106 protein-coding genes (1 of these 106 only partly in view) are annotated in these 111,267 nt (G+C 72.5%); 54 read left to right on the plus strand and 52 right to left on the minus strand.

The genetic code is table 11. The features are described 5' to 3' along the window. Positions 1 to 463: 463 nt before the first annotated feature. Both ACIA8R_RS31890 and ACIA8R_RS31895 read right to left on the minus strand, forming a co-directional pair. Entirely contained in the window at positions 464 to 778 is a 315-nt protein-coding gene (locus ACIA8R_RS31890) for a tyrosine-type recombinase/integrase (protein WP_397042022.1), read from the minus strand. A 328-nt stretch (positions 779 to 1,106) separates the two neighbouring features. After that, positions 1,107 to 1,604: a MarR family winged helix-turn-helix transcriptional regulator gene (locus ACIA8R_RS31895; RefSeq protein WP_364088757.1), complete on the minus strand. Its 498-nt coding sequence runs from the start codon at positions 1,602 to 1,604 to the stop codon at positions 1,107 to 1,109. A 49-nt stretch (positions 1,605 to 1,653) separates the two neighbouring features. On the opposite strand from ACIA8R_RS31895, the gene ACIA8R_RS31900 reads away from it, so the two are divergent. Continuing rightward, on the plus strand, positions 1,654 to 3,057 hold the full coding sequence (locus tag ACIA8R_RS31900) for an MFS transporter (RefSeq protein ID WP_364088760.1): 1,404 nt from the start codon (positions 1,654 to 1,656) through the stop codon (positions 3,055 to 3,057). A gap of 200 nt (positions 3,058 to 3,257) precedes the next feature. On the opposite strand, the gene ACIA8R_RS31905 is transcribed toward ACIA8R_RS31900, so the two are convergent. Further along, positions 3,258 to 3,398: a hypothetical protein gene (locus ACIA8R_RS31905; RefSeq protein ID WP_364088762.1), complete on the minus strand. Its 141-nt coding sequence runs from the start codon at positions 3,396 to 3,398 to the stop codon at positions 3,258 to 3,260. Between the two features lie 149 nt (positions 3,399 to 3,547). Further along, positions 3,548 to 3,676, minus strand: a complete 129-nt coding sequence (locus ACIA8R_RS31910; protein ID WP_397041735.1) for a hypothetical protein — start codon at positions 3,674 to 3,676, stop codon at positions 3,548 to 3,550. 233 nt (positions 3,677 to 3,909) lie between these two features. On the opposite strand from ACIA8R_RS31910, the gene ACIA8R_RS31915 reads away from it, so the two are divergent. Next, positions 3,910 to 4,131 (plus strand): hypothetical protein, encoded by a 222-nt coding sequence (locus tag ACIA8R_RS31915; protein WP_397041736.1) that lies wholly within the window; start codon positions 3,910 to 3,912, stop codon positions 4,129 to 4,131. 27 nt (positions 4,132 to 4,158) lie between these two features. Here the strand turns inward: ACIA8R_RS31915 and ACIA8R_RS31920 are convergent, their stop codons facing one another. Further along, a complete protein-coding gene (locus tag ACIA8R_RS31920; RefSeq protein ID WP_397041737.1) occupies positions 4,159 to 5,535 on the minus strand; it encodes an erythromycin esterase family protein in 1,377 nt (458 codons plus the stop codon). A gap of 123 nt (positions 5,536 to 5,658) precedes the next feature. Further along, on the minus strand, positions 5,659 to 6,417 hold the full coding sequence (locus ACIA8R_RS31925) for an SDR family oxidoreductase (protein WP_397041738.1): 759 nt from the start codon (positions 6,415 to 6,417) through the stop codon (positions 5,659 to 5,661). Between the two features lie 129 nt (positions 6,418 to 6,546). Here ACIA8R_RS31925 and ACIA8R_RS31930 point away from each other — a divergent pair, with 129 nt between their 5' ends. From ACIA8R_RS31930 to ACIA8R_RS31940, 3 genes are all read left to right on the plus strand, one after another. Then, positions 6,547 to 7,458 carry a LysR family transcriptional regulator gene (locus ACIA8R_RS31930; RefSeq protein WP_397041739.1) on the plus strand — a complete coding sequence of 304 codons (912 nt, stop codon included), beginning with the start codon at positions 6,547 to 6,549 and terminating at the stop codon, positions 7,456 to 7,458. Between the two features lie 369 nt (positions 7,459 to 7,827). After that, positions 7,828 to 9,405, plus strand: a complete 1,578-nt coding sequence (locus ACIA8R_RS31935) for a tyrosine-type recombinase/integrase (RefSeq protein WP_397041740.1) — start codon at positions 7,828 to 7,830, stop codon at positions 9,403 to 9,405. A gap of 13 nt (positions 9,406 to 9,418) precedes the next feature. Next, on the plus strand, positions 9,419 to 9,847 hold the full coding sequence (locus tag ACIA8R_RS31940; RefSeq protein ID WP_397041741.1) for a hypothetical protein: 429 nt from the start codon (positions 9,419 to 9,421) through the stop codon (positions 9,845 to 9,847). A 501-nt stretch (positions 9,848 to 10,348) separates the two neighbouring features. On the opposite strand, the gene ACIA8R_RS31945 is transcribed toward ACIA8R_RS31940, so the two are convergent. Continuing rightward, positions 10,349 to 11,332: a tyrosine-type recombinase/integrase gene (locus ACIA8R_RS31945; protein ID WP_397041742.1), complete on the minus strand. Its 984-nt coding sequence runs from the start codon at positions 11,330 to 11,332 to the stop codon at positions 10,349 to 10,351. A gap of 343 nt (positions 11,333 to 11,675) precedes the next feature. Here ACIA8R_RS31945 and ACIA8R_RS31950 point away from each other — a divergent pair, with 343 nt between their 5' ends. Together ACIA8R_RS31950 and ACIA8R_RS31955 are read left to right on the plus strand one after the other, a co-directional pair. Further along, positions 11,676 to 12,680 carry an SGNH/GDSL hydrolase family protein gene (locus ACIA8R_RS31950; RefSeq protein ID WP_397041743.1) on the plus strand — a complete coding sequence of 335 codons (1,005 nt, stop codon included), beginning with the start codon at positions 11,676 to 11,678 and terminating at the stop codon, positions 12,678 to 12,680. A gap of 640 nt (positions 12,681 to 13,320) precedes the next feature. After that, positions 13,321 to 13,638 (plus strand): hypothetical protein, encoded by a 318-nt coding sequence (locus tag ACIA8R_RS31955; protein WP_397041744.1) that lies wholly within the window; start codon positions 13,321 to 13,323, stop codon positions 13,636 to 13,638. Between the two features lie 225 nt (positions 13,639 to 13,863). Here ACIA8R_RS31955 and ACIA8R_RS31960 read toward each other — a convergent pair whose 3' ends face one another. Next, positions 13,864 to 14,073, minus strand: coding sequence for a hypothetical protein (locus ACIA8R_RS31960; protein WP_397041745.1), 210 nt, complete (start codon positions 14,071 to 14,073; stop codon positions 13,864 to 13,866). A gap of 563 nt (positions 14,074 to 14,636) precedes the next feature. Here ACIA8R_RS31960 and ACIA8R_RS31965 point away from each other — a divergent pair. Next, the gene (locus ACIA8R_RS31965) at positions 14,637 to 15,074 is read left to right on the plus strand and encodes a PPOX class F420-dependent oxidoreductase (protein ID WP_397041746.1); all 438 of its coding nucleotides are present in this window, start codon (positions 14,637 to 14,639) and stop codon (positions 15,072 to 15,074) included. A 457-nt stretch (positions 15,075 to 15,531) separates the two neighbouring features. On the opposite strand, the gene ACIA8R_RS31970 is transcribed toward ACIA8R_RS31965, so the two are convergent. From ACIA8R_RS31970 to ACIA8R_RS31980, 3 genes are read right to left on the minus strand one after another with little or no spacing between them, the layout of a single operon-like run. After that, positions 15,532 to 16,203 carry a hypothetical protein gene (locus ACIA8R_RS31970; RefSeq protein ID WP_397041747.1) on the minus strand — a complete coding sequence of 224 codons (672 nt, stop codon included), beginning with the start codon at positions 16,201 to 16,203 and terminating at the stop codon, positions 15,532 to 15,534. 6 nt (positions 16,204 to 16,209) lie between these two features. Then, a complete protein-coding gene (locus tag ACIA8R_RS31975; RefSeq protein WP_357699624.1) occupies positions 16,210 to 17,097 on the minus strand; it encodes a hypothetical protein in 888 nt (295 codons plus the stop codon). Then, positions 17,088 to 17,402: a hypothetical protein gene (locus ACIA8R_RS31980; RefSeq protein WP_357699622.1), complete on the minus strand. Its 315-nt coding sequence runs from the start codon at positions 17,400 to 17,402 to the stop codon at positions 17,088 to 17,090. Before ACIA8R_RS31980 ends, ACIA8R_RS31975 begins: the two co-directional genes overlap by 10 nt. Before the next feature lie 84 nt (positions 17,403 to 17,486). Between ACIA8R_RS31980 and ACIA8R_RS31985 the strand changes: the two genes are divergently transcribed. Continuing rightward, entirely contained in the window at positions 17,487 to 17,876 is a 390-nt protein-coding gene (locus ACIA8R_RS31985; RefSeq protein ID WP_364088775.1) for a YbaB/EbfC family nucleoid-associated protein, read from the plus strand. 10 nt (positions 17,877 to 17,886) lie between these two features. Next, complete coding sequence (locus ACIA8R_RS31990; protein ID WP_364088778.1) at positions 17,887 to 18,261, plus strand: YbaB/EbfC family nucleoid-associated protein; 375 nt, start codon at positions 17,887 to 17,889, stop codon at positions 18,259 to 18,261. A gap of 304 nt (positions 18,262 to 18,565) precedes the next feature. Here ACIA8R_RS31990 and ACIA8R_RS31995 read toward each other — a convergent pair whose 3' ends face one another. Continuing rightward, positions 18,566 to 21,709 carry a BTAD domain-containing putative transcriptional regulator gene (locus ACIA8R_RS31995; RefSeq protein ID WP_397041748.1) on the minus strand — a complete coding sequence of 1,048 codons (3,144 nt, stop codon included), beginning with the start codon at positions 21,707 to 21,709 and terminating at the stop codon, positions 18,566 to 18,568. 116 nt (positions 21,710 to 21,825) lie between these two features. Continuing rightward, positions 21,826 to 22,638, minus strand: a complete 813-nt coding sequence (locus tag ACIA8R_RS32000; protein WP_364091948.1) for an SDR family NAD(P)-dependent oxidoreductase — start codon at positions 22,636 to 22,638, stop codon at positions 21,826 to 21,828. A gap of 121 nt (positions 22,639 to 22,759) precedes the next feature. Between ACIA8R_RS32000 and ACIA8R_RS32005 the strand changes: the two genes are divergently transcribed. Continuing rightward, positions 22,760 to 23,353: a TetR/AcrR family transcriptional regulator gene (locus tag ACIA8R_RS32005; protein WP_364091972.1), complete on the plus strand. Its 594-nt coding sequence runs from the start codon at positions 22,760 to 22,762 to the stop codon at positions 23,351 to 23,353. Here ACIA8R_RS32005 and ACIA8R_RS32010 read toward each other — a convergent pair. Continuing rightward, on the minus strand, positions 23,263 to 24,249 hold the full coding sequence (locus ACIA8R_RS32010) for an alpha/beta fold hydrolase (RefSeq protein WP_397041749.1): 987 nt from the start codon (positions 24,247 to 24,249) through the stop codon (positions 23,263 to 23,265). The two genes, ACIA8R_RS32005 and ACIA8R_RS32010, sit on opposite strands and share 91 nt — an antisense overlap. Positions 24,250 to 24,303: 54 nt before the next feature. On the opposite strand from ACIA8R_RS32010, the gene ACIA8R_RS32015 reads away from it, so the two are divergent. Then, entirely contained in the window at positions 24,304 to 24,840 is a 537-nt protein-coding gene (locus ACIA8R_RS32015; protein WP_397041750.1) for a helix-turn-helix domain-containing protein, read from the plus strand. Between the two features lie 155 nt (positions 24,841 to 24,995). Then, a complete protein-coding gene (locus tag ACIA8R_RS32020; RefSeq protein WP_397041751.1) occupies positions 24,996 to 25,283 on the plus strand; it encodes a DUF1905 domain-containing protein in 288 nt (95 codons plus the stop codon). Positions 25,284 to 25,298: 15 nt separating this feature from the next. Here the strand turns inward: ACIA8R_RS32020 and ACIA8R_RS32025 are convergent, their stop codons facing one another. Genes ACIA8R_RS32025 through ACIA8R_RS32055 form a run of 7 tightly spaced genes read right to left on the minus strand, consistent with a single transcriptional unit; the run spans position 25,299 to position 31,931 of the window. After that, a complete protein-coding gene (locus ACIA8R_RS32025) occupies positions 25,299 to 26,330 on the minus strand; it encodes an N-acetylglucosamine kinase (RefSeq protein WP_397041752.1) in 1,032 nt (343 codons plus the stop codon). Beyond that, positions 26,330 to 27,355, minus strand: coding sequence for a hypothetical protein (locus tag ACIA8R_RS32030; protein WP_397041753.1), 1,026 nt, complete (start codon positions 27,353 to 27,355; stop codon positions 26,330 to 26,332). The genes ACIA8R_RS32025 and ACIA8R_RS32030 overlap by 1 nt, the downstream gene beginning before the upstream one ends. Continuing rightward, positions 27,352 to 28,098, minus strand: a complete 747-nt coding sequence (locus ACIA8R_RS32035) for a sugar isomerase domain-containing protein (RefSeq protein ID WP_397041754.1) — start codon at positions 28,096 to 28,098, stop codon at positions 27,352 to 27,354. The genes ACIA8R_RS32030 and ACIA8R_RS32035 overlap by 4 nt, the downstream gene beginning before the upstream one ends. A gap of 11 nt (positions 28,099 to 28,109) precedes the next feature. Then, on the minus strand, positions 28,110 to 28,913 hold the full coding sequence (locus tag ACIA8R_RS32040) for a carbohydrate ABC transporter permease (RefSeq protein WP_364091938.1): 804 nt from the start codon (positions 28,911 to 28,913) through the stop codon (positions 28,110 to 28,112). Positions 28,914 to 28,947: 34 nt separating this feature from the next. Beyond that, positions 28,948 to 29,832, minus strand: a complete 885-nt coding sequence (locus tag ACIA8R_RS32045) for a sugar ABC transporter permease (protein ID WP_357699599.1) — start codon at positions 29,830 to 29,832, stop codon at positions 28,948 to 28,950. Continuing rightward, positions 29,823 to 31,058: an extracellular solute-binding protein gene (locus ACIA8R_RS32050; RefSeq protein WP_357699597.1), complete on the minus strand. Its 1,236-nt coding sequence runs from the start codon at positions 31,056 to 31,058 to the stop codon at positions 29,823 to 29,825. Before ACIA8R_RS32050 ends, ACIA8R_RS32045 begins: the two co-directional genes overlap by 10 nt. 9 nt (positions 31,059 to 31,067) lie before the next feature. Beyond that, a complete protein-coding gene (locus tag ACIA8R_RS32055; protein ID WP_364091935.1) occupies positions 31,068 to 31,931 on the minus strand; it encodes a MurR/RpiR family transcriptional regulator in 864 nt (287 codons plus the stop codon). Between the two features lie 112 nt (positions 31,932 to 32,043). Between ACIA8R_RS32055 and ACIA8R_RS32060 the strand changes: the two genes are divergently transcribed. The 5 genes from ACIA8R_RS32060 (at position 32,044) to ACIA8R_RS32080 (ending at position 37,233) form a co-directional block, all read left to right on the plus strand. Further along, positions 32,044 to 33,684, plus strand: a complete 1,641-nt coding sequence (locus ACIA8R_RS32060; RefSeq protein WP_397041755.1) for a bifunctional metallophosphatase/5'-nucleotidase — start codon at positions 32,044 to 32,046, stop codon at positions 33,682 to 33,684. Positions 33,685 to 33,889: 205 nt separating this feature from the next. Continuing rightward, a complete protein-coding gene (locus ACIA8R_RS32065) occupies positions 33,890 to 34,042 on the plus strand; it encodes a hypothetical protein (protein ID WP_397041756.1) in 153 nt (50 codons plus the stop codon). A 268-nt stretch (positions 34,043 to 34,310) separates the two neighbouring features. Next, positions 34,311 to 35,495 (plus strand): hypothetical protein, encoded by a 1,185-nt coding sequence (locus ACIA8R_RS32070; protein WP_397041757.1) that lies wholly within the window; start codon positions 34,311 to 34,313, stop codon positions 35,493 to 35,495. Beyond that, the gene (locus tag ACIA8R_RS32075; RefSeq protein WP_397041758.1) at positions 35,492 to 36,631 is read left to right on the plus strand and encodes a sensor histidine kinase; all 1,140 of its coding nucleotides are present in this window, start codon (positions 35,492 to 35,494) and stop codon (positions 36,629 to 36,631) included. Before ACIA8R_RS32070 ends, ACIA8R_RS32075 begins: the two co-directional genes overlap by 4 nt. Beyond that, positions 36,628 to 37,233, plus strand: coding sequence for a response regulator transcription factor (locus ACIA8R_RS32080; RefSeq protein WP_364091925.1), 606 nt, complete (start codon positions 36,628 to 36,630; stop codon positions 37,231 to 37,233). Before ACIA8R_RS32075 ends, ACIA8R_RS32080 begins: the two co-directional genes overlap by 4 nt. A gap of 23 nt (positions 37,234 to 37,256) precedes the next feature. Here ACIA8R_RS32080 and ACIA8R_RS32085 read toward each other — a convergent pair whose 3' ends face one another. Continuing rightward, on the minus strand, positions 37,257 to 38,360 hold the full coding sequence (locus ACIA8R_RS32085) for an FAD-dependent monooxygenase (protein WP_397041759.1): 1,104 nt from the start codon (positions 38,358 to 38,360) through the stop codon (positions 37,257 to 37,259). Between the two features lie 99 nt (positions 38,361 to 38,459). On the opposite strand from ACIA8R_RS32085, the gene ACIA8R_RS32090 reads away from it, so the two are divergent. The 12 genes from ACIA8R_RS32090 (at position 38,460) to ACIA8R_RS32145 (ending at position 50,017) form a co-directional block, all read left to right on the plus strand. After that, complete coding sequence (locus ACIA8R_RS32090) at positions 38,460 to 39,056, plus strand: TetR/AcrR family transcriptional regulator (protein WP_397041760.1); 597 nt, start codon at positions 38,460 to 38,462, stop codon at positions 39,054 to 39,056. Between the two features lie 66 nt (positions 39,057 to 39,122). Next, positions 39,123 to 39,713, plus strand: coding sequence for a TetR/AcrR family transcriptional regulator (locus ACIA8R_RS32095; RefSeq protein WP_357699579.1), 591 nt, complete (start codon positions 39,123 to 39,125; stop codon positions 39,711 to 39,713). Beyond that, positions 39,710 to 40,465 carry an ABC transporter ATP-binding protein gene (locus tag ACIA8R_RS32100; RefSeq protein WP_397041761.1) on the plus strand — a complete coding sequence of 252 codons (756 nt, stop codon included), beginning with the start codon at positions 39,710 to 39,712 and terminating at the stop codon, positions 40,463 to 40,465. Before ACIA8R_RS32095 ends, ACIA8R_RS32100 begins: the two co-directional genes overlap by 4 nt. Further along, the gene (locus ACIA8R_RS32105) at positions 40,450 to 42,186 is read left to right on the plus strand and encodes a hypothetical protein (RefSeq protein ID WP_397041762.1); all 1,737 of its coding nucleotides are present in this window, start codon (positions 40,450 to 40,452) and stop codon (positions 42,184 to 42,186) included. Before ACIA8R_RS32100 ends, ACIA8R_RS32105 begins: the two co-directional genes overlap by 16 nt. Positions 42,187 to 42,245: 59 nt before the next feature. After that, on the plus strand, positions 42,246 to 42,779 hold the full coding sequence (locus ACIA8R_RS32110; protein WP_357699573.1) for a PadR family transcriptional regulator: 534 nt from the start codon (positions 42,246 to 42,248) through the stop codon (positions 42,777 to 42,779). Next, the gene (locus tag ACIA8R_RS32115; RefSeq protein WP_357699571.1) at positions 42,776 to 43,513 is read left to right on the plus strand and encodes an ABC transporter ATP-binding protein; all 738 of its coding nucleotides are present in this window, start codon (positions 42,776 to 42,778) and stop codon (positions 43,511 to 43,513) included. Before ACIA8R_RS32110 ends, ACIA8R_RS32115 begins: the two co-directional genes overlap by 4 nt. 5 nt (positions 43,514 to 43,518) lie before the next feature. After that, positions 43,519 to 45,309 (plus strand): FtsX-like permease family protein, encoded by a 1,791-nt coding sequence (locus tag ACIA8R_RS32120; RefSeq protein WP_397041763.1) that lies wholly within the window; start codon positions 43,519 to 43,521, stop codon positions 45,307 to 45,309. Between the two features lie 306 nt (positions 45,310 to 45,615). After that, the gene (locus tag ACIA8R_RS32125; protein ID WP_364091910.1) at positions 45,616 to 46,773 is read left to right on the plus strand and encodes a Cmx/CmrA family chloramphenicol efflux MFS transporter; all 1,158 of its coding nucleotides are present in this window, start codon (positions 45,616 to 45,618) and stop codon (positions 46,771 to 46,773) included. A gap of 149 nt (positions 46,774 to 46,922) precedes the next feature. Beyond that, positions 46,923 to 47,336 (plus strand): helix-turn-helix transcriptional regulator, encoded by a 414-nt coding sequence (locus ACIA8R_RS32130; protein ID WP_357699565.1) that lies wholly within the window; start codon positions 46,923 to 46,925, stop codon positions 47,334 to 47,336. Between the two features lie 10 nt (positions 47,337 to 47,346). After that, positions 47,347 to 48,147, plus strand: coding sequence for a molybdate ABC transporter substrate-binding protein (gene modA / locus ACIA8R_RS32135; protein ID WP_397041764.1), 801 nt, complete (start codon positions 47,347 to 47,349; stop codon positions 48,145 to 48,147). 80 nt (positions 48,148 to 48,227) lie between these two features. Then, a complete protein-coding gene (locus tag ACIA8R_RS32140; RefSeq protein WP_397042023.1) occupies positions 48,228 to 48,989 on the plus strand; it encodes an ABC transporter permease in 762 nt (253 codons plus the stop codon). Further along, positions 48,986 to 50,017 carry an ABC transporter ATP-binding protein gene (locus tag ACIA8R_RS32145; RefSeq protein ID WP_364091906.1) on the plus strand — a complete coding sequence of 344 codons (1,032 nt, stop codon included), beginning with the start codon at positions 48,986 to 48,988 and terminating at the stop codon, positions 50,015 to 50,017. The genes ACIA8R_RS32140 and ACIA8R_RS32145 overlap by 4 nt, the downstream gene beginning before the upstream one ends. A gap of 23 nt (positions 50,018 to 50,040) precedes the next feature. Here the strand turns inward: ACIA8R_RS32145 and ACIA8R_RS32150 are convergent, their stop codons facing one another. From ACIA8R_RS32150 to ACIA8R_RS32160, 3 genes are all read right to left on the minus strand, one after another. Then, positions 50,041 to 50,514, minus strand: a complete 474-nt coding sequence (locus ACIA8R_RS32150; RefSeq protein WP_364091904.1) for a hypothetical protein — start codon at positions 50,512 to 50,514, stop codon at positions 50,041 to 50,043. Between the two features lie 133 nt (positions 50,515 to 50,647). Then, positions 50,648 to 50,974, minus strand: coding sequence for an STAS domain-containing protein (locus tag ACIA8R_RS32155; RefSeq protein WP_397041765.1), 327 nt, complete (start codon positions 50,972 to 50,974; stop codon positions 50,648 to 50,650). Further along, positions 50,971 to 55,146 carry a SpoIIE family protein phosphatase gene (locus ACIA8R_RS32160; protein WP_397041766.1) on the minus strand — a complete coding sequence of 1,392 codons (4,176 nt, stop codon included), beginning with the start codon at positions 55,144 to 55,146 and terminating at the stop codon, positions 50,971 to 50,973. The genes ACIA8R_RS32155 and ACIA8R_RS32160 overlap by 4 nt, the downstream gene beginning before the upstream one ends. A 154-nt stretch (positions 55,147 to 55,300) precedes the next feature. Between ACIA8R_RS32160 and ACIA8R_RS32165 the strand changes: the two genes are divergently transcribed. Beyond that, entirely contained in the window at positions 55,301 to 55,423 is a 123-nt protein-coding gene (locus ACIA8R_RS32165; protein WP_357699553.1) for a hypothetical protein, read from the plus strand. Beyond that, positions 55,402 to 55,758 (plus strand): STAS domain-containing protein, encoded by a 357-nt coding sequence (locus ACIA8R_RS32170; RefSeq protein WP_397041767.1) that lies wholly within the window; start codon positions 55,402 to 55,404, stop codon positions 55,756 to 55,758. Before ACIA8R_RS32165 ends, ACIA8R_RS32170 begins: the two co-directional genes overlap by 22 nt. Before the next feature lie 10 nt (positions 55,759 to 55,768). Here the strand turns inward: ACIA8R_RS32170 and ACIA8R_RS32175 are convergent, their stop codons facing one another. From ACIA8R_RS32175 to ACIA8R_RS32190, 4 genes are all read right to left on the minus strand, one after another. Next, positions 55,769 to 56,524, minus strand: a complete 756-nt coding sequence (locus tag ACIA8R_RS32175; RefSeq protein WP_357699549.1) for a GntR family transcriptional regulator — start codon at positions 56,522 to 56,524, stop codon at positions 55,769 to 55,771. A 9-nt stretch (positions 56,525 to 56,533) separates the two neighbouring features. Beyond that, positions 56,534 to 57,331 carry a tryptophan synthase subunit alpha gene (gene trpA, locus ACIA8R_RS32180; protein ID WP_397041768.1) on the minus strand — a complete coding sequence of 266 codons (798 nt, stop codon included), beginning with the start codon at positions 57,329 to 57,331 and terminating at the stop codon, positions 56,534 to 56,536. After that, entirely contained in the window at positions 57,328 to 58,530 is a 1,203-nt protein-coding gene (gene trpB, locus ACIA8R_RS32185) for a tryptophan synthase subunit beta (RefSeq protein WP_397041769.1), read from the minus strand. Before trpB ends, trpA begins: the two co-directional genes overlap by 4 nt. A gap of 104 nt (positions 58,531 to 58,634) precedes the next feature. Beyond that, positions 58,635 to 59,591 carry a helix-turn-helix transcriptional regulator gene (locus ACIA8R_RS32190; protein WP_397041770.1) on the minus strand — a complete coding sequence of 319 codons (957 nt, stop codon included), beginning with the start codon at positions 59,589 to 59,591 and terminating at the stop codon, positions 58,635 to 58,637. A 52-nt stretch (positions 59,592 to 59,643) separates the two neighbouring features. Between ACIA8R_RS32190 and ACIA8R_RS32195 the strand changes: the two genes are divergently transcribed. Further along, positions 59,644 to 60,789, plus strand: a complete 1,146-nt coding sequence (locus tag ACIA8R_RS32195) for an epoxide hydrolase family protein (RefSeq protein WP_364091889.1) — start codon at positions 59,644 to 59,646, stop codon at positions 60,787 to 60,789. A 33-nt stretch (positions 60,790 to 60,822) separates the two neighbouring features. Here the strand turns inward: ACIA8R_RS32195 and ACIA8R_RS32200 are convergent, their stop codons facing one another. The 4 genes from ACIA8R_RS32200 to ACIA8R_RS32215 form a co-directional block, all read right to left on the minus strand. Further along, entirely contained in the window at positions 60,823 to 61,113 is a 291-nt protein-coding gene (locus ACIA8R_RS32200; protein WP_357699539.1) for a hypothetical protein, read from the minus strand. Continuing rightward, complete coding sequence (locus ACIA8R_RS32205) at positions 61,110 to 61,601, minus strand: hypothetical protein (protein ID WP_357699537.1); 492 nt, start codon at positions 61,599 to 61,601, stop codon at positions 61,110 to 61,112. The genes ACIA8R_RS32200 and ACIA8R_RS32205 overlap by 4 nt, the downstream gene beginning before the upstream one ends. Positions 61,602 to 61,604: 3 nt before the next feature. Continuing rightward, positions 61,605 to 63,002 (minus strand): hypothetical protein, encoded by a 1,398-nt coding sequence (locus tag ACIA8R_RS32210; RefSeq protein WP_397041771.1) that lies wholly within the window; start codon positions 63,000 to 63,002, stop codon positions 61,605 to 61,607. Between the two features lie 192 nt (positions 63,003 to 63,194). Then, positions 63,195 to 63,965, minus strand: a complete 771-nt coding sequence (locus tag ACIA8R_RS32215) for an alpha/beta fold hydrolase (RefSeq protein WP_397041772.1) — start codon at positions 63,963 to 63,965, stop codon at positions 63,195 to 63,197. Between the two features lie 57 nt (positions 63,966 to 64,022). On the opposite strand from ACIA8R_RS32215, the gene ACIA8R_RS32220 reads away from it, so the two are divergent. The 4 genes from ACIA8R_RS32220 (at position 64,023) to ACIA8R_RS32235 (ending at position 66,883) form a co-directional block, all read left to right on the plus strand. Then, positions 64,023 to 64,709: a TetR/AcrR family transcriptional regulator C-terminal domain-containing protein gene (locus tag ACIA8R_RS32220; RefSeq protein ID WP_397041773.1), complete on the plus strand. Its 687-nt coding sequence runs from the start codon at positions 64,023 to 64,025 to the stop codon at positions 64,707 to 64,709. Positions 64,710 to 65,143: 434 nt separating this feature from the next. Next, positions 65,144 to 65,539 (plus strand): DUF2267 domain-containing protein, encoded by a 396-nt coding sequence (locus ACIA8R_RS32225; RefSeq protein WP_364091879.1) that lies wholly within the window; start codon positions 65,144 to 65,146, stop codon positions 65,537 to 65,539. Between the two features lie 435 nt (positions 65,540 to 65,974). Further along, positions 65,975 to 66,418, plus strand: coding sequence for an Hsp20/alpha crystallin family protein (locus ACIA8R_RS32230; protein ID WP_357699524.1), 444 nt, complete (start codon positions 65,975 to 65,977; stop codon positions 66,416 to 66,418). A gap of 141 nt (positions 66,419 to 66,559) precedes the next feature. After that, positions 66,560 to 66,883 carry a MerR family transcriptional regulator gene (locus tag ACIA8R_RS32235; RefSeq protein WP_357699522.1) on the plus strand — a complete coding sequence of 108 codons (324 nt, stop codon included), beginning with the start codon at positions 66,560 to 66,562 and terminating at the stop codon, positions 66,881 to 66,883. Between the two features lie 217 nt (positions 66,884 to 67,100). Here the strand turns inward: ACIA8R_RS32235 and ACIA8R_RS32240 are convergent, their stop codons facing one another. Continuing rightward, positions 67,101 to 68,342: a hypothetical protein gene (locus ACIA8R_RS32240; protein WP_397041774.1), complete on the minus strand. Its 1,242-nt coding sequence runs from the start codon at positions 68,340 to 68,342 to the stop codon at positions 67,101 to 67,103. A gap of 315 nt (positions 68,343 to 68,657) precedes the next feature. Beyond that, entirely contained in the window at positions 68,658 to 70,130 is a 1,473-nt protein-coding gene (locus tag ACIA8R_RS32245) for an MFS transporter (RefSeq protein WP_397041775.1), read from the minus strand. A gap of 65 nt (positions 70,131 to 70,195) precedes the next feature. On the opposite strand from ACIA8R_RS32245, the gene ACIA8R_RS32250 reads away from it, so the two are divergent. The 4 genes from ACIA8R_RS32250 (at position 70,196) to ACIA8R_RS32265 (ending at position 76,604) form a co-directional block, all read left to right on the plus strand. Next, positions 70,196 to 71,203: a helix-turn-helix transcriptional regulator gene (locus ACIA8R_RS32250; RefSeq protein WP_397041776.1), complete on the plus strand. Its 1,008-nt coding sequence runs from the start codon at positions 70,196 to 70,198 to the stop codon at positions 71,201 to 71,203. Between the two features lie 339 nt (positions 71,204 to 71,542). Next, positions 71,543 to 74,770: a BTAD domain-containing putative transcriptional regulator gene (locus ACIA8R_RS32255; protein WP_397041777.1), complete on the plus strand. Its 3,228-nt coding sequence runs from the start codon at positions 71,543 to 71,545 to the stop codon at positions 74,768 to 74,770. A 50-nt stretch (positions 74,771 to 74,820) separates the two neighbouring features. Beyond that, positions 74,821 to 75,564, plus strand: coding sequence for an SDR family NAD(P)-dependent oxidoreductase (locus ACIA8R_RS32260; protein ID WP_397041778.1), 744 nt, complete (start codon positions 74,821 to 74,823; stop codon positions 75,562 to 75,564). A 5-nt stretch (positions 75,565 to 75,569) separates the two neighbouring features. Beyond that, positions 75,570 to 76,604, plus strand: coding sequence for an RNA polymerase sigma-70 factor (locus tag ACIA8R_RS32265; RefSeq protein ID WP_397041779.1), 1,035 nt, complete (start codon positions 75,570 to 75,572; stop codon positions 76,602 to 76,604). A 6-nt stretch (positions 76,605 to 76,610) separates the two neighbouring features. On the opposite strand, the gene ACIA8R_RS32270 is transcribed toward ACIA8R_RS32265, so the two are convergent. Next, entirely contained in the window at positions 76,611 to 76,745 is a 135-nt protein-coding gene (locus ACIA8R_RS32270) for a hypothetical protein (RefSeq protein ID WP_397041780.1), read from the minus strand. Between the two features lie 305 nt (positions 76,746 to 77,050). Between ACIA8R_RS32270 and ACIA8R_RS32275 the strand changes: the two genes are divergently transcribed. Both ACIA8R_RS32275 and ACIA8R_RS32280 read left to right on the plus strand, forming a co-directional pair. Then, positions 77,051 to 78,145, plus strand: coding sequence for a winged helix DNA-binding domain-containing protein (locus ACIA8R_RS32275; protein WP_397041781.1), 1,095 nt, complete (start codon positions 77,051 to 77,053; stop codon positions 78,143 to 78,145). A gap of 94 nt (positions 78,146 to 78,239) precedes the next feature. Beyond that, the gene (locus tag ACIA8R_RS32280; RefSeq protein ID WP_397041782.1) at positions 78,240 to 79,997 is read left to right on the plus strand and encodes a SpoIIE family protein phosphatase; all 1,758 of its coding nucleotides are present in this window, start codon (positions 78,240 to 78,242) and stop codon (positions 79,995 to 79,997) included. Here ACIA8R_RS32280 and ACIA8R_RS32285 read toward each other — a convergent pair. Both ACIA8R_RS32285 and ACIA8R_RS32290 read right to left on the minus strand, forming a co-directional pair. After that, the gene (locus tag ACIA8R_RS32285) at positions 79,942 to 83,481 is read right to left on the minus strand and encodes a protein kinase (RefSeq protein WP_397041783.1); all 3,540 of its coding nucleotides are present in this window, start codon (positions 83,479 to 83,481) and stop codon (positions 79,942 to 79,944) included. The genes ACIA8R_RS32280 and ACIA8R_RS32285 overlap by 56 nt on opposite strands. A gap of 6 nt (positions 83,482 to 83,487) precedes the next feature. Continuing rightward, positions 83,488 to 84,192 (minus strand): TioE family transcriptional regulator, encoded by a 705-nt coding sequence (locus ACIA8R_RS32290; RefSeq protein ID WP_397041784.1) that lies wholly within the window; start codon positions 84,190 to 84,192, stop codon positions 83,488 to 83,490. Positions 84,193 to 84,269: 77 nt separating this feature from the next. On the opposite strand from ACIA8R_RS32290, the gene ACIA8R_RS32295 reads away from it, so the two are divergent. Next, a complete protein-coding gene (locus ACIA8R_RS32295; RefSeq protein WP_397041785.1) occupies positions 84,270 to 85,454 on the plus strand; it encodes an erythromycin esterase family protein in 1,185 nt (394 codons plus the stop codon). 2 nt (positions 85,455 to 85,456) lie between these two features. Here the strand turns inward: ACIA8R_RS32295 and ACIA8R_RS32300 are convergent, their stop codons facing one another. Both ACIA8R_RS32300 and ACIA8R_RS32305 read right to left on the minus strand, forming a co-directional pair. Then, positions 85,457 to 86,536, minus strand: a complete 1,080-nt coding sequence (locus ACIA8R_RS32300) for an ABC transporter substrate-binding protein (RefSeq protein WP_397041786.1) — start codon at positions 86,534 to 86,536, stop codon at positions 85,457 to 85,459. Beyond that, positions 86,533 to 87,066: a SigE family RNA polymerase sigma factor gene (locus ACIA8R_RS32305; protein ID WP_364091853.1), complete on the minus strand. Its 534-nt coding sequence runs from the start codon at positions 87,064 to 87,066 to the stop codon at positions 86,533 to 86,535. Before ACIA8R_RS32305 ends, ACIA8R_RS32300 begins: the two co-directional genes overlap by 4 nt. Before the next feature lie 484 nt (positions 87,067 to 87,550). On the opposite strand from ACIA8R_RS32305, the gene ACIA8R_RS32310 reads away from it, so the two are divergent. After that, entirely contained in the window at positions 87,551 to 88,795 is a 1,245-nt protein-coding gene (locus ACIA8R_RS32310; protein ID WP_364091851.1) for a hypothetical protein, read from the plus strand. A 21-nt stretch (positions 88,796 to 88,816) separates the two neighbouring features. Here the strand turns inward: ACIA8R_RS32310 and ACIA8R_RS32315 are convergent, their stop codons facing one another. The 6 genes from ACIA8R_RS32315 to ACIA8R_RS32340 form a co-directional block, all read right to left on the minus strand. Next, positions 88,817 to 89,821, minus strand: a complete 1,005-nt coding sequence (locus ACIA8R_RS32315; RefSeq protein WP_397041787.1) for a HEAT repeat domain-containing protein — start codon at positions 89,819 to 89,821, stop codon at positions 88,817 to 88,819. A gap of 6 nt (positions 89,822 to 89,827) precedes the next feature. Beyond that, on the minus strand, positions 89,828 to 90,535 hold the full coding sequence (locus tag ACIA8R_RS32320; RefSeq protein ID WP_397041788.1) for a HEAT repeat domain-containing protein: 708 nt from the start codon (positions 90,533 to 90,535) through the stop codon (positions 89,828 to 89,830). A 32-nt stretch (positions 90,536 to 90,567) separates the two neighbouring features. Then, the gene (locus ACIA8R_RS32325; RefSeq protein WP_357699493.1) at positions 90,568 to 91,962 is read right to left on the minus strand and encodes a cytochrome b N-terminal domain-containing protein; all 1,395 of its coding nucleotides are present in this window, start codon (positions 91,960 to 91,962) and stop codon (positions 90,568 to 90,570) included. 87 nt (positions 91,963 to 92,049) lie between these two features. Further along, positions 92,050 to 92,859, minus strand: coding sequence for a carbohydrate ABC transporter permease (locus ACIA8R_RS32330; RefSeq protein WP_357699491.1), 810 nt, complete (start codon positions 92,857 to 92,859; stop codon positions 92,050 to 92,052). Beyond that, positions 92,856 to 93,707, minus strand: coding sequence for a sugar ABC transporter permease (locus ACIA8R_RS32335; RefSeq protein ID WP_357699489.1), 852 nt, complete (start codon positions 93,705 to 93,707; stop codon positions 92,856 to 92,858). Before ACIA8R_RS32335 ends, ACIA8R_RS32330 begins: the two co-directional genes overlap by 4 nt. Next, on the minus strand, positions 93,704 to 95,020 hold the full coding sequence (locus ACIA8R_RS32340) for a sugar ABC transporter substrate-binding protein (protein WP_357699487.1): 1,317 nt from the start codon (positions 95,018 to 95,020) through the stop codon (positions 93,704 to 93,706). Before ACIA8R_RS32340 ends, ACIA8R_RS32335 begins: the two co-directional genes overlap by 4 nt. 180 nt (positions 95,021 to 95,200) lie before the next feature. Here ACIA8R_RS32340 and ACIA8R_RS32345 point away from each other — a divergent pair, with 180 nt between their 5' ends. Next, positions 95,201 to 95,866 (plus strand): SDR family NAD(P)-dependent oxidoreductase, encoded by a 666-nt coding sequence (locus tag ACIA8R_RS32345; RefSeq protein WP_364091843.1) that lies wholly within the window; start codon positions 95,201 to 95,203, stop codon positions 95,864 to 95,866. 7 nt (positions 95,867 to 95,873) lie between these two features. On the opposite strand, the gene ACIA8R_RS32350 is transcribed toward ACIA8R_RS32345, so the two are convergent. Next, the gene (locus ACIA8R_RS32350; RefSeq protein ID WP_397041789.1) at positions 95,874 to 96,932 is read right to left on the minus strand and encodes a saccharopine dehydrogenase family protein; all 1,059 of its coding nucleotides are present in this window, start codon (positions 96,930 to 96,932) and stop codon (positions 95,874 to 95,876) included. Between the two features lie 71 nt (positions 96,933 to 97,003). Here ACIA8R_RS32350 and ACIA8R_RS32355 point away from each other — a divergent pair, with 71 nt between their 5' ends. Further along, positions 97,004 to 97,984, plus strand: a complete 981-nt coding sequence (locus tag ACIA8R_RS32355; protein WP_397041790.1) for a helix-turn-helix domain-containing protein — start codon at positions 97,004 to 97,006, stop codon at positions 97,982 to 97,984. Here the strand turns inward: ACIA8R_RS32355 and ACIA8R_RS32360 are convergent. Next, positions 97,957 to 98,394, minus strand: coding sequence for a cupin domain-containing protein (locus ACIA8R_RS32360; RefSeq protein ID WP_397041791.1), 438 nt, complete (start codon positions 98,392 to 98,394; stop codon positions 97,957 to 97,959). The two genes, ACIA8R_RS32355 and ACIA8R_RS32360, sit on opposite strands and share 28 nt — an antisense overlap. A gap of 102 nt (positions 98,395 to 98,496) precedes the next feature. On the opposite strand from ACIA8R_RS32360, the gene ACIA8R_RS32365 reads away from it, so the two are divergent. Continuing rightward, positions 98,497 to 101,814, plus strand: a complete 3,318-nt coding sequence (locus tag ACIA8R_RS32365; protein ID WP_397041792.1) for an AfsR/SARP family transcriptional regulator — start codon at positions 98,497 to 98,499, stop codon at positions 101,812 to 101,814. Here the strand turns inward: ACIA8R_RS32365 and ACIA8R_RS32370 are convergent. Further along, positions 101,807 to 103,069, minus strand: coding sequence for a serine hydrolase domain-containing protein (locus tag ACIA8R_RS32370; protein ID WP_397041793.1), 1,263 nt, complete (start codon positions 103,067 to 103,069; stop codon positions 101,807 to 101,809). The genes ACIA8R_RS32365 and ACIA8R_RS32370 overlap by 8 nt on opposite strands. 155 nt (positions 103,070 to 103,224) lie before the next feature. On the opposite strand from ACIA8R_RS32370, the gene ACIA8R_RS32375 reads away from it, so the two are divergent. From ACIA8R_RS32375 to ACIA8R_RS32390, 4 genes are all read left to right on the plus strand, one after another. Continuing rightward, positions 103,225 to 103,569, plus strand: coding sequence for a VOC family protein (locus tag ACIA8R_RS32375; protein WP_397041794.1), 345 nt, complete (start codon positions 103,225 to 103,227; stop codon positions 103,567 to 103,569). Positions 103,570 to 103,587: 18 nt separating this feature from the next. Then, complete coding sequence (locus ACIA8R_RS32380) at positions 103,588 to 104,466, plus strand: helix-turn-helix domain-containing protein (protein WP_397041795.1); 879 nt, start codon at positions 103,588 to 103,590, stop codon at positions 104,464 to 104,466. Between the two features lie 107 nt (positions 104,467 to 104,573). After that, a complete protein-coding gene (locus ACIA8R_RS32385; protein WP_397041796.1) occupies positions 104,574 to 105,014 on the plus strand; it encodes an SRPBCC family protein in 441 nt (146 codons plus the stop codon). Positions 105,015 to 105,088: 74 nt separating this feature from the next. Next, the gene (locus ACIA8R_RS32390) at positions 105,089 to 105,445 is read left to right on the plus strand and encodes a PRC-barrel domain containing protein (RefSeq protein WP_364091825.1); all 357 of its coding nucleotides are present in this window, start codon (positions 105,089 to 105,091) and stop codon (positions 105,443 to 105,445) included. 163 nt (positions 105,446 to 105,608) lie between these two features. On the opposite strand, the gene ACIA8R_RS32395 is transcribed toward ACIA8R_RS32390, so the two are convergent. Both ACIA8R_RS32395 and ACIA8R_RS32400 read right to left on the minus strand, forming a co-directional pair. Beyond that, positions 105,609 to 107,282, minus strand: coding sequence for a hypothetical protein (locus tag ACIA8R_RS32395; RefSeq protein ID WP_397041797.1), 1,674 nt, complete (start codon positions 107,280 to 107,282; stop codon positions 105,609 to 105,611). Between the two features lie 160 nt (positions 107,283 to 107,442). Then, positions 107,443 to 108,285: a helix-turn-helix transcriptional regulator gene (locus ACIA8R_RS32400; RefSeq protein ID WP_364091821.1), complete on the minus strand. Its 843-nt coding sequence runs from the start codon at positions 108,283 to 108,285 to the stop codon at positions 107,443 to 107,445. Positions 108,286 to 108,389: 104 nt separating this feature from the next. On the opposite strand from ACIA8R_RS32400, the gene ACIA8R_RS32405 reads away from it, so the two are divergent. After that, positions 108,390 to 109,877 (plus strand): MFS transporter, encoded by a 1,488-nt coding sequence (locus tag ACIA8R_RS32405; RefSeq protein WP_364091819.1) that lies wholly within the window; start codon positions 108,390 to 108,392, stop codon positions 109,875 to 109,877. Positions 109,878 to 109,887: 10 nt separating this feature from the next. On the opposite strand, the gene ACIA8R_RS32410 is transcribed toward ACIA8R_RS32405, so the two are convergent. Further along, on the minus strand, positions 109,888 to 110,649 hold the full coding sequence (locus ACIA8R_RS32410; protein ID WP_397041798.1) for an alpha/beta fold hydrolase: 762 nt from the start codon (positions 110,647 to 110,649) through the stop codon (positions 109,888 to 109,890). A 104-nt stretch (positions 110,650 to 110,753) separates the two neighbouring features. Here ACIA8R_RS32410 and ACIA8R_RS32415 point away from each other — a divergent pair, with 104 nt between their 5' ends. Further along, a protein-coding gene (locus tag ACIA8R_RS32415; protein WP_364091815.1) for a class I SAM-dependent methyltransferase crosses the window boundary here: on the plus strand, positions 110,754 to 111,267 show its 5' portion. It continues 140 nt past the right edge of the window; only the first 514 of its 654 coding nucleotides appear in the window; the start codon lies at positions 110,754 to 110,756; the stop codon falls past the right edge of the window.

Genomic DNA, 111,267 nt, shown 5'->3' on the forward strand with positions numbered 1-111,267 from the left:
CGGCCCGTAGCTGGGGTGCCGGCATGAAGCGCGGCGTGTGGTACTTCGGCGCGACCTTCCCACCCCGGGTCCGGCAGGCGCTGCCCGCCGGTGCCCGGCACGTGGGACAGTCGAACGCCTCGACCGCGGCGGCCGGGTCGGCAAGATCGCTCATGTCGCAAAACCTGTCGCGAACGCTGTTGTGAGAAAACGGTTTTGCGAGAGGTTGTGGGAACGGCGGCCAGGGACAAACCGGACAGCTCCGGGCGACGGGGCGAGGTCTGTCAGAACTCCTCATTTCTGAGAACACGAACAGTAGCCATAATTACTCAGAGTTACTTTGGGGCTGGTGGCGTGAACCCGAGCAGGGAGCCCATCGCCATGCGCTACGTCAAACCCGGCGCCGAAGCCATCGCCAAGGTCACCGAGGTCCTGGCACCCCGTCGGCGTACCCACTGATCAACTGAGTGGCGGCTTGCCGGAGCTATAGGAGTTCCGGGCCGTATTCGATGGCGCCGCCCTTGGAGATGACGCGGGCGCGGCGGAACTCCAGGTCGAGGTCCTCGATGTTCAGGGTGAGGATTTCCTCGGCGCGGGCGGCCGTGTCGTACAGGAGCCTCCACAGCACCCGTTCGCGCAGGGCGTGCGCGGGGTCGGTGAACAGCTTGTCCAGCCGGGCGGCCGGGAGGGCGCGGTCGCCGCGGCGGGCGCTCTTGCGGCGTTCCAGGCGCCGGGCCGGGTTGGTGGCCAGCAGGTCCTGGCGCTGGGCCCAGGTGGTGAAGGAGACCAGCGCGGACAGGTGCCGGTTCCAGGGTGGTGGCGGCCGCGGCCGTCATCGGCGTTGCGGGCGAGGGGCCGTCGGCCGGGGCCGGCGAGCCGGGGAAGGACACGACGGACACGAAAGTCCTCCAGGCAGGCGATGTGACACATGACGTAGCCGAGTCGCCGCGGTGGCGGCGAACGCCGAGCTGGGCGGACGCGGCCCGATGGCCGCCTATGTGACAGATAATGCAAGTTCTGTGTCACACCGCACGGGGGCGGGGTATCGCTTCGGCCTCCTGGCGCAGGATGACGATGGCCGAGTGCCCCGGCCTGGATAGTGGCTCCGTGGGTTTGCTCCGTCCCCCTTATGGCGCGACTTCGGCAGCCAGTCGGCGAAGGTGCTCGGCGAGGCCGGCGGCGTCCTCGGGGCGCCATGATGCCGTGAGGCGGGCGAAGACTTCTTCCTGGAAGGCGTGCGCGCCGGTCAGGATGTCCGCTCCGGCGGGGGTGACCATCAGCGTCGCGCGGCGGGCGTCTTGTTCGGAGGCTTCGCGGGTGACGTAGCCGTGCTTGACGGCCTCGCTGATCATGCGGCTGGCACCGGAGCGGTCGAGGCCGAGTTCGTGGGCGACGTCGGTGACCGAGACCTCTCCGAGTCGCGCCGAGGCGGCGTCGATCGCCTCCAGGACGAGGATGTCCTGCACCTTGGCCATGTCGCCGGTGAGTTCGACGGCCGCGGCCGTCACCCAGCGGCGGGACCAGAAGCGGACCAGTCGAAAGAGGGCGGGGCCCGCTCCGGCGAGATGGGCTCGCGCCGGGTCCTCGACCTCGTGGCTGTGCTGTCTCTTGAGTTCGGGAAGCATGGACCCTCCAGATTTGCGTGCGTTTCGCAAGCATTCTAGCGTGTGCGATATGCACACATCTACTCCCCCAGTCGCCGCCGGGCCGCCACGGGCGACACCACTCGCCTTCGCCGCCCTGCTCATGGGCATGCTGATGGCCCAGCTCGACACGAATATCGTGGTCGCCGCGCTGCCTGCCATCTCGGCCGACCTGCAAGCTGGCGGAGCCATCGCCGCGATCACCGCCGTCTACCTGCTCGCCGTCACGGTCTCCACGCCCATCCACGGGAAACTGGGCGACCTGCTGGGCAGGCGAACCGTCTTCAACGGCACTCTCATAGCCTTCGCCGCAGGCTCACTGGCCTGCGCGCTGGCACCGTCCATGCCCGTCCTGATCGCGGCGAGGGCCATCCAGGGCATCGGCGGGGGCGGACTGGTGGTCACCGCGATCAGCGCCCTGGCGCAGATGTTCACCCGCGAGGAACTGGTTCGACGCCAGGGCCATCTCACCGGCGTCTTCGCGCTCTCCTCGCTGGCCGGACCCCCGCTGGGCGGTCTGCTGGCTGCCGGGCCCGGCTGGCGCTGGATTTTTCTGGTCAATCTCCCGCTGTGCGCTGCGGCAGCGGCGCTGTCGCAGCGCGGGCTGCCCGGCCGGCCGCAGGACCGTAACCGCAGCTCGTTCGACACGCGGGGCGCCGCCTTGATCACGGTGATCGGCGGCAGCGTGGTCACGCTCGGTTCCATGCAGTCGCTGGCCCGCAACCCGTGGGGCACGGCGGCCGTGCTCGCCGCCGTGGCCGTCTGCGCACTGCTCTTCGCCAAGACCGAGCGCCGCGCCGCCGAGCCCCTGATTCCACCCGCCCTGTTCGGCGATCGCGCGGTGGCTCGCAGCATCGCCTCAACAGGCCTGGCCGGCATCGCGCTGTTCGGCACGTTCGCCTTCATCCCGCTGGCCATCAAGGAGGGGACCGGCGCCGGCAGTGGCGAGACGGGGCTGCTCTTGCTAGCGCTGACCACTGGTCAGCTAGCGGCCACCACCATGTTCTCCATCCTGGCCCGCCGCTACCCGGCCCTGTGGCGCTGGGGCCGTATCGCGCTTGTCCTGGGGATCGCCGGCATGGCCGCTCTGGCCGTGCTCCCGGCCCTCCACGACGCGCCGCGCCTGGTCAGCATCCCGCTGGCGATCGCGGGCATGGCGCTGGCCGGCAGCGCCCTGGGCCTGTCCATGCAGGCCTACACTTTGATCGCCCAGGGACGCGCCCAGCCGCACCAGATCGGCTCTACCATGGGCGCCCTCACCTTCGCCCGGCAGCTCGGTGGCTCGCTCGGCGCTGCCGTCTTCGGCTGGCTCCTGCTCACCGCATCCGGCACCCGAACCGGCGTGATCATCGCCCTCGCCGCAGCCGCGATATGCCTGGCCGCTGCCCTGGCCGCCGCACCCCGCGCCAAGGACGACTCGGCCACCCGTGCCTGAGCAGCACACGGCCGCGCGCTCTCACCCGAGCACGGCAACCGGGAAGCCGGACACCTTCAGGAGAACGTGCGCCAGGCGACTCGCTTTATCGCCCCCACGCGTCATTGAACTGCACCGTTGCTTTTGAGGACATGGTGACGGCCCGTGCCGTGCGCAGGCCGTCACCGCCTACACCTGCTTGTGGTGCGGACCAGGGACGCTCAGGGGGTCAGCCCCAGCTCGCGCAACTGAGCGGGCCGCGCAGCATCGCCGGCGGCAAGCACCGCGCGGCCGGCCTGGTCGAGATCCTGGCCGCCCGACTGCGCGAGCACGGCCAGGCCGTCGACGTCCACCACCGCCACGCGCACCTGCCCCGTGTGCTCACGAAGTAGGGCGTCCGGGACCGTCGCAACCGGCCCCGGATGACCCCAGCATCCATCACCAGCACCGCCGAGATCGCTCCCTTGGAAGCAGCCCGGCTTTTCGGGCAGGGCGGGGGCCTGCGTACGCGTCAGTCGTTGTCGTAGATCTGGGCGACGGAGGCCTTGACCCGGTCATAGCTGTCGACGACCAGATACCAGTAGTCGTCGTGGGGCACCTGCAGAACGATGGGGCTGACGTCGTAGAAGCCCCCGTTCATGAGACAGACCCTGGCAACTGAGCCGCGCCGGTCCACCTCGAAGCAGGCGCCGCCCGCGGTCTCCCCAAGGTCCCAGTAGGGGCGCAGACCAAGTAACGCCGAAAGGGATAGTCGCCTGGTCGCAGGGGGTGTGCGTGCGAGGGTTACGGCTCGGACATGGCAGGATAAGTCCGGCGCGATATTGGTCTGCGACCCCTGATCAGCCGAAGTCCGGAGTCCGCACCCTGCTGAGCATGCGGCCGAATTGGGGCGGAGACAGGGAGCACCGTCCGGTCAGCGCTAATTGGCGGCTAGGGCCAGCTTCGGGAGAAGGACGCGTCCAGGCCATCGCCGACATCCTGGGCGAACGCCGCCTGAGCCTGCGCGGCCTGGCCGCCGCCTCCGGCGTCAACCGCCAATCCATCGCCGACTTGTTTGCCGGCCGTTCCTGGCCCGACGCGGCCGCTGTCGCCTGACGCGGTCATGCCGTCAGGCGACCGTTCTCACGGCAGGAGCTTGGCGGCCTTGACCTTGTGCAGGTGGATCACGACGTCGAAGGATCTGCCGAGGGCGGCCTTGGTGGCTTGGTCGGGTGACCAGAAGCCGCCGCCGATCAGGCGGGTGGGGCGGGGCTGGGCGAGCCAGGTCTTGGCGGGTTGTGGTGTGGTGCGGGTGTCGAGGATGAAGTCGCGGTGGTGGACCTGGTCCAGGATGTGTTCGTTGTAGTCGCTGTCGGCGGCGGCGACGGAGCCTTTGCAGGTCAGGGGTCGTTCGGCGGGGGTGGCGCCGGCGGGGCAGGTGCCTTTGTCGAGGCTGAAGTTGTAGCCGCCCTGGTCGAAGCTGGTGCCGACGGCGACGAAGCGGTTGCCGAGGTGTTGGCGTAGGACGCCGCCCATGGGGGCGGGGACGAACATGGTGTCGATCGGGGTGTAGCTGATGTGCGCGTTCAACCCGGACATCTGGATCTTGTGGCCGGTCGTCTTGTTCCACCAGACGACGTTGTCGGCCAGTGCGGTGTCGCGGTATTCCTGGGCTTGGCGGCGTCCTTCGGCGGTGGCCTGGTCGAAGGCGAAGTCGGTGAAGGTCTGGGACAAGGCGCGGGCGTGCTGCAGCGCCCACTGGTAGTCGTCGCCGCCGGGCTTTTGCCGCTGGAGGAGTTCGAGGGCTTCGGTGGCGCGCCGGGCGTTGTCCTTGCGGGTCTGCAGCGGCTGGGTGAGCGCGATGCCCATGTACTCGCCGGCGTTGGGGGTGGTGGGCCGCAGTCCCCCGTACAGTTTGGTGAACTGGGGTGTCAGGTCGGGGTGGTGTTCGGCGATGTAGCCGAGGACTTTGTCGAACAGGACGTCGCCGGGGTAGAGCAGGTCGGCGCCCATGAACTGGACCTTGGCCGGGTGGGTGGTGTTGTAGGAGCGCATCCAGGTGATCAGGCCGAGGAACTCACGGTTGTTGAACAGGCCGTAGGGACCGGTGACCTCGTCGTGCAGGATCTGGCGGGGGTTGCCCTTTCCGTGCAGGACGTAGTCGTTGAGCCGCACGCCGGTGCTCCAGCTCAGTTCCCGGGCGAAGGTGGTGAAGCCTTTCTCGGTGACCAGGTAGCGGAAGAGCCGGTGGTTGAGGGTGTAGAACTCGGCGGTGCTGTGTGTGGCTTCTCCGACGCCGACCACCTTCGCACCCGCCACCATCGCGCCGAACGCGTCCAGGTCGTGCAGGCCACCCTGGGGTGAGGTGGCGACGAGGGGCTTGGCCACCGCGTTGAGCGCGGCGACGACCTTGGCGTCGCCAGGCTCGGCGACGGCCGCGGAGGCACTCGCCGCGGCGATGCCGGCGGTGGTGACGGTAAGGCTGAGGGCCAGGACGCTGGCCCGGATCTTGGTGTTCACAGTGATGTTCCGATGCGTGAGGGGATCTTTGTTGACGAATCAGAGCCTGCTGGACCGCGCTGTCAGCGCACTCACCGTGCGCTGACAACGGTCCGCGAGGGTGTCAGTGCCTGCCGGCCGGGGTCAGACACGAGGGCCGAGGAAGCAGCCACCGGAGGCGTCGATAATCTGTCCGGTCACCCAGCGGCCCGCCTCCGAGGCCAGGAAGGCCACCACGTCGGCGATGTCACTGGGCTGCCCGGCCCTGGAGATGGCGTTGCCGCTGCCCACCATCTGCTGGACCTCGGGGTTGTCGAGCATCCAGGGGTTCATGTCGGTGACCGTCGGCCCGGGCGCCACGGCGTTGACCGTGATGCCCCGCCCGCCGACGACCTGGGCCAGGGAGCGGCTGAGCACCTCGATGGCGGCCTTGCTCATCGCGTAGGGTTGCTCGGGCATCGCGATCCTGGTCGCCGCGGTGGACAGGTTGATGATGCGGCCTCCGTCGTTCAGCAGGGGCAGGGCCCGCTGGATGATGAACAGCGGCGCCTTGGTGTTGACCGCGATGAGCCGGTCGAACGCCTCCGGCGTGATCGTCTCGATCGACTCGGCGGTGATGGCGGCGTTGTTGACCAGGATGTCCAGCCGTACCTGGCCGGCCTGTGCGGCAAGGCCCGCCTCCAGCGCGGCGAACAGTGTGTCCACGTCCCCGGGCACGCCCAGCTCGGCTTGGATCGGGAAGGCCCGGCCGCCGTCCTTCTCGATCAGGTGCACGGTCTCCCGGGCTGCTGCCGCGTTGCTGCCGTAGTGCACGGCCACCAGCGCCCCGCCAGCCGCCAGCCGCCGCGCGATGGCCCGGCCGATCCCGCGAGAAGCACCGGTCACCAGCGCTGTCTTGCCCATCAATGGGGTCATTGTGTCGCTCCAGAAGTAGTCTGAATCTCCGGCGACTAGGATCGACTCCGACCATCGCCCACAACAATGACGAAACATGCAATGCCGTATTAATCGCTGAGTTAACGCGGGGGGGTCGTGGAACTGCGCGACATCGAGATCTTCCTGACCCTGGCCGAAGAGCTCCACTTCGGCCGGACCGCCGAACGGCTGCTTGTGACCCCCGCCCGCATCACCCAGGCCATCAAGAAGCAGGAACGCCAGATCGGCGCCGCGCTGTTCGAGCGCACCAACCGCGCCGTGCAGCTGACCCCCCTCGGCCGGCAGCTCCGCGACGACCTCTGGCCCGTCTACACCGGGCTCCAGGACGGCATGCGCCGGGCGAAGCTCGCCGCCCGAGGCAAGACGGGCCGGCTCCGGATCGGCATGGTCAACTCCAACCATGAGGACCTTCGTCCGCTGTTCAACGACTTCGAGGCTCGCCATCCCACCTGCGAGATCCACTTTCGCTACGTCGGGTTCGGCGACCCCTTCGGTCCGCTGCGGGCAGGAGAGGTCGATCTGCAGATCGCCTGGCTTCCCGTCAATGAGCCGGACCTCACCGTGGGCCCCGTCGTCTACATCGAGCCCGTGGTGCTCGCCGTCGGCACCAAGCATCGGCTGGCGGGGCGGCCGTCGATCTCGTACGAAGATCTCGCCGACGAGGTGGTCATGGGCGGCGCCAAGCCGGACTACTGGCGAGAGGCGCTCACCCCCCGGTACACACCCAGTGGTCGGCCGATTCCCATCGGCCCCATCGCCACGAGCTCCGCCGAGATGCTCCCCCTGCTGTCCAACGGCGAGGCCGTCTCGCCCGCCCACGCACACGCCGTCCGCTACTTCGCCCGGCCGGAGATCACGTACGTGCCCATCCATGACGCCCCGCCCGCCCGCTGGGCGCTGATCCGGCGCACAGCCCGCCAGGACGACCTCATCCAAGACTTCCTACGAGTCGCGCACGAGTTCGGCCCGATCGTCCATCAAGAGTCCGGGTCTCACCCGTCGGGTTGACCGGGGAGCACCTGTCCTAAAGTGCCCCGATCAGCGACATACCAGGAGCAGCCAGGCGTGACTTCGAGCGCACGAGGCGGCGGTGTCCTACCCGAGAAGATCCTGAAGACCGCTCAGACCACCGCGCCGCTGGGCCGACGCCGGCTTCCGGCCAGCCATCGGGACAGCCTCCTGGATCTTCTGCGCGAGATCCATGCCAGGTATGGGCAGTACGCCGCTGCTCGGTTGCGGCACGGCAGAGCTGCTGATCCCAGAACCGGATCTCGTGCCTGCTCCTGCCGAAAGCGGCCAGGCCCGCGTCACAGCGGTGGGCGAGCCCCCTGTGGTGACGCCCAAGCGTCGAGACGGACGGTCGCTGCCCCCCGTCTGATGGGCGTCATCTCCCTGATCAAACCGGCGGCGACCTGCGTGGGCTGCTATGCCTGGGGCGTGCTCCCGGGGCGATACTGCCGCGCCTGCTACACCTTCGGCCAGCTCCACCAAGTCGGCCAGTGCGCAAGCTGCCACCGCGAGGTCCCGACCAAGAAGGGGTATTGCCGGCTGTGCTGGCTGCAGGCCAGCTTGGAGGCCAAGGACCAGGTCACCGTGCTGGAACCGTTCCTGCGCAGGCTCACCTGCCAGCAGCTGTTCCTTAGCAACATACACCGGCAGCGATCCCAAGGTCCTGGGCCGCGCATTGGGCGGCAGGGACGCCGACGCTCCCGTCCCCAGCCGCCGCCCGCTGAACCGGAAACCTCACCTGGTCGCTGGACTCAGCTGCGGCTGCCCATCGCAGTGCGTCGCGACTACACCAGGTTCGACCGGCGCCGGCACGCCGACCCCGCCAACCCGGCACTCCACAGGGCCCGCGCGGCGGCCGCCGCTCTTTCCGAGGCTCGGGGCTGGACCCGGCGGATCATCAGTGACGTCGACCGGGCCCTGGTCATACTGCTGTCCACCCACACTGCCGACGACCGGATCCGCTTCTCGGAACTGTTTCCCAAGCTGCGTCACCGCGGCCTCAGCGTCGGACACACCGTCGAAGTCCTCGCCCGCATCGGCCTGCTCGATGATGACCGCGTCCCCACCTTCGACCGCTGGCTGGCCGGCAAGCTGAGCGGCATCGCTCCAGGCATCGCCGCCGACGTCGAGGCATGGGCCCGCCTGCTGCACGAGGGCGGGCCTCGCCAGCGAGCGCGCAGCATCCAGACCGTCTGGAGCTACCTCACCGAGATCCGGCCCGTCCTGCTCGACTGGTCAGGCACCTACGATCACCTGCGGGAAGTCACCCGCGATGACATCGTGACCATCAAGGACACCCTGCAGGGCGCCAAACGGGAGAACACCATCGTGGCACTGCGCTCGCTCATGCGCTTTTGCAGGAAGAGCGGGCGGATCTTTCGCGACCCCACCATCCGCATCCGCATCGCACGCCGGCCGGAAAAGGTGATCCTCCCCCTCGCCTCCGGCGAGATCGACCGCGCCGTCGCCACCGCGACGACCCCGGCGATCCGCCTTATTCTCGCCCTGGCCGCCGTCCACGCGGCCCGGCCCAAGATGATCCGCGACCTCCGGCTCGAAGACATCGACCTGGGCAACCATCGCATCACCATCGGTGGTCACCCTCGCCCTCTCGACGAGCTCACCCGTCAAGCGCTCCTCGCTTGGCTGGACTACCGGCGCAGCCGCTGGCCGAACACCGCCAACCCCCACGTGCTGCTCACTCAGCACACCGCGATGGAGACCTCCCGGGTCGGCAAGCTCTGGGTCACCAACGCCGTCCGGGGCCTGACCGCCACCCTGGAGCGCCTTCGCATCGACCGCCAGCTCGAAGAGGCTCTGATTCGCGGCCCCGACCCACTGCATTTGGCTGCCGTGTTCGGCATCGACGACAAGACCGCCATCCGCTACGCCAACGCCGCCCGCCACCTCCTGCAGGCCGCTGCGGAGACGCCCGAACCACCGTGACACCATAGGCGTCGTGATCTCCGCTGATGCGCTTGTCAGCCGAAGGCTGCTCCAGGTGACGGTGTCCTGGCACATCCACCCCAGCGACGACCACGCCTCACTGGTGCACATGTGGTTGCACCTGAGCGATCTCGGCCCGGTCCGCTTCCACACCGCCCCCGACGCCTCGCTCGAGCTGACGCTCGATCAACCACACGACTCCTATGACATGGACGAGTACGGCCAGGTCACCGTCGGTCCCGTTCCAGATGATTTTCTGATGAGCCGATTCATCGGCCAGTCGATCCGAGCCGTTCACCGCATCATCGACCACCGGATCGAGACGGAGATCGGCCTCCGGCTCGAACTCGATCACGGCGACGTGCGCATCCTCAACCTGGGCGACGAACTGGTCATCACCGACACTGCTCTGCCGGACGCGCTCGAAACCGCTCTCCGCTGACACTCTTCGCGACATTCAGTGCGCTGAACCCACGAGGCGAACATGCCTTGAGATGCCGAACCCACGTGAGTTCCCACTGAAGAACCTTCAGTTCGCGTGAACTCTGGGCTTTTTGGGCCCTCCGTTCGGGTTCGTGCGATGAGCCCCGAAGTAGCGGGCAGAAGTCCGATGCGGAGCTGCCCCACACCTCGTAACGGTGTGCCGTCAGGAGCGGAATCGTGTACGTGGGTCTTCTCCGACGCTCTCCCCGCCCGTCCGCCCCTCCTCCCGCGCTGCGGCCGCCGCGTTCGGCTCCTCAATCTCTGGGCGCGGATCAACGAAGCCCAGCAACGAGGCTGGCTCGGCGTAGTTCACGGGCTCGCTGCCAGCTTGGAGGCAGCCGAAGCAAAGCTTGCCTCACTTGACCGTCGCGGTCATGTCGTCCTCGGGTTTCCGCCTGAGCGAAACGGACCTGTCGTTAAGGAAGCTGCCACCAAGTACACGCGAGCGCGTTGAGCCTGGTCAGCGTGTCCTACGTTGAGCGGCGGGATCGTGCTCGGCGGTGATGCGGGCGGAGGTCTCCTCGCCCAGGCGCACGTAGCGGCCGAGGCTGCCCAGGTGCTGGTGGCGGGACTTGGCCTGCAGTTCCGGCGCGGTGCGCCCGGCCTCGGCGAGGTGCTGCAGGGCGCTGTGGCGTAGCTGGTGCAGGGTCCAGCCCTGGCCGTGCGGGTCAAGTTCGGCGGTAGCGGTTTTGAACAGGTGCTCGGCGCGCGGGTAGGACAGGCGGCCGCGCCGGGTGGTGGGGCAGAGGTCGGCGGCCGCAGGCGCGCGGGGACCGGAGGTGGGGGCGCGCCGGTCGGCCAGGAACACCGGCCCGGCGATGCGGCCGGCGAGCAGGCGGGGTAGGAGCCGGGCGGTGGCGGTGGCCCAGTGCACGTACTCCAGGGCGCCGCCCTTGGAGGTGACGCGGGCGCGGCGGAACTCGGTGTCGAGGTCTTCGATGTTGAGGCAGAGGATCTCCTCTGCGCGGGCGGCGGTCTCATACAGCAGCCGCCAGAGCACTCGGTCCCGCAGGGCGTGCGCGGTGTCGGTGAACAGCATCTCCAGCCGGGTGGCTGGGATGGCGCGGTCGCCGCGCCGGGCGGGGGTGCGCCGCTCTAGCCGGCGTGCCGGGTTGGTTTCCAGGAGGTCTTGGCGCTGGGCCCAGGTGGTGAAGGAGGTCAGGGCGGACAGGTGCCGGTTCCAGGTGGCCGCCGCGGCGCTGTCCCAGGGCGCCATGGTGGCGGCGTAGTCGTCCGGGGTGAGGCCGGCGACGGGACGCTGCGGGCCGGTGACGGCGGTCAGGCGGGCCAGGGTGTGGGCGTAGTTGCCGCGGGTGGTGACGGTCCGCAGTGAGCTCAGGAAGCGCTCGACCGCGGCACCGACCGACCTGGCGCCTGATCCCGCGACAGATCCCGGTACCGTGCCGCCATGATCGGCGGGTGGCGGGGGGATGGCGGCGGGCACAGATGCTCCCAAGGCCGACGGTTCGGGCTGCTGTGACAGGTAACGCTACCGAGTCGGTGAGTCGCCAGGGAGTAACGAGCTGGGCGGGAGCAGCTCAAGCCGCGTGGCTGTAACAGGTAATGCGAATTCTCTGTTGCAGTTAGGTCGGACTTACCTTCGCGTGATATCACGCACAGTCACTGACGACTACGTTAAGTAATTGATCGCTGTCTGGCAGCACACGCGTGAGCGAACACGGCACGTCGGCTCGCTCGCCTCTCCCCAAGCCTCGACGAAAGGCACAGCCATGTCCTCAGCCCTGTCACCCATGTCTTCAGCCATGCGTAAGGCAACGAAAACTCCGGTGGCAGGGCGGCTGGCCTTCGCTGCCGCGTTGGGCGGCTGCCTGGCACTCTCCGTCCCGGCGGCAAGCGCCGCCGCAGCGCCCGCCGAGGCGGTACCGACCGTCTTCTTCGGCGACTCCTACACCGCCAACTTCGGCATCACTCCCATCAATGACACCGACAAGCCCCGGGGCCTTTGTTTCCAGGCCACGGAGAACTATCCCGCCGTCGCCACCCGGCGCCTGGCCGGCAAGGGCATCACGCTCAGCGTCCAGTCGGACGTCTCCTGCGGAGGCGCGCTCGTCGAGAACTTCGGGCGCGAGCAGCAGCTGCCCTTCGGCGTCGGGACGGTGCCGGCACAGCGGAACGCGCTCAAGGACGACACCAAGCTGGTCGTGGGCGGCATGGGCGGCAACACGCTGGGCTTCACCAGCATCCTCAAGCAGTGCTCGGCAAAGCTGCGGGGCGGCGAGGGAGCGATCCTGCCCGGAGCGCCGGTGGACCCGGACTCACCGTCCGGCGAGTGCCGGGACTTCCTCACCGCGGGCGACGGAAAGGAATGGCTGGACTACAAGTTCGAGCAAGTCGAAACCGAACTGGTGGACATGCTCGACAGCATGAGCTACCTCTCCCCGGAAGCCGAGCGGGTCCTGGTCGGCTACCCCAGACTCGTGCCCCAGGACACGACCAAGTGCCTGACCCCGGCCCCCGGCCAGACGCAACTGCCGTTCGCCGACATCCCCAAGGACGCGCTGCCCGTCCTGGACCAGGTCCAGAAGCGGCTGAACGACGTCATGAAGAAGGCCACCGCAGACACCGGCGCCGACTACGTGGACCTCTACGACCACACCGGGAAAAACACGGCATGCGACGGCGCGGGCCGGGGCATCGGCGGCCTGCTGGAGAACTCCAAGGTCGAACTCGGTACCCAGCCGATCCCGTGGTACGCACACCCCAACGAGAAGGGCCGTACCATCCAGGCCGAGCGCGTGGCCGCCACGATCGAGACGGTCCTCAACCGCTGACGGGGCCCCACAGCCCCGAACCCGGATGACCCCACAGGTCCTGACATGCGTCATCCGCTCCTGAACGAGGCTCCAGGTCCGCCCTGCGACCTGGGGCCCCGTCGCGCGGCCCTCTGTCGCATCAGCTTTCCGGCCCGGGCGGCGGTCCGGTCAGATCCAGGCGCCGGTCAGGCCGCAGTTGCACGGTCCCGTACGGGGTCATGTTGGTGTGGAAGAGCGGGGTGAGGCCGCGCCGGTCGACGGCACGATCAGGCGCGACGCTTGGGGAAGCGAGTGGGAGACGATAAAGCAATGGGTGGTGCGGGCGGGGATTCCCGTCGTCTGAGGGGCCGCTCACGCGGAGACGGTCTCGGCCAGCGGGGTAAGCAGCTCACCGAGCTTGCTCACCGACTCGGGGATGAAGCGGTAGTAGGCCCCAGGTGCCGCGGCGTACGCGCATGACCACGGACATTGCGGGCAACGCCAGCTAAGCGAAACCGGGCTAGCTGGTTCGAGCGGCGTTCGACGCGCTATGTTTCTACCTGGAGTCAGGACGCGCACGCTCCTCGCCGCTGCCACCGTCAGCCCACGCCGATGCGGTAGCACTGTCGGCCAAGGTCCCTCGGGCCCGCGAAGCTTGTATTCCCTTCTTGCTGATCGTATGTGCATCCGCGAAGGCAAGGTGGCGTGGGCCCTGCCGGAACAGGACGACACCGTGCCCAGAAACAGCAGCGCCGCTCGCCGCGAACAAGCCCGCGCTCTCGCGGCCGCCGAAGGAATCACCTACACCCAAGCCCTCCGCCGCCTCGATGAGGCCCGAACCGCGACCAGCGAGGCCGATGGCGACGAGACTGCGTCGGTAGTCCAGAAAAGCGCGGCCGGGCTGGTGGAGGTCCTGGCCGCCCGGCTGCGCGAGCACGGCCAGGCGGTCGACGTCGACCACCGGCATGCGCATCTGCCCCGGGTACTGACCCAGTAGAGGCGTCCGGGACCGTCTCTACCGGCCCCGGACGCCTCCAGCATCCAACCACTGGACCGCCGAGAGCCCCGGGCCCCATGAGATGTGCAAGGGGGCCTGGGCTTCTCCGTGTGTAGCTCTCCCGCCAGGGGTTTTCCGGACTGTCCGAGCCGCTCAATGCGGGTGTTCTCCGGCAGAGTATTGATCGCAGGATGCGTCGAAGTCGCCAGCGATCGGGGCGCGGGGTCAGTCCAACGGTTCTCCGCTGTACTGGCCGCCCCGGCAGACCGAGCCGGACCCGTCAGGGTAGTAGAGGGGGTAGCCGCCCCCCATCACGCAGTCGCCGACGCTGACCGCAGGGGCGGCCGCCGCCGCCGGTGCGAGAACGAGGAAGACGGCCGAGGCGGCCAGTAGGCCACCAGACAGCGCAGCGGGAATGCGAGTGGGGATGCGCATGGAACTCTCCTTGCCCCGAGGGTGACTACTCTTTGCAGTCAATCACTACGTACCGTGATTGATGTGAGGTAAAACCAGTCGCACTGCGCAACCAGGCGATCGCCCGCAATGGCGGCATCCTCGATCTCGACGGCTCCGACGAACGCGTCCAGCAGATCGTTCTCGGCACGCCTGGCGCCGCCGAGCTGGTCGACAACCTGGTGGCCTACGCGATGCTGCCCGCGGGCCCCCGCAGCATCGCCATCGGCTGCGCCGGCGGCAAAACACCGCGCGGCCGGCCTGGTCGAGATCCTGGCCGCCCGGCTGCGCGAGCACGGCCAGGCGGTCGACGTCGACCACCGCCACGCGCACCTGCCCCGGGTGCTCACGAAGTAGGGCGTCCGGGACCGTCCCAACCGGCCCCGGAACCCTCCAGCATCCACCCCCAGCACTTCGAGGTGTTCTTGGCGGGGATCAAGATCTCGCAGATCAACCGGACGACTCTCTGGCCGCGAACGCCCTCGGACGTCGTGCTCGGCCGAAGCGCTTGACCTCAAGCGTGGTTGAGGTCGCAAACTGATCCCATGATTTTCACGGGCGGAGAGCGCGCGTACCTGTCAAACCAAGGACTCGGCCGCCTGGCGACCCTCGCCCCAGACAGGTCCCCCCAGATTCAGCCGGTCGCGATCTGGTTCGACCCCGAGAACGAGACCGTCCGGATCGGCGGCCCGGAGCTGACCAAGAGCCGCAAGTACAAGAATGTCCTGGCCGATCCCCGGGTCTCCCTCGTCATCGACGACCAGTCAGCGACGCCCAACGCCATCGGTCAGACCGGCCGCGGCATCGAACTGCGCGGCCACGCTGAGATCCTCTTCCTGGACCCGCCGCTCCACCCGGCATTCGACCACGAGACCCTGTGCATCCGACCGCACCGTGTGATCGCTTGGAACCTGGAGCCGATCAGTGATCCATCCTTCGAAAGCGGCTCCCACCTTCAGGGCTACAACTCCCGCAACATCTGACCACCCGATCTACTTTGGGCCTGGGCACATGCTGGGGAGCGGGACGCCTCAGCACAGAGAGTTCCCCGGCCCCCTTGAACAGCGAGGGGGCCGGGGAACTCTCTCCGTGCGTAGCTCTCCCGCCAGGGGTTTCCCGGCAGGTCCACGCGCGCGTACGCGAGGGATTTCCGGACTTTCCGGCCCGGCCCTACGGGCCCTCCGCTCCCAAACGTGTCCCCAGTCGCCATCTGGGCCAGCGCCCCGACAGAACCTGGGTTCTGCCCGGTCTCCTGAACGGCGCAACCGCAGGTCAGCGCGATGAGATGGTGTGGCCCGCCAATCCGGTCCCGGTAAACGAGCCGCCGGACCATGCCGAAACCCGGCCTCGGAACAGGCGGGTCAGAGCGGAAAGCCAAGGTCCCTGACCTGCGGCGGCCGATCTACCTTGGGGCTGAGGACACGCTCGGGAGCAGGACGCCTACTCCTGGAGTCTCATGAGCTGCCACTGCGCGAACGAGCTGACCTCCTCGTCACCCACCCTGGCGGCGAGACGCAGCAGCGCCGCGTCGTCCTCGGCCATGCGCGTCGCGATCGCCGCGGCGAACAGGCGGGCCATCGGGTCGTCGCCCTCCAGCGCGGCGACGACCTCGCCCGGGTCGGGATCCTCGGTGTCGGACGCGATCAGCCCGGCCGTGAGCCGCCCGACCTCGGGGTCGGCCAGCCGGGACAGCCCCGCCATGAGCTGTTCGGTCGAGGCCGCCGCCAGGAAGTTCAGGAGCTTCCAGCGGATGGAGGTGTCGGAGGCCCGGCTCAGGGTGAGGGTCTGGGCGATGAGGTCGGCGTGCCGCTCGTCCGCGGCCAGCAGCACGAACTCCACGGCGTGGAAACACACCTGGTGCCGCGGGTGGGCCAGCAGGCGGGGGACCTCGTCCAGCAGCGGCGCGGCCTGCTCGCCCAGCTCCGACAGCAGCCAGGCCCCGGTCTGCACGGCGTCGTCGTCGCCGCTGCGCAGCAGGATGCGCAGGTTCTCGACGGGATAGCCGCCGAACAGCTCGTTGAGCAGGTCGTTGGCGGCCTGGCCGAGAGCCTCGTCGTCGATGGGGCGGGCGAGGATGCGCGCCATCAGGGCGTCGCCCGTCTGTGTCTGCATCTCGCGTTATTTCCCCTCGTTGGCCTTGCGCTCAAGGTCGTTCAGGAGCTTCTGCTCGTTCTCCAGCCGGGCGGCGTGGCCGGGGTCCCGGCCGAGCCGGGCCTCGTTCATCTTCCGCGTCAGGATGCTGTCCTTGACCTCCGCCGCAGCCTGCCTGGCCTGCTCCGGTGTCATCTTGCTGACGTCGCTGCTGTCGGGCAACCTGCCGTGCATGCGCTGCGCGGCCGAGTCGTAGCTCGCCGAGGCGTTCGGGTCGTAGCCACCGCCCTTCCCGCCCTTGTTGCCACCGCCGCCGCCTCCGCGTCTGCGCCGGATCTGGAGCATGCCGTCGCGGGCGTGCGGCCGCCTCTCCATCTCCTTCATGATGCGGCGCATCTTCTCGGTCACCCGGCCGCTCAGCACCGGGGCCAGCCCCCTGGCGGTGCCCTCGGCGCCTTCGATCGCCACCTTGCCCACGGCGTGGCGGGTCATCTGCATGCGTGCCAGGGCGAGCATGCCGCCCGCCGCGCCGCCGAACAGCAACGCCTGGGTGGCGACGGTCAGTCCGTAGGCGGCCTGCGTGCCCACGGCCAGCTTGACCGCGCTGACCACGTTCGCGGTGCCGTCGAGGACGGCCGGAGCGACCTTCGCCGCGGAGGCGGCCTGGGAGATGTGGCCGCCGCCGTCGCCGACCTGGTTCCAGTGGCTCGCCAGGTGTGTGGCCGAGTCGCCCTGGTAGACCTGTTGCGCGCTGCGCATCGTCTCGCCGGCCGCCGCCCCCTGGCTGTCCGACGCGGCGATGACGACGCGCCAGTCGTCGGCCTCAAGGCGCCACTCGTCCTCGTTGTCGTTCGGCCAGGGGAAACCGATGAGGTTGAGGAAGCCCGCCACCTGCGGGTCGAGAGTCACCGCCATGCAGGGCTCTCGAGGCTCTCGATGGTGGCGCTCTCCGCCGCCTGGGTGTTCCTCGACACCGTACGCAGTCCTTCGCCCGTCTCGGCGATCTGCCCGCCGATCCCCGTCAGCGCGTCGAGCGAGGTCTGCAGGCATTCGTTGTAGGAGGCGATGATGGTGGCGAACAGCCCGTCGCCGCCGAAGGTGCGGGCGCCGCTCCCCCGCTGCCGCAGCCGCATGACCGCGGCGTCGTAGTTCGCCCCATGACCGGTGACGTACGTGCCGTCCCGTCCCAGCGCCCCCGTGGCGATCTCAAATCCCGTCATGTCCAGAAAGCATATCCAGTCAATTCCGTCACAGACGTTTACCTCTACACTGAACGTTCACTCGATTGGCTGTCGGAGGTCGACATGCGTTCACCAGCGCCGGAGGACGACGCCGAGTACCTGCACCAGTACGTCGCCCAGAGCCGCCGCGCCATCCAGGCGCTGCACGACGCCCGGGCGTCCATCGATCAGGTGGAGGGCCGCGCGGAGAGCGACGACGGCCTGGTCGAGGCGTCCGCCGACGGCCACGGCGTCCCCACCCGCCTGCGCATCGACCCGCGGGCGCTGCGGCTCGACGAGGCCGCGCTCGGCAGGAAGACCGCCGAGGTACTGCGGGCCGCGCAGGACGACGCCGCGCGGCAGGCGCGGCAGATCGCCGACGGGGTGCGGGACACCACCGCCGCCGTGCCGGCGCCTCTGGACGAGACCTTCGTACGTGCGCGGGTCGAGCAGGCAATCAACGACCTTTACTAGGAGGCCGAGCGTGTTCGGGCCGGAGATCGACCCCGCCAACATCAGCGAACGCGAGCTGGACGAGGCCGCCCGACGAGGCGAGCGCATGCTGGCCTGGCTGGAGTCGGCGCAGGAGGAGTTGCGGGCCGTCATCGGCACCGGCGAGGGGCCGTCGGGCCATGTGCGGGTGACCGTCGACGCGGACGGGCGCGTCCTCGACGTGCGCTACGACCAGCGCGCCCTGCGGCTGGGCGGCCACGACCTGGCCGAGGAGACGCTCGCGGCGGTACGGGCGGCGGCCGCCGACGGCCGGCGGCGCACCCACGACCTCATGCGCGAGGCCGTCCCCGGCTACGACCCGGACCGGACGCAGGCCGAGCTGGAACGGCTGCTCGGCAGCGAGTAGGCGTGAACAGCCGGTCCTGAGCGTGGCGGAGCAGGTCAGGGTGCGGGGGCGGCCGCGACCCGACTGTCCTCCCGGCGCATGGCGAACGCCGGGATCCCGTCGACTTCGGTCCGGCCGTCTCGGCGCGAAGCCGGAGTGCTCGGCGGACGGTCCCGGCTTCCATCGCACCCTGCGGGCGGCGACCGGCACGAGCCGGATGACGTGGCTGCCGCACCGCGCCTTCCCCTGCCCTTCCACGGAACCGGCGCCGGCACCTCACCCCGAACTGCCCACGCTCACCTGAGCCTGCGCCAGTCCGGACGGGTCAGCGGGTGAGGGTGATCTCCGCCAGTTCGCGGAGGTCTCGTCGGCGGCCGTCGAGGGTCGCCTCGGCGAACGCGGTCTCGCCGAGGTGTTCGCGTGTCTCCTCGGCGATGCGGGCGGCGTCCGGCAGGGAGCGGTCCGGGGTGCCGCGTACGGCGTCGCTCGCCGCGATCAGCCGCGCGGCCTGCTCGTACCGGCCTTCGCGCAGCGCGACGTCGGCGATCCCGACCAGCGACTCGGCGATCGTGGGCGGGTACATGTTCTCCATCGCCGCCTCGAACGCCTGCCGCCGGTGCGCGCGGGCCTGCTCGACGTCGTCGGTGAGGTAGCCGTACAGGTCCATGACCTTGGCGCGTACCGAGCTGACCATCTCCGTGTCCCCCAGCAGCTCCTGCACCGAGGCCAGGTGCTCGCGCACCTTGTCCGGCTCGCCGCGCCAGTGGGCGAGCTGCGCCTGCTTGAGCGCCAGCTCGGCCAGGGAGTCCGGCCAGACGATCCCGTCGGCGTGCCGCTGTGCCTCGGCCATGGCCGCGGCGCAGCCCCGCTCGTCGCCGAGCAGCCAGTGGAGCTGGGCCTGCCGCGCCCGCACGCCCACGACGTCCTCGGTCGCGCCCACCTCGGTCAGCGCCACGGCGCCCTCCGCGTAGCACTCACAGGCGCGGACGAAGTCCCCGCGCATGGCCAGCCGGTCGGCCAGGAACGTCAGCGCGAGGGAGATGCCCATGCGGTCGCCCAGCGCGCGGAACTCGGCGAGCGCGGTCTCGGCGTCGACGTCGACGTCGGTCTCGTCGGCGCCGAGCGTGAGCCGGAACCGCCCGCGGGTGAGCCTGGCCTGCGCCCGCACCCACGGGTCGGCGTCGGCGATCAGCGGCTCGAACGCGGGCAGGAACGCCGCCGGGCCCTGGAGCGTACGCTCCAGCAGCGCGGCGAACCCGAGCAGCGGCTGACGCGACCCGCTGCTCAGGGTCAGCCGGTGGGCCTCCTGGATCCACTCCCGCGCCTGGAACTGGTCGCCGCCGACACCTGAGGTCAGGAACATGGTCACCATGAGGGACGCCATCGCCCGCACCTCGTCGGGCACCTCGCCCTCCAGCGAGGCCGCGGCGACGCTCAGCTCGGCGCCCTCGGCCCGGTGGCCGCCGAGGAACCAGTAGTAGCCGGCGGCTCCGACCAGGCGCATCGCCTCGTGCGCCCAGCCCTCGGCGATCGCCCCGCGCACGGCCGTGATGATGTTGTCGTGCTCGGCGTCGAGCACGAGCAGCCACTCCAGCTGCTCGGCCCGGCGCAGGTGCGGGTCGGCGGTCGCGGCCAGCTCGGTGAAGTAGGCCAGGTGCGCCCGCCGGGCCCGTTCGGCCTCCCCCGCCTCGGCGAGCCGGTGGGCGGCGTACTCCCTGATGGTGTTGAGCAGCCGGTAGCGCGGGGCGCCCTCGTCGTCGGTGATCAGCAGCGACTTCTCGGTCAGCGCGGTCAGCACGTCGAAGACCTGCTCACCGGCGAAGGACTCGTCGCCGCAGACGCGTTCGGCCGCCTCCAGGCTCGCCCCGCCGGAGAACACCGACATCCGGCGCAGCACGCCGCGCTCGGCCTCGCTCAGCAGGTCCCAGCTCCAGTCGACGACCGCGCGCAGCGTCTTGTGCCGGGCGAGCGCCGTACGGCTGCCGCTGGTCAGCAGGCGGAAGCGGTCGTCGAGGCGGCGGGCGAGCTGGTCGACGGACATCGTGCGCAGCCGGGCCGCGGCCAGTTCGATGGCCAGCGGGTTGCCGTCGAGCGCCCGGCAGATGCGCGCCATGGCCGCCAGGGTGGGCGCGTCGGAGCCGATGTCCTTGCGCACCAGGTCGGCGCGGTCGCGCAGCAGCCGCACCGCGGGCGAGGCCCCGGTCTCGGCGGGCGCGGCCCCCTCGGTGGGCAGCGGGAGCGGCTCGACCTGCCACAACACCTCGCCGGTGATGCCGAGCGGCTCGCGGCTCGTGGCCAGGACGCGCAGGCCGCGGCACTCGCCCAGGAGCCGGTCGGCGAAGGCGGCGGCGGCCTCGACGACGTGCTCGCAGTTGTCCAGGATCAGCAGGATCGCGCGGTCGCGGATCGCGGTGATGAGCCGGTCCATCGGGTCGCCGCCCCGCGCGCCGCCGAGCAACCCCTGGTCACGCAGGCCGATCGTGGTGAGGGCGGCCTGCGCCAGCTCGCCGCCGGCCCGGACGGGGGCCAGCTCGACCAGCCAGGCGCCGTCGGGCAGCTCGGCGAGCATCGTACGGGCGGTCTCGGTGGCCAGCCGGGTCTTGCCGGAGCCGCCCGCCCCCGTCAGGGTGACCAGCCGGTATCTGGCGGCCAGACCGGCGACCGCGGCGACGTCGTCGTGCCGGCCGACGAAGCTCGTCAGCTCGGCGCGCAGGTTGGTCCTGCGGTTGTCGGCCCGCTCCCCGAGCTCGCCGCGGAGCAGCGCGGTGTGCAGCGCCGACAGCTCGGCCGACGGGTCGGCGCCCAGCTCCTCGGCCAGCCGCTCGCGGGTGCGCTGGTAGACGGTCAGCGCCTCGTTGCCGCGGCCCGCCTCGGCCAGCGCCCGCATCAGCGCCGCCACGAACCCCTCACGCAGCGGGTACGCGGCCACCAGCCCCGTCAGCTCGGAGACCAGCTCCGCGCCCCGGCCGAGCCGGAGGTCGGCCTCGACCCGGTCGCCGATCGCGTCGACGTGGAGGTCGTCGAGCCGCGTGACCACGGCGTCGAAGATGTCGCTGTCCTGCATCACGATGTCGGACATGGGGGCGCCACGCCACAGCTCAAGGGCCGAGCGCAGCAGGTCGGCCCGGTCGGCGGGCTCGGCGGAGCGGGCCTGGACGATCAGCTGCTCGAACCGGCACACGTCGACCGCCTCGCGCGGCACGGCCAGCCGGTAGCCGCCGGAGTCGGCCTCGATCACGCCCTCGGGCAGCAACCTGCGCAACCTGGACACCAGCGCCTGAAGGGCGTTGACCTCGTCGGCGGGCGGCCGCGCCCCCCAGATCCAGTCGACCAGCCGCGCACGCGTCACGATCCGGCCGGGCTCCAGGGCGAGGGCGGCGAGCAACGCGCGCAGCCGGACGCCCGGAACCTCGACCGTGGCTCCTTCAGGGTTCCGGACCTCGAACGGCCCAAGCAATCCGACTCGCACACCCGCAATTGTGCCGGAACCACGACAAGCCCCGGCCCACTTCCGCCCCGCCCCGGCCTCCCGGTCGCCATCACCGCAGGTCAGAGGCATGTCGCGGGCCGCTTCCCAGAGGCGGGTCAGCCGTCGGCCTTGCGGCTGAGGTGCTCCCAGGCGCGGTACTCCGCGCCGCGGGCCTCGTCCATCTGCTGGACGAGGTCGTAGGAGCGGCTGCCGACGATCAGCCGGCGCGGCGGCTCGGGCAGGTCCACCAGCTCCATGACGACGGGCGCGGCGTTGGCCGCCGGCGGGCCGGCGTCCTCGCCCCACATGGCGGCCAGCTCGGCCCGCAGCCCGTCGTAGACCGGGTCGGGCTCGGTGGCCGTGGTGCCCAGCGTGAACAGGCCGGTGTCGTAGCCGCCCATCTGCAGGTTGGTGACCTTGACGCCGAACGGCTCGGCCTCCATGGCCAGCGCCTGCGTGATCGAGTCGAGCGCCGACTTGCCCCCCGCGTACAGGCCGACCGCGGCGACGCCGCCGCCCGCGGCCATCGACGTCACCTGGAGGATGTGCCCGGACCTCTGGGCGCGCAGGTACGGCAGCACCGCCTGGGTGACCCAGATCGCCCCGAACAGGTTGACGTCGAAGTGGGCCCTGATCTGCTCCTCCGTGGCCTCCTCCAGCATGCCGAACAGCAGGCCGCCGGCGTTGTTGACCACGATGTCGAGCCGGCCGTACGCGGCCGCCGCCTTCTCCACGCCCGCCCGCACCGCCGCGCGGTCGGAGACGTCGAGCGGCAGGCGCACCAGAGCGCCCGGGTACCGGGTCTCCAACTCGGCCAGCGGCCCGACGTCGCGGGCGGCGGCCACGACCCGGTCGCCCCTGTCCAGGGCGGCCTCCGTGAACGCCCGGCCCAGCCCCCGGGACGCGCCCGTGATGAACCAAACGCGCATGCGCTCTCGCCTCCTCATTCGTTCAAGACGAGACGGTTCGTCTCGCCGTAGGTCCGTCAGTGTGCCATCAAGGGCCACCGTCTTGTCAAGACGAACCGTATCGTCTCGTTGAGGGTGTATGATGACCGGCGTGAAGAAGCCCGATCCCGCGCGCCGCAGCGAGCGCTCCCGGCAGGCGATCCTCCAGGCCGCCAGGGAGCTGGTGTCCGAGGTGGGATACGCCAAGGTCTCCGTCGAGGCGATCGCCGCGCGGGCCGGCGTCGGCAAGCAGACGATCTACCGGTGGTGGCGTTCCAAGGGGGCCGTGGTCTTCGACTCCTTCCTCGCGCTGAGCGAGGGCGACCAGGGTGTGGTGCTGCCCGACACGGGCGACATCGAGGCCGACCTGAAGGCCGTCATGCGGGCCACCGTGGCGGAGTTCGCCGACCCAGGCTTCGAGGCGCCGATCAGGGCGCTCAACCTGGAGATCGTGGGCGACCCCGAGCTGGCCGCCCAATACCGGGAGAAACTGGCCGGCCCGGTCGACGAGGCCAAGAAGGCCCGCCTGCGCAGCGCCCAGCGGGCGGGCCAGATCGCCGCCGACGCCGACCTCGACCTGGCGCTCGAACTGCTCTACGCCCCCCTCTACCAGCGCTGGCTGCTGCGCTCCGGCCCGCTCACCCCGCAGTACGCCGACGCGCTGGTCGACCTGGCGCTCAAGGCGCTGCGGCCCTGAGCCTCACAGGGCCGCAGCAGGTCGGCCAGGGCTTGGAGCACGGCGTCCCGCCGTTCCTCGTGCAGCCAGCCGTGCCCGGCGTCGTCCAGCACGCGGTGCTCGCCGCGCGGGAAGGAGGCCGCCAGTTCGGCGTGCAGGGCGAGTTTGCCGGCGTTGATCTCGCGCAGCACGTCCTCGGGCCAGAGCTGGGACTGGGTGGCGTCCGCCCCCATGGCCGACAGCACGATCACCGGCACGTCGGGGTCCGGCGGCGCGGTCCTGAACTCCTCGGAGACCTGGTCGTAGAGGTTGCGGCCCTCCAGCCAGCCGGTACGCCAGGCGGAGATGTGATGGTCGACCAGGGCCTCGCGCACGCCGTCCGGCCAGGCGGCCAACAGCCGGGTGACGGCCGGTCGCGCGGCGTCGAGCTGCTCCGGCGTCGGCTCCGGGAGCGCCTGGTCCTTCATCTGGTCGAGCATCTCGCGCGCCTGCCGCGGCGCGCGGGCGGCCATGTCCTCGTGGAAGGGGTCGAGCAGCAGCAGCGCCGCGACGTCGCCGGGGAAGCGGCGGGCGTGGTGGCGCGCGTAGGCGCCGCCCATGGAGTGACCGGCCAGCACGTACGGGCCGGGCACGCCCGCCGCCGTCAGCGTCTCGCGCAGTTCGTCGGTGACCTCGGCCGCGGTGCGGGGCAGCTCGACCGGCTCGCTCCAGCCGGTGCCCGCCCGGTCGTAGAGCACGCTGGTCGTCAGCTCGGCGACGCGGTCGTGCACGTTGAGGTAGTCCAGGCCGACGGCTCCGGCTCCGGGCAGGAACACCACGGGTGGCCCGCCGGCGCCCGAGCGGTGCACCATGATCCGGCGGCCGGCGACGTCGTACAGGCGGCCCAGTGGCGGGGTGTCCAAGGCGTGGTTGGTCATGGTCTCTTCCTTTCTCAGGTTTGAGAAAGGTAGCAGGTGTGAGATCGTACGTCCATGGACACGGTGGACCTGCTTCTGCACCCCGTACGGCTGCGCATCGTGCACGCCATGTCGGGCGGCCGCACGCTGACCACCTCCGACCTGTGCGACCTGCTGCCCGACGTGTCCAAGGCCACCGTCTACCGGCACGTCGGCCTGCTGGCCGAGAGCGGGCTGCTCGACGTGGAGGGCGAGCAGCGCGTACGCGGGGCCGTCGAGCGCCGGTATCGGCTGCACCCGGCGCGGGCGGCCGTCGACGCCGAGACCGCCGCCGCGGCCTCCCCGGACGACCACCGCCGCGCCTTCGCCGTGGCCATGGCGACGCTGCTGGCCGAGTTCAACGCCTACCTCGACCGCGACCAGGCCGATCCGGCCGCCGACCTGGTCGGCTACCGCCAGCACGCGATCTGGCTCAGCCCCGACGAGCGCGCGGCCCTGATCGCCGACCTGCGCGCGGCGCTCGTGCCCAGGATCGGCAACCCGCCCGCGCCCGAGCGCACCCGCCACCTGGTCAGCCCGATCCTGTTCCCGGCCGAGGAGCCGCCCGGCTGAGACCGGCCCGATCCTGTTCCCGGCCGAGGAGCCGCCCGGCTGAGACCGGCCCGACCAAGGGCCCGGCCGAGGAGCCGCCCGGCTGAGGCCGGTCCGGCCGGAAGCCCGGCCGCGCGGGGCTGCCGGGGCCGGAGGGGCGCTTCTATGCTGGGCCGATGCAGGTGGAATTCAGCGGCGAGGTGTGGTTCTGGAGAGGGCCCGCGCCCTGGCACTTCGTCACCGTCCCCGACGAGGAATGCCAGGACCTGGCGATGACGGCCGGCTCGGTGAGCTACGGCTGGGGCATGATCCCCGTCACCGCCCAGATCCGCGCGACGCGGTGGCGCACGTCGCTGTTCCCCAAGGACGGCCGCTACCTCGTGCCGGTCAAGGCGGGCGTGCGCACGGCCGAAGGGCTCGCCGTGGGGGACGTGGTGAGCGTCCGCCTGACCGTCGAGCCCTGAGAGCGTCCTGTCAGGTCATCGTCCGCCGGAGGCGATGAAACGTTCGTGGACGGCCCGCTCGCCCAGCCGGTCGAGGGCGGCCAGCCAGCACGCCCCGGCCGTGCCGTCGCGGGCGGTCGTCACCTGCCGCCCGGCCAGCCGGGCCAGGACGGCGGCGCGGACCGGGCCGTCCGTGGTCAGGACGCCGCCCGCCAGCACCAGCGGCCCGTCGCCGGGCAGCCGGGCAGCCGTGGCGGTCAGCCGCCGGGCGGCCTCGGCGACGATGCCGGCCGCGTCCTCGTCCCCGGCGGAGGCCGCCCGCGACACCAGCGGCGCGGCGGCGGCCACGAGCATCCGGTCGGCCTGCGCCAGCCGGACGATGCGGTCGGCCCGCCGCCGCGGCTCACCCGCCACGCCGAAGTGCGCGCTCACCAGCTCCACCAGCGGCCCGAACACCGGGCTCGGGCCCAGCCCGCGATCCTGCGGGCTGTCACGGAGCCTGGCCCGGACGCTGTCTCGGACGCTGTCGCGGGTGCAGTCACGGACGCTGTCGCGGGCGCGTTCCTGAGAGCGGTCCAGGGTGCGGACGGCCGCGCGCACCCCCGCCCGGCCGATCCAGAAGCCGCCGCCCTCGTCGCCGAGCAGCCAGCCGAGCCCGTCGGCCACCGCCGTCACCGCCCGGCCGGAGAAGCGGGCCGCCGCGGCCCCCGTCCCGGCCAGCAGCAGCGTGCCGGACGGCGCTGCGGTCCCGGCCGCGTAGGCGACCTCGACGTCGCCCACCATGCGCGGCGGCGTGGCGAGGCCGCACTCGGCCCAGGTCCGGGCCAGCGTCGCGGCGAAGGCGTCGTCCCCGCCCGCGACGCCGGCCACCGAGGCGGCCACCGACCGCGGGTCCAGGCCGTCGAGCGCGCGCCGCAGGGCCTGGCCGACCGCCACGCGGGCCGCCGTGGGCCCGTGCGCGGCGGGGTTGCCGGGGCCGGCGGTGCCGTGCCCCAGCCTGGTGCCGTCCGCCGCGTGAACGGCGGCGCGGGTCGTGGTGCCGCCCGCGTCCACGCCGGCGAAGAGCATCACCGGACCAGCCGCGCCGCGCCGGGCGCGAGCGTGAAGGTGGCGCCGCACGCCTGGTAGAAGCCGCTCGCCGGGTCGAACGCCTGCGTGATCCCGTCGAGCGTGACCTCCGTCGGCCCGTCGAAGCGGGCGTTGCAGACGAACCGCCGCCCCTCGCCGTAGTGGCCCACCAGGACGTCGCCGGCGTGCTCGACCGACGTCCACCCGGTCAGCTCGGCCGCCACCGGGCGCAACCAGCGGGTGTTGAGGTCGCGCACGATGCCGTAACGCTCGGTCGGCACGCCGTCCCCGCCGATGAGCCCCGGCCGGAAGCCCTCGCCGCGCGCCGGGTCGGGCGTCCAATAGGTGAAGTACTGGATGCCGGTGTACCCGTAGGCCAGGGCGGTGTTGACCTGCCAGGCCAGCTCGGCGGCCGACGGCTCGCGGTGGCCGTCGTAGGCCAGCGTCTGCACGTGCATCCAGGCGGGCAGCCCGGCCCTGCGGGCGTGCTCCCGTACGGTGGCCAGGTCGGCGAGGTAGCCCTCGTCGAACCCGTCGGCCAGGAACGGGTAACGGTCGAAGGAGAGCACGTCCGGGCGGACCAGCCGGGCGAAGTCCCCCACGTACGCGTCGTAGGGGCCGGTGGCGTGCCCCGGCAGCAGGTTGACGTAGGCGAACGCGCCGGCCGCCCGCACGGCGGCGACCCCGGCCGCCACCCGCGGGAACTGCTCGGCCACCGGCTCGTCCATGAGCCCGACGCCGCGGAAGGAGCGGAACGGGCGGTACTCCTCGACGACCCGGGCGATCAGCGGCGCCGGGTCGACGTCCAGGTCGCGCATGAGGACGTCCACGCGCGGGTCCGAGGCGACCAGCACGCCCAGCCCGGCCTCCTCGGCAAGGGCCAGGGCGTGCTGCAGGATGACCCGGTCGCCGAGGTAGTTGCCGGTGATGACCAGGTCGAACCCGGCCTCGGCGATCTCCCGGTAGCGGGCGGCCGTCGTCTCGTGCGGCGGGGGCGGCCAGAAGGCGGCGATCGTCAGGGTCACAGCGCGCCCGTCCTGATCCGACCGGCGTAGTGGGCCACGAGGGCGTCGTTGTGCGCGTCCGAGCCGGGGATGTTGGCCGACAGGTAGACCGGCGGGACCAGGCCGTCCGCCTGGAGCTCGCCGATCGCCTCGGCCACCATGAGCTGCACGATCAGCGCCGAGGTGATCGAGGAGATGCCGCAGACCGGGCCGTGCTCGGTCGGCAGGACGGCGTCGCCGTACGGGGCCAGGTTGTCGATCACGATGTCGGCCAGCTCGAACAGCCGCTCCCCCGACGGATGGCGCGAGGTGATCGCGGTCGAATGGGCCAGCGAGGTGATCGCGATCAGCGGCAGCCCGCGCTCCTTGACCAGCCGGGCCATCTCCACGGTCGAGCCGTTGCCGCCGGAGTTGGACGCGATCACGAACGCGTCGGCGTCCTCCACCGTGTGCAGGGCCAGGACCTGGCGCGCGGTCAGCGGGTCGCGCTCGGCCAGCGGGTCGAACTCGCCGGGATCGGCCGAGCCCAGCACCACCGGGTCGCGCAGGGTGAGCCGGTTGGTCGGGATCAGCCCGCCCGCGCGTCCGGCCACCTCCAGCGCCACTGCCTCCGAGTGCCCGGTGCCGTAGGCGTGCAGGACGCCCCCGGCGCGCACGGTCGCGGCGATCAGCGTGCCCGCGCGCCTGATGGCGGGCAACTGCTCGGCCGTCAGGCGGTCCAATCGGGAGCGCGCCTCGTCGGCGAAGGCCATCACAAGATCCATCAAAACTGTCCTCAACGGTTCATGCCGGCGGTCAGCCCGGCGACGATCTGGCGCGTGGCCAGGATGAAGAGCACGACCAGGGGGATCGTCGTCATCACCAGGCCGGCGAAGAGCGTGCCCCAGTCGTTCTGGAACTGGCCGAAGAAGTGGGTGAGGCCGACCGGCAGGGTCAGCTTGCTCTCGTCCCGCATCAGGACCAGGGGGTAGAAGAAGTCATTCCAGATCGGCACGAACTGGAAGACCACCACGGTCGCCAGCGCGGGCCGTACCAGCGGCAGCATCACGTGCCAGAAGGTGGCGAACGGCCCCGCGCCGTCCAGGGCGGCGGCCTCGTCCAGCTCGTGCGGGAGCTGGCGGAAGAACGCGGTCAGCACGAAGACGTTGAACGGCACCGACCCGGCCGCGTAGACCAGCACCAGCCCGGCCAGCGAGTCCACCAGGCCCATGCTCTCCAGCAGGTAGAACAGCGGGAGCACGCCCAGGTGGGCGGGCAGCGTCATGCCGGAGACGAAGTAGGCGGCGAACAGCCCGCGCCCCCGGAACTCCCGGCGCCCCAGCGGGTAGGCCGCCAGCAACGAGACCACGGCCCCCAGCAGCACCGAGCAGACCACGACGATCGCCGAGTTCACCACGTACGTGGAGAAGGAGGCGTCCGTCCACGCCTTGGCGTAGTTGCCGAGCCCGCTGGGCCAGCCGAGCGGCTGGTCGAAGATCTCGCTGGTCGGCCGGAGCGAGCTGAGCAGCATGACGAGCAGCGGCGACATGGAGAAGACGGCGTAGCCCCACAGCAGGACCCGGATCGCCAGAGCCCTCATGATGTCCTCCTCGGGACCCGTCCGGGCGGGGTCCTCATCGATTCCTCCTCAGGACCCGTTCGAGCAGGAGCGTCGAGCCGAAGATGAAGGTGAACATGAAGACCGCCAGTGCCGAGGAGGTCCCCAGCGCGTTGACGTCGCCCGAGGCGAAGGCGGTCCGGTAGAACAGCAGGCCGAGCACGTCGGTCGCGCCCGCCGGGGCGCCGTTGGAGCCGCCGAGGGCGTAGACCAGGGCGAAGGTGCCCATACTGCCGATGAAGCTCAGGATGGTGACGGTGGCCATGGCGGGCCTGAGCAGCGGCAGCGTGACGCGCCAGAACACCTGCCAGGAGCCGGCGCCGTCGGTTCTGGCGGCCTCGGCGTACTCCTGCGGGATGCCGCCGAGCGCGGCGCTGAACAGCAGCATCGGGAAGCCCACCCACTGCCAGGTGGTGATCAGGATGACGGTCGGCAGCGCGGTGCCGGGGTCGCCCAGCCACGGCATCGCCAGGCCCATCGGCTTGAGCAGCGCGTTGACCGGGCCGAAGGCGGGGCTGAGCAGCAGGGTCCACAGGTAGCCGATGACCAGCGGGTTGACCAGGTACGGCAGCGCGAACATGGTCTGCAGGGCCCGCTTGCCGCGCCGTACGCGGAACAGCGCCAGCGCGAAGGCCAGGCCCAGCGTGTTCTGCACCACCATGCTGCCGGCGAAGAGCAGGACGTTGTGCCCCAGAGCCGGCAGGAGCTGGTCCAGGAAGGCGCCTGACAGCAGGTTCGCGTAGTTGCCCAGCCCGACCGGCTGGTCGCGCAATGTGCCCTTCCAGGAGAAAAAGCTGTAGGTCAGCCCGGTGAACAGCGGATAGACCACGAAGGCCGAGTAGAGGAGGAAGGCGGGGATCAGGAAGACGTACGACGATCCCCGCCGCGTGGCTAGAGCCATGTGGACACGCTCTTGTCGAGTTGCTCGGCGGCCTCCTTGGCGCTGATGCGGCCCAGCAGCATCTCCTGCAGCGCCTTGGAGAACACGGTGGCCGAGGTCGGGTTGCCGTAGGCGAACTCGTTCATGAAGTAGGTGCCGCCGTGCTGGGCGAAGGTGGTGGAGACCTCGCCGAGCAGGGGGTCCTTGGGGGTGACGCCGGGCACTGCGGAGAAGATGCGCAGGGTGTCGGTGAAGAGCTGTCCGTAGTCCTTGGAGGCCAGCCAGGCGGCGAACTTCAGCGCCTCGGCCTTGTGCCTGGTCTTGACGTTGATGCCGTACGAGCCGTCGGTGAAGCCGGGCATGACGCCCTCGCCGTCGGGCACGGGTGGCGTGAAGACGCCCAGGTCGACGCCCTTGGCGTTCTCGCCGAAGAAGTTCAGCTCCCACAGGCCGCCGGGGAACATGGCGGCCTTGCCGGAGGAGAACAGGATCTGCGCGTCGGTGTAGGAGACGCCGGCCATGTCGTCGGGGAAGTACGGCTTGAGCTTGTTGAGCTGGTCGATGCCCTCGACGAAGCGCGGGTCGGCGAACTTCTTGCGCTTGGCCTTGACGTCGGCGAGGAACGTGTCGCCGCCCCAGTGGGCGGTGCCGAAGATGGCGGCCACGACCGGCAGCATCCAGTCGTCCTTGCCGCCGAAGGCGAACGGCACGATGCCCTTGGCCTTGAGCTTGTCGGCGGCCGAGATCATCTCGGCGTACGTCTTCGGCGGAGTGAGGCCGTTGTCCGCGAAGATCTTCTTGTTGTAGATCACCTGGAGGGTCTGGACGGCGAACGGCACGCCGTACACCTTGCCGTCCTTGTCGCCCTTGGCGTAGCGCAGGACCTTCTCGTCGTAGGCGGCCAGGCCGGGCACGTCCTTGGTGTCGAGCGGCAGCAGCCGGCCGGCCTCGACCAGCGGTTGCAGGTTGGCGCCCGCGCGCAGCCAGGCCAGGTCGGGGCCGCTGTCGCCGGCCAGGCCGGTGGACAGGATGGTGTCGTACTCGGTGGCCGTGGTGAAGGAGCGGGCGTCGACGTCGATGCCGGGGTTCAGCTTCTCGTACTCGGCGAACATCTTGTCGTAGTTGGCCTCGGGGCCCCAGCCCCAGACCGAGAGGGTGATCTTGCCGGGGTCGGCACTCGTCGTGGCCGAAGGGGCACAGGCGGTGACCGCCATCGCCAAGGCGACAGCGGCGGCGGCAAGGCGCATGGGTGGCTCCTAGCGTGGGGGCAGGCGGTGCTTGCTGACCGCGTGGGTGGCGGCGGTGAGCAACTGGTTGCTGGTCTCGTGGGTGCGCTGGACGACGCCGATGTAGAGGCAGTCCAGGACGAGCATCTGGGTGTGGCGGGCGGCCACCCCACCGGCCCGGAAGGGGGTGTCCTGCGCGGCGGTGGTCAGCACGATGTCGGCCGCCTCGGCCAGCGGGCTGCGGGGGAAGTTGGTGAGCGCGATGGTGGTGGCGCCGCGTTCCCTGGCGATGGCCAGCGGTTCGACGACTTCGGCCGTGGTGCCCGAGTGCGAGATGCCGAGCGCCACGTCCTCGCGGTCGCGGGCGTTGGCGCTGCAGACGGCGCTGTGCACGTCGGTCCACAGCGCGCCGGGCCGGCCGATGGCGTGCAGTCGCAGGTGCAGGTCCATGGCCACGCCCGCGCTGCCGGCGACCGCGAAGAAGTCGATGAACCGGGCTCGCACCAGGGCGTCCACCGCGCGGTCCACGGCCGCCAGGTCGAGCTGGGCCGCCGTCTCCTCCATCGCGCGCATGTCGCTGGACAGGAGGCTGCGCAGCACCAGGCTCGCCGGGTCGTCCGGGGAGAAGGCGATCAGGCCCTGCTCGCGCGGGGTGGCGTCGTTGCGGCCCAGTTCGGCGGCGAGGGCCAGCCTGAGCTCGGGGTAGCCGGCCAGGCCGAGCTGCCGGCAGAAGCGGGTGACGGTGGTGAGCGAGGTTCCGCACCGCTCCGCCAGCTCACCGATGGTCGAGGCGGCCACGGTGGCGGGCTCGGCGAGGATCGTCTCGGCGATGCGCCGGTGGGTGGCCGTGAGGGTGGGCTCGATCCCTCGGATTCTGGCCAGGATCGGTGACATGGGAGGAACCCTCCCGCTTCCCGCAAGCTATGTCAATAGTTCACATTCGACATCCAATGTTAGAAAATTTCCCTCTTGTGTGACTGGTTGGGACTATGTCACTTTCATGGCCATGCGCAACCTCCTCCTGGCGCTGGTGCTCGGGAGCACCAGCCTGCTGCCCGCCCGCGCCGACGCCGTGGACATCCAGTTACTGGCCTTCAACGACTTCCATTCCGGCTTCCCGACCAGCTTCGCCATGACGCCGTCCGGGCCGGTCGAGGCGGGCGGGGCCGAGTACCTGGCCGCCCACATGGACCGCCTCCAGCGCGACAACCCCAACGGCACGCTGCGGCTCTCGGCCGGCGACAACTACTCCTCCAGCACCATGAACGCCACCGCCCTGCACGACGAACCGGGCATGCAGGCCCTCAACCTGATGCGCCTGGACGCCTCCGCCGTCGGCAACCACGAGTTCGACGAGGGCATCGACGAGTTCCGCCGGATGGAGAACGGCGGCTGCCACCCGATCGACGGGTGCGCGCTGCCGAACTTCAAGGGCGCCGAGTTCCCCTACCTGGGCGCCAACATCGTCGACACCACCACCGGCAAGCCCGCCCTGACGCCGTACATCGTCAAGGAGGTCAAGGGCGTCAAGGTCGGCATCATCGGCGTCGACTTCAAGAACGCGCTGAACGAGGCCCCCGGCCCCACCAAGCCGCTGGAGGGCCGCGACGAGGCCGAGGCGGTCAACACCTACACGGCCGAGCTCAAGGCCAAGGGCGTGCGGACGATCGTGGTCCTGATCCACCAGGGCGGCGGGCAGACCGGCGGCGGCCTGCCCAACGAGTGCAACAACCTGGCCGGGCCGATCAAGGACATCGTGCAGAAGTTCGACCCCGAGGTCGACGCCGTGATCTCCGGGCACACGCACAACCCGTACAACTGCCTGATCAACGGCATTCCGGTGACGCAGACGTCCGCCCACACGCGCGAGCTCACCAAGATCGTCCTGACCGTCGACCGGGCCACCGGCAACCCGACCTCCAGCAAGGCCGAGAACGTCACCGTCACCCACGACGTCAAGCCCGACGCCCGGATCGCCGCCCTGCGCCGCAAGACCGACGAGCAGGCGCAGAAGCTGCTGGACCGGCCGGTCGGCCTGCTCGCCCGCGACCTCACCGCCCAGCGCAACGCCGCCGGCGAGTCCACCGTCGGCCACGCCCTGGCCGACGCCCGCCTGTTCGCCACCTCCGCGGCCGAGAACGGCGGCGCCCAGATCGCCGTCCAGCCGCCCTACGGCGGCGGCATCGGCGGCGACCTGATCGTCAACCCCACCGGCAACGAGATGTCGAACCTGGTGACGCACGGCAAGGCCCTGCGCGTGCAGCCGTTCGGCAACATGCTCGTCACCATGACGCTCACCGGCGCCCAGCTCGAACGGCTGCTGGAGCAGCAGTGGTGCGGTCAGGGCACCGCCCGCGTGCTCGGCGTCTCACAGGGCCTCACCTACACCTACGACAACGCCAGGCCCGCCTGCGACAAGATCGACCCGGCCACCGTCAAGCTCAACGGGACCGTCGTCGACCCGGCCGCGAAGTACCGCCTGACCGCCAACTCCTTCATCGCCTCCGGCGGCGACGGTTTCTCGGTGCTGACCGAGGGCACCGAGCGGGTGGAGAAGGTGCGCGACATCGAGGCGTTCGAGTCCTACATCCGGGCCAAGAGCCCGCTGCCCGCTCCCGCCCTGAACCGGGTCACCCGCGTGAACTAGCCGCCTCGGCCCGCCCGGCACAGCTTGTCCCACAGGCGGGCGATGCCGTCGGGGTCCTCGGCGAACAGCAGGGCGACCTCCGTCATCGGCCGCTGCCGGCCAGGTCGTCGTACGACACATGCGCTTGGGTGGAAGGGATGTAACGGGTCGGAACGCCCATGGTCTGAGGCGCCGACGACGGCGCCCCGGACCATGAGGAGGTCACATGCAGCTCTCCATCCCGAGGAGGCTCGGCAGACGATCACGTTCCGTCCTGGTGGCGGCCGTGGCGGTCGCCGCGCTCGTCGTCGCCGCGGGCTGCGCCTTCGGCCTGGCCCTGACCGGCGGCGGCGAGGCGTACGGCTGGGGCCGGGGCTGACGTTCATCGCCGCCGGCGGCGACCACGGCCTGGCCATCCGCAGGACGGGCTGAACCGGCGGAATTCACGGGCCAGGCGATGACATTTGCATCTGTTCGCCGCCGGCCTCCGGGTGAAGGCTGATGCCTTCGACACCCCCCGGAGGAAGGCGGCGGCCTCGCCCGGCGAGCCGGCCGACCTTCACGAGCCGATCGGAGCCCGACCATGGCCAGACCCGTCGTGTCCGCGACCACGCGCGTCGACGGCTGAGCCGGGACGGGCTCCCCTCATGGCCCTCCCGCTCACCCCGGTCAGGCCCCGGCTGTCCGGCCGCGCCGCCGTCCGGCCCGGCCGCCTACGCTGGTCAGCCGGGGAACGTCGACGGGCGGTGGGCGAAGTGGCGGGGTTCTGGCGGTCCGACCGGGTCGTCCGGCTTGCGCCGGTCGCCGCGGTCGTGTGCAGCTCCCTGCTGCCGCTGCTGCAGGTGACGTTGTCGTTCGGCTACGAGGGCAACGGCAGCCGCACCGGGCTGTGGAGCCTGGCCGCGACCGCCGCCTACCTCCCCCTGCACCTGCGCCACGTCTGGTACGCCGCCCACGCGCGCCGTCCGCCGGCCGGCCTGTGGACGTTCGCGGCCATGGCCGTCATCGTGCTCGGCGTGACGCCGCTTGCCGGGAACATGTGGCCGCGGGCGTACGCGGGGCTCGCGGTGTCGGCGGTGCTGGTGCTGCCGGGGCCGTGGTCGTACCTGTTCTTCGTGGGCCTGGTGGCGGTGGCCGCGCCGGTGGCGTCGCTGCTGGACCTGCCGTGGCGGGCGGCGGCGTGGCCGGCGTTCTCGGTGTTGTGCGGCGGCGGGGCGCTGCTGCTGCTCGTCTGGCTCGCCGCGGCGCTGACCCGGCTCCAGGCGGCGAGGGAGGAGCTGGCCCAGCAGGCGGTCGCGCAGGAGCGGCGGCGCATCGACGACGACCTGCGCCGTACGCTCGGCGGCGCGCTGGAGTCGATCGCCGCCCGCGGCGAACGCGCGGCGGCGGCCCTGGCCCCCGACCCCCTGAGACCACCGCCCGACTCCCCCACCCCGCCGCGTGAGACGGGCTCGGCTCCTGACACCGGGCCGGCTCGTGACGCAGGGCTGGCCGAGGAGTTGGGGCGGCTCGCCGACGACTCGCGGCGCACGCTGGCCGAGGCCAGGCGGCGGGTGCGCGGCTACCGGCAGCCGTCGCTGCGCGCCGAGCTGGAGACGGCCGCCACGCTGCTGTCGGCCGCGGGCGTGCCGACCCGCCTTGAGCTGCCCGGACAGGGCGTTCCCGAGACGATCCCGCCGCGCCCACGCGCCGCCCTGCGCGCCACGGTGACCCGCCTCCTGCGCGCCGACGGCGTGCGCGCCTGCACGATCGCCGCCACCGTCGAGGGCGGCCGGGTGCTGCTGGAGGTCCGCGCCGACGACGTGACCGAGACGATCGAGGTGCCGGCATGACCCCGCAGATCCCGCCATCCTGGGTGCTGCGGCATCCGCACCGGCCGTTCATCGCGCTGCACCTCCCGCTGGCAGCCCAGGTCCCGGTCTACATCGGCATGGGGCTGGAGGGTCCGCCCGGCGACCCCGTGCTGGCGGGCGTGGGCGTCCTGGCGGCCCTGGCGCTCCAGCTCCGGCACAGCCTGGCGGCCTCCCGCGGCGCGAGCCCGGCGGGCTGGCCCTGGACACTGGCGGCGCTCCTGCTGCTGGCGAACCTGCCCCTGTGGTGGCTGGCCACGCAGTGGGAGGCCGTGGCCGTCTTCGCCCTGGCCTCGATCGTCATGCTGCTGCGCGGCCCGGCGCGGGCGGTGGCCGCCGTCGCGCAGGTCCTGCACCCCGCGGCGCTGGAGGTGACGCAGATGGTGCGGGACGGCTCCACCACCGTGCCGCACGCCCTCCTCCTGGCCGTCTACCCCGTGCTCGCCCTCACCGTGTTCGGCGGGGCGCTGGTCGCCGGCGCCCGCCTGGTCCTGCTGCTGGACGAGCTGGAGGCCACCCGGGCCGAGCTGGCCGCCGCCGCAGTCGGCGAGGAACGCGTCCGGGTCTCGCGCGACCTGCACGACCTGCTCGGCCAGAGCCTGTCGGCGATCTCCCTCAAGGGCGACCTGGCGCTGCGGCTGCTCGTCAAGGACGCCGGCGCGGCCCGTGCCGAGATCGAGAGCCTGACGGGCGTGGCCCGCGACGCCCTCAGGGACGTACGCGCGATCACCCGCGACGAGCTGGCCGTGTCGCTGCGCACCGAGATCGACGGCGCGGCGGCCCTGCTCGGCGCGGCCGGCGTCGACACCCGGCTGGACGTGGCCGCGCTGCCGCCCCTGTCCGGCCCCGCCCACGACGCGCTGGCCTGGGCCATCCGCGAGGGCACCACCAACCTGCTGCGCCACAGCGAGGCCGGCACCTGCGCCATCACCGTGGCCCGCGACGGCGGCGCGGTACGGTTGGAGATCGTCAACGACGGAGTGCGCGGCGTCGCGGGCCCGGGTTCGGGGCTCGCCGGGGTCGCCGAACGCGCCCGCGCGGCGTCCGGCTCGTCGTCCACCGCCGTCCACGACGGCCGTTTCCGGTTGTCGGTCGAGGTTCCCGAGGAAGGCCCGTGATCCGCGTACTGATCGCCGAGGACATGCACATGATCCGATCGGCCCTGGTCGCCCTGCTCTCGCTGGAGGACGACATGGAGGTCGTCGCCGAGATTGAGCGCGGCGACGAGGTGCTGGCCGCCGCCCTCCGGGTGCGCCCGGACGTCGCGGTGCTCGACATCGACATGCCGGGACTGGACGGCCTGTCGGCCGCCGAGCAGCTGTCGGAGCGGCTGCCGGGCTGCCGCACGCTCGTGCTCACCGGCCTCAGCCAGCCGGGCAACCTCCTGCGCGCGCTGAAGGTGCACGTGAGGGGGTTCATCGTCAAGGACGCCCCCGCCCAGACCCTGACCGACGGCATCCGGCGCATCGCCCGCGGCGAACGGGTGATCGACCCCGAGCTGGTCGCCGCCGCGCTGGAGACCGGCAGCAGCCCGCTCACCGCCCGGGAGACCGAGGTGCTGCGCGCCGCCGCGTCCGGCATCCGCACCGCGCAGATCGCCACCCAGCTCTCGTTGTCGCAGGCCACCGTGCGCAACTACCTGTCGAACGCGATCAGCAAGGTCGGCGGGCGCAACCGCATCGACGCCATCCGCATCTCCCGCGACGCCGGCTGGCTCTGAGCCGCCAGGGGTGCCTGCGGGGTTCAGACCGCGTAATCCTTGAGCGGGACCGCGTCGTCGGTCTCGTCCGGCATGGGCTCCTCCGACGAGCCGAAGAACCAGCGGGCCGCGGCCCGGCCGTGCCGCTGGTTGCGCTCGACGTACTCGCGCATCCGGTTCTCGTAGGCGGCCAGGCCGGTGACGTGGTCGGGGGCCTCGGCCAGCTCGCCGGCCAGCACGTACGCGCCGATCAGGGCCTGCGAGGTGCCGCGGCCGGAGGTCGGCGCCGCGCAGTAGGCCGCGTCGCCCAGCAGCGTGACCCGGCCGTTCGTCCAGGTGTCCATCACGACCTGGCCCGAGGAGTCGAAGAAGAACTCCTCCGCCTCCCGCATGGCCGCCAGCAGCCGGGGCACCTCCCAGCCCGCTCCGGCGTAGTGCTCGGCCACGAGCCGTTCCTGCTGGGCGCGGTCGCGCCGGTCGTAGGCGAGGCCCTCGGCGGTGAACGACAGGCCGACGCGCAGCTCGCTGTTGCCGTGGGCGGTGAAGGCGAGGGCGCTGCGGCCGGGCGTGTTGTGCATCAGGCCCGCGTCCCGCAGGCCCAGGATGTTGCCGGTGGTGAACAGCGCGCCGTAGATGCCGAGGTTGCGCACGTAGCGCGACTCGGGGCCGAAGGCGAGCGCGCGCACCTTGGAGTGCAGCCCGTCGGCGCCGACGACCAGGTCGAACGTGCGCGGCGCGGCCTTCTCGAACCGCACCCGGACCTCCGTCGCGTCCTGGTCGAGCGCGGTGATCGTGTCGTCGAACAGGTACTCGGCGAGGCCCCGGGTGGCCTCGTACAGCACGCTCGTGACGTCGGACTTGAGCACCTCCAGTTCGCCGGAGATCGCGGCGGCGGGCAGCACGGCGAGCACGTCGCCGGCCTCGTCGACCATCGTCATGGTGGTCATCGTGGTCGCGTGCCGGCGCATCTCGGCCAGCAGGCCCATGCGCTCCAGCACGTCCAGGGCCGAGCCGCGGAAGTCGATCGCCGCGCCGCCGCCGCGGGGGGCCGGGGCGCGCTCGACGAGGGTGACCTCGTGGCCGTGACGGTGCAGCCAGTAGGCCAGCGCGGGGCCGGCGACGCTGCCGCCGGAGATCAGGATACGCATTGGAATGTCCTCTTTCGTCGGTGAACGCTCCACACCGTACGCAGATTTGGGCGAACGCGCAAGACGATTGTCTAAGGCGCCCGTGCTAGGCTGCCGGCCATGGGAAATCGGGAAGACCTGCTGGCCGGGGCGCGGCGTTGCCTGGAGGAGAAGGGCTGGGGGCGCACGACCGTCCGCGACATCGCCACGGCGTCCGGCGTGAGCATGGCGGCCATCGGCTACCACTTCGGCTCCCGCGAGGCGTTGCTCAACGCGGCCCTGGTCGAGGCCATGGACGAGTGGGGCCACAAGGTCGGCGCCGCACTGTCGGCCCTGGACGGCGCGGGTGACGCCGACGAGCCGTCCGCCGAGCGCTTCGAGACGATGTGGGCGCAACTGATCGGCTCGATCAACGAGCACCGCACGCTGTGGCTGGCCAACCTCGAGGCGCTGGTCCAGGCGGAGTACTCGCCGGAGCTGCGCGAGCAGCTCGTGGCCGGTCAGCGCGAGGGGCGGCGCGGCATGGCCGCGCAGCTCACCGGCCGGCCGGAGGAGGAGCTCGCCGAGGGCGAGGTGCGCGCCGTCGGCTCGGTGCAGCTCGCGCTGCTGCTGGGCGTGATGGCCCAGTGGCTCAACGACCCGCGGGCCGCCCCCTCGGCCGCCGACGTGCTCGAAGGGCTGCGTGCCATCACCACCCGGTTCGGACTGGCCGGGTAGGGCTGCCGTACGGCGTTCCAGGGTTGGACTTTGCCAAGCATTGAATGACCGTTTAATGTTTTGAACATGCCATCAGGAGGACGGACCTTCGTCGAGGAGAACCGGCGGGCGCAGATCATCGACTGCGCCGTCGAGGCTCTGGCGACGCTGGGCTACCAGCAGGCGTCGATGGCGAAGATCGCCAAGCTCGCCGGCATCACGCCGGGTCTGATCGCGTACTACTTCGGCAGCAAGGACGAGCTGATCGAGGCGGTCGTCGCGCACGCCGCCAAGCTCGCGACCGACCTGATGCTGCCGCGCATCCTGGCGCAGACCTCCGCCACCGACGCACTGCGCGTGTACTTCGAGACGAACCTCGAATTCATGCGCCTGCACCGCAAACCCCTGCTGGCGCTCGTGGAGATCGTCGTCCACGACCGTGACGGGCCCTACGCGGGCCAGCAGGGCAGCGCCATCGCCGACATCGAGAAGCTGCTGGCCTGGGGTCAGCAGACCGGTGAGTTCCGGCGGTTCGAGCTGCGGCCGATGGCGATCGCGATCCGCGGCGCCATCGACGCCGTACCGAGCTACCTGCTGAAGGACCCCGACTACGACGTCAGCGCCCTCGCCGCCGAACTGGCCACCATCTTCACCCTCGCCACCAGGAGAACGCCATGACACCGGCGCTGGATATCAGTGGGCTGACCAAGAGATTCGGTGACAAGGTCGCCGTCGACGCGATCGACCTCACCGTCCCCCAGGGTTCCTTCTTCGGACTCGTCGGCCAGAACGGCGCCGGCAAGACCACCACCCTGTCCATGGCCGTCGGCCTGCTGCGTCCCGACGCGGGCGGCGCCCGGATCTTCGGCGAGGACGTCTGGGCGGCTCCGGAGCAGGCCAAGGCCCTGGTCGGCGTGCTGCCCGACGGCATGGCCATGCCCGAACGGCTGACCGGGCGCGAAGTGCTCACCTACCTCGGCCTGCTGCGCGGCCTGCCCAAGGACGAGGTGGCCCGGCGCGCCGACGAGCTGCTGACCGTCCTGGAGCTGGACGGCGCCGAGACGACACTGGTCATCGAGTACTCCACCGGCATGCGCAAGAAGATCGGCCTGGCCACCGCGCTGCTGCACGCCCCCCGGCTGCTCGTGCTGGACGAGCCGTTCGAGGCGGTCGACCCGGTCTCGGCCGCCACGATCAAGCGCATGCTGCGCGGGTTCGTCGCGGGCGGCGGCTCGATCGTGCTGTCCAGCCATGTCATGGCGCTGGTGGAGCAGCTCTGCGACCGGGTCGCGGTGATCGACAAGGGCACGGTGGCGGCGTCCGGCCCCCTGGACGAGGTCCGCGGCGGCCGCTCGCTGGAGGACACCTTCGTCGCCCTCGTCGGCAACGACGACAACGGCGTGAAGGAGCTGTCGTGGCTGTCGCGCTGACCACTCTCACCATGGCCCGGATGAAGGTCGCCATCCTGCGGCACGCCTTCCGGGGCACCCGGGCCCAGACCGCGAGCACGGGCGCCACCCTGGGCTCGCTGCTCGCGGCCGGGACGATCTACCTGGCCTTCACCGACCCCGACCTGCTGGCCGCCGCCTACGCCATCTGGCTGCTGGGCTGGATACTCGGCCCGGTCTTCATGGGCGGCGGCGACGAGACGTTGCGGCCCGAGTACTTCACCATGCTCGGCCTGCCGCCGCGCCGCCTGGCGACCGGGCTGCTGGTGGCGGCCTTCGTCGGCGTCGCGCCGCTGGTCAGCCTGGTCGCGCTGGCCGGCCTGCCGGTCGCGGGCGCGCTGATCGGGCTGCCGAACGCCCTGGTGGCCGTGCCCGCGATGGTGTTGCAACTGGCCGTGTTCGTCCTGCTGTCGAAGCTCGCCGTGGCGGTGGTCGGGCAGGCGCTGCGCACCCGGTCGGGCGCGATCGCCTCGGGCATGCTCAACGGCGCGATCCTGGCGGCGCTCGGGCAGATCTGGATCTTCTTCGTCGCCTTCGGCGAGACCGGCGTGCCCTCCGTCGTCCGGTATCTGCCCTCCGGGTGGGGGCTGCTGGCCGTCCAGGGCGAGTGGTGGGCGCTGGGCGCGCTGGCGCTCCTGACTCTCCTGCTCCTGGGCGCGTGGGCCGTGCTGCTGGGCCGGCGCGCGGGGGCGCGGCAACCCTCCGGGCGGAGCCGGCGCCCGATGACGGCCGCCACCGCCAACGGCGCGATCATCGCCAAGGAGCTGCGCACCTGGTCGCGTGACCTGGTGCGCAGCCACCAGCTCACGTTCGCGCTGTCGTACGCCGTCTGCTTCGCCGCCGTCCCGCTGATCGTCGGCTGGAACGGCATGCTGCCGTACGCCGGCCCGATCTTCGTCGTGATGGCCGCCGCCATGGCCGCCAACCAGTACGGCGCCGACGGCACCGCGCTGTGGCTGACCGTGATGACCCCCGGCGCGAGCGACGTGCGCGGCCGGCAGCTCGCCTGGCTCGCGGCGCAGGCGCCGGTGGGGGTCGTGCTGACCGTCGCGTTCACCTCGATCACCGGCGGTCCCTGGCCGCTGGTCCTGGCGCTGCTGGCGGCCCTGCTGGGCGGCGCGGCCGGGCTGGTGCCGCTGATCTCGGTCTACGGGCTCGTCCCCGGCACCGACCCCCACCGCCGCGCGGGCAACCCGCTGCGCACCAGCGAGGACGACAGCGGCCTGACCGGGCTGGCCTACCTGACGCTCGCCCTGGTGCTCGTCACCGGACTGCCCGCGGCGCTGGTCGCGCTGCGGTACGGCTGGGCGGGCGTGGCCGTCGGCGTCCTGACCGGGGCGCTGTGCGCCTGGGGCTTCGGCCTGCTCGCCGAACGTCGCCTGCGCGCCCAGGGCCCCGAGCTGCTGGACCTGATGCGCACCGGCCGCAGGCAGCGGGCCTCCGTGGCGTCCCGCTTCGACCAGCTGTCCAAGACGCGGCGCACGCTCGTCTGGTGGTGCTTCGGCTTCGGCGCCATCCCGCTGGTCCCGCAGGGCATCGTCGCGGCCTTCTTCGTGTCCGGCGACATGCTGCGTCACTCCTGGTTCCTGGCCACCTACATGCCGTCCGGGCTGCGCTACCCGGTCGCCGCCGGGTTCGTCCTGCTCGGCCTGGCGATGTACGGCCTGGGCCTGTGGATCATCAAGCCGCGACCGGCCACCTAGGCTTTGACACCTCCTACAGCTAACCGCTATCTATTGGCTAACCGTTAGGGGGTGAGGCCGTGCAGGACGCGGTGCTGGCGATGCTCGCCAAGGAGCCGTCGCACGGCTACGCCCTGCGCGACCGCCTGCGGCGCAGCCTCGGCCCGCTGGGCGGGTCGATGAACCCCGGCCAGATCTACGTGACCCTGGCCAGGCTGGAGAAGGCCGGGCTCGTCGTCTGCGAACGGGCCGACGGCCTGCCCGAGCGGCCCGACCGCAAGGTCTACGCGCTGACCCCCGACGGCCAGCGGCGGGTGGCCGCCTGGCTGGCCGAGGTGGGCTGGCCGAAACCGGACCTGGCGGAGTTCCATCTCAAGCTCGCCGCCGCCGCGGCGGCCCGGCTCGCCGACCCGGTCGAGCTGGTGGCGGCCCAGCGCCGTGAGCTGCTGCGCCGCCTGCGCGAGGTCCAGCGGGCGGCGCTGGCCGAGCCGCCCGGATCGCCCGCCGGCCTGCTGCTGGAAGGGGTCGTGCTGCGGTTGCAGGCCGACCTGCGCTGGCTCGACGCCTGCGAACGGTCCTGGTCCGGGCGCGACGACGAATTCGAGGGCGCATGAACGCGATACGGGCCCGCGGCCTGGTGAGAACCCACGGTCAAGGGCAGAGCCGGGTCCGCGCGGTGGACGAGGTCGACCTTGAGGTGCCCCAAGGGCAGACGCTGGCGGTGATGGGCCCCAGCGGCTGCGGGAAGTCGACCCTGCTGCACCTGCTGGGCGGCCTGGAACGGCCCACCGGCGGCGAGGTGTGGCTGGCCGGGCGGCGCATCGACACGCTGAGCGAGCGGGCCCTGGCCCGCCTGCGGCGCCGGTCCGTCGGGTTCGTCTTCCAGGCGTTCCACCTGGTGGAGGAGCTGTCGGCGGCCGAGAACGTCGAGCTGCCCGCGTTGCTGGCCGGCCGCTCGCGCCGCCAGGCCAGGCGGCGCGCGGCCCTGCTGCTGGAACGGGTCGGGCTGGCCGCGCGCGCCCGGCACCTGCCCTCGCAGCTGTCCGGCGGCCAGCGCCAGCGGATCGCCGTCGCCCGCGCGCTGGTCAACGAGCCGCTGGTCGTGCTGGCCGACGAGCCCACCGGCAACCTCGACACCGCCGCCACCCTCGACGTGCTGAGGATCTTCGAGGAGCTGCGTGCCGGCGGCCAGACCCTCGTGATCGTCACGCACGACGAGCGGGTGGCGGCCACCGCCGACCGGCTGGTCTCGATGCGCGACGGCATGTTCGTCGACGACACCCACCTGGCCGCCGCCCACCCGCACGGGCTCGGCGGGCTCGGCGGGCTGATCGGGCTGGAGGGCTGAACGTCATGGGCGCCGTCGTCCTGGTCGCCCGTCTGGTGCTGGCCGACCTGAGCCGGCACCGGGCCCAGGCCCTGATGCTGCTGCTCGCGGTGACCGTGGCCACCGCCACGATGGCCCTGGGCCTGTCCCTGGGCGACGCGAGCCGGTCGATGTACGAGCAGACCCGCGCGGCCACCGCCGGACCGGACGTGGTCGCGCTGTCCGGCGACACGGGTCGCGCGGCGACCTCGGCCCTGGCCGCGCTGGCCGACGACCCCGCCGTGGTCGCCGCCCACGGCCCCTACCGCATCGTCCACGCCGACCTCACCACGCGCGGTTCGACGTCGTCCGGGGTGGTGGTGCACGGCTTCGCCGAGCGGCCCGGCGCGGTCGACCGGCCGCTGGTGACCTCGGGCCGCTGGGTGAGTCCCGGCGGCACCGTCCTGGAACGCGGCTTCGCCACCGCCCTGGGCGTCGGCGTCGGCGACCGCGTCACCATCGCCGGCCGGTCGTACCCGGTCGTCGGGATCGCCGTCACCGCGGCCACCTCGATCTACCCGTGGGCGGCGCAGATCGGCCCCGGCGGCGGCCCCAGCGACTCCGGCGGCCTGGCCTGGATGACCCGGTCGGACGCCCGCACGTTGGCCTCCTCCCGGCGGCTCCCGGTGACCACGGCCATCGACCTCAAGCTGCGCGACCCCGCCGCGACCGAGGCGTTCCGCGAGGCCCACCGCGACCCCGACGTCCGGGTCGACTTCCACTCCTGGCAGTTCACGGCCACGCAGGACACCGTCATCCTCAAGGACAGCCGGCCGATCCTGGTGGTCGGGAGCTGGCTGCTCAGCTTCCTGGCCGTCACCGGCGTGGCGGCGCTGGCCGCGGGGCGCGCCGTCGAGCAGACGCGCCGGGCCGGGCTGCTCAAGGCCGTCGGCGCCGGGCCGGGGCTGATCGCCACCGTCCTGCTCACCGAATACCTGGCGCTGGCGCTGGCCGGCGACGCGCTGGGGCTGGTGATCGCCCGCCTGGCCGCGCCCGGCCTGGCCAGCCCCACGGCCAGCCGGATCGGCGACGCGGCCGAGCTCGGCGGCGCTCCCGTCGTCACCGCGACCGTCCTCGCCGTGGCGGTGGCGGTGCTGTCCACGCTGCGTCCCACGTTGCGAGCCATGCGGACGGCGACCGTCACGGCGCTGTCCGCGACCGCGCGCCCGTCGCGTCATCGGCCCTGGCTCACCGCGCTGTCGGCGCTGCTGCCCACGCCGCTCCTGCTCGGCCTGCGGCTGACCGCCCGCAGGCCCGGCCGGGCTGTGCTCCAGGCGTGCTCCACCGCCACCACGGTGATCGCGGTCGTCGCCCTGCTGACCCTGCACGCCCAGCCCGAGCGGGGCTACGGCCTGGACGGCTCCTCCGTCCTGCCCAACCTGCGCGGCGAGCAGGACCGCCGGCTGATGCTCGCCGTCACCGTCTTGCTGATCGCCCTCGCCGTCGTCAACACCATCACGCTCACCTGGACCACGGCCATGGAGGCCCGCGCCAACCTGGCCGTCGCGCGCACGCTCGGCGCCACCCCCGGGCAGGTCGCCGCGGGGCTGTCCGCCGCCCAACTCCTGCCCAGCCTGCCCGGCGCCGTCGCCGGCATCCCCCTGGGGCTGGGCCTGCTCTCGCTCTTCGCCGCCGGGAACTCGGTGCCGGCCCCCTCCTCCTGGCTGGTCGGCGCCGCGCTCGCCACCCTCCTGGCGACCATGGCGTGCACCGCCCTGCCCGCGCGGCTGGCCGCCCGCCGGCCCGTGGCCCAGGCTCTCAGCGCCGAGACGGCGTGAGGCCACGGGAATCCCGGTGGACGGGTTCCGTGATCTTGGATTAGGGTAGGGCGCATGTCCGGTCCCGAGGCGTCAAGACTCTAGCCACCGATCGTCGGTGGCTTCTCGTGATGTCAAACGGCAGCGCCGTCGCTGAGACCGCGCGCCCTCCCGTCACCGGATCACCTTCGCACGGACCGATTCCTCCCGGGCGTTCCGCCACCGTCGTGGCGTCGAACCCGGGCCTCTCCCCTTCGCGGTAGCGCCCGCGCCCTGCTGTGCCGCCGGCGCGCCGCGTTCCTTCGTGCAGCTCTTGGAGTTCCGCTCGTGCCTTTCGCCATCTACGTTCTCGGGCTGGCCGTGTTCGCCCAGGGAACGTCGGAGTTCATGCTGTCCGGGCTGGTCCCGGCCATCGCCGCCGACCTGGGCGTGTCCGTCCCGGCCGCCGGCGCGCTGACGTCCGCGTTCGCCGCGGGCATGGTCGTCGGGGCGCCGCTCATGGCGCTGCTCAGCCTGCGCCGGCCGCGCCGGCAGTCCCTGCTCGTCTTCCTCGTCGCGTTCGTGCTCGTGCACGTCGTGGGCGCGCTCACCGATGACTTCGCCGTGCTGCTGGTCACCCGTGTCCTCGGGGCGCTGGCCAACGCCGGTTTCCTCGCCGTGGGCCTGGCCACGGCGGCCGGCATGGTCGCGCCGGACGCCAAGGGGCGGGCCACGTCCGTCCTGGTCGGCGGGATCACGCTGGCGTGCGTTGCCGGGGTGCCCGCCGGGGCCGTGCTCGGCCAGGCGTTCGGCTGGCGGTCGGCGTTCTGGGCGGTGGCCCTGATCTCGCTGCCGGCCGTCCTCGCCGTCGTGCGGTCGGTGCCGGGCGGCGGGCAGGAGACGGCCCGCCCCCGCGCCCGGCAGGAGCTGCGCGCGCTGCGCGAGCCGCGCCTGGCGGTCGCGCTGACGCTCGGCGCGCTGGTCAACGCCGCCACCTTCTGCACCTTCACCTTCCTGTCGCCGCTGGTCACCGAGGTGAGCGGGTTCTCGGAGGGGTGGGTTCCGGTGCTGCTGGCGCTGTTCGGGCTGGGGTCGTTCGCCGGGGTGACCGCCGCCGGCCGCTTGTCCGACACTCGCCCGGCGCTGGTCCTCGTCGCGGGCGGGCTCGCCCTTCCGGTCGGTTGGGCGCTCTTCGCGTACGCGGCGGGCCATCCGGTCGCGGTGTTCGTGCTCGTCTTCGTCCAGGGGGCGCTGTCCTTCGCGGTCGGCTCGACCCTGATCGCCCGCGTCCTGTACGCGGCGGCCGCAGCGCCCTCGCTCGGCGGTTCCTTCGCCACCGCCGCGCTCAACGTCGGGGCCACCGCCGGCCCGGCCCTCGGCGGCGCGGCCATCGCCGCCGGGCTCGGCTACCGGTCCGCGCTGTGGGTCAGCGCGCTGCTGGTGGTCGCGGCCCTGGCCGTGGCGGCCCTGGCCCACAGGTCGTCCGCGAGCGTCACGCCCCGCTGAGCGAGAGGGGAAGATGGTCCGGCGGCAGTGACGGACGCGGTCGCCGGGTGTGCTCTCGTGGATGCCAGGGCACACCCGGCGATCAGGCCGCTGTTGCATGGCCTGACCGGGCTTCAGGGTGGAATATGCGGAAGGTAGGGTGTGGGCTTGTGACGACGTTTCGGATCAGCGAGGCCGCGGCGCTGCTCGGGGTCAGCTCCGACACCGTCCGCCGGTGGGTCGACGCGGGCCGGCTGGCGGCCGGGCGCGACGAGCACGGCCACCGGCGGGTCGACGGTGCCGATCTGGCGGCCTTCGCCCGTTCGCAGATCGAGGCCGACGGCGAGGGCGGGCGCTCCTCGGCGCGCAACCGCTTCCGCGGGATCGTGACCGAGGTGATCCGCGACGCGGTGATGGCCCAGGTGGAGATCGCCGCCGGGCCGTTCCGGGTGGTGTCGCTGATGAGCCGCCAGGCGGCCGACGAGCTGGGCCTGGAGGTGGGGGTGGTGGCGGTCGCCGTGATCAAGTCCACCAACGTCGTCGTGGAGATCCCCGGCCACGAACGCGTGGCCACTCAGGTGTGAGGAGCCCCCCTTGAAGTTCAGGCGTCTTTCCCGATGGGCGATCGCCCTGCCCGTCGCGGTCACGCTGGCGGGCCTGGCCGGCTGCGGCTCCGGCACGCCGGCCACGTCCGCCTCCTCGGCCCCCGCGTCGTCGGCGGGCGGCGGAGAGCTGACGGTGTTCGCGGCGGCGTCGCTGACCGGCACGTTCACCGAGCTCGGCAGGAGCTTCGAGAGCGCCCATCCGGGCACGACGGTGAAGTTCAACTTCGGCTCCAGCGCCACCCTGGCCCAGCAGATCGTCCAGGGCGCCCCGGCCGACGTGTTCGCCGCGGCCAGCCCCGCCACCATGAAGCCGGTCACCGACGCCTCCCTGGCGGGCGCGCCGACCACCTTCGTCCGCAACAAGTTGCAGATCGCGGTGCCGGCCGACAACCCGGCCAAGGTCGACGAGCTGAAGGACCTGGCCGACCCGAAGGTGAAGGTGGCGCTCTGCGCCGAGCAGGTGCCGTGCGGCGCCGCCGCCGTCAAGGCGCTCGGCGCGGCCGGCCTCACGGTCAAGCCGGTGACCCTGGAGCAGGACGTCAAGGCCACGCTCACCAAGGTGCAGCTGGGCGAGGTGGACGCCGCCCTGGTCTACCGGACCGACGTGATCGCCTCCGGCGGCAAGGTGACCGGCATCGACTTCCCCGAGGCCGGCCAGGCGATCAACGACTACCCGATCGCCGCTCTGACCAAGGTACCGGCCGCCGACCTGGCCAAGCAGTTCGTCGACCTGGTGCTGTCCCCGCAGGGCAAGGACGTGCTGACCAAGGCCGGTTTCGAGGCCCCGTGACCTCTCCGTCCGGACGGCCCGTGGCGGACCCGCGTGGCGGGCCCGCCACGGGCCGCGAGATCGCCGGGCGGGCGCCGTGGATGCTGGTCGTGCCCGCGCTGGCGGGGCTGGCGTTCCTGGTGCTGCCGCTGGCCGGGCTGCTGATCCGGGCCCCCTGGTCCACGCTGCTCCAGCGGCTGGCCGAGCCGCAGGTGCTGGAGGCGCTGCGGCTCTCGCTGGTCTGTGCCACCGTCGCCACGGCCTTCTGCCTGCTGCTCGGCGTGCCGCTGGCCTGGTTGCTGGCCCGGGTGTCGTTCCCGGGGCGGCGGCTGGTGCGCGCGCTGGTCACCGTGCCGCTGGTGCTGCCGCCGGTGGTCGGCGGGGTGGCGCTGCTGCTGGTGCTGGGCCGGCGCGGCCTGGCCGGGCAGTGGCTGGAGTCCGCCTTCGGCATCTCGCTGCCGTTCACGACGGCGGGGGTGATCGTCGCCGAGGCGTTCGTCGCGATGCCCTTCCTGGTGATCAGCGTGGAGGGCGCCCTGCGCGGCGCCGACCAGCGTTTCGAGGAGGCCGCCGCGACGCTCGGCGCCTCCCGCTGGACGGTGTTCCGGCGGGTGACGCTGCCCATGGTCATGCCGGGCGTGGTGGCCGGGGCCGTGTTGTGCTGGGCGCGGGCGCTGGGCGAGTTCGGGGCGACGATCACGTTCGCCGGCAACTTCCCCGGCACGACCCGGACGATGCCGCTGGCCGTCTACCTGGCGCTGGAGACCGAGCCGGAGGCGGCGATCGTGCTCAGCCTGGTGCTGCTGGCCGTCTCGGTGGTCATCCTGGCGAGCCTGCGCGACCGGTGGGTGAGCACGCCATGACCCTCGACGCCCACCTGGTCGTCACCCGGCCCGCCTTCACCCTCGACGTCGCGTTGCGGGTCGCCGCCGGGGAGGTGGTGGCGCTGCTCGGCCCCAATGGCGCGGGCAAGACCACCGCCCTGCGCGCCCTGGCCGGGCTCACCCCGATGACCGCCGGGCACATCGGCCTGCGCGGCGCGCCGCTGCACACGCTGCCCGCCGAGGACCGTCCGATCGGCATGGTCTTCCAGGACTACCTGCTCTTCCCGCACCTGTCGGCGCTCGACAACGTCGCCTTCGGGCCGCGCTGCCAGGGCGTGCCCAAGGCCGAGGCCCGCCGGATCGCCGCCGCCCTGCTGGAGCGCGTCGGCCTGGCCGCCCACGCCGCCGCCAGGCCCCGGCGGCTGTCGGGCGGCCAGGCGCAGCGGGTCGCGCTCGCCCGCGCGCTGGCCGTACGGCCCGAGCTGCTGCTGCTGGACGAGCCCCTGGCCGCGCTCGACGCCCACACCCGGCTGGAGATCCGCTCCCAGCTCCGCCGCCACCTGGCCGACTTCGACGGCGCGACCGTGCTGGTCACCCACGACCCCCTCGACGCGATGGTGCTGGCCGACCGGCTGATCGTCATCGAGGGCGGCGCGGTCGTCCAGGAGGGCTCGCCGGCCGAGGTCGCCCGCCATCCGCGCACCGACTACGTGGCCCGCCTGGTCGGGCTCAACCTCTATCGCGGCGTGGCCGACGGCGCCGGGGTCAAGGTCGGCGAGGTGCTGCTGCACGCGTCCGAGGAGCTGGACGGGCCCGCGTTCGTGGCGTTCCCGCCCGCCGCCGTGGCGCTGTACCGCAGCCGTCCCGACGGCAGCCCGCGCAACCTCTGGCAGGCCCGGATCGAGGGTCTCGAACGGCACGGCGACAACGTGCGCGTGCACCTCGACGGCCCCCTCACCGCCTTCGCCGACATCACCCCCGCCGCCGTTGCCGACCTCGACCTGACCCCCGGCCAGCGGATCTGGGCCTCGGTCAAGGCCACCGAGACGCACGCCTACCCCGCATGAGCGAGCTCCCGCCGTACGTCGGGCTACGCACGGTGCTCCCATAGTCGGTCGTCCACGCAGACCCTGATGCCGGTGACGCCGCTGACGTGCCGGCCGCCGCACCGGTCGCCCGGCATCACCAGGTGCGGCCCCTGGTCGTCGAGGGGCCGGCAGTCCATGCCGACGGCCAGCATCGCCGGCGTGTTGCCGAACTCGGGGTCGAGTTCGCCCCACGACAACACCGCGCGGTGGCCGTCGCGGCCCAGCACCGAGACCAGGAAGCGCAGCCGGCTCTTGCGCTCGTCGGGGTCGAACAGCGGCCCGGCCGCCTGGAGCACGTCGATGAGAAGCGGCCCGGCGAAGTAGTGGCGCCGCGGTCCGGAGCTGCGGCACTCGAAGCTGACGGTGGTCTCGCGCTGCGGCATCGACCGGAGAGCGGTCATGCTCAGCCGGGCCGGCAGGCGCACCTCGCCGGTCAACAGGACCTCACTACGCGTCTCCAGCGACGTGGGCTCCACCGGCCGCCTCCTGTCCGAAAGGTCCGACTGTCCGGGCCATGCCCGCCGCGGCCCGGACGCACACTTACCTGCGAGGCCAAAACCCTGTAGCCCTCGCAGATGCCATGCCGGATGACCGAAAGTCCTTGCTTCCTCAGGCGTCGTGCCCGTCCGGCGACGGCTCGGCGTAGGTGATCTCCTCGACGGCGGCCACGTCGGCGAAGCCCGCGATCGTCAGGACGGGTTCGAGCAGCGGGTTGGCGACCAGCCGGATCCGCGGGGCGTGCGTGAACAGGACGCTCAGGCCCGCGCTGTCCAGATACTCCACCCCGCGCAGGTCGACGAGCACCATGCTCTCGCCGGTCCTGATCAGCGCCTCCTCCAGGGCCCCGGCGTTGCTCATGTCGATCTCACCGGTGGCGGCGACGACCAGCATGCCGTCGGGACGCGTCGAGGCCGCCAGGGTCAGGGGGGTGGTCATGAGCTGATCCTCGCATGCATGTCGACGGTGGTGCCGGCCGCGCCGGAGTTGATGGTGACCTCGTTCATCAGGGCGCGCATGAGCGCCACCCCCCGGCCCCGATGCAGGCTCGCCTCGGGCTCCGGAGGCTTCCAGCGGCCGGAGTCGGCGACGATGAGGCGCAGGTCGCCCGGGGTCGCGACGGCCCGCAGGCGGATCGTCGCGCCGGGGGCGTCGCGGTGGCCGTGCTCGATCGCGTTGGCGCACGCCTCCCCCGCCGCCACCAGCACGTTCTGCACCTGCGAAGGGGCGAGCTGGCAGCGGGCCAGCCACTCTCGCAGGGCCGAGCGGACGGGGGCGAGCTGGCTGGACTCGGCGGGGAAGTCCACCTCCAGCGGGGCGGGCTGGCGGTAGAGCAGCAGCGCGACGTCGTCGTTGAAGCCGCCGTCGGGGGCGAGGGAGGACATGACGGCGCCGGCCAGCTCCTCCAGCGGGGTGGACCGCCCGACCTGGACGGCGGTGCTGGCCTCGCCGATGCCGTCGGTCAGCGGACGCCGCCGCCGCTCGACCAGCCCGTCGGTGTAGAGCAGGAGCGTGGACCGGGGCGGCATGGTGCAGCCGGCCTCCGTGCGCCCGCGCGCGGACCGTACGGCCAGCGGGGTCGAACGGCCGCCCTCCAGCAGCGCGGTCGTGCCGTCGGCGTGGGCCAGGATGCCGGGGGGATGCCCGGCGCTGGCGTAGATGAGGTCGCCGGTGGCGGTGTCCAGGACGCCGCAGAAGACGGTGGTGCACCTGGCGCCCGGGATGAGGGCGGCGAACCGGTCGAGCGCGGTGAGCACCTGGGCGGGCCCGGCGTCCTGGAGCAGCAGGGCCCGGCAGGCGCTGCGCAGCTGTCCCATGACGGCCGCGGCCCCCAGCCCGCGCCCCACGCAGTCGCCGACGACGATCCCGATGCGCTCCTCGGACAGCGGCACGATGTCGTACCAGTCGCCGCCGATCTCCAGCGGGCGGGTGGCCGGCTCGTAGCGCACGGCGAAGCCGCTGGGCAGCCGGGACGGCCCGAGGATGGCGCGCTGGAGCGCCACGGCCGCCTCCCGCTGCTGGTCGAGGTGGTGCACGCGGTGCAGGCCTTGGCCCAGGTGTCCGGCCAGCAGCGCCAGCAGGGTCTGGTCCTCGTGGGTGAACGGCCGGTTCTGTCCCAGGTCGATCCAGACGGCCAGCAGGCCCTTGGGATGTTCCAGGGTGATGCCGGCGCCGTCGGCCTCGGAGGCGACCGCCCGCAGGGGCGGCTGCCCGCGCAGGCCCGCGAGCCGGGCGCGCACCTGCTCCGGCAGGTCCCGCCAGCCGGGGCCGGACGGTGCGGCGACCGGGTCGCGGGCGCCGTCCTCGTCCCAGACGACGGCCGTGACCTGGCGGGCGTGCCAGACCTCCTGGAGCGCGTCCAGCCCGCCGGCCAGGGCGTCGTTCAGGTTGTCGGCCTGCGAGACCCGCAGGCTGAGCGCGGCCAGCGCGCTCTCGCGCTGCACGAGGTAGTGCTCGGCGGTCACGTCGCGCATGGTGCCCACGACGCGGCGGCGGCGGGTGTCGGGGTCGGTGACCGCGTTGAACGTGACGGCGACCCACACCTGGTGCCCGTCACGGTGGGTGAGGGGGATGACCGCGCTGCCCCTGCCGTCGCCGACGAGCCGGTCGAACACCGCGGCGACCTGGGCGTGGGCCTGCGGGGCGCTCTCCTCCTCCGGCCACCACGGGTGCCGGGGGGTGTAGGGCAGACCCTCGGGGCCGTAGCCGAGGATGTCGGTGAACGCGGAGTTGATCTCGATCACCGCGCCGTCCGCGTCGGTGACGAAGAACGCCTCCTGCAAGGAGTCGATCATGGCGTTGCGCCAGCGGGTGTGGTGGTTGCGCAATCGCGCCAGCTCCACGTTGGCCCGCGCCCGCGCCAGCAGCTCGGCGGCCGAGAACGGCTTGACCAGGTAGTCGTCCGCGCCCGCCTCCAGGCCCTCGATCGAGGCCTCCTGCCCGGCACGGGCCGACAGCAGCAGCACGGGCACCCCCGCGGTGCGCGGATCGGCCCGCAGCGCCGCGACCAGGGCCAGGCCGTCCAGGCGCGGCATCATCACGTCGCTGACCACGAGGTCGGGCTCGTCGGCGTGCACGGCGTCCAGCGCCTGGAGTCCGTCGCCGACGGCGGTGACCTGGTAACCGGCGCCCTTGAGCAGCCGGACGAGGTACTCGCGCATGTCCCTGTTGTCGTCGGCGATCAGCACCCGGGCCGGCGTGCCGTCGCTCAGCCCCGGCGGGCCGCCGCCGTCCGCCGAGATGTCGGAGGAGGACGTCCCGGCGGCGGTGTCGTCCTCGGGCAGCCAGCGCAGCGCCTCCTGCACGAACGGCTCGGCGCCGGCCGAGACCGCGTCCGCCGGGCGGGCCGGGATCAGACTGCCGGGCGGAAGATGGCCGGCGCCGAACGGCAGCCGGATGGTGAAGGTCGTGCCCTCGTCCTCGGCGCTCTCGGCGGTGATGGCGCCGCCGTGCAGGCCGACCAGCTCCTGGACGAGGGCCAGCCCGATGCCGCTGCCCTCGTTGGAGCGCGAGCGGGCGCTCTCGATCCGGTGGAACCGTTCGAACAGGCGCGGCAGCTCCTCGGCCGGGACGCCGATGCCCGTGTCGGAGACGGTCACCACGGCCCCGCCGTCCCGCACGCCCACCCGGACGGCGATCGAGCCCTCGAAGGTGAACTTCAGCGCGTTGCTGAGCAGGTTGAGCACGACCTTCTCCCACATGGTCCGGTCGACGTAGACCGGCTCGTCCAGCGGCGGGCAGTCCACCTCGAACGACAGACCGGCCTTGTCGACCGCCGAGCGGAAGACGCTGGCCAGGTCGGCGGTCACCACCGCCAGGTCGACCGGCTCGTAGCGGGCCTGCATGCGGCCGGCCTCGATCCGGGAGAAGTCGAGCAGCGTGTTGACCAGCCGGCCCAGCCGCAGGGCGTTGCGGTGGACGACCTCCAGGTCCTGGCGCACCTCGGGGGCCGCGCCGGTCAGCGTGTTCCGCAACTCCTGCACCGGGCCCATGATCAGGGTGAGCGGCGTGCGGAACTCGTGGCTGATGTTGGAGAAGAAGACGGTCTTGGCCCGGTCGAGCTCGGCCAGCTCCTCGGCCCGCCGCTGCTGGGCCTGGTAGCTGCGGGCCGAGGAGATGCCGGTGGCGACGTGCCCGGCGGCCAGCTCGATGAACCCGCGGTAGGCGTCGTCCAGGGAGCGATAGCGGTTGAGCGCGGCCACCAGGAACCCGTACGGCATGCCGCCCTGTTGCAGCAGCGGCACCACCAGCGCCCGCGTGGGCGGCTCCGGCCAGTTCCCCGGCGGCAGCGCGGTGTACGGGGCCGCGTCGAGCGCCACGAGCGCCGCCTCGCCGCGGGCCGGGGCCTGCGCCGGCCACACCGCCTCAGGGTCGCCGGGCGTGACGGTGTCCGGGGCGGCCGGATGCCCGGCGGGCAGCCCCGTCGCCCCGGCCAGCCGCGCCCGGCCGTCGCCGTCGAACAGGTAGGTCAGGGTGAAGGGGAGGTCCTGGAGGTTGCGGCCGAGCTGGCGGCAGGCGAAGGTCAGCATCTCCTGCTCGGTGCGCACCACGCTGGGGTCGGAGCCGAGGTCGCGCAGGGTGGCCATGCGGCGTTCGCCGATGACCCGCTCGGTCTCCTCGCTGACCACGCAGAGCATGCCGACCACCGAGCCGTTGTCGTCGCGCAGCGGGCTGTAGGAGAAGGTGTGGTACGTCTCCTCCGGGTAGCCGGCCCGCTCCAGGAACAGCAGCAGCGCCTCGTCCCAGGTGGCCTTCCCGGTGGACAGGACGGCGTCGATCCGCGGGCCGATGTCCTCCCAGATCTCCGCCCACACCTCGCCGGCCGGCCGGCCCAGCGCCCACGGGTACTTCTGGCCCAGCGTGTCGCGGCGGTAGGCGGCGTTGCAGAAGAACGTCAGCTCCGGCCCCCACGCCATCCACATGGAGAACCGGGACGACAGCAGGATGCTCACCGCGGTCTTGAGGCTCTGCGGCCACTGCTCCGGGCGGCCCAGCGGGGTCGCCTCCCAGTCGACCTCGGCCAGGTCGCGGCCGACCTCGTCGTCCACGGTGAAGATCCCGGCCCCGGCCGCCGCCGCCGGTCCCGGCTCACCGTGGTGGTCGCCTGTCATCCGGGTCCCCCTTCGGTTCGACTGCGAGTGCGCCACGTGCTCTGCCCGCGATGGCGCCTTCGATGCGGTGGACCGGCAGGTCAGGCGTCACCTCGACCGTAGGTAGAATAGGCCAGACCACTCCGGGGGTCGGGCCTCCGCCCCTGCTCGGCGCATGCGCCGGCGGAGCGAGCGGAAGGAGCCGGACGTCAGCGCCGCCGTGCTCGCCCTGTCCGTCCCCGCCCGCTCGACGGGCGTCTCTCCCGAGGAGCCCCAGTGCAGCACGACCACGGTCTGAGCATCGCCACCCGGCCGCCCTCCGGCCGCATCCGCATCCTGGAGGTGGCCGGCGACCTCGACCACCACACCTCCCCCCGCCTGCGCGAGGCCCTCGACGAGCTCGGCCTCGCGCCGGGCGACGGCCTGGTGATCGAGATGTCGGGGCTGCGGTTCTGCGACTCCACCGGCATCTCCGTGCTGGTCGGCGCGCACCAGCGGGCCCAGGAGGCGGACGCCGGCCTGGCGCTGGCCGGGCTCAGCGCCGACATCGAGCACGCGTTCAAGATCATGGGGTTGACCCGCCTGCTCTCCTTCCACGAGAACGCCGACCAGGCCATCGCCGCCCTGCGGTGAGGCGAAGGCGTCAGCTGGTCGCCCGCCAGGTGAGCGAGAGCCCGGTGGCGGCGCGTTCGGTCCGGATCTCCATCATGGTGCCCAGGATGGTGGCATGGTCGGACACGACAGGAACGCCGTCCGGCAGGTAGGTGATCCGGGTGCTGACCAGCACGGCACTGCCTTCGGGCTCGTGCAGGCGGCGCGCGGCGGCCGGGTCGAGCAGTCCGGGCCGGACCACCTCCGACGCCCGCGCGACCGCCACCCCGGCGTCGGCGAGCGCGGTGTAGAGGGAGACGGCGGTGAAGTCGCGGTCGCGGATCTGGTCGGCCATCGGCCTGCGCACCCAGGACACCTGGTGGACGGCGGGACGCCCGGCGAACTCCCGGACCCGCTCCAGCCGCAGGGCCGTCTCGCCGGGCGGCAGCCGCAGCTCGGCGGCGATCCGGTCGGGAGCCCGGCGCATCGCCCGCCCGGCCACCACGGTACGCACGTCATGACCCTGTTCCCGCAGGTCGTCGGCCAGGCTGCGGAGCGAGCCGAGCTGGTAGGCCAGGTGCGGCGGAGCCACGTACGTGCCCTTGCCGGGCCGCTGCACGATCAGCCGCTCGTCGCTGAGCTCGCGCAACGCCTGGCGCAGCGTCATGAGAGTGACCCCGTAGGAGGCGCTCAGCTCCCGTTGCGGAGGAAGCGCCTGGCCGGGGGCGTAATGGCCCGACCGGATCTTCGCGGCGAGGTCGGCGGCGATGGCGCGGTATCTCGCCTCGTGCCCGGCATCGGGGGTCATCGTGGTGCGTCACTCCTGGTCGAGGGCCCTCCGCAGGGTCGCGAGGAAGGCCCGCAGGTCGTCCGGCCCCGCTCCGTCGAGCACCCGCCGCATGACCGCGGCGCCGACCACCACTCCGTCGGCGTGCCGGCCGGCCTCCCGCGCCTGGTCAGGCGTGGAAATGCCAAATCCTAGCAAGATCGGCCGGTCGGTGTGGCGTCTGAGCCGCGCGGTGAGCTCGGCCGCCGAGCCGGCCAGGGTGGCCCGCTCGCCGGTGGTGCCCATCACCGACACCGCGTAGACGAATCCGCGGCTGCGGCGCGCGATCTCGGCCAGCCTCGGCTCCGGCGTCGCCGGGGAGGCCAGCAGGACCAGGTCGACCCCGGCGGCGGCGGCCACGTCGGCCAGCTCGTCGGCCTCGTGCACCGGCAGGTCGGGCACGATCAGGCCGTCGACGCCGGCCCGGCGCAGCGCCGCGCAGAACGCCTCGGGACCGTCGTGCAGCACCAGGTTGTAGTAGGTGCTGGCGACCAGCGGCACGCCCAGGTCCCGGACCTCGGCCAGGTCGGCGAGGATCCGGCGGGTGCTCGCCCCCCGGGCCAGCGCCGTCTCGCTCGCCTGCTGGACGGTGACGCCGTCGAGCGTGGGGTCGGAGAAGGGCAGGCCGACCTCGACGGCGTCCGCGCCGGCTGCGGCGAACGCCCGCAGGTACTGCGTCCAGCCGGGCGTGACGCCCCCGGTGACGTACGGCATGAGCAGGGCGCGGCCGGTGTCGCGGCGGGCACGCAGGTGGCGTTCGACCGTGCCGGGGGTCAGGATGTCCGTCACAGCAGCTCCTTCAGGGTGGAGATGTCCTTGTCGCCCCGGCCGGACAGCGTCATCAGCACGGTCGACCCCGCGGGCAGTTCGCCGCCGGCCTCGCGGATCACCCAGGCCAGGGCGTGCGCCGATTCCAGCGCCGGGACGATGCCCTCGGTGCGCGCCAGCCGCAGCGCCGCGGCGACGGCCTCCTCGTCGGTCACCGTCACGTACCGGGCCCGGCCCAGCTCGCGCAGGTGGGCGTGCTCCGGGCCGACGCCCGGGTAGTCGAGCCCGGCGGCGATGGAGTGCGCCTCGACGATCTGCCCGTCGTCGTCCTGGAGGAACAGCGAGCGGCAGCCGTGCAGGACGCCGAGACTGCCGAGGGTGGCCCCGGCGCCGCCCTCCGCCTCGACGCCGACGAAGCGCGCCGGGGTGTCGGCGAATCCGGCGAACGTGCCGGCCGCGTTGGAGCCGCCGCCGACGCACGCGACGACGTGGTCCGGCACGCCGGTCCGCAGCTCGGCGGCGAACTGCGCGCGGGCCTCGTCGCCGATGACCCGCTGGAACTCCCTGACCATCCACGGGTAGGGGTCGGGCCCGATGACCGAGCCGACGCAGTAGTGGGAGTCGCCGGTGGCGCCGACCCAGTGGCGCATGGCCTCGCTGGTGGCGTCCTTGAGCGTGCGGCTGCCGGTGCTGACGGGGACCACCTCGGCGCCCAGCATGCGCATGCGGAAGACGTTCAGGCTCTGCCGTTCGATGTCGCGTTCGCCCATGAAGACGGTGGCCTCCAGGCCGAGCAGCGCGGCGGCGGTCGCGGTGGCCACCCCGTGCTGGCCCGCCCCCGTCTCGGCGATGAGCCTGCGCCGTCCCATCCGCTGGGCGAGCAGGGCCTGGCCCAGCACGTTGTTGATCTTGTGGGAGCCCGTGTGGGTGAGGTCCTCGCGCTTGAGGAGGAGTCGCACACCCAGCTCCTGCGACAGCCGGCGGGCCGGGGTCAGCGGGGTCGGCCGTCCGGCGTGCAGGGCGAGCAGTTCGGTCAGGGCGCCTCGGAAGCCGGGATCGGCCCACGCCTCCCGGAACGCCTCGTCCACCTCGCGGCACGCCTCCACCAGGGACTCCGGGGCGTACCGGCCGCCGTACTCGCCGAACCGTCCCCGGGCGCCGGGCTCGCCCATCAGGCCGTCCGCCGGGACGGGCGCACGCCATGGCGACAGATTGGGCATCACACTCACCTCGTTCTATAACTCTTGGAAGAGTTCTATAACAGTGAGTGTGACATGGGCGGGGTGCGCCGCGCCACCCCGGCCCCGCCCGCCAAGGCGTCGGGTCACGCCGGGCGGGCGGCGTCGAGGAGGCGGGCGCCGAGGTCGCGGACGTGCGCGACGAGCTCCGGCGGTTCGTGCACCTCGAACGGGACGCCGAGCTGCCCCACCCACATCGCCAGCTCGTCCAGGGAGTTCGAGCCGGCGGACAGCACGCAGGAGCCGTCGTCGGCCGGCTCGATCACCGCCATGGTCGGCGGCATCCGGGCGGCGACGACGTCGGCCGGAGCCCGCACCGTGAACCGCCCCCGGTAACGGTAGGGATCGACGGAGATCCGCTCGGAGACGTAACGGGCGAGGTCGGGGCCGGGCGGCTCGCGGGGCGTGAAGCGCGGCCCGTTCGGGGTGCGCAGCCGCATCCGGTCGACGCGGAAGGTGCGCCAGTCGCCCCGGCCGGTGTCCCAGGCCACCAGGTACCAGCGGCGACCGGAGTTGACCAGCCGGTACGGCTCCGCGCCACGGCGATCCCGCGCGCCGTCGTGGGAGCGGTAGTCGAACCGCAGGCTCTCCCGGTGGCGGACCGCCGCGGCGATCGCCGTGAGCACGCCCGGGTCCACGGCCTCCGCCGCCCCCGTCAGCGGGACCGTGACCGAGCGCAGGTCGCCGACGCGACTCCGGAGCCGGGACGGAAGCACCTGTTCGAGCTTGGCCAAAGCGCGCACCGACGTCTCCTGGATCCCCGTCACGCCGGAGACCGCCGCCGTGCCGAGCCCGATGGCGACCGCCACCGCCTCGTCGTCGTCGAGCAGCAGCGGCGGGAGCCCCGCCCCGGCGCCGAGCCGGTAGCCGGCCGTGCCCGGGGTGGCCTCCACGACGTAGCCGAGCTCGCGCAGCCGGTCGACGTCGCGGCGGATCGTACGGTGGGAGACGCCGAGCCGTTCGGCCAGCTCACCGCCCGACCACTCCCTGGGGGCCTGCAACAGCGACAACAAGCGCAACAATCGTGCCGACGTCTCCAGCATGCCGTCCATGCTAGGACCGGAACTGTCCTAACCGGCCCCTAACGTGCAGGACATGAACGACGACCCGCGCATTCACCCCTTCCGCATCGACGTCCCGCAGGCCGAGCTCGACGACCTGCGCGCCCGCCTGGCGGCGACCCGCTGGCCGGACGAGCTGCCCGGCGTGGGCTGGTCCTACGGCGTCCCGGTCGGGCATGCCAGGAAGCTGGCCGAGTACTGGCGCACCACGTACGACTGGCGGGCCGCCGAGGAGCGGCTGAACGCCTTCGACCAGTTCACCACCCACATCGACGGCCAGAACGTGCACTTCCTGCACGTCCGCTCGCCCGAGCCCGGCGCGCTGCCGTTGATCGTCACGCACGGCTGGCCGGGCTCGGTCGCCGAGTTCATGGACGTCATCGGCCCGCTCGCCGACCCGGCGGCGCACGGCGGCGACCCGTCCGACGCCTTCCACGTCGTCGTCCCGTCGATCCCCGGGTTCGGCTTCTCCGGCCCCACCACCGAGACCGGCTGGGACCTGGAACGGGTCGCGCGGGCCTGGGCGGTGCTGATGGACCGGCTCGGCTACCACCGCTACGGCGCGCAGGGCGGCGACAGCGGCTCGGTGATCTCGCCGATGCTCGGCCGCGCCGCGCCAGGGAACGTCGTCGGCGTGCACGTCAACGGCGCGCTCGGATTCCCTTCCGGCGACCCGGCCGAGTTCCAGGGGCTCACCCCTGACGAGCTCGCCCGTCTGGGCCAGTACCAGGACCAGGACCGGGCTGGTTACGCCATCCTCCAGGCGACCCGGCCGCAGACCCTCGCGTTCGGCCTGCACGACTCCCCCGCCGCCCAGCTGGCGTGGATCGTGGAGAAGTTCAAGGAATGGACCGACCCCGCCCGCGAGCTGCCCGAGGACGCGGTCGACCTCGACCAGATGCTCACCGACGTGAGCATCTACTGGTTCACCCGAACCGCCGCCTCCGCCGCCCGCCTGTACAAGGAGGGGCAGAAGGGCTGGGGCGCGGTGGCCGAGTACTCCGGGCTGCCGCACGGCGTCGCCGTCTTCCCCGGGGACGCCGGAGTGCGGCGGATCGCCGAGCGCGAGCACAACGTGGTGCACTGGTCGCAGTTCGACCGGGGCGGCCACTTCGCCGCGATGGAGGCCCCCGACCTGCTCGTCGAGGACGTCAGGACCTTCTTCCGCCCCCTCCGCTGACTCCGCTGACTCCGCTGACCTCGGCGGACGGCGTCACCGCAGGCGCTGGGCGGCGGCCGCGCGGATGGCCACGGCGTACGGCTCGTCGGCCGCCCGGGTCGAGAGCGGCAGGTCCGAGAAGGGGACGAGCGCCGGATGGCCGGGATCGCGGGTGCTCATCCACGCCGACCAGGCATCGTGGACGTCCTCGGCGCTCACCTGCTCGCCCTTGGCCCGCAGCAGCACCGCGTACAGGACGAACAGCTCGGCGGCGTCGTCCGGCGGCGCGGCCTCGGCGGGCAGCAGGCTGCGGATCAGGCGCGCGTCGGCGTCCAGATAGTTCATGCCAAGAGTCTGCCTGCCAGCAGGAGCAGATGCAGCATCACGAACAGGCCGGGCACGATCCGCTCGGTGCTGCCCAGGTCGGCGTAGCGTCCGCGCCACGGCCCCGTACGGCTGGCCAGCAGCGCCTGCCACTCCTTCCCGAACGGCTGCACGGGAAGCTGCAGCTCGATCTCGTTGATGACGGCGAACTTGGCCCGGTTGAGATCGCGGTAGCTGCGCAACTGCACCCACCACGTGCCCGACAGCACCACCCCGACCAGCGCGAACACCATCGAGACCGGCAGCGATCGCGCGCCGGTGAACAGCGACAACGCCGAGACCGACAGCAACGCGCTCTGGATGGACAGGAAGAAGGCGTTGGCCAGGGTGCGCCGGGCCGAGACCCGGTCGGCCATCTCCACCGCGAGCTTGTAGAGCTCGATCACCGGAGCCAGGTCGTCGCCGGGGGCGGACGGCGTGGACAGCTCGGCACGCGGGGCGGTCACCATCGATCACCTCAGTCGTTTCTGCGCATGGGACAGGATGTGGTACGTGGCTCTGTGGCCGCCGACCGGGACCTGGCCGATCAGCAGGGTCCTGGTGCCGTGGCCGGCGTTGGGCGAGCCGGGCGCCATCCTCGACCACGCGTGCCTGACGTGCGTGGTCAGGTAGCCGGTGTCGCTGCCGGTGTCGGCCAGGACGACGACGCGGTGGACGGGGTAACGGTCGATGACGCGCTGCAGCTCGTAGCCGGTGCCGATGTTCTCCTTCTGGAAGCCCGACAGGTCGATGACGACGAGGTCGGCCAGATCCAGGAGGGTGTCGACGGCGCGTTTCCAGTAGGCGCCGTGGCACAGGAAGGCGGACATGGGATAGCCGCCCTTGAAGTCCCAGACGGGCAGGGCTCTGCCACCGACGTCCCTGATGAGGTGGAACCCGCGCCGCAGCGGCTCGAAGGAGCGCGCGTCGAGTTCGCGCCGCATGCGCTGGTCGGAGGCGACGAACAGGCTCCCGAGCGTCCCGGCGCGGCGCATCCGCACCAGGTCGGACCGGCGCACGGAGGCGGCGCTGCGCAGCAGGTGCACATACCCCCAGCGGCGGAAGGCCCCCTTGACGAAGTCGCGCATCCGCAGCTCGTTCTCGAACAGCCGGAAGTAGGCGATGTTCAGCGGCGGCAGGCCGAAGACGTTGCGGGTGGCGCTGACCTTGGGCAGGCCGAAGATGACGTCGCCGGGCGGCGCGTAGTTGGTGATCCTCAGCTCGGGGACGACCGGCGCGCGGTAGCGGGACAGGGCGGCGGTGGCGGGCGGCATCAGCTCGGCGAACGCCGGGTCCTGCGAGAGCTTGCGCACCTGCCAGGCCAGCAGCCGCCGCCGCGTGACGTCGACGCCCACCACGATCAGCACGACCAGCCCCACCCCGGTGGCCACGGAGGCGAACAGGGTCGCGTCCTCCTCGCGCTGTCCCATCCGCTCGGGCGTGAGCAGGATGCCCAGTCCCACCATCGCCAGCGGGATGGCCACCCACGCCAGGACCAGCCCCAGGACGTTGCCCAGCGTGGCCCGGCCCGGTCTCGACCTTCGCAGGGCGGCGCCGTGCTCGGCCGAGGGCGGCAGCAGCAGCGCCTTGACCGGATCGTGCGCCTGCCGTCGCTGCGACAGCGCGATCCGCAGGCGGGCCACCCGCACGACCAGCGCGACGGTGAACAGCGCGCAGGCCACGCCGGCGCCGGCGGACAGCAGGGGGAACAGGGCGGAGTCGCGGGGAATCTCCACGTAGACGTTCAGCTCGGGGCCCCAGCCGCTCCTGTAGGCGTGGGCCAGCGAGGCCACGCCTCCGGTGCAGAGGCCGCCGAGCAGGTTGCCGCGCGCCGCTTCGGCCTCGGCCGCGGGGTCGAGCCGGTACCGCATGATCCACCTCCGTTCCCACAGAGTGTGACCACCCAGGAGCCCCTGCGCCTGAGTAGCCCCTACTCAGGCGCCGCGGTGAATCGGAGTCCCTGCGGTACGGCCGCCTTGGTCTCCGGCCGCATGGCCCAAGTGTCGTGCGGCTGAGATCCGTCGGCAACATCGAATTCGGCGCCCCGCCCCTCGGGGGCGGGCTCAGTCGACGATCACCTTCTCGGCCAGCTCCCGGATGACGCGGGCCACCTCGGCCGGCTTCTCGAGGTCGGCCCCGTGATCACATCCGGACAGCACCACCCGCTCGGCGCGCGGCATCACGCGCTGGATGGCGTCCAGCCGCTCGGCCAGGTGCGCCGGGCTGAGCTCGCCGCCGAGCAGGACCGTGGGGACCTCGATCGCGGCGTAGGCGTCGAGGCGCACGCCCAGCCGGTCCATCGCCTCCAGGTCGTCGAGCTGCCTGGGGATCAGACGGCGGTAGTGCGGGATGAGGGCCGTGATCGCGCCGCCGAGCCACGCCTGCCGGCCCGGCAGGCCGATGGTGCCCCGCAGGAAGACCGTCAACGCCTTGCCCGGCCTGCCCGACGCCATCGCCGCGCGAGCCCGCCGGAGCACCACGCCGCCCTCCCCCGACAGCGGCGGCCCGATCACCGCGGGCGGCTCGAAGATCACAGCACCGGCGAACGAGGACGGCGAGGCCACCAGGGCCTCCAGCGCGACCACCGCGCCGGAGGAGTGGCCGTAGAGAACCACCGGCCCCCCGGCGGACCGTACGAGCGCCAGCAGGTCCTCGACCTCCTGCTCCACCTGGACGGGCGCGCCGCGCTCCGGCCGGTACTGCAGGCGGTCCGGTCGCAGCACCCGGTAGCGGCCGGACAGGAGCGCGGCCACCTTCCCGCATCGCCTCCCGTCGGACAGCCCCGGATGGACCATCACGATCGGCGGCCCCTGCCCCTCGTCGTGAACACCCACCGCGCCTCCTCGCTTAGCATTGCTAAGGACGTCACTTAGCAACGCTAAGCTACGCGCATGCCCGACGACAAGAGGCCCGGCCTGACCAAGCAGACACTGATCGACACCGCACTTCGCCTGCTGGACGAGGTGGGGCTGGAAGGGCTCACGGTGCGGCGGCTCGCCGCGGAGCTCGGCGTCCGGTCCCCCGCGCTGTACTGGCACATCCGCACCAAGCAGGAACTGCTCGACGGGATGGCCGACGCGATCTGCCGGGCTCCGGGCATGGGGCCGCCCCGTGACGACGAGTCCTGGCAGGACTGGCTCCTGCGCCGCGCGCGGGCGTACCGCGCCACGCTGCTGGCCCGGCGCGACGGCGCACGCGTGGTCGCCCACGCCCGCTCACTGAGCACCGAGACCGTGGCCCTGTTCGATCAGGAGCTGACGGCCATGGTCGAACGCGGCTTCACACCGGCCCTGGCGCTGCACACGATCGCCTCCCTGACTTACTACGTGAACGGATTCGTCCTCCAGGAGCAGGCTGCGGCGCCGACGCCGGGGTCCCTGGAGCAGGTGCCGGCCATGCTGCTGGCCGCCCTGCGCGAGGGCGGCGGGCCGGTCGGCGAGAAGGCGTTCGAACACGGCCTGCGCGTGCTCATCGACGGGACGTCCGCCGCGCTGTCCCCCACCCCCGGCACCGGCCGGCAAGGCAACCGCACGCCCGGAAGCACTGGCGGGGCGTCGCCACGTCCCCTCACTCCGTAGCTCAGAGGCTCTGACGGACGTGGTTCGCCGCCTCGGTTCGGTGGCGGACGCCGATCAGGGCCAGCCGTTCCCGCCTGCGGCCGAGCCCACCACCCGTCTCGATCTCGAATCCCGGGTCCTGTTCGCTCCGTGATCGGCTGCCGGTCAGCTGTGGTGCACTGCCGCGTGGTAGGTGTCGAGGACGACCGCGGCCTCAGGTTCCGGGTCAGCGCGGGCCCGGCGGAGGACGTCGCCGGCCGCGGTGGGCAGGGTGATGTGGTCGGTAGCGGTTAGCGGTCACCGGTGACGGGGACGTATCGGACTTGGGTGATGGCTTGGCGGTTACTGTGCGGGCTTGTGCCGGTCAGCCGTGACGGGCCGGAACCGGGGATGGGGGCTCCCATCCCGTGTGACAGGCCCGCCGCTGCGGCGGCTGTCGGACAGGAAGGGGCATCATGCGGATGCGGTGGGACGCGTTCTTGGCCGCGACCCAGGAGCGCGGCGAATACCCCTCGCGGGAGGAGGCGGAGCAGGCATCCCGCGTCGTCCTGGCCCTGCTGGGCGCGCACCTGGTGGGCGAGGTGCGCAATGAGCTGGCCGCCTGGCTCCCCGAGACGCTGGCGCAGGTCCTGCTCAACCCTCTGCCGGCCTACGAACCGCTGACGCCCGAGCGGTTCGTCCGGGCGACCGCGGCCTGGATCGAGGGTTCCACGGAGAAGACCGCGACGTGGGACGTCAGCGCCGTGCTCAGCGTCGTGGCCGACACCGCGGGCGAGGACCTGATGAAGCGGATCCTGCTGCAGCTCCCGCCCGGCTACGACCTGCTGTTCGGCCGCCCACAGCCAATCTGACGACCAGCCCCTCCGCGGAGGGGGGCCGGCGCAGCGGGCGGCGCCGGGCGGAGCTTGGGCCCCGCTCCAGGCGCCCGCGCCTCGAGACTGATCTTCCGCACCCCGTGCAGACGCACCGGTGACGCGCCCTTTCTACGGGCACGCCCAGGGAGCGAGCCCGCAGCATCCAGCCTGATCAACAAACGGAGCGGCTCCCGTGCTGCCCGCTTCCTCCGCCTTCCTGCCGGACGGACCCGCCGTCGGACGGACTGCCTTCATCCCTGACTCCACGAGACCGTTGGTGATGCTGCCGTTTGCCTGCTTCGAGCTGGGGTTATCTGCATTCTTGACAACCCGGGCCTGCAGATTCTTATAATCCGAACGAGAGGTTCCCTCAAAGGGAAGGGACAGGAAGCCCGGGCCGGGAAGGCGGCTCGGGGGTCTTCGGAGGTGACGATGATGCTGCTGACGTCGATCGACCCGTTCGTGCAGGAGTTCGAGCGTCAGTTCGACCGGCTGGCCCGCGAGGCCGCCGCACAGAGCGGCGGCGCGGTCATGCCGATGGACGGGATCCGCCGCGCCGACGATGTGGTGCTGCGCTTCGATCTGCCCGGCATCGACCCCGATTCCATCGAAGTGACCGTCGACCGCGGGGTGCTGTCGGTGTCGGCGCGCCGCGAGGAGGAATACGGCGAGGACGAGCGAGTGTTCGTCCGCGAACGGGTGATGGGTACGTTCACCCGCCGCGTCTACCTGTCCGAGCACCTGGACGCCGACGCGATCGACGCCGCCTACTCCAACGGCGTGCTGGTCGTGCGCATCCCGGTGCTCGAGCGCGCCAAGCCGCGCAAGGTGGCCATCCACCATGGCGGCGACATTCACAAGGCGATCAAGCGCTGACCACCCAGGGGGACCACACTCCGCAGGAGCGTCCGAACGCTACGGCGGGCGCGAACCGCCCCCGGCGGCGCAGAGCACAAGCGCCGGGGCGGGTGCGCGCCCGCCGGCATCACTACTCCCGGGAGAAGGGAGCCCCCCTGGATGAGCTTTTCCCTCGATGACGAGTACGCGCCCCTGTTCACCGTCGGCCAGGTCGCGGCGATGCTTCAGGTGCAGCAGGCCTTCCTGCGCCGTATCGACGACCAGCAGCTGGTGTCCCCGCAGCGCTCCACCGGCGGGCAACGCCGCTACAGCCGCCGCGAGATCAACCGCATCCAGCAAGTGGTCGTCATGAAGGACCAGGGCATGACCCTGCCCGCCATCCGCCTCATCCTGGAGTTGCAGCATGAGCTCGCCCAGGTCACCCGCGAGCGGGACGAGCTGGCCCGCCGCCTGGCCAACCTGCAGCCGGACCCGAACACCTGACGCGCCCCACGCCACCTGCCGCACCCGCCGGCAAGCCCGTCGCGATCCCCACGGTCGAGGCTGACCCGGCCGAACCTCTCTCCGCGGCCCGTCTCTGCCGTGTTCCGGTGGCACCCGCACGCAGTCTCCACCGGCACCGACGAGGAGCCCTGGATCTGCCCCGAGCGAGGGCATCCGGGTGCCGTGTCACCTGTGCTCACTCCCTGGGCTCCCCGGTTCACGGCGCATGGTCGGACACGGGCTCGGGGGGCTGGGCGGGTCCCTGCGCCCGCAGTTCGGCGGCGACCGCTCGTTCCCGGAGGCGGGCGGCCTCCGCGCGTGTCGCCTCCAGCTCGGCCCGCACGTCCGCCAGCCGTACACGTTCCAGCCGCAACTCCGCCAGCAGCTGATCGCGTTCCTTGACCGCCGCCGTGGCCCGCGCCTTCTCCCGCGCGTGCTGCTTGCGCTCCTTGGCCAGCGCCGTGGCGGCGTCCTGCTCGGCCGCCGCCAGCTTCAGGGCCAGCTCGCCCGCCTCGGTCGCGGCCTGGGCGGCCTCCCGCAGCGCGACCGCCCCGTCCCGCTCGGCCTCGGCGGCGGCGCGTTCGGCGCGTTCGGCCCGCGCCACGGCTCGCTCCCGCTCCTGCGCGGCCGCCTCCTCCCGGGCCCGGGCCGCGATCACCGCACGCTCGGCCAGCTCGCGCGCCCGCCCGGCCGCCGCCGTCTCCTCGCGGGCGTGATCTCTCTCCTCCCGCGCCCGGTCGGCCTCCGCCCCCGCCTGTACGGCCTGCGCCCGCGCCTCCCCGGCCCGCTCCTCGGCCGCCTCCACCTGCTCGGCCAGCTCCTGAACGACCTGATCCCTGGTCTGCTCGGTCAGCTCCGCCTGGCGCGAGGTCTCCTTCACCCGCCGTTCGGCCTGCTCGGCCCGCCGGATCGCCTTCTCGGCGGTCTGCAACGCCTGGCGTTCGGTGCTGGCCGCCTCGCGCAACGCGGCCAGGGCCTGCTCGCGGGCGCGTTCGGCGTCCTGGAGGGCCGTCTCACGCTCGTTCTCGGCCTCCTCCAGCCGCTCTCGCATCTCGGCGGTCTGGCGGCGGGCGTGCTCGGTGGCCTCGCGGGCGAGGCGTACCTGCTCGAAGGCCTGTTCGCGTTCGGTGCGGGCGATCGCCACACGTGTGTGGGCCTCGGCCTGGACGGCGCTGAGCTTGGCCTCGACCCCGGCCGGGCTCAGCTCGTCGGCCAGGGCCTTGGCCAGCGGCTCGATGGCCGCGACGAGGCCGCTCTCCATCCTGTCGTACAACTGCTCGGCCCTGGCCAGCGCGCCTTCCAGCCCCGGGGTCGCCCGCCGCAGCTCGCGCTCCCGCTTGGCCGCCGCCTGGCATCCCTTCTCCGGACAGTACGACTTGGGCCGCCCTCTGCCCGGCCGCTGCTCGACGGGAGCTCCACAATGCTTGCAAGGCGTCACCACGCCGACCTCCGCAGTCACGGCGACACCCTAACATTTTCTAATTTCTGGAAATTCAAATACAGAAATTGACCGTGAGCGTGCACTGGCAAGGTGAAGGGGCGTCCGTACGGCGTCCCGCGACGTCCAGAACCCCGGCGCCGCAGGTCAACGCCGTGGCTCTGGACGCCTGCCGGGCATGCGCCCCACATCCGGCCGACCACTCAGACGTACGGTGCCTCCGGCGTGTCGTCGTCGCCGCGCCAGGAGTTGATGACCAGCGGACAGGAACAGCGGACCGTACGTGCCGCCGTCCGGCAGTCGGAGCAGACGAGGCAGCAGGTGGACGGTGCCGCTCTACTCGGCGTGCTCGATCGCGGCTTTCGGGAGGGCGAGCATCACGAGCGCCGTGATCAGGTACAGCGCGGCGGAGACGACCAGGACGATGCCGAACGCGTGACTGTAGTCGGGCAGCGCCGGTGCTCCGGTGGCCGAACCGGTGACGGAGGCGAAGAAGATCGTGCCGAGCACGGCGATGCCGACGGCGCCGCCTACCTGGTTGACGGTGGAGAGCACCCCGCCCGCGGCGCCCGCGGCGCGTCCGGGGACGCCGGCGAGGACGACGTTGACGAGAATGGGTGCGGCGAGCCCGAGCCCGAGGCCGCCGACGAAGAGTGCGAGGGCGAGGAGCCAGTATCCGGGATCGTCGCCGTCCTTGACGATGAACCACAGGACGAGCTGAGACGCCGCGATGGTGAGCGAGCCGATGATCAGGAGCGTTCTGCCCGCCCTGGCGGCGAGGGCGACGCCGAGCCCGGACGTGATGATGGAGCCGAGCGCGTACGGGAGGATCACCAGGCCGGTCTCCCATGCGGTTCGGCCGGTTCCCTCCTGGAGGTAGACCGAGAGGGTGAGAAAGTACGACCCGATGCCGCCGAAGAAGAGCACCGAAGCGCCCAGGCCCACTGCGAAGGCGCGGATTCTCAGCAGAGCCGGGTCAAAGACAGGTTCCTTTCCGACGAGTCGGCGCTCGTGGACGAGGAAGATCGCTAGCAGGCTGGTTCCAGCCGCGAGGAGCACGTAGCCGGCCCAGGTCCGTCCCCATGTCTCGGTCTGGATGATCGGCAGCAGCAGGAGAAGGATGCCCGCGGCCGCGAGCAGCGCGCCCATGAGATCCAGGCGCGCGGTCGAGGCGGAGCGGGACTCCGGCAGGACCCTCGCGCCGATGACGAGCGCCAGGACCGAGACGGGCACGTTGATCCAGAAGATCGTGCGCCAGCCCAGGCCGAACAGGTTGATGTCGACGAGCAGCCCGCCCAGGAGCGGGCCGGCCACCGAGGCGAGACCCTGGACCGCTCCGTAGGCGCCGAACGCCTTGGCGCGCTCGGCCGGCGCGAACGATGCCCGGATGATCCCGAACACCTGCGGGACGAGGATCCCGGCGGTCAGTCCCTGCCCGGCCCGCATGCCGATGAGCATGCCCGGATCGACGGCCAGCGCGCACAGAGCCGAGGTGACCATGAACCCGGCCAGCCCGATCATGAACAGCCGTTTGCGTCCGTACTGATCGCCGAGCCGTCCGCCGGTGATCAGGCCCGCGCCCAGGGTGAGGGTGTAGGCGGCGATCGTCCACTGGATCTGAGCGTCGCCGGCGCCCAGATCTTGCGCTACCGCCGGTGCAGCGACGGTGACGATCGTGGCGTCGAGAAGGTCCATGAAGGAGCCGAAGAGCACCACCAGCAGCGCCGCGGTCGCGCCGGCGCCGACGATGGGTGTCGGAGAAGCCTCCGTGACGGAGGTGCCCTTTCGAGGGCTCGGTGAAGCGGTCATGGCGGCCACCATCGTCGGCATAGTTGCCATCGAGTGACCGCTACCGGTGAGAGAATCGGCAAATCATGGCTGCTACCTCCGCGCGGGCGCTCAAGCTGCTGTCGATCTTCGGGATCGGCGCGACCCTGACCGCCGAGGAACTCGCCACCCGGCTCGGAGCGTCGGTACGAACCGTACGTCGCGACATCGATACGCTCCGGGAACTCGGGTACGAGATCGAGGCCGTCCGCGGCGCGGGGGGAGGGTATCGGCTCGGTCGCGCCACCCGCTTGCCGCCGGTCGTCTTCGATGAGGATCAGGCCGTCGCCGCGGCCGTCGCGCTCCAGACCGTGCCGGCGGTCCTGTCCGGTATCCGCGAGAACGCGGCGCGTGCTCTGGCCACGCTGCGCCAGGCGATGCCCGCGCGTAGCCGCCTGCACGCCGAGGCGTTCACCATCTCCTCGGCCCGCAACTACTGGGAGTTCCCCGCGCCGCCGATCGACGCCGAGGTCGTCCGTGCCGTCGGCGGCGCGATCAACCGGCGGCACCTTGTTCGCGTGGACTACACCGGTGACGGCGAACCCGTCACGCTGAGGCTGGAGCCGCACGATCTCGTGGTGTGGGCCGGACGCTGGTACCTGGTCGCCTTCGACCCCGATGCGGGCCGATGGCGCGCGATGCGCGTCGATCGCATCACGGCACACATGCCCACGCACACGCCCTTCGGCCGACGTGACATCCCGCACGGCGATCCCGTCGCCTTCGTCATGACCGCACACGACCGCGGAGACGCCGCCGCCGAGTGGCCGTGCCGCGGCTCAGCCGTCCTCGCCCTGCCCGCCTCCACCGTCGCCCGGTTCGCCCCCGGCGGATCAACCGTCGAGTACGCCACCGAAACCACGTGCCGGCTCACGCTCGGCGCATGGTCATGGCCAGGACTGGCAGGACTGCTCCTCACCTTCGACGCCGACCTCACCGACATCGAACCTGCCGAACTCAGGCAGGCCCTGAACTCCCTGCGCACCCGGATCAGCAAGGGACTCCGGCCCGGCGGAGGGACCGGCGGGCGTACGGGTTACGACAGGTGGGCGTAGATGGTGTAGTCCGCGCAGGAGCAGGTGCCGCGGAAGGTCAGCTCCTGGTAGGGGCCGGCATCGACCGCATCGTCGCTTCGTCGGCTTCTACGAACTGCATGTTTCCCTCCTCATGTGGTTGCACTCATTCATCCGTATGAGCCCAGACGACGAGCCGACGTGACAGGGGTGCAACGCCATTCGGAAAGTCGACCTCCCATGCACACGACGTCGCAGCTCACCTGCCCCCTTGAGGACAGGTGAGCCGGTCTATCGGTTCGACAGGTCAAGCCTGCTCCCGGCGTTCGGAAGGGACGTGGAACCGCTTGGGAACGCCCCGCGCGTAGGATGTTGCACGTCATGGTCTTGATCCGGGTTTTGGGCTCTTTCGGCGCCGAGGTCAACGGCGAGCCCGTCCCCCTGGGAGGCCCGCGGCAGCGCGGCGTCCTGGCCCTCCTGGTCGCGGCGCGCGGACAGGTCGTGTCGGTCGACCGGATGATCGAGGACCTCTGGCGCGGTGAGCCGCCGTCCCGTGCGCTGCTCTCCCTCCAGGCGTACGTCTCCAACCTGCGCCGGCTGCTGGAACCCGGCCGCCCGCCCCGAACCCCGGCCCGCCTCCTGGTGAGCGCCGCCCCCGGCTACGCGCTGCGGCTGCCGCCGGAGTCGGTGGACGCCTGGCGTTTCGAGGACCTGCTCGACGAGGCCCGCACGCTCACCGAGCCTCGGGCCGCCCGCGCCCGGCTGGCCGAGGCGTTGGGCCTGTGGCAGGGACCCGCGTTCGCCGAGGTCGCCGACGAGCCGTGGGCCGCCGCCGAGACCGCCCGCCTGAACGAGCTGCGCCTGGTCGCCCGCGAGCTCCACGTCGCGGCGGGCCTGCGGGCGGGCGACCCCGTCTCGGTGGTCCCCGAGGCCGAGCGTCTCACCCGCGACGAACCCCTGCGTGAAGAGGGCTGGCGGCTGCACGCCCTGGCGCTGTGGAGCAGCGCCCGCCAGGCCGACGCCCTGGCGACGCTCCGCCGCGCGCGCGCCACCTTCGCCGACGAACTCGGTCTCGACCCCGGCCCCGACCTGGTCGCCCTGGAAGAGGCGATCCTCGCCCAGCGCATCGACATCCTCCGCACGGCCGTCCCCCCACTCCCGGCCCCCAAGCCTCCGCACGCCGAGCCCCCGCACCGCGCCGCCTCTTTCGTGGGGCGGGAGGGCGAGCTCGCCGCGCTGGTCTCGGCCGCCGGGGAGGCCGCCGCCGACGGGGCGCGCGTCGCTCTTGTCACCGGGGAGGCGGGGCTGGGCAAGTCGACGCTCCTGGAGCACCTCGGCGCGCGGTTGGAGCGCGACGGCTGGCTCGTCGCCGCCGGGCGCTGTCCGGAGGTCGACGGCGCGCCGCCCGCGTGGGCGTGGGTCGAGGCGCTGCGGGCCGTCGCCGCGACCGTTCCTCCGGGGGAGTTCACGGAAGACCTGGCGCCGCTGCTGTCCGACTCCATGCCGGTGGACGGCGACGCCGCCGCCGGGCGCTTCCGGCTGCGCCGGGCCGTGTGGGGCTGGCTCGCGGCGGCCGCCGCGCAACGGCCGGTCGCCGTCGTGCTGGACGACCTGCACTGGGCGGACACGACCACGCTGGGGCTGCTCGGCGGTGGCGTCGGCGTGCGGGCCCCGATCCTGGTCGTCGCCGCGTACCGCCAGGACGAGAGCGAGCACCTCACCGAGACGCTGGGTGCGCTCGCCCGCACCGCGCCGCTGCGCCTCGCGCTGCCCGGGCTCGACGGCGCAGCGGTGGCCGAGCTCGTACGGGCCGAGAGCGAGGCCGACGACGCGACGGTGGCGGGGATCGCCGAGCGCACCGGCGGCAACCCGTTCTACGTGCGGGAGAGCGCGCGGCTGCTGAACGGCGAGGGTGCGCTGGTCGCGCTCTCCGAGGTCCCCGAGGGCGTACGGGACGTGCTGCGGCGCCGGCTGGCCAGGCTCCCCGAGAGCGGCGTGTCCGTCCTGCGGCTGGCGGCGGTGGCCGGCCGGGAAAGCTCGGTGGACGTGCTCGTGCAGGCCGCCGACACCGACGCGGACGGCGTGCTGGACGCGCTGGACGCGGGCGTCATCGCCGGGTTGCTCGACGAGCCGGGGCCGGGGCGCGTCCGGTTCGTTCACGCGCTGGTCAGGGACACACTGGTCGCCGACGTCAGCCGGTTGCGGGCCGCCAGGATGCACGCCAGGATCGCCGCCGCGCTGGAGGGCACCGGCGACGTCGCGGCGCTCGCCCATCACTATGCGCGAGCGGGATCGCCGAAGGCCGTCGGCTACTGCGTGCGGGCCGCCGAGCTGGCCGAGGCGCGCTACGCCCACGACGTGGCCGCCGCCCTCCTCACCGACGCGGTCGCCAACTCCAGCGATCCGGACGAGCGCGTCGGCCTGCTCGGCAGGCTGCTGCGCGCGCAGATCAGGGCCGGGGCCGTCGCCGCGGCCAGGGACACGCGCGAGCAGGCCGTGGAGTACGCCGAGTCGATCGGCCGCGACGACCTCATGATCGCCGCGTTCACCGCCTGGACCGAGCCCACCCCCTGGCAGGCCCGCACGTACGGCACGGTCGACCGTCCCGTCGTCGGCCGCCTCAGCCGCCTGCTCAAGCGGACCGACCTCGCCCCCGACGTGCGGTCCCGGCTGCTCGTCGCGTACGCCAACGAGCTGGTGGGCGAGGACGGTCCGACCGTCCTGGCGGCGGCACGGGAGGCACTCGACCTCACCGCCGATCCCCGCCTCCGGGCCGCGGCGCTCCTGGTCCTGGCCGGCGAGACCAGGCGGGAGGAGTACGCCCGCGAGCTGGTGGAGATCGGCGTCGAGCACGACCTGCCCGTCTACCGGGTGACCGGGCTGTTCGACCAGGCCGCGAACGCCGCCGCGGCCAACGACCCCGCGACCATGCGCCGCGTGACCGGGGAGGCGCTCGACCTCGCCCGCGCCTACCGGATGCCGGAGGCGATCAGCGCCGCCGAGATCGCGCTGGCGACCCTGGACCTCGTCGAGGGCCGGTTCACCGACGCCGAGCGCCTCTACGCCGAGGCCACCGCACACATGGAACGCGCCGGATCGGTGCACGCCGGTTTCCGCGGCCTCGCACTGGCGGTGATCCGGCTGAACGACGGCACGCTCGGCGACCACCTGGACGACGTGCGCGCTCTGCACGAGGCGCTCGGCCCGATGGTCGCCGACCTGCTCGCGCTCGCCCTCCTCGCCGCCGGCCGCGGCGACGAGGCACGCACGTCACCGGGCCCGATCCGGCCCGACTTCTTCTTCACGTTCCTGACGAGCCTGCGCGCGATGGCGACCGTCGCACTGGACGACCGCGACGCCGCCGCGGAGATCTACGCGGACCTGCTCCCCCACCGCGACGGTCCCCCGGCCGGTGTTGAGAGCCTGTCGCTGGCCCTGCGCCCGGTCGCCCACACCCTCGGCGAGCTCGCCCTCCTCCTCGGCCGGGCCGACGAGGCCGCCGCCCACTTCGCCCGGGCCGCCGCCATCGCGGATCAGTGGAACGCCCCCCACTGGTCCGCCGACGCCCGAAAGCGCGCCGATCTTGCCCTCGGCCTCCATGTCATGTGAGGTCGATCACAAAGTGTCACAGGCATAGGGGGCGTTCCGTCTTAGAGCGCATGACGAACACGGAACGCACCACCGCCCTGATCACCGGCGCCAACAAGGGCCTCGGCCTGGAAGCCGCTCGCCGCCTCGGCGCGCTCGGCTGGACGATCTTCCTCGGCTCCCGCGACGAAGGCCGCGGAAAGGCCGCCGCCGCCCGGCTGGCCGACGCCGGCATCGACGTGATCATGGTCCCCCTGGACGTGACCTCCGACGCGTCGGTGACCGAGGCCGCCCGGCTCGTCGGCGAGCACACCGGCCACCTGGACGTGCTGATCAACAACGCCGGCGCGCCGGGGAACGCCGTCCCGCCCGCGGACGCCACGGCCGACGAGATCCACGCCGTCTACGACACCAACGTCTACGGCCCGATCAGGGTCACCCACGCCTTCCTGCCCCTGCTCCAGGCCGCCGAGCACCCGCGGGTGGTGATGGTGTCCAGCGCCGCCGGCTCCTTCGCCGTCGTCACGGACCCGGACCAGCCCGTCTCGAAGCTGCACGAGCTCGCCTACAGCTCCTCGAAGGCGGCCCTGAACATGATCACCGTCCGGTACGCCCAGGCGCTCCCCCGCATCCGGTTCAACGCCGTCACCCCCGGCGAGACCGCCAACCACACGTTCGCCGCCACCGACATGAACCACCACACCGGCCGGCTCACGGTCACCGAGGGCACCGACTCGATCGTCGAGCTCGCGACCGCCGGCTCCGACGGCCCGACCGGCGTCTTCGTCGACCGTCTCGGCCCGATCGCGTGGTGACCGGCGTGCGCCACCGGACCCGCCCTCCGCACGAGGAGGTTCCGGCGTGCGACTACCGTATGGAGGCGTCCCCGAACGAGAAGGCCGAGAAGATGAGCCGCGGCACACCGGCAGGCGAGGCGCGGGAACCGGACGTGACCGGCTACCGTCCGCTGCTGTTCTCCATCGCCTACGGGATGACCGGGTCCGTGGGCGACGCCGAGGACATCGTGCAGGACGCGTTCCTCGGCCTGACCAGGGCGCGCAACGTGGGCACCGAGGTCACCGAACCCAAGGCGTACCTGACGACCGCGGTGACGCGGCTGGGCATCGACCATCTGCGCTCGGCGCGGGTGCGACGGGAGACGTACGTGGGCGAATGGTTGCCCGAGCCGGTCGTCGCGCACACCGGCGAGCCCGGGCCGGCCGAGCACGCCGAGCTGGCCGACTCGTTGTCGATGGCGTTCCTCGTGCTGCTGGAGTCCCTCTCGCCGGTGGAGCGGGCGGTGCTCATGCTGCGCGAGGTGTTCGGGTACGGCTACCAGGACGTCGCCAGGATCACCGGCAAGACCGAGGTGAACTGCCGGCAGATCCTCACCCGCGCAAGGCAGCGCATCGCCACCGGCAGGCAGGCGCGCGACGGCGCCCGGCCCCTGGCGCGGCGGGCGGAGGGCGAGGAACTCGCCCGCAGGTTCTTCGCCGCGGCCGACGGCGGCGACCTGGACGCGCTGCTCGGCCTGCTCGCGCCCGACGTGGTCCTGCACGGGGACGGCGGCGGCAAGGCGCAGGCGATGGCCAGACCGGCGGCCGGGGCGTCGCGCGTCGTGAAGATGCTGGTCGCGGGGCTGCGCCGGGTCCGCGCGCTCGGCGTCTCGGCGCGGATCGCCTGGATCAACGGCCGCCCGGGCGCGGTCATGTACGACGCCGAGGGACGGGTGGCGGGCGTGGTCGAGCTGGACGTCGCCGACGGAGTCGTCCAGGCGATCCACTCGGTGGTCAACCCCGACAAGCTCGCCCACCTCGGCCCGGTCTCCGACGTCGCCCGCCTGCCGAAGAAGTGAACCGAGTCAGGAGACGGCGGCGGTGTAGCGGCGGGCCAGCCGGGTGAGGGCGTCCTTGAGCTCGGCGGGGCCGACGACCTCGATGTCGGCGTCGAACCTGCCGAGCGCGGCCGCCAGTCCCAGCCACGACCACGACCCCATGACGAGCCGGCAGGCGTGCCGAGGTCTTCTGCATGTTCTCCAAGGTGCCGCAAATAGAGGCCACAAACTGACCGCTTCCTTTGCCAGCATGGGCGGCGCAACCGGGAGCCGGACGGCCCCCGGCGACCACGAGCCGAACCGGCGAGGAGCCGGTCATGTCCGCCAATGTTGTGATCCACGGGCGCGAGCGTCGTGCGGCCGCTCGGGCCCGCGCAGTGGGTGCCGCTGCACGGCATGGTGAAGGACCGGTTCGGGGTGACCCGGATCGTCGAGCACGGCGCGTCCTGAACCAGAGGGAAGAAGAGATGACCGTTCTGAGCACCAGGGCGCTCAACCGCGCCACGCTCGCCCGGCAGCTGCTGCTCGACCGCGCCGCCCTGCCGGTCGCCGACGCCGTCGCGCACCTGTGCGGCCTGCAGGCGCAGGAGCCGCAGGAGCCCTTCACCGGGCTCTGGTCGCGGTTGCGCGCCTTCGATCCGGCGGCGTTGTCGGACCTGCTGACCGGACGGGGCGTGGTGCGCACCCACCTGATGCGCCGCACGGTCCACCTGGTCACCGCCGCCGACGTCCTGGCCTGGCGGGGCCGCCACGACGCGATGTTGCGCCAGCGGGTGCTCGGCGTCTACCGCCGCGAGCTCGCCGGGGTCGACCTCGACGAGCTCGCGGCGGCGGGACGGGCGGTGCTGGCCGACGGCGAGCCGCGCTCGATGTCGCAGCTGGCGCGGGCGGTGGCCGGCCGCTGGCCCGCGCCGGGGCCGCGGGCGCTGGGCGAGATGCTGGTCGCCGCGCTGGTCCCGATGGCTCAACTCCCGCCGCGCGGCCTTTGGCGGAAGCGGGCGGCCGTGCGCAACCTGCCGCTGTCGTCCTGGCTGGGCCGCGAGGTCGACCCGCCGTCCGCCGACGGCTCCGACCCCGTGGGCCAGGCGCTCGTACGGCGTTACCTGGCGGCGTACGGCCCCGCGGCCACGGCCGACCTGCGCGCCTGGTCCGGCCTGGCGGGCCTGCCGGCGGCCGTGGCCGCGGTACGCGAGGAACTGGTCGCCTTCCGGGACGAGCGCGGCCGGGAACTGCTGGACCTGCCCGGCGCGCCGCGCCCCGACCCCGGCACGTCCGCCCCGGTGCGGTTCCTGCCGGCCTTCGACAACGCGATCCTCGGCTACGACGACCGCGGCCGGATCATCGACGACGTCCACCGCGGCCTGTCGGTCGCCGGCGCCCGGGTGGTGCTGGTCGACGGCCGGGTCTCGGCCACCTGGACCGTCGAGGACGACATCGTGCTCGTCACCCCGCTGCGCGGCCTCTCCACCGCCGAGCGGGCCGCAGTGGCCGAGGAGGGAGGGGCGCTGGCGTCGTTCCTGTCCGACGGCGGCAGCGACCGCATGCGGCTCGTCCCGTCCTGAGGCGGCCGGGTCGATTACGCGCCTGCCGACAAGGCTGATTAGATCCTCATAGGGTCAGCCATATCGACACCGCGTAATGGGAGGAGCCGACACCGTGAACGTGCCCGAACCCGATGCCGGGCCGCGCCCGCCGCAGGACGAGCGTCCCCGCCGGCTGGGCGACCTGACCCACGCGGGCGCGTACGTCGTGGACGACCGGGGCCGCATCATCGAGGTCTCCCCGCGTACCGAGGAGCTGCTGCGCAGGCCCGCCGCCGAACTGCTCGGCGGCGACGCCCACGACCTGCTGCACCGCGGCCCGCGCGGCGAGACGTTGCCGCGCAGCCGGTGCGCGATGCGGCGTCCCCTCATCGCCGGCGGCACCTCCCAGGGCGAGCGGGAGTGGCTGGAACGCGGCGACGGCTCCCTGCTGCCGGCGTCCTGGCTGGTCACCCCGTGCGAGCTCGGCGGCGGCAGGGTCGGGGCGCTGGTGCTCTTCCACGACGCCGAGGAGCCCGGCGCGCACGCGCGGGAGCCGGGGCACGAGACGTCGATGTCCGAGCTCGACCGGCTGGCGCTGCTGGCGGAGACCACCACGACGCTCGCCGCCAGCCTCGACGTGGACGAGACGCTGCGCCAGCTCGTCCGCCTGGTGGTGCCGCTGCTCGCGGACTGGGTGGTGGTGGACCTGCTCACCGAGCACGGCGGCGTGACGCGCGCCGCCGTCGTCCACCATGAGGACGGCGTCCTGGTGCACCACGAGGATCTGGAGGGGCCGATGCCCGCCGTGCCTGAGGAGTCGCCGATGCCGCTGTCGCGGGCGTTGCGCGGGGTCACGGCGACGCTGGCCGGGCCGGAGACGTACCAGGTCGCGCCCGACTCCGGCATCGCCGTCTTCCAGCAGGAGCTGTTCCGCAGGACCGGCATGCACTCGGCGGGCATCGCGCCCATCCGCGGCGTGCGCGACGTGGTCGGGGCGCTGACCCTGGGCCGCGCCGAGCGGGCCGGCGCGTTCACCACCGCCGACCTGCTGCTGGTCGAGGACATCGCCCGCCGCGCCGGCCTCGCCCTGGACAACGCCCGCCTGTACGAGCGGCAGCGCCGGGTCGCCGAGACCATGCAGCGCCACCTGCTGCCCCGGCTGCCGTCGGTGCCCGGCCTGGAGATGAGCGCCCTGTACGTGCCCGCCCCCCGCGCCTCGCAGGTCGGCGGCGACTGGTACGACGCCTTCACCATGCCCGACGGCGCCACCGCCCTGGTGATCGGCGACGTGGTGGGCCACGACCTGGAGGCCGCCGCCGGGATGGCCCAGGTCTGCAACATGCTGCGCGCCTACGCCGGCGCCGAGCGCGACCTGCCCAGCACGATCCTCGACCGCCTCGACCGCGCGGTGGTGCGCATGGCGCAGGCCACCATGGCCACCGTCGTCCTGGCCCGGCTGGAGCACGCCGAGGACGGCCGCTGGCTGCTGAGCTGGAGCAACGCGGGCCATCCGCCGCCGCTGCTGGTCGAGCGCGACGGCCGGACCCGCTTCCTGGAGGACGCCCAGGGCCTGCTGCTGGGCACCGGACTCCGCGGCGATCGCACCGACGCGGTCGTCGAGCTGCCGCCGGAGTCCACCCTCGTGCTCTACACCGACGGGCTGATCGAGTCGCCCAGGCATTCCCTGGACGAGGGGCTGGCCCGCCTGAGCCGGTACGCCGCCGCCCACACCCACCGGCCGTTGAACGCGCTCGGCGACCTGCTGCTGAAGCGCGTACGGCCCGACGACAACGACGACGACGTCGCCATGCTGACCCTGCGCGTGCCGCCCAGGGTCACGACCGTCCGCGCCGCGCGCCAGGGCACACGTCGCGGTAGGGCACGTCCTTGAGGTACTGCCGCCACTCCTCCTCGCCCATCGTGCGGCCCGCGCGCTCGCACACCAGGCGGGCCACGGACTCGGCGCCGACGGGGATCCGGATGATCGTCCCCGAGGTGTTGCCCGAGACGTACAGGGTCCGGTCGTCAGCGCTGAAGGCGAGCCGGTCGAGGATGCCGATGGGGAAGGAGCCGATGCGCTCGCGCGAGGCGACGTCCCAGACCTGGACGGTGTACACGTCGTCGAACGTCTCCCCGATGGACCTGCTGATCAGCGCGAGCAGCGAGCCGTCGTGGCTGAACAGCACGGTCTCGACCTGCGCGCGGGCGGCCACGCGCAGCGCGGGCGGCAGTTCGGCCCCCTTGGCGACGTCCCACAGCTCGACCGTGGCCGAGCCGAGGGCGAGCACCTGGGCGGTGGGGCTGAGCGCGATCGCCGGGCCCGACCGGTTGAAGCCGGGGCCGACGGCCTTGCCGGTGCGCAGGTCGTAGGTCTTGCCGCTGCTGGTCACGACCGCTGTGCCGTCGCGCGTGGACATGATGGTGCCCGTGCCGGTGCTCAGCGGGTGCCGGGCGAGCACCCGGCCGGTGCCGGTGTCGAGGACGACCAGTTCGTTGAGCGCGTCCCGCTCGCTCAGCTCCTTCAGCGACAGCACCAGCCGGCCGCCGTCGGGGGTGAACGCCTTTGACACCACGCTCTGCGTGCGCGGCACGGGGTGCCGCCACAGGCGGCGGGCGGTGGCGACGTCCCAGAGGCCGGTCGAGGAGTCCTGGCCGTCGGCGGCCAGCCGTGCGCCCGCCGGGTCGAACAACTGCCCGGCGACGCCCGCGCTGCCGGCCATCGGGACGCCGAGCCGGCGGCCGTCCCACACGCGCACCGGTCCGGCGTCCTTGGTGGCGGCGGCCAGGCGGCCGTCCTGGCTGAAGGCGTCCAGCTCGTAGCCCTGCGGCAGCCGGGACGAGGGCAGGCGGGAGGTCAGGTCGGCGGTGATGGTCGAGTTGTCGAGAAGGTAGCGGACGGTGTGACCGTCGGCCTCCAGCCAGACGTCCTCCGGCTCGCCCTCCGCCCGGTAGAGGGCCAGCTCGTCGCCGTCGTCGGCGTCGAGCAGGTGCAGGGTGCGGCCCTCGACGGCGATCATCCGGCGTCCGTCGGGGCTGAGCCGCAGCCGCCCGTTCAGCGTGTCGTCCAGGGCCGACTCCTGCCAGAAGGGCCGGTCGGTGTCGGGCACCTTCCTGCCGGTGGCCAGGTCGAAGGCCGAGACGTCGCCGTTCGCGCACAGCAGCCGCCTGCTGTCCGGCGTGAACGCCACCACCGGCCCGCACGCCTTGGGCAGGCGGGTGTCCACGGTGAGGCCGGGCAGGCGGATCACCTTCAGCCCGCCCTGGTTGGGCCCGACGCCCGCGACGTACGCCCCCGAGGGTGCGATCACCGGGGCCACGTCCGCCTCCAGCTCGGGGGTGTAGGACGCGCCGGTCCTGGTGTCCCACAGGAACTCCAGGGTGTTCTCGCGCATCACCGCGGCCAGGTTCTCGTTCCCGTCGAAGGTGACGTGCACGCTCGGGCTGCCCTCGCCGACGCGGTGCTCGCGCAGCTTGGCGCCGGTCATGGTGTCCCAGGCGTAGGCCGTGTCCCTGCTGACGACCACCAGCGTGCGCCCGCTCGGGCTGAGTGCCGCCGCCGACGGCAGCGCGTCGAGGCCGTCCGGCCACCGCCAGAACGCGGTCTGCCGCTCGGAGGGCACGTCGTAGACCCGCACGCCGTCCTCGCCGGCGATGGCCCGGACCCGCCCGCCGGCCGCCGACGCCGCGGCGGGGCGGCCCTTGGCGCCGGGGTCGCGGAAGACCGCGCTCTCCGGCATCGTCAGCGAGGACGTCAGGCTGCGCCGTGTGCCGGGGCCGGGGGCCAGCCGCCAGCCGGCCACGCTGAGCAGCATCGCCCTGGCCGGGTCGGTCGTGCGCAGCCGGTCGGCCTCGGCGGCGGCCTGCCGTCCGACCGCCTGGTCGCGCTGCGTCTCCGCCAGGCGGCTCTGCTCGCTCACCTGCCTGCCGCGCAGCACGGCGAGGCCGCCCGCCGCCAGCGCCACCACCAGCAGCCCGGCCAGCGCCGCCGTGGTCAGCCGCCGGCGGCGCACCCGCCGCCTGGTCAGGCCGGTGCCCGCGGCCAGGAAGTCACGTTCGAGCGGGGTCAGCGTGATGTGCCTGCGGCCGGTGGCGGCCCAGGTCAGCGCCTGGTCGAGGCGGCTGCCCTGGAGCAGGTCGCCGTCCTTGCGGCCGTTGTCGGCCCACTGGCGGGCGGCGCCGCTGAGCTGGCCGAGCACGGCGAGGCCGTCGCGGTCGCCGTCCACCCACACGCGCAGCCGCGGCCAGGCGCGCAGCAGCGCGGGGCGCGACAGCGCCACCGCCTCGTCCTTCTGCGTCACCAGGTAGGAGAACACCTGGAGGATGTGCTCGATGGCCCGGGTCTCCCGTTCGGAGCGGCCGGCGAGCAGGTCCTCCTTCATCGCCCAGCGCACGGCCTCGTGCCCGTCGTCGGTGACCGTCACCAGGCGCAGGAACACCTCGGCGGCCAGCTCGCGCTCCTCGGGGGCGAGCGCGCCGTAGGCGTCCTCGGCGATCGTGCCGAGGGCCGGGTCGGCCTGCTCGGGCACGTGCACGCCCCTGGCGGCGCGGCTGCCCGCCGTCAGCAGCCCGCGGGTGTCGGCGGCGTTGCCGCTGACCAGGGCGAGCAGCAGGTCGCGGGCGGTGGGGCGGGCCGCCGGGTCCTTCTCCAGCGCGGCCGACACCAGCGAGGCCAGCCGGGGCGGCAGCCCGCTCAGGTCGGGCTGCGCCGACAGCACCCGGTGCATGACCCCGCCGAGGTTGTCGGCGCGGAACGGGTCCGCGCCGGTGGCGGCGAACACGATGATGGCGCCCCAGGCGAACACGTCGGCGGGCGCGCCCGCCCGCTGCCCGGTGAACACCTCCGGCGCCATGTACGTGGGCGTGCCGGCCACCTCGCCGGTCCTGGTCAGCGACATGTCCATGGTGCGCGCGATGCCGAAGTCGATCACTCGGGGGCCGTCGGTGCCCAGCAGCACGTTGTCCGGCTTGAGGTCCCGGTGGATCACGCCCGCGTCGTGCACGGCGGTCAGGGCGGTGGCGATCGCCGTGGCCAGCCGGTGCAGGTCGTCCCCGGCGAACCGGCGTCCCTGCTCGACCGCGCGGCGCAGGCTGGGGCCCGGCACGTACTCGCTGACGATGTACGGCCTGCTGCCCGACAGGTCGCAGTCGAGCACCCGCGCCGTGCAGAACGACGCCACCCGGCTCGCCGCCGCCGCCTCCTTGGCGAACCGCTCGCGGCTGACCGGGCTGTCGGCCATGTGCAGGACCTTGAGCGCGACCCGGCGGCCTTCGGGGTCGTAGGCGTCGTACACCACGCCCTGGCCGCCGGAGCCGAGCCGTCCGGCCAGCCAGTATTGCCCGATACGCTGCGGTTCCCCGCCGTTCGACGCTTCCACGGCGTGTTAGATGCCCCTTCCGGTGTCAAAGTTCCGCTCATGCAGGTAGGCGTCCAGCGCGGCGGCGCCGGTGAGCATGGCCAGGCCCCTGGACGTGAGCCGGTCGCGCCAGTCGCGGAGCGTCGCCTGAAGGGGCTCGGGGCCGCCCGCCGTGCGCACCTGGTCCAGCACCTGGCGGATCTGCTCCAGCCCGTAGCCGCCGCGCCGGAGCTGGTGGGCCAGCAGCACGTCGCGGACGTCGGCGGAGGTGTAGACGCGGTAGCCGGTGCGCGGGTCGCGCCGGGGCACGGTCAGCCCCGCGCGCTCCCACTTGCGCAACGTCGCCGGCTTGATGCGCAGGCGGCGGGCCAGCGGGCCGATGAACGTGACGCCCGGTTCCAGCTCGCGCGGCGGCGCCAGGTCGCGCAGCGCGCGTTCGACGGCCTCCAGCGTGCGCCGGTCCTCGGCGAGCTGGGCGTGGCCGTCGTCGATCAGGCGCAGCGCCTCCTCGACGCCGCCGCCGTTGACGGCCCGCATGATCGCCGTCGCGGTCGCGTGCCCGTGGGCGGGGATCAACTCCAGGAACGTCCGCAGCGCCGCCGCGTGGCGCGGGGTGTAGACGCGGTAGCCGTGCGGGGAGCGCCTGGACGGCGGCAGGATCTCCGCGTCCTCGTAGTTGCGCACGGCCTGCGTGGACAGCCCGTGCCCCCGCGCCAGATCGATGGGCCGCATCTTGAAGGTAAGCCTTCCCGAACGCCTGCAGTTCGGCCGAAAGCTTACACGACGAGTTCAACGATACGGTTGAAGCCATGACGACCCCGATCCGGGACGCCGCCCAGCCGTTCTCCGGCGGCGCCCTGACCGCGCTGTTGCCCCCCGGCGTCCGCGTCCTCGGTCTCGGCGAGCCCACCCATGGCGTGGAAGCCTTCCTTGAGCTGCGCAACGAGCTCTTCCGTCATCTCGTCGAGCACGAGGGTTACCGGTCGATCGCCATCGAGAGCGACTGCCTGGCCGGCCTGGCCGCCGACGCGTACGTCACCGGCGGCGCGGGCACCCTCGACGAGGCGATGAGCCGCGGTTTCAGCCACGGGTTCGGCGCCTCGGCCGCCAACCGCGAGCTCCTGCGCTGGATGCGCGCCCGCAACGAGCGGCGTCCGCCGCGGGAACACCTGCGCTTCGACGGCTTCGACGCCCCCGTGGAGATCACCGGCCCGGCCGCCCCACGCCCGGCCCTGACCGCCCTGTACGACCACCTCGCCCCCCACCTCGACCTGCCCCTGCCCCACGACGCCCTCGACGCGCTGCTCGGCCCCGACGAACGCTGGACCGACCCGGCCGCCCTCACCGACCCCTCCCGGTCGATCGGCGGCACGCCGGAGGTCAAGGAACTGCGCCTGATCGCCGACGACCTGGGCGTGCTGCTGACCGCGCACGCCCCCCGTCTGGCGGCCGTCACGTCCGAGGGCGACCGTTGGCGGGCCGGCCTGTACGCCCGCACCGCCTCCGGGCTGCTGCGCTACCACGCCGCCATGGCCGACCCCTCGCCCGCCCGCCTCGGCACGCTCATGAGCCTGCGCGACACGATGATGGCCGGCAACCTCGACGCGATCGTCCGGCGCGAGGACCGCCGGGGCCCGACCCTCGTGTTCGCCCACAACCGACACCTGCAGCGCGACGAGAGCCGGCTGTGGTTCGCGGGCGAGCCGCTGCGATGGTGGAGCGCGGGCGCCGTCCTCGCCGCCGATCTCGGCGACCGGTACGCCTTCGCCGCCGCCGGGTTCGGCTCCCGGGGCACCGACGTGCCAGCGCCCGGCACCCTCGAAGGCATCCTGTCGGCCCTGCCCGAGGACCGCGTCGTCGTGGACCCCCGCCGCCTGGCCGGGGCGCTCGACGGCACGCCGGCGCCCCGCGTCCCGGCGGACCACACCTATCTGTCCCTCGACCCCGCCACCGTCCACCAGGCGGACGCGATCGTCTTCCTCAAGGAGATCTGAGCTCAGCCGCCCTTCGCGACGGCCGTCCCGAGGTCCGCCGGGCGGGCGATGAGCCGGTGGGAGCGGGCCAGGTCGGCGATCCGCTGGAGCTCCGCGAGGTCCAGCTCGGCGGGGAAGGAGCCGATCTCGGCTTGTGCCGCCGCCGCCCCGGTGATCTTCGTGTAGCTGGGCAGCGCGTCGCGTACCTGCCGGGGGTCGGTCGCGATCAGGTGTTGCGCCTTGGTCAGCGCGCGCCGGAAGGCCGCCAGCGTGCGGGGGTTCTCCCTGATCCACCGGTCGGTGGCCGAAATGCCGGCGGTGTACAGGTTCGCGAACCCGCGGGTCATCGGGTCCTCCACGATCCGCGCGCGCCCGGTCTCACGGCCGACAGTGACGTACGGCTCCACCAGCAGCGCGGCGTCGACCTGCCCCTTGTCCATGGCGAGGAGCATCTCGGGGTAGGGCTTCTCGACCAGCAGGAAGTCCCGGGACGTGAGCCCGGCTCGCTTCAGCGCGGCCTCCAGCGCCAATGGCCCGAGCCCCGCGAGGTTCGGGATCGCGATCTTCTTCCTCCTGAGGTCGGCCACGGTCCGGGTCCTCGACCTGGGGTGCACGGCGATCGCGAAGCTCCCGGGCGCGGCCCGGTGCAGGCCGGAGACGATCCGGAGAGACTTGCCGCCCTCGTTCATCTTGAAGAGCGAGGCGTAGTCGGTCTGCGCCAGGTCCAGCCTGCCCAGGTCGAGCTCCGGGGCCGCCGCGGCGGCCCCGGAGACGATCTGCGGGACGACCGTCAGCCCCTCCTCCCTGAAGTAGCCCTGACCCAGCGCGACGAACACCGGCGCCGACTCCACACTCGCCACCACGCCGACCTTGACGACGGACCGCTCGGGCGGCTGGGCCGGGCGCACGGCGGCGCGCGGCTCGCCGGGCAGCGCCCGCACGCCGACGGTGGCGGCGAGCACGACGACGACCACCACCACGGCGGCGGCCAGGGCCATGACGTTGCGCCGCCTGCGGTGATGAGCCTCGAACGCCCTGGCCGCCAGGTCGCGCTCCGGCATGTCCTCCGCGATGCGGCCGAGCTGATCTCCGAGCCAGGTCATCGGCGTGCCCCCTCACTGTGGGCCGGGTCGTCCAGGACGGGCAGTCTGGGCCCCAGCTCGGGGGCCAGCGTCCGCAGGCGGGCCAGCGCGTGGTGCGCCTGGCTCTTGACGGTGCCGACCGAGCAACCCAGCAGGTCGGCGACCTCACGCTCGGTCCGGTCCTCGTAGAAGCGCAGGACGAGCACGGCGCGCTGCTTGGGCGTCAGCCGCATGAGCGCCTGGCGCAGCACGATCCGCAGCACGGCGGAGTCATCGCTCACGTACGCGCGGTCGGGCGGCTCGGCGCTCGGCACCTCGTCCGAGCTGCGGCGACGTCGCCACGAGATGTACTGGTTCACCATCATCTTGCGCGCGTAGGCGTCAAGGTTGCCGACGTGGCGTAACCTCGACCACCGCCCGATCATCCGGACGAACACGCTCTGGAGGAGGTCCTCCGCGAGGTGGACCTCTCCGGTGAGCAGGTAGGCCAGGCGCGTCAACGGGCGTTGGTGAGCATCAACGAACGCCCGGAAGGCGGTGTCGCGATCCAACGTCTCTCCTTAGGCTCGATGCCCTCCAGACGCTGTGGGCGTGGCGAAAGGTTGGCACCCGTGAGAAGCGTGTGACGGGCCTCTGCCGCCGCGGTTCATTTATCGGCATTTAATAAATGATGTCGTCAAGGCGCATTCTTCTCGCATGGCGGCGCGCGATACACGCTCGTTAAAGTCGGGGTAACGTCAGGCTCCACGGATTCCCCGACAAGAGGACGAGCCGATGAACTGCGGTCACTGCGACAGCCCCAACCTCGCCGATTCCCAGGTCTGCGCAAATTGTGGCCGCCATTTCCAGCGCGATCGCCCGGCCGCGACAGAGGTGACGCGATATCTCTGCATCGCCATGCTGCTCGATGCGAAAGTGCGTAATTCCACCATTCGTTCCATTCTTCATGACCGGTTCCGGGCCGTCGCCCAGTCCCCCGGCGTCGACCTGGCCACGATGCTCAAATACGGCCTGATGGCCCAAAGACGCCAACGCGTGCGCGATACCGTGCTGGCCGTGCTCGCCCTGGCCACGCTGGCCCTGCTGTCCAGCTCGCTCGTCCTGCTCCCGCTCTTCCTGGCCTGGCTCGTCGTCTTCGTGGAGCTCTACGACGCCTACGAGTCGGTCATCCTGACCAAGCTGACCCGCGACTCCTTCGACCCGGCCGAGGCGCCGCTGCCCAGCTCGCCCGCGCTGCGCGACCACCTGGTCGACATCGCCGACCGTGGCGCCGGGAACGTCACGGTGTTCGCCGACTACTCCCCCTTCGTCGGCTACGGCAGCAGGATCAACAACTGGTCGTTCACCATGAACGTCGCCAAGGCCAGGCCCGGCGAGACCGTCGTGCCCTTCGCCGTCGGCGAGCTCTACGACCGGGTGGCGGCCGAGATCGCCGCCCTCGGCCTGCCCGGTCTCACCGTCGGCGACAAGCTCTTCGTCAACGGCCTCGACCTGCGCTACGAGACCGACCCCGAGCTCCAGGCGGCCGTGCTGCCCGACGCCCTGCTGCCGCCCGTGCCCACGGTGAGCGAGCGGTTCATCCACGAGCTGCGCGACAACCCCCGCACGAGGGCCCGCCCCTACCTCACGGTCAGCGTGACCGGGTGGGAGGGCGAGGTGGTCATCTCGATCTTCCTCCGGTTCGTGCTGCTCGCCGAGAAGGGGATGATGTTCACCGAGGCCGGCTACTCGCTGCTGCCGCCGCTGCGGGAGTCGTACCGCGAGGTCGACCGGCTGGTCAACTGCGCGCCGTCGGAGCGGATGGCCCGGATGGCGCTCTCGGCGCTGGGGCGCACCTTCGCGGGGCTGGTGCTGGCCCTGCCCAACACCCTCGCCGCGGTGTCGGAGCCCAGGAGGCGCAGGCGGCAGCAGAAGGCGAGCATCAAGGCCATCCGCGGCCACACCTTCAACTACGGGGCGGCCTACAACCCGCGCGAGCACGCCACCGACCACCTCTACCACCGCTACTTCCAGCAGCTCGACAAGGAGATGTACGTCAAGGCCGCCGAGCAGCGGATCATGGACGCCGTCGCCGACTTCCTGGAGGAGCACAACGTCGACGTGAGCGACCTGCGCGACCGCCAGACGACCATCCTGAACAACGGCATCTTCGTCACCGGTCAGGCCCAGGTCACCGGCAACAGCATGGCGGTCGGCACGGGCGCGGTCGCGCGCGTCGAGAGCCGCATCCGGCAGGGCCTCGGCCAGGCCGCCGCGGCGGCACAGCGGAACGCGGGATGAACGACCACGGCGTCCGCGCGTTCAGCGTGTGTCGCGGATGCCCAGGATGTAGGTGGCGGTGAGCGCCACGGCGCGGTCGTCGTCGTGTGACAGGTCCGCGAGGGCACGTGAGGCGGTCGCTCCCGGGATGTCGGCGAGCGCCTGCGTCAGCCGCAGGCGCGCGGACGGGTCGGCGGAGCTGCGGGCGAGGCGGTCCACCAGCCCGGCGGCGATCGGGTCCGCCGCGCCCGGACGGCCCGCCAGCCTGCTCAGGGCGTCGGCCGCGTCGACGTCGTTGGTGCCCTCGACGACCATGTCGATGAGCGCCGGGATCGCGTCGGGCACCCCGCGTGCCCCGAGAGCCAGGGCCGCGGGCCGGCGGACCACGACGTCGGGGTCGGTCAGGGCGTCCCGCAGCAGCTCGGTCGCCCGGTCGTCCGGGAGCTCGGCGATCGACCGGACGGCGCGTGCGCGCACCTCGGCCGCCGGTGCGCGCAGGCCCTCCGCCAGCAGCGCCGAGGCGTCGTCGCCCGATCGCGCCAGGGCCCATCGCAGCGCTCCGGCGACGTTCGGGTCGCTCTCGCTCAGCGCCGCCTCGACCAGCGCCTCCACCGGCACCGGAACCTCGTCGGCCGAGGCCAGGGCCGCGCTCTGGCGGCTGCCGGCGTTCTTCGACCCCAGCGCGTGCAGGAGGGCGACGATCTGGAGCACGTCCTCCCAGCCGGCGGGTTCGGCGGCGTCGATCCGGCGCAGCCGGGTGAGCAGCTCCGTCTCGGCCGCGATGCGTTCCCGCGTCCGGCGGATGAGGTCGTCCACGAGGGCCGAGGGAGTGAAGCCGGGATCGTCGAGCGCCCGCCCGACGTCGCGCAGCGACAGCCCCAGCGAGCGCAGGCTCTCGATGTGGAAGATCCGCCGGATGTCCTCGCCGGAGTACTCGCGGTAGCCGGCGCCGCTACGGCCCGTCGGGCGTACCAGGCCGAGGGCGTCGTAGTGCCGGAGCATGCGGGCGCTCACCCCGGACCGCCTGGCCACGTCGCCGATCAGCACAGCCCATCATCCCTCCTGGCCGCCGGCGCCGAGTGCCACGACGCGCTTCGCCTCCTCGATCGCGAACTCGAATCCGGCCTCCGGGTCACGCAGCAGCCGTTCCGTGGCTCCGGCGTGCGTGCGCACGCCGGGGTCGGGGGCGGTCATCGCGGCGCGCAACGCCGGCTCGATCACCTCACCGAGCGCGACCAGCGCCCGGCTCAGGCTCAGCTGCGTCTCACGCCGGCCGCGCCCGAGCTGTGTCGACAATACTGCGGCCAGCGCCGGCTTCTCCTCCTCGGGGACGAGCACGACCGCGGTCCGCCAGGCGCTGCGCGCCACCTCGTCGTCGGCGTCGGTCAGCAGCTCCCGGGTGATCGACGGCCACGCACCCCGGTCGCCGATCTTGGACAGTGTGTGCAACGCCTGACTCCGTGCCTGCGCGCGCTCCGACCGCAGTTCGCCGAGCAGCCTCGGGACCGTCAGCGCCGCCGGATGGCGGGTGAGCGCCCAGGTGAGCATGTCGCGCACGTGGAACTCCGGCTCGACGGCGCAGCGCTCGACGAGCTTGCCGACGTAGCGCGGGTCGGGCGTCGTGCCGACCCCCAGGGCGGCCCGCAGCCGCACCGACGGGTCCTCGTCGGCCAGCCCCTCGAAGGCGCGGGACACGTCCGCATCCTGTTCCTGCCTGGTCATCGCGACCACCTCCTCGGCGACCAGTGAAGACCTTGTCACAGTGTCAAGGTCAAGCGGGCTCACCTGTCCGGTCAGTCGCGCGGCGCGGTGACGGCCGGCTGCCGCTCGGGCTCCACGCGCATCGGGCGTTCGTGGAACCCGCCCCCCGCGCTCCGGACGATCACGCCGCTCTCCGGTCCGTGCTCCAGGACGTGCCGGTCCTGGAGGCCCAGGCCCAGGCAGAGCCGGTGGGTCAGCCAGAAGGCGACGACCGGGCCGACGATGACGGCGTACCTGAAGAAGACGGTCACGGCCTCCACCGAGAGCTGGAACTGGTGGGCGAGCTGGTCGTTGGCCGCGGCGGCCCACAGCAGCCCGTAGAAGGCGACCCCGGCGGCGGCGACGGCGGTCTTCACGGGCGCCTCGCGCGGCCGGTCCAGCACGGCCGGGCCGGTCCGTTCGGCGGCCAGGCGGCTCGTGCTCTTGGGCCGGCCGAGCGCGTCCCGCCGGTGGAGACGCCGCAGGACGACCTGCTCGCCCAGCGGGTAGCCGGCCAGGACGGTGAAGAACACCCCGGGCACCACCAGCGTGGGCACCAGGACGGCGAGGCTGAGCGTGTACCCCCCGATCGTCAGCTCCCAGCCCGGCATGATCCGCAGGGCGCCGTCGAGGAAGCCCATGTACCAGTCGGGCACCGATCCGGCCGAGATCTGGCCGGGGCCGGCGGGGCCGTACAGCCATATGGGGGCGATCTGGAAGGTCAGGCCGAGGATGACGAGCACCCCGATGGTCGCGCCCGCCATCAGCGGGCGGACGCCCGCGCGGGCCGGCGCGGGCGCGGCGAACCGCGAGTGCCCGTGCCGCCGCACCAGCCATTCGCGGGCGGCCAGCAATGCGACCATGACCAGCGGGATCACCAGCACGTGCGCCCAGTACAGGGTGGGGATGATGGCGTTGCCGGGAAAGTCGGCGCCGAAGAGCAGTTGCGTGGCGTACGACCCCACGAAGGGGACGGCCAGCAGGACCGACCGGATCAGCCACACGCTGCCGCCGGAGAGCATGTCGTCGGGCAGGATGTTGCCGGTCTCCCCCGCGGCCATCCCCAGCGCCAGCAGCGTCACCCAGATCAGCCACTGCCGCACGCGCGGCCGGCGGAAGGCGCCGGTCACGAACATCCGCAGCAGCTGCAGCGCGACCGCCGCCACGAACACCAGCGCCGACCAGTGGTGCACCTGCCGGACGAAGAGCCCGCCGCGCACCTCCAGGCTCAGCCGCATGGCCGAGTCGAACGCCCTGCTGACCGGGACGCCGCTGAGCGGCGTGTAGACGCCCTGGTAGAGCACCGGGGACATGTCCGGGTCGAAGAACACCATGAGGAACAGCCCGGTCACCACCAGGACGGCGAAGGACCAGATCGCCACCTCGGCGAACATGAACGACCAATGACCGAGCCCCGACGACAGACGTTTCCGTACCGGTGAGCGCATCGGACCCTCCTCGTTTTCGTCTCGCCTTCAAGACGGGATACGCGGGCGAGACGTGACGCCGGGGAGGGGTGAGTTACGTCATAGACCTCATCCCTTCACCGCTCCGCCGAGCAGCCCGGAGACGAACTGCTTCTGGAAGACGAAGAAGATGAGCATGAGCGGCAGCGTGGCCAGCAGCGCGCCCAGCATCAGGCCGGAGTAGTCGACGCGGGTCAGCCCGGTGAGGTGGCTGAGCGCGACCGGCAGGACGTACTTCTCCTCGCTGGTGAGCATGAGCAGGGGCCAGATGAAGGAGTTCCACTGGCTCATGAAGGTGAAGATGACCAGCGCGCCGAGCTGGGGCCGGACCACGGGCAGCACGATCCCGTAGAAGATGCGCAGGTCTCCCGCCCCGTCCAGGCGGCCGCTCTCGATGAGCTGGTCGGGGAAGTCGAGGAAGGCCTGGCGCATGAGGAAGATGCCGAACGAGTTCGCCAGGAACGGGACGACGATCGACTCGTAGGAGTCGACCCAGCCGATGCTGGCCATCATCTGGAACAGCGGCACCAGCAGCACCTGGAACGGGATCATCATCGTCGCCAGGATCACCGCGAGCAGCAGGCCGCGCCCGCGGAAGCGGTACTTGGCCAGGCCGTACCCGCCCATCGCGCTGACCAGGACGGACAGCGCGGTGTAGACGACGGCCGTGCCGAGGCTGTTGAGCACCACGCGGGAGAAGCCGATGGTCTCCTCCAGCGACCTCAGGTTGTCCAGCAGGGCGTCGCCGGGCAGGAACGGGGGCGGGCTGCGGAACAGCTCCCTCGTGTCGTGCGTGGAGGCGACGAACATCCAGTAGAACGGCGCGATGCTGATCACCGCGCCGGCCGCCATGAACAGCCAGAGCAGCAGGCGTTTCATGACTTCTCCTTCCCGAACCACCTGAACTGGGCGTAGGAGAGCACCCCGATGAGCAGCACCACCACCCACGCCATCGCCGCCGCGTATCCGAAGTCGAACTGCTTGAAGCCGACCTGGTAGAGCAGCAGGATCGGCGACGTGGTCGCGTCGTCGGGGCCGCCGTCGGTGAGCAGCTTGTTCTCGTCGAACAGTTGGAGCGTGCCGATCGTGGAGGTGATCGAGCAGAACAGGATCACCGGCTTGAGCTGCGGCACGATCACGCTGACGAAGGACCGGAACGGCCCGGCCCCGTCGATCGAGGCGGCCTCGTACTGCTCCTTGCCTATGGCCTGGAGCCCCGCCAGCAGGATGATCATGTTGTAGCCTGTCCACCGCCAGGTGATGGACGCGATCAGTGCCACCCGGGCCCAGGCCGGGTCGTCCAGCCAGGCGATCTCGGCGCCGAGCAACTGGTTGACCATGCCTCCGTCGGTGCGCAGCAGCACCCGGAAGACCACCGCATAGGCCACCAGCGTCGTCACGGCGGGCAGGAAGTACGCGATCCGCAGCGTGGCACGGAAGCGCAGCCACGACTGGTTGAGCACATACGCCAGCGCCAGGGCCAGCCCGATCATGATCGGCACCTGGACGACCAGGATCAGCCCGACGTTGACCAGGGACTGCAGGAACCTGTCGTCGTGCAGGAGGCGCTGGTAGTTCTCCAGGCCCGCCCATTCCGTCAGGCCGTCCTCGGTGCGCTGGAGGCTCTGCAGCAGGCTGGCCCCGAGCGGGTAGGCGAAGAAGAGCGCCAGCAGCGCGGCGGCGGGTCCCGCGAAGATCCAGGGGACCAGACGGCGCCGAAGGATCATGCGATCTCCCGCTTCGTGGCGGACGCGATCTGCTCGGCCGCCTCGTCGAGCACGGCCTTGGGGTCCTTGCCGCCCACCACCGCACGCTGCAGCAGCTTCTTCAGCAGCTCGCTGGCCTCGGCGTCGTCGTCGCTGGACTCCACGGCCGGGATGTTCCGCACCTGGTCGGCGAAGATCTTGTTGACCGGCTGCCCGTCGAAGTACTCGACCGGCTCGGAGAAGTACGGGTCGGCCAGCGCGGGCAGGTAGGCCGGGAAGAGCGACTCCTGCTTCATCATCGACAGCTGGCTGTCCTTGTTCGCCGTGACGAACTCGACGAACGCCCATGCCGCCTGCTGGTTCTTCGTCTGGCCCGTGACCGCCAGCATGGAACCGCCGTTGGCCGAGGTGCGCACCCCGCCCGGCTCGAACGCGGGCAGCGGGATCACGCCGAACTTGCCCTTGAGCTCCGGCATCTCCGACACCAGCGTGCCGGTCCACCAGACGGCGGTGGGCGCGACGGCCGCCTTGCCCTCCTTGGTGGCGGTGACCCGGCCGTCCCAGCCCTGCTCGTTCTGGAGCAGGCCCTTCTCGTTCAACGTCTTGATCACCGTCAGCGCCTTGACGGCGGCGGGCGTGTTGACCGCGACCTTGCCGTCCACGAACCTGCCCTGCTTCTGCTGCTGCAACAAGGTGGTGAACAACGGCTCGCTGTTGCCCAGGTCGGAGACCATGAGCTTCTTGCCGGTCTTGGCCTTCAGCGTCTCGCCGGCCTTGATCAGGTCGTCCCAGGTCTGGATGTCGTCGGCCTTGATCCCGGCCTGCTCGAAGTAGTCACGCCGGTAGAACAGGCCGACGGGCGCGGAGTCCCACGGCAGCGCGAACAGCTTGCCGCCCTCGCCGGAGGCCGTCTGCCACTTGGCCGGGTCGAAGTCGGCCTTGAGCTTGCCGGCGACCGGGCCGAGGTCGGCCAGCCCGTTGGGGAAGTTCTTGGCGTAGCCGGCGACCCGCTCGTCCTCCAGGTGCACGACGTCGGGCAGGCCCGTGCCCGACTGCATGCCGACCGTGACCTTCTCGTAGATGTTGTCGTAGCCGACGTCGATCACGTCGACCTTCACCTTCGGGTGCAGCTTGGTGAACTCGGGCGCCAGGCGCTTGAGCGCGGTCGCTCCGACGTCGAACGACCACACCTTGACCTCGCCGGACAACTCGGCGGAGGTGGAGGCGGCAATCGTGGGGGCCGGCTTCTTGGCCGTGCCGGTGCCGCCGGTGGCGCATCCGGCGGCGAGAAGACCGGTGGCCAGCAGCCCGGCCGCGATTGTGTGGATCTTCACGGTGACCTCTTGCATCTGTAACATGTCACACTCTGAATACTGAGTGCTGAGTAACGTACGCTGAATACGCTTGATGCACCAGAGGTGAAATCGAACCGTTCCCGATGGATGCGGCCCGGCGTCCGCGATGGCGGGAATCCGGTTGCCTTCCGCACCCGAGGTTCGCGATGATCGGCCGGCATGGGGAACGTGCTGCTGACCGGGGCCACCGGAGGCATCGGGCAGGCCCTGGTCGCCGCCCTCGGCGAGGCCGGGCACCGGGTGATCGCCGTCGGGCGCGACGTCGGGCGGCTGGAGGTCCGCGGGATCGAGGCCGACCTGGCCGACCCCGCGTCGCTGGCCCCCGCGGTCGAGGCGCTGGCGGAGGAACTGACGGAGATCCGCGCGGTAATCCACTGCGCGGGGATCTCCCCCGTCGAGGCGGTCGCCGAGTCCGGCCCCGACACCTGGCGGCGCACCATGGCGGTGAACGTGGCCTCCGCCGCCGAGCTCGTCCGGCTCACGCTGCCCGCGCTGCGGCGCTCCAAGGGTCACGTGATCTTCGTGAACGCCTCCCCCGGGCTGACCGGCGTCCCGCGCTGGTCGGCGTTCGTGGCCAGCAAGGCGGCGCTGCGCGAACTGGCCGACTCACTGCGGGAGGAGGAGGCCGTGCACGGGGTCCGGGTCACGACGGTCTTTCCGGCGGCGACGGCGACCGACCTGCTGGGCGAGGTCAGGGCCGCCTTCGGGCGCCCGTACGACCCCGAAGTGTGCATCCGGCCGGGGTCGCTGGCCGCGATGGTCGTCTGGGCGCTGAACGCGCCGCCCGACTCCTACGCGTGCGAGCTGTCGGTGGTGCCGGGCTGAAGCCCACTCAGCCGGTATGGGCCGGGACGTCCAGCTCGACCACGATGTGGGGTGACAGCGCCCGCAGGAAGTCGGCCGCGTCGAAGATCTTCCCCGCCGAGGCGACCCCGGCGGCCCTGGTCCGGCCGGTGAGGACGCGCTGGACGGCCTCCACCGCGAGCGGCGCGGTGACGGCGTAGATGTCCTGGCCCCGAGCCACCGCCCGCCGTTCCTCGGCTCCCGAGCGCACGACCACGTCCACCACGAACGGCTGCGCCGACCGTCCGGACTCGTCGGCCGCGACCGGGGCCGGGGTGTCGGGGCTCGCCACGTCCGCGGCCGCCTCGACGGTCATGTACGTGCGCACCTCGGGAACGTCCAGGTGGCTCGGGACGGTCACGATGTCGGCCATCGAGAACTCCGCGACGACGTCGCGCGTCCCGGTCGGCTCGGGGAAGGACCACTTCTCGGCCGGCGCCCGGTCGTCGCGGTACTCCAGCCGTCCGCCGGCGTGGCGGACGCGCCGCCCGCCGCGCCGCTCCCGGGAGACCCGGCCCGCGACGCGGGTGCCGGTCGTGGGGTGCCAGCTGTCCAGGCCGTAGGCCACGTGCACCTGGTCCGCGCCGGTCCAGTCGCCCATCGCCGCCGTGACCAGCAGGTCGCCCAGGCCGCCGTAGAAGGCCATCGCGGGGACGATCACCGCTCCCGAAGCCCCGGCGCGTTCGGCGAACAGCTCGAAGGTGTCGACGTTGGCCTCGATCTCGGCGGCGACGTCCACGTACGGGATGCCGGCGCGCAGGGCCGCCTCGATCACGGGGGCGGCCGTGACGGCGAAGGGCCCGGCGCAGTTGATCACCGCTGCCACGCCGTCCAGCGCGCGGTCCAGCGACGCGGGATCGTCCGCCGACGCCTGCCTGACCTCCGCTCCCGGGGTCGACTCCGCCAGCGTCCTGAGCGCGTCCCCGTTCCGGCCCGCCAGGACGGGGACCAGCCCGCGCCGCAGCAACTCCGCCACCACGAAGCGGCCCGTGTGCCCGTACGCGCCGTAGACCGCCACCGTGATCTGGTTCATGTCCGCATCAGTCATGTGGACATCCTGGCGATCCCCGACGGTTCCGCACGAGCGTCCGGAACGACGTGATGCGTACAATTCCGGACGTGAGTACGGTCGCGATAGCCGTCGCCGACGGGATCCTGCATTTCGAGCTGGCCCTGGCCTACGAGCTGTTCAGCTCGCCCCCGCCCGTCCCCGTCGATCGGTGGTACGAGCCGGTGATCTGCGGGGCGGGCCCCGTGCGGGCCGACGGGCGGTTCCTGCTCGAACCCGACGCCGGGCTCGACCTGCTCGTACGGGCCGACACCGTGATCGTCCCCGGCTGGGCCGAGGTGGACGTCGAGCCGCCGGCCGACCTCGTCGCGGCCGTACGCGCGGCGCACGGGGCGGGCGCGCGGGTCGCCTCGCTCTGCACGGGCGCCTTCGTCCTGGCCGCGGCCGGCCTGCTGGACGGGCGGCGGGCCACCACCCACTGGGCCCACACCGACACGCTGGCCGCCCGCCACCCCCTGGTCGAGGTCGATCCGGACGTGCTCTACGTGGACGAGGGCAGCGTGCTCACCGCCGCGGGCAAGGCCGCCGCCCTGGACCTGTGCCTGCACCTGGTCCGCCGCGACCACGGCTCGGCGGTCGCCAACACGATCGCGCGCCGCCTGGTCGTGGCGCCGCACCGGCCCGGCGGCCAGGCCCAGTTCGTCGCCACGCCCGTACCCGAGCCGCATGGCCACCCCCTCAGTGACCTGCTCGCCTGGACGGGCCGGCACCTGGACCGGCCCCTGACGGTGGAGGACCTGGCCCGCCGGGCGAACATGAGCTCGCGTCACCTCGGCCGCCACTTCAGGTCGATGACCGGCACCACCCCGCTGCAGTGGCTGCTGACCCAGCGGATCCGCCGCGCCCAGGAGCTCCTGGAGACCACCGACGACAGCGTGGACGCCATCGCCGAGGCCACCGGCATGGGCACCGCGGCCACGCTGCGCCGGCACTTCAACCGCACGGTCGGCCTGCCTCCGGACGCCTACCGCCGCACCTTCCGCGCCCGCCGGACGACGCCGGGTCAGCGGTCGGCGGGGTGGAAGTCGTAGGGCTTGGAGTCGTACACGTAGTAGACGCAGTCGGCGCCCGGGGCGCACTTGCCCCAGTGCTCCGCCTTCGACGGGTAGTACAGGTAGTCGCCCGCGCCGATCCGGTAGGTCTTGTGGCCCTTCACGTTCCAGAGCATGACGCCCGAGACGCCGACGACGTGCTCGGGGCTGGTGTGCCAGTGCGGGTCGAAGGGGGTGCCGGCCTTGAGGGTGAACATGGCCTCCGAAGGGCCGGTCCTCGGGTCGCCCTTCAGCTGGACGTACGTGCAGCCCTTGAGCCCTTCGCAGGGCGTGCCCGTCTCCTTGTGGGAGTGGTGGACGACCTTGCCGGGGGCCGAGTCGGCGTACGAGCTGGGGGCGCCGAGCACCATGAGGGCCAGCGCGCCGGCGGTGATCACTTTTTTGAGCATGTCGATCTCCCATTAAGTGGACCGTGGTCCGAATGTCCGCAAGCTATCGGACTGTGGTCCGCTTCGTCAAGCGATCCTCCGGCGCGTGCCAGACTCCTGGTCATGGCGGATGCGACCGGGCCGGGCGGCGGCGACGACGGGCCGGTGCGCGTGGGCGTCCTCGGTCCCCTCACGCTGGTCACCGCCGACGGCCCGGCGCCGGTCGGCGGCGCGCGGCTGCGGGTGCTGCTGGCCAGGCTGGCTCTTGACGCCGGGCGTGCCGTCCGGCCGGAGACCCTGGCCGAGGCGCTGTGGGACGAGGCGCCGCCGGAGGCCCCCTCGCACGCGCTGCAGTCGCTGGTGTCCCGGCTCCGGCGCGTCCTGGGGCACCCGGGGCTGGTCACCTCAGGTCCGGCCGGGTACCGGCTGGCCGTCGAGCCGGACGCCGTCGACGCCGTGCGGTTCGAGCGGCTGGCTCGGGCGGGGCGGCGTTCGTCCGCGCGGTCCCGGCCCGCCGAGGCGGCCGCCACCCTGCGGGAGGCCCTGAGCCTTTGGCGCGGTCCGGCGCTGGCCGACGTGCGGGCGGCGCCGTTCGCCGCCGCCGAGGCCGAACGGCTCGAACGTGCCCGGCTGGCCGCTCTGGAGGACCGCGTCGAGGCCGACCTGACGCTGGGCGCCGACCTCGACCTGGTCGCCGAGCTGGAGTCGCTGGCCGCCGCGCACCCGTTGCGCGAGCGCCTGCACGCCCAGCTCATCCGGGCCCTCGCCCTCAACGGCCGGGGCGCCGAGGCGCTGGCCGCCTACCAGCGCATCCGCGGCCTGCTCGCCGACGACTTCGGCGGCGACCCCGGACCGCATCTCCAGGCGGCCCACCTGGCCGTCCTACGCGGCGACCTCCCCGGCCCCCACCGGCCGCCGGGGCCGTTCGGGGCATCCGCGGCGTCCGGGCCCTCCGGGACGTCGGGGCTCTCCGGGGCGTCGGGGGTGTCGCTTGCTCGGCCGTCGCGTGGGAACCTCGATGTTCCGCTCACCAGCTTCGTGGGCCGTGACCAGGATGTGCGCCGCGTGATCGGCCTGCTCGGCCGCGCCCGGCTGGTCACGCTGGTCGGCCCTGGAGGCGCGGGCAAGACCCGGCTGGCCAACACGGTCGGCCGGCGGCTCACGCCGTCCGGTGGGGTGTGGTTCGTCCCGCTGGCCGCGATCGGCCCGGATGACGTCCCCCGCGTGCTGCTCGACCTGCTTCGGGCGCGCGAGGAGGGCGCGCCCCCGCGCGGGGCGCCGCTGGACCACCTGGCCGAGATCCTCGCGGACGACGACCTGGTCCTGGTGCTGGACAACTGCGAGCACGTGGTCGAGGCCGTCGCCACGCTGTGCGAGTCCCTGCTCGGCCGCTGCCCCCGGCTGCGGGTGCTGGTCACCAGCCGCGAACCCCTGCGCATCGGCGGCGAGACCCTGCACCAGGTGCTCCCGCTGGACCTGCCCGAACCGGGCGCGACGCCGGACCAGGCCCGGTCCAGCGCGGCCGTCCGGCTCTTCCACGACCGCGCCGCCGCCGTACGGCCCGGCTTCGCCCTGGACGGCGGCCCGCTGGCGGCGACCGTCGAGATCTGCCGCCGCCTCGACGGCCTGCCGCTGGCGATCGAGCTGGCCGCCGCCCGGCTGCGCGCCCTGCCGGTCGAGGCGGTCGCGGCCCGGCTGGACGACCGGTTCCGGCTGCTCACCGGCGGCAGCCGTACGGCGCTGCCGCGCCACCGCACCCTAGCCGCCGCCGTCGCCTGGAGCTGGGACCTGCTCGACCCCGGCGAACGGGCCCTGCTGGAACGCCTGTCGGTCGTCCGCGGCAGCTTCACCGAGGACACGGCGGAGGCGATCGGCACCGCCGGCACGATCGGCGACGCGAAGGCCCCCGGCGCCGCTGGGGCGGTCAGCGGTGCGGGGGACGTGCCGGAGCTGTTGGCGGCGTTGGTCGACAAGTCGCTGCTGCACCCGGCCGACTCCGCCGACCCGGCCGAGCCGCGTTACCGCCTGCTGGAGACCATCCGCGAGTACGGCCTCGACCGGCTGGCCCGGCGCGCCGAGGTCGCCGCCGCGCGAGACCGGCACGCCCGGTTCTTCCTGCGGCTGGCCGAGACCGCCGACCCGTCCCTGCGCACGTCGGACCAGCTTCGCCCGCTCGCTCGCCTGTCCGCCGAACGGGACGACCTGGCGGCCGCCATCCGCTGGACGGCCGAATCCGGCGACGCCGAGCGGGCCGTCCGGTTCGGCGTCGCGCTGAGCTGGTTCTGGCTCCTGCGGGACTTCCCGCCGGAGTCGCTCGATCTGCTCGGCCGGGTGCTCCAGGTCACCGGACCGGCCGATCGGCAGGCCCGCGCGCTGGTCGCCGCCGCCCACGCGATGGCCACCACCGAGGCCGCCGTCCCGGAGGAGGCGGACGCCGCCTTCGACCGGATCAGGACGGCCCTGGCCCAGGTCGCCCCCGGGGCCCATCCCATCGTCGAGATGGCCCGTCTGGCGCTCGGCATAGCCGCCAAAGGCGACCACGTCGTACCGGAAGACGGAACGGATCGGTGGAGCCGGTCGCTGGCGCTGCTGGTCGGGGGCGTGCTGGCCATGAACACCGGCCACCTCGACGAGGCGAGGGACGCGCTGGCCCGCGCGCTGGACGGCTTCGAGGAACTCGGCGAGCGGTGGGGCCTGGCGATGACGCTGAGCGCCCTCGGCTCGGCACTGATCCGGTCCGGCGAACCCGCCACCGCCCCCGCCCTGGCCGAACGCGCCACCCGGTACTTCCGCGAGCTCGGCATGCCCGAGCACACCATGGAGAACGAGGTGGCCGCCGCGCTGCACCGGGCCGAGTCCGGCGACGTGGACGGCGGCCGGCGGCGCCTGACCGGCCTCCTGGACCAGGCCGGGCGGAGCGGGTCGGCGGAGTCGCACACCCAGGTGCGCCTGGGCCTGGCCCGGCTGGAGCTGGCCGCCGGACGACCGGCCACGGCCCGCGAACACGCCCTGGCCGGGCTGGCCGCCGCCCCGCCCGGCCGTTCCACCACGCCACCTCTGACCGCGCTGCTGCTGGGCGTACTGGCTCAGGCGGACCTCGCGGAGGGATTGCCCGACCGCGCGGCCCGCCGGCTCGACCATCCGGCGGTGCGCCTGACGCTGACCTGGCACACGCCGGTCGCGGCCGCGACCGCGGTCGTGGCCGCCGCGATCGAGCTGTGCCGCGATCGCCCGGAACGGGCGGGACGGCTGCTCGGGGCCGCCACCGTGCTGGGCGGCTGGACCGGCACCGGCGCCGCCGACGCGCGACGGCTCGCCCGGCAGGCAGAAGCCGCGCTGGGCGCCGACGGGTTCGCCGCCGCGCACGCGGACGGTGCGGCGTCGTCGCGGGCCGGGGCCGAGGGGCTGGTGACGGCGGTCTTCGCCGCGCCGCTCAGCTAGCGCCGGGTACGGGCTTGCCGAACATCGTGCAGGTCACGGCCATCTGGAGCGCCTGGGCGGCCTTGGCCAGTTTCGGGTCGCCCCCGAACTCGGCCCAGTACTCCGCGCTGATGAGGACGGTCGCCGTGCGCTTGCCGGTTCGGTCGGTGAGGTTGGTGGTCAGGTAGCCGGGCATGCCGCCGTCGTGGCCCCAGAACGTGCCGCACGGATGGGCGCCGGTCTGGATGCCCAGCCCGTAGCCGGGACCGTCAGGTTCGCGCGGGTCCATCGGCACGGTGGTGCGGAGCTGGGCGAGCTGGGCGGCGGGCAGCAGTTCGCCGGACATGAGCGCGGCGTGGAAGCGGGACCAGTCGCGCGTGGTGGACACCACCGCCCCCGCCGGGCCGCCCCACCCGGGGTCGTGGCCGGAGACGTCCACGTGGCCGTCGTGGCGCGGCCCGGCGAGCCGCCGGAACGCGGCGGGCACCGCGGGCGGCAGGTGGGCGGCGTCCGGCTCGTAGCCGCGGGCGTGGGGGCCGCGCCAGGCGGGGCCGGTGGCGTAATAGGTGTGATCGAGGCCGAGCGGCCGGGCGATCCGGTCTCTGAGCAGGTCGGCCAGGCTCGTCCCGGTGACCTTCTCCAGGACGGCGCCGAGCGCGGCGTAGCCGGTGTTGCTGTAGGACCACTTCGCGCCGGGCGCGAACAGCGGAGCGTGTCGCACCCCCACGGCCAGCAGTTTCTCCGGGGTCCACCGCCGCCGGTCCCTGCCGAGCATCGAGGCCCGGAGCGCCGGGTCGTCGGTGTAGTCGTACAGGCCGCTGGTGTGGTTGAGCAGCATGCGCAGCGTGATCGTCCCGCCGCCGGGCACCTTGCCGGGCAGCCACTTGTCCACCGGGTCGGTCAGGGCGAGCCGGCCCTCGCCGACGAGTCGCAGCACGAGCACGGCGACCATGGTCTTGGTGTTGGACCCCATGCGGAACTCGTCCCCGGCCTTGAGCACGTGGTCGCGTGCGGTCCAGGCGGCCTGCTCGGCGATCTCGACGGGCCGGCCGCGGCCGTCGTCGACCCGTACGATCACGCCGGGCGCCCCGGCCGCCACCACGTCCCGCGCCAGGCGCGACAGCAGGGCCCGCGGGTCTTCCCCGGCCGGCCGGGCCGTCGCGGCGGCCGGGAAGAGCGCGGCGACGGCCAGGCTCCCGACCGGCGCCGCGGCCGTGAACGCGCGCAGCCACCGTGGCCGCGCCGCACGACGGGACGGGACATCACATGGGTACATGAACCGGTTCCTCCTGAGCTGGGTGACGCGAACGCCTCCACCCTCCGGCCCCTCGCTCACAAACCGCACACATCCCGCTGTCAGCCGCCGCCCGCCGATGAGTTCCGGCCGCGGGCGAGGTCTTTCTCACGGAACGACAGCAAGGAGTGGTCCGTGTGGATCTGTACAGCGTGGTGTGCGTATGCGACCGGGTGGCGGCGCAGAAGTGGTACGAGGCGTTCTTCGGCCGTCCGGCGGACGAGATCGTCGGCGAGGAGCACCTGTGGCAGGTCGGCGAGAACGCGTGGGTGGTCGTCGACGACCGGCACATGCGCGCCGCGCGCGTGGGCGGCACCATGATCACGTTCGGCGTGTCCGGCCTCGACGACATCCTGGCCCGGCTGGCCGAGCACGGCATCGAGCACGGGCCCGTGGAGACGTACGGCAACGGCGTGCGCCACGTGGACGTCCTCGACCCGGACGGCAACAGCCTCTCGCTCGCCGAGGCCCCGCCACGATGATCCCGTTAGGCTCGGGACGTGTTCGACTCCGCCGACTTCGATCTGGCGCCCTACGCCGGCCTCGACACCTCGGCGTACGTGCGGCACACGTACAACAGCTGGGACGACGCCGGCTGGCGGTCACTGCTGGTGCAGACGTTCCGGCACGCGCCCGAGGCCGACCACCTCCCCTTGCCCGCCGTGTCCGACCTGCATCTCGTGCTCTGCGTGGCGGGGAGCGCCGACCTGCGGATACGGTCCGGCGGCCGGCCGGTCCGGCGGCGCTGGGTCCCGGGGCGGCTGGAGCTCATGGTCCCCGGCCGCGCCGGGTCGATCGGCTACCGGGCGGGGGCCGGGCTGAGCACCGTCCAGGTGCACGTCCCGGTGGGGGCCGTCCGGCGGGCCGCCGACGCGCTGGGCGGTCGCGAACCCGACTTCGAGGCGTCGGCCGCCGCGCTGGCGGCCGGTGACCCGGTCGTCGAGCAGCTGCTGCGCGCGCTGCCGGGCCGCGCCGGAGCGGGCGACCTGTACGCGGAGTCCGCCGCCGCCTTCCTCGTGACGCACCTGCTGACCCGGGGCCGGGCCGAACGCCTGCCCGGCCCCGAGCACGCGGCCGTCCGGGCGGGCGTCGCCATCATGACCGAGCGGCTGGCCGAGCCGTTGACGCTGGCCGTCATCGCGGCCGAGGTGCATCTCAGCGTGTACCACTTCGTCCGGGTCTTCCGGGAGGGCACCGGCCTGACGCCCCACCGGTACCTGACCCGGCTGCGCATCGAGGAGGCGCGGCGGCTGCTGTCGTCCACGTCCCTCAGCGTCGAGCAGATCGCCGGGCGGTGCGGGTTCGCCAGTCCGGGCGCGCTGTCGGCGGCCTTCCTGCGGCAGACCGGCGTACGGCCGTCGGCGTACCGCAAGCACTGATCGCCCGCCGGCGTGCCGCGCGCCTGCCCCCGGACCGCAAGAACCGATCGATCGTCGGCAATCGCGCGCATGGCCCCCGGACGCGGCCGGTCCCTACGTTGGGGCTCATGCCGTACTCCTTCGCCGTGACCGCGCGCTCGCAGGCCGCGCCCGACGCCGTCTTCGCGGCGCTCACCCACGCCGCCACCTGGCCGTCATGGTCGCCGATCGACTCCGCCGACGTCGAGGGCGGCGATCCGGCGGCACGGCAGCGGGCCGGGGACACCCGGGTCTTCCGCACCGGGCGCAACGTCTCCCGGGAGCGGATCGTCGAGCTCGTCCCCGACCGGCGGTTCGTCTACGACAACCTGGGCGGCCCGTTCCGCTCCTACCGCGGGACGATCGAGCTCGCCCCGACCGCCGGCGGCGGCGGCACCGACATCACCTGGTCCGCCGTCTTCGAGCCGAAGCTGCCGCTGTCGGGGGGTTTCTGGCGCTGGTACCTGACCCGCTTCCTGCGGGGCATGGCCGACGGCCTCGCCACGTACGCCGCCCGCACGACGAGCTGAGATTCCATGTTTGCCGAGGCTGATCCGGGAAGAGTGGGTGGGCAACGTACTCTAGATCATCAGGAGGAAACGCCTTGTCTCAGGACATGTGGAGCTACGGTTCCGACGTCTACGGCGACAAGACTCTGGACGTGGTCGGCTTCGACGTCGAGGCCACCGACGGCTCGATCGGGTCGGTGGACGAGACGAGCCACACCGTCGGCGACAGCTACCTGGTGGTCGACACCGGCCCGTGGATCTTCGGCAAGAAGGTCGTGCTGCCGGCCGGCACCGTCACGCGGATCGACCCGCAGGAACGCAAGGTCCACCTCGCGCGGACCAAGCAGGAGATCAAGGACTCGCCGAAGTTCGACGAGGACGCCACATACAACGACGACGCCCACCGCGACGAGGTGGGCGCGTACTACAACCGCTTCAACGGCACTATCTGACCCCCGGCGACCCGGGTGACCCGTTCGGGGCCGCCCGCCGGACGCGACACGCACCGCGGAGGCTGCCAAGGCCCCACAACCTCCGCACCCGGCGGGCCCCCGAAGGGCCGCAGCACCCATGGTCGGCAATCCCCCGCCCGCGACGTGGGCGGGGCGGCCGCGGTTACTCCTCCCACTCCTTCACCTGCACCTCGTGGTCGGCCTTCGCCGACGTGTACCCGGCGTTGCCCGCCCACTCGACGGTGTACGTGTAAAGCCCCGCCTCGGTCGGCGTGTGGGTGAAGCTGTACGTCCCGTCCTTTCGGGCGCCCACGCCCGGAAGGGCGATAGTCACCGTGCCGTTCGCGTTGGTCAGGGTCCGCTTGACCGTGAGCGGGTACCCCCACCCGGAGGCCGGAGGCTTGGGCAGCAGCACTCCGCTGATCGTCACCGGGACGCCGACGAGCCACTCCTCAGGCCCGGTCGCCGTCAGCGACGAGATGTTCTTGACTGTCAGCGTCACCGACGTCGTGCTCCAGCGGGCGTCGTCGTCGCCGTTCCAGAGCACGGTGTACGTGTGCGCTCCGCCCGCCGCCGGGGTGTCGGTGAGGGTGAAGGAGCCGTCCGGGGCGGTCGTCACGCTGTCGAGCGTCTCGGTGGTCCCGCCGGGCAGGCGGTGGGTCACCGTGAGCGGTTGCGCGCCGGGCGACGCGCCGCTGGGCACTTCGAGCGTGCCGGCGAGTGTGAGCGGCTGGTTCACCACCGCGTCGGAGGCGGACGTCAGTGTCAGCTTGGAGGCCGGGAAGGTGATGTCCTCCATCCGCCACAGGTACAGCTCGCCGGAGGACGCGGTCACCACGGCGAAGGCGTCCGTGCCCGAGAACGCGACCTCGTTCGTCCTGTCGGCGATCGTGCCGTCGAGGCCGTGGACCGTCTCCCCCGTCGCCGCGTCGTACAGCACGACGTCGGAGCCGTCGGCGCCGCCGACCGCCACGTGGGCCCCGTCAGGACTGGTCGCGACGGACGTGGGGAAGCCCTCCGAGGCCGTCGCACCCGCGTAGGTGCGGGTCTTCTCCAGGCTGTCGGCGTCCCACCGGTAGGTCCGGCGCGAGGGCGAGGAGACCGCGAGCACGTCCGCTCCATCCGCGGTGACGGCGACATCCGCCAGGCCCTCGATGTCGTGCGTGAAACCGTCGATCTCGCCGCGCAAGGCAGGGGTACTGCTCACGTCGTAGACGAACAGGCTGGACGTGCTCGTGTGAGTCTCGCCCACCACCAGCGTGCCGCCGCCGGCCGCGACCAGCGGAGCACCGGAGAAGTCGGAGGTGACCGCGGTCGGCTGCGGTGTCGCCGCACTCAGATCGAGTCCGACGACGCCGCCGTCGCCGCTCTCGCAGCCGTAGCCCACCCACAGCTGGTCACCGGAGCGCGCCAGGTGGGTCGGGCACGGGTATGCCGCGAGGTCGATGCTCCGGGTGATCTGCAGGGTGGCGGTGTCGATCTCGGCGACCTTCCCGGACTCGGTCAGAGCCACGTACAGGTGGGCTCCGTCCTGTGCCGTCGCCAGCCCCGAGGCGTCGGTCAGCCCGCCGACCTCGCCCAGGAGCTCACCGTCGGTGCCGGCGGCGACGAGCTTCTCGCCGTTCGTGACGAAGACCTTGCCGCTGCCGACGGCCAGGTCGCCGGACTTGTGGACGTAGTCCACACCCAGGCCGGTCGTGGTGTCGGCGGCCGTGGCGGCCGGGCTTGCCGCGACGAGGAGCGCGGCCGCCGTGGCCAGTGCCGAGGCGAGCCCCGCTGATCGGCGGGCGAGACGTGACGCGGTGGAACAGGAAGGTGCCAGGGGTAACGGACGCACAGGGGATCTCCGCTCGGCGAGAACGATCTCAGCCTCCTGATCAAGCCAGAAGACAGCGCATCAGGTCAAGATCAACCTACGGACGAGAGTGCCATCCGCGCCGCGGACCGCCGGCGAACGCGGCCGTGTCTCTCCGTAAGCCCGGCGAACGGGGCCGGGGTCACGGGGTGGTCTGGTGGGTCAGGATGTGGAGGGCGTCGGCGGAGGGTGGGTCGGACGGGGTGTAGATCTCGACCCGGTGGTCCGGGCTGTCGGGCTGGAGCCAGACCTGGTAGTCCACGCTGACGGCGCCGACCGTGGGATGCCGCAGGCGCATCGTGCCCACCGTGCAGTCGGCGACCTCGCCCACCGCCCACAACGTCGCGAACTCGTCGCTGCGCATCGTGAGCTCCCCGATCAGCTCGGCCAGGCGGGCGTCCGTAGGGAAGCGGCCCGCGGTGAGCCTGAGGTAGGCGACGTGGATGCGGGCGAGTTCGTCCCAGTTGCGGTGCAGGTCGCGGAAGAGCGGGTCCAGGAAGAACATCCTCGGCATGGACGGGCGGTTCTCCGGATCCCAAGGCGCCTCGAACGGCAGGTGCTCGCCCATCAGCGCGTGACCCGTACGGTTCCACGCCAGGACGTCCCCACGCCGGCCGAGCACGACCGCCGGCGTCGTCTCCTTCAGCGACTCCAGAAGCGCGAGCACCCGCGGATGAGGCTCCTCGCGGGGCGGCCGGGACAGCCGGGCGCGGGAGGGCTGCCGGGCGAGGTTGTGCAGGTGGACGGTCTCGATCCGGTCGAGCCGCAACACCCGCGCGAGGGCGTCGAGCACCTGCTCGGAGGCGGTCTCCGCGAGCCCCTGCTCCAGACGCGTGTAGTACCCGGCGCTCACTCCGGCGAGCTGCGCCAGCTCCTCACGCCGCAACCCGGGAACCCGGCGGGCCGTCCCGAAGGTACGCAGCCCGATCGCGGCGGGCGTGACCCGGTCACGACGGCTCTTCAGAAACGTTCCGAGACTCTCCACACCGTCGAGCCTAGGCCGACCGGTCGGGTCCGTGGGTACACCTGCTGGGTGCACCCACGCCAGGGGGATGGTTGCCGGGCGCGTCCTGCCCGAGTGTCGGCCCCATGTCTCGACAGCACACGCACACTCCTCCGGGCCTGCGGGCCTGGCTCGGCCTCCTGGTGATCCTCGGGCCCGTCCTGCTGGTCTCCATGGACGGCTCGATCCTGTTCCTGGCGATGCCCCGGATCAGCCAGGCCCTCACGCCGACCGCCGACCAGGCCCTGTGGACCCTCGACATCTACGGCTTCGCGGTCGGTTCCCTGCTCATCACGTTCGGCAACCTCGGCGACCGGTACGGGCGGCTGCGGCTGCTCCTGATCGGCGCCGCCGTGTTCGGCGTCGGCTCCACGGCGGCGGCGTTCGCGCCCAGCGCCGAGCTCCTGATCGCGGCCCGCGCGCTGATGGGGGTGGCGGGCGCGACCCTGCTGCCGTCGGCGCTGGCCGTGCTGAGCGAGCTGTTCGCCGACCCGCGGCGACGGGCGCAGGCCATCGGCATCTTCGCCGCGGCGTTCGCGGCCGGGTTCGCCGTCGGGCCGATCGCGGGCGGCGTCCTGCTGGAACGGTTCTGGTGGGGGGCGGTCTTCCTGATCAACCTGCCCGTCATCGCGCTGTTCTTGATCTTCGCGCCGGTCCTGCTCCGCGAGGTGCGCACGACGCGCGCCGGCCGCGTGGACGTGCCCAGCGTCGTGACCTCGGCGGCCGGTCTCCTGCTCACGATCTACGCACTCAAGAACGCCGCCGCGGAAGGTCCGTCGATCGTCCCGGTGCTCGCGGGGGCGGCCGGGGTGGGGCTGCTGGTGTGGTTCGGCCGCAGGCAGCGGAGCCTTCCGCACCCGTTGATCGAGTTCTCGCTGTTCCGCGACCGGGTGTTCACGGTGGCGATCATCACGGGGCTGCTGCCGCTGGCGGCGTGGTCGGCGACGGCGTACCTGTCGGGTGTCTACCTGCAGTCGGTGCTCGGCCTGCCGGTGCTGCACGCGGCGCTGCTCGCGCTGCCCGGCGCGGTGGTGCTCACCGTCACCTGCGTCGTCACCCCCTTCGTGGTGGAACGCGTCGGCAAGCGGGCCGCGCTCGCCGTCTGCCACTTCTCCATCGCCGCGGGGCTGCTGGTCCTGCTCCCCACGGCCGTCACGGGCGGGGTCGGCTGGTACGTCGCCTCGACCGTCGTCGCGGGCGTCGGCTACGGGATCTCGTTCAGTGTCGTGGCCGACACCGCCGTCGGGGCCGTGCCGCCGGAACGGGCCGGGGCGGCGGGGGCGCTGGCCGAGACCAGCAACGAGATCGGCAACGCGCTCGGCATCGCGCTCCTCGGCTCGCTCGCCGCCCTGGTCTTCCGGCTCCAGGGACCGGACCTGGCCCCCACGCTGGACGGGACCCTCCAGCTCCCCGCCCTCGTGCCGGCGGCGGTCACGCAGGCCAAGACGGCCTTCGTCACCGGGTTGCACGTCGCGGCGGCGGTGGCCGGCGTCCTGCACGTGGTGCTCGGCGTCGTCGCCCTCCGGCCGGCGCAGGCGCGGAACGGCCTGCGTCCGGTCGGGCCGGGGCTGTGAGGGGGCGCGTTCACCTGTCCGTCAGGAAGGCGAGGGCGTCAGGGGCGAAGCGCTTGTCGGTGAAGGTGCCGCTGTGGGTCCGTCCGGGGTAGACGGTCAGCCGGGCGCCGGGGATGCCGTCGACCGTCTCCCGGGCCAGGTCGAGCGGGTAGACGAGGTCGTCGGCGCCCTGGATCAGCAGGGTGGCCGCCTTGATGTCGTGCAGGCGTCCGCGCAGGTCGAAGCCGTCCTCGGCGTTGAGCACGGTGACGGCGTCGGTGCGGTCGGCGCGGCCGCCGTCCGAGAGCCAGAGCAGGCCCTTGAGCAGGACGCGGCCGAGCGCCGATTCGGTGACGATCTCGGCCAGCGCCGGGCTCGGCCGCCGGCCCTGGCGGGCGCGTTCGATGTAGCCGCGCTGGGCCCGCCTGCCGGCCGGGCCGAGGGTGCACGCCGTGCCCGCCAGGACGAGGCGGTCGACCAGGCCGGGATGGTCGGCGGCGAGTTGCAGGGCGATGGATCCGCCGGTGGACAGGGCCAGCACGTCCACCGAGCCCTCGAACGTGGTCCTGATCGCCTGGGCGAAGATCGCGGCGAGGTCGGCCATGGTCGTGGTCGGCGGCAGCCCCGGCGGGCGGTTGACGACGTACACGGTGAAGTGCGAGGTGAACGGCCGCACCGTGCGCATCGTGGACCAGCGCGTCAGGCCCGTCGGGTTGGCCGCTTCGGGGGTGTAGATCAGGACGATCAGGGGCGGTCCTTCGCCGGCCGACAGATACGGCAGGTCGTTCAGCATGGGGAAATCCATATCCGTGTGAACCATTTGGATTTTTGTTCACAGGATACGGCAACGCGTCGACGGCCGTTGATCGGCCGGCCGATGGGCTACAGTCGTCCGCCATGGCCGAATCCTCCTACCTCACCACGACCGCCGACGCCTACGACGCCGTCGCCGAGCTGTACGCCGATCTCGCCCGGGACTCGCTCGCCCGCCTGCCGCTGGATCGCGCGATGATCTCCGTGTTCGCCGAGCTCGTACGGGCCACAGGACCCCGGCCCGTCGTCGAGGCCGGCTGCGGCCCCGGCTACATGACGGCCCACCTGCGTGACCTCGGCCTCGACGCCTTCGGCATCGACCTGTCCCCCGCGCTGCTCGACATCGCCCGAAGGGACTTCCCCGGCCTGCGTTTCGAGCTCGGCTCGATGGACACCCTCGACGTGGCCGACGGCGAGCTGGGCGGCCTGGTGTCCTGGTACTCCATGATCCACGTCCCGCCGGCGGAGCTGCCGGCGTACTTCGCCGAGTTCCGCCGGGTGCTGGCCCCCGGCGGCCACCTCCTGCTCGGCTTCTTCGAGGCCGAGGGCGATCCGGTGACGGAGTTCGACCACAAGGTCACGCCGGCCTACCGGTGGC

Source organism: Nonomuraea sp. NPDC051191, assembly GCF_044455665.1.
Taxonomy (GTDB): Bacteria; Actinomycetota; Actinomycetes; order Streptosporangiales; family Streptosporangiaceae; genus Nonomuraea.

Excerpts from the sequence above, each read along its gene's own strand:
- ACIA8R_RS31895 (WP_364088757.1), bottom strand. The coding sequence starts at position 1,604 with ATGCTTCCCGAACTCAAGAGACAGCACAGCCACGAGGTCGAGGACCCG.
- ACIA8R_RS31900 (WP_364088760.1), top strand. The coding sequence starts at position 1,654 with ATGCACACATCTACTCCCCCAGTCGCCGCCGGGCCGCCACGGGCGACA.
- ACIA8R_RS31910 (WP_397041735.1), bottom strand. The coding sequence starts at position 3,676 with ATGAACGGGGGCTTCTACGACGTCAGCCCCATCGTTCTGCAGGTGCCC.
- ACIA8R_RS31915 (WP_397041736.1), top strand. The coding sequence starts at position 3,910 with ATGCGGCCGAATTGGGGCGGAGACAGGGAGCACCGTCCGGTCAGCGCT.
- ACIA8R_RS31925 (WP_397041738.1), bottom strand. The coding sequence starts at position 6,417 with ATGGGCAAGACAGCGCTGGTGACCGGTGCTTCTCGCGGGATCGGCCGG.
- ACIA8R_RS31935 (WP_397041740.1), top strand. The coding sequence starts at position 7,828 with ATGGGCGTCATCTCCCTGATCAAACCGGCGGCGACCTGCGTGGGCTGC.
- ACIA8R_RS31955 (WP_397041744.1), top strand. The coding sequence starts at position 13,321 with ATGTGCATCCGCGAAGGCAAGGTGGCGTGGGCCCTGCCGGAACAGGAC.
- ACIA8R_RS31960 (WP_397041745.1), bottom strand. The coding sequence starts at position 14,073 with ATGCGCATCCCCACTCGCATTCCCGCTGCGCTGTCTGGTGGCCTACTG.
- ACIA8R_RS31965 (WP_397041746.1), top strand. The coding sequence starts at position 14,637 with ATGATTTTCACGGGCGGAGAGCGCGCGTACCTGTCAAACCAAGGACTC.
- ACIA8R_RS31970 (WP_397041747.1), bottom strand. The coding sequence starts at position 16,203 with ATGCAGACACAGACGGGCGACGCCCTGATGGCGCGCATCCTCGCCCGC.
- ACIA8R_RS31975 (WP_357699624.1), bottom strand. The coding sequence starts at position 17,097 with ATGGCGGTGACTCTCGACCCGCAGGTGGCGGGCTTCCTCAACCTCATC.
- ACIA8R_RS31980 (WP_357699622.1), bottom strand. The coding sequence starts at position 17,402 with ATGACGGGATTTGAGATCGCCACGGGGGCGCTGGGACGGGACGGCACG.
- ACIA8R_RS31985 (WP_364088775.1), top strand. The coding sequence starts at position 17,487 with ATGCGTTCACCAGCGCCGGAGGACGACGCCGAGTACCTGCACCAGTAC.
- ACIA8R_RS32000 (WP_364091948.1), bottom strand. The coding sequence starts at position 22,638 with ATGCGCGTTTGGTTCATCACGGGCGCGTCCCGGGGGCTGGGCCGGGCG.
- ACIA8R_RS32005 (WP_364091972.1), top strand. The coding sequence starts at position 22,760 with ATGACCGGCGTGAAGAAGCCCGATCCCGCGCGCCGCAGCGAGCGCTCC.
- ACIA8R_RS32010 (WP_397041749.1), bottom strand. The coding sequence starts at position 24,249 with ATGACCAACCACGCCTTGGACACCCCGCCACTGGGCCGCCTGTACGAC.
- ACIA8R_RS32015 (WP_397041750.1), top strand. The coding sequence starts at position 24,304 with ATGGACACGGTGGACCTGCTTCTGCACCCCGTACGGCTGCGCATCGTG.
- ACIA8R_RS32020 (WP_397041751.1), top strand. The coding sequence starts at position 24,996 with ATGCAGGTGGAATTCAGCGGCGAGGTGTGGTTCTGGAGAGGGCCCGCG.
- ACIA8R_RS32025 (WP_397041752.1), bottom strand. The coding sequence starts at position 26,330 with ATGCTCTTCGCCGGCGTGGACGCGGGCGGCACCACGACCCGCGCCGCC.
- ACIA8R_RS32035 (WP_397041754.1), bottom strand. The coding sequence starts at position 28,098 with ATGGATCTTGTGATGGCCTTCGCCGACGAGGCGCGCTCCCGATTGGAC.
- ACIA8R_RS32040 (WP_364091938.1), bottom strand. The coding sequence starts at position 28,913 with ATGAGGGCTCTGGCGATCCGGGTCCTGCTGTGGGGCTACGCCGTCTTC.
- ACIA8R_RS32045 (WP_357699599.1), bottom strand. The coding sequence starts at position 29,832 with ATGGCTCTAGCCACGCGGCGGGGATCGTCGTACGTCTTCCTGATCCCC.
- ACIA8R_RS32050 (WP_357699597.1), bottom strand. The coding sequence starts at position 31,058 with ATGCGCCTTGCCGCCGCCGCTGTCGCCTTGGCGATGGCGGTCACCGCC.
- ACIA8R_RS32055 (WP_364091935.1), bottom strand. The coding sequence starts at position 31,931 with ATGTCACCGATCCTGGCCAGAATCCGAGGGATCGAGCCCACCCTCACG.
- ACIA8R_RS32060 (WP_397041755.1), top strand. The coding sequence starts at position 32,044 with ATGCGCAACCTCCTCCTGGCGCTGGTGCTCGGGAGCACCAGCCTGCTG.
- ACIA8R_RS32065 (WP_397041756.1), top strand. The coding sequence starts at position 33,890 with ATGCAGCTCTCCATCCCGAGGAGGCTCGGCAGACGATCACGTTCCGTC.
- ACIA8R_RS32070 (WP_397041757.1), top strand. The coding sequence starts at position 34,311 with ATGGCCCTCCCGCTCACCCCGGTCAGGCCCCGGCTGTCCGGCCGCGCC.
- ACIA8R_RS32075 (WP_397041758.1), top strand. The coding sequence starts at position 35,492 with ATGACCCCGCAGATCCCGCCATCCTGGGTGCTGCGGCATCCGCACCGG.
- ACIA8R_RS32085 (WP_397041759.1), bottom strand. The coding sequence starts at position 38,360 with ATGCGTATCCTGATCTCCGGCGGCAGCGTCGCCGGCCCCGCGCTGGCC.
- ACIA8R_RS32090 (WP_397041760.1), top strand. The coding sequence starts at position 38,460 with ATGGGAAATCGGGAAGACCTGCTGGCCGGGGCGCGGCGTTGCCTGGAG.
- ACIA8R_RS32095 (WP_357699579.1), top strand. The coding sequence starts at position 39,123 with ATGCCATCAGGAGGACGGACCTTCGTCGAGGAGAACCGGCGGGCGCAG.
- ACIA8R_RS32100 (WP_397041761.1), top strand. The coding sequence starts at position 39,710 with ATGACACCGGCGCTGGATATCAGTGGGCTGACCAAGAGATTCGGTGAC.
- ACIA8R_RS32115 (WP_357699571.1), top strand. The coding sequence starts at position 42,776 with ATGAACGCGATACGGGCCCGCGGCCTGGTGAGAACCCACGGTCAAGGG.
- ACIA8R_RS32120 (WP_397041763.1), top strand. The coding sequence starts at position 43,519 with ATGGGCGCCGTCGTCCTGGTCGCCCGTCTGGTGCTGGCCGACCTGAGC.
- ACIA8R_RS32140 (WP_397042023.1), top strand. The coding sequence starts at position 48,228 with ATGCTGGTCGTGCCCGCGCTGGCGGGGCTGGCGTTCCTGGTGCTGCCG.
- ACIA8R_RS32145 (WP_364091906.1), top strand. The coding sequence starts at position 48,986 with ATGACCCTCGACGCCCACCTGGTCGTCACCCGGCCCGCCTTCACCCTC.
- ACIA8R_RS32155 (WP_397041765.1), bottom strand. The coding sequence starts at position 50,974 with ATGACCACCCCCCTGACCCTGGCGGCCTCGACGCGTCCCGACGGCATG.
- ACIA8R_RS32160 (WP_397041766.1), bottom strand. The coding sequence starts at position 55,146 with ATGACAGGCGACCACCACGGTGAGCCGGGACCGGCGGCGGCGGCCGGG.
- ACIA8R_RS32165 (WP_357699553.1), top strand. The coding sequence starts at position 55,301 with ATGCGCCGGCGGAGCGAGCGGAAGGAGCCGGACGTCAGCGCCGCCGTG.
- ACIA8R_RS32175 (WP_357699549.1), bottom strand. The coding sequence starts at position 56,524 with ATGACCCCCGATGCCGGGCACGAGGCGAGATACCGCGCCATCGCCGCC.
- trpB (WP_397041769.1), bottom strand. The coding sequence starts at position 58,530 with ATGCCCAATCTGTCGCCATGGCGTGCGCCCGTCCCGGCGGACGGCCTG.
- ACIA8R_RS32190 (WP_397041770.1), bottom strand. The coding sequence starts at position 59,591 with ATGCTGGAGACGTCGGCACGATTGTTGCGCTTGTTGTCGCTGTTGCAG.
- ACIA8R_RS32195 (WP_364091889.1), top strand. The coding sequence starts at position 59,644 with ATGAACGACGACCCGCGCATTCACCCCTTCCGCATCGACGTCCCGCAG.
- ACIA8R_RS32200 (WP_357699539.1), bottom strand. The coding sequence starts at position 61,113 with ATGAACTATCTGGACGCCGACGCGCGCCTGATCCGCAGCCTGCTGCCC.
- ACIA8R_RS32205 (WP_357699537.1), bottom strand. The coding sequence starts at position 61,601 with ATGGTGACCGCCCCGCGTGCCGAGCTGTCCACGCCGTCCGCCCCCGGC.
- ACIA8R_RS32210 (WP_397041771.1), bottom strand. The coding sequence starts at position 63,002 with ATGCGGTACCGGCTCGACCCCGCGGCCGAGGCCGAAGCGGCGCGCGGC.
- ACIA8R_RS32220 (WP_397041773.1), top strand. The coding sequence starts at position 64,023 with ATGCCCGACGACAAGAGGCCCGGCCTGACCAAGCAGACACTGATCGAC.
- ACIA8R_RS32225 (WP_364091879.1), top strand. The coding sequence starts at position 65,144 with ATGCGGATGCGGTGGGACGCGTTCTTGGCCGCGACCCAGGAGCGCGGC.
- ACIA8R_RS32230 (WP_357699524.1), top strand. The coding sequence starts at position 65,975 with ATGATGCTGCTGACGTCGATCGACCCGTTCGTGCAGGAGTTCGAGCGT.
- ACIA8R_RS32235 (WP_357699522.1), top strand. The coding sequence starts at position 66,560 with ATGAGCTTTTCCCTCGATGACGAGTACGCGCCCCTGTTCACCGTCGGC.
- ACIA8R_RS32245 (WP_397041775.1), bottom strand. The coding sequence starts at position 70,130 with ATGACCGCTTCACCGAGCCCTCGAAAGGGCACCTCCGTCACGGAGGCT.
- ACIA8R_RS32250 (WP_397041776.1), top strand. The coding sequence starts at position 70,196 with ATGGCTGCTACCTCCGCGCGGGCGCTCAAGCTGCTGTCGATCTTCGGG.
- ACIA8R_RS32255 (WP_397041777.1), top strand. The coding sequence starts at position 71,543 with ATGGTCTTGATCCGGGTTTTGGGCTCTTTCGGCGCCGAGGTCAACGGC.
- ACIA8R_RS32260 (WP_397041778.1), top strand. The coding sequence starts at position 74,821 with ATGACGAACACGGAACGCACCACCGCCCTGATCACCGGCGCCAACAAG.
- ACIA8R_RS32270 (WP_397041780.1), bottom strand. The coding sequence starts at position 76,745 with ATGGGGTCGTGGTCGTGGCTGGGACTGGCGGCCGCGCTCGGCAGGTTC.
- ACIA8R_RS32275 (WP_397041781.1), top strand. The coding sequence starts at position 77,051 with ATGACCGTTCTGAGCACCAGGGCGCTCAACCGCGCCACGCTCGCCCGG.
- ACIA8R_RS32290 (WP_397041784.1), bottom strand. The coding sequence starts at position 84,192 with ATGCGGCCCATCGATCTGGCGCGGGGGCACGGGCTGTCCACGCAGGCC.
- ACIA8R_RS32295 (WP_397041785.1), top strand. The coding sequence starts at position 84,270 with ATGACGACCCCGATCCGGGACGCCGCCCAGCCGTTCTCCGGCGGCGCC.
- ACIA8R_RS32300 (WP_397041786.1), bottom strand. The coding sequence starts at position 86,536 with ATGACCTGGCTCGGAGATCAGCTCGGCCGCATCGCGGAGGACATGCCG.
- ACIA8R_RS32325 (WP_357699493.1), bottom strand. The coding sequence starts at position 91,962 with ATGCGCTCACCGGTACGGAAACGTCTGTCGTCGGGGCTCGGTCATTGG.
- ACIA8R_RS32330 (WP_357699491.1), bottom strand. The coding sequence starts at position 92,859 with ATGAAACGCCTGCTGCTCTGGCTGTTCATGGCGGCCGGCGCGGTGATC.
- ACIA8R_RS32335 (WP_357699489.1), bottom strand. The coding sequence starts at position 93,707 with ATGATCCTTCGGCGCCGTCTGGTCCCCTGGATCTTCGCGGGACCCGCC.
- ACIA8R_RS32345 (WP_364091843.1), top strand. The coding sequence starts at position 95,201 with ATGGGGAACGTGCTGCTGACCGGGGCCACCGGAGGCATCGGGCAGGCC.
- ACIA8R_RS32350 (WP_397041789.1), bottom strand. The coding sequence starts at position 96,932 with ATGACTGATGCGGACATGAACCAGATCACGGTGGCGGTCTACGGCGCG.
- ACIA8R_RS32360 (WP_397041791.1), bottom strand. The coding sequence starts at position 98,394 with ATGCTCAAAAAAGTGATCACCGCCGGCGCGCTGGCCCTCATGGTGCTC.
- ACIA8R_RS32365 (WP_397041792.1), top strand. The coding sequence starts at position 98,497 with ATGGCGGATGCGACCGGGCCGGGCGGCGGCGACGACGGGCCGGTGCGC.
- ACIA8R_RS32370 (WP_397041793.1), bottom strand. The coding sequence starts at position 103,069 with ATGTACCCATGTGATGTCCCGTCCCGTCGTGCGGCGCGGCCACGGTGG.
- ACIA8R_RS32385 (WP_397041796.1), top strand. The coding sequence starts at position 104,574 with ATGCCGTACTCCTTCGCCGTGACCGCGCGCTCGCAGGCCGCGCCCGAC.
- ACIA8R_RS32405 (WP_364091819.1), top strand. The coding sequence starts at position 108,390 with ATGTCTCGACAGCACACGCACACTCCTCCGGGCCTGCGGGCCTGGCTC.
- ACIA8R_RS32410 (WP_397041798.1), bottom strand. The coding sequence starts at position 110,649 with ATGCTGAACGACCTGCCGTATCTGTCGGCCGGCGAAGGACCGCCCCTG.